The organism is Winogradskyella echinorum (genome assembly GCF_014297365.1).
GTDB classification, from domain to species: domain Bacteria; phylum Bacteroidota; class Bacteroidia; order Flavobacteriales; family Flavobacteriaceae; genus Winogradskyella; species Winogradskyella echinorum.
This window is the reverse complement of sequence record NZ_JACOQD010000001.1, coordinates 288,358-403,700: the sequence shown is the minus strand read 5'-3', so window position 1 is coordinate 403,700 and position 115,343 is coordinate 288,358. Positions and strand designations below refer to the sequence as shown.

General features: G+C 32.9%; 103 protein-coding genes and 1 tRNA gene (2 of these 104 only partly in view). 35 read left to right on the top strand and 69 right to left on the bottom strand.

Going from position 1 to position 115,343, the window contains the following annotated elements; all coding sequences use genetic code 11:
* Positions 1–1,136, top strand: the 3' portion of a protein-coding gene (locus H8K90_RS01810; protein WP_186844231.1) for a S8 family peptidase. It extends 367 nt beyond the left edge of the window; only the last 1,136 of its 1,503 coding nucleotides appear in the window; the start codon falls outside the window, past its left edge; its stop codon occupies positions 1,134–1,136.
* 56 nt (positions 1,137–1,192) lie between these two features.
* On the opposite strand, the gene H8K90_RS01805 is transcribed toward H8K90_RS01810, so the two are convergent.
* The 12 genes from H8K90_RS01805 to H8K90_RS01750 all read right to left on the bottom strand — a co-directional run bounded on the left by H8K90_RS01805 (position 1,193) and on the right by H8K90_RS01750 (position 11,642).
* Positions 1,193–1,834 (bottom strand): O-methyltransferase, encoded by a 642-nt coding sequence (locus tag H8K90_RS01805; protein ID WP_186844230.1) that lies wholly within the window; start codon positions 1,832–1,834, stop codon positions 1,193–1,195.
* A gap of 29 nt (positions 1,835–1,863) precedes the next feature.
* Positions 1,864–2,085, bottom strand: a complete 222-nt coding sequence (locus H8K90_RS01800; RefSeq protein ID WP_186844229.1) for a hypothetical protein — start codon at positions 2,083–2,085, stop codon at positions 1,864–1,866.
* Positions 2,086–2,143: 58 nt separating this feature from the next.
* Positions 2,144–3,229 (bottom strand): amidohydrolase family protein, encoded by a 1,086-nt coding sequence (locus H8K90_RS01795; protein WP_186844228.1) that lies wholly within the window; start codon positions 3,227–3,229, stop codon positions 2,144–2,146.
* Positions 3,222–3,758, bottom strand: a complete 537-nt coding sequence (locus tag H8K90_RS01790; protein ID WP_186844227.1) for a 3-hydroxyanthranilate 3,4-dioxygenase — start codon at positions 3,756–3,758, stop codon at positions 3,222–3,224. Before H8K90_RS01790 ends, H8K90_RS01795 begins: the two co-directional genes overlap by 8 nt.
* Positions 3,759–3,856: 98 nt before the next feature.
* The gene (locus tag H8K90_RS01785; RefSeq protein ID WP_186844226.1) at positions 3,857–4,639 is read right to left on the bottom strand and encodes an SDR family oxidoreductase; all 783 of its coding nucleotides are present in this window, start codon (positions 4,637–4,639) and stop codon (positions 3,857–3,859) included.
* Positions 4,640–5,167 (bottom strand): PsbP-related protein, encoded by a 528-nt coding sequence (locus H8K90_RS01780; RefSeq protein ID WP_186844225.1) that lies wholly within the window; start codon positions 5,165–5,167, stop codon positions 4,640–4,642.
* A gap of 11 nt (positions 5,168–5,178) precedes the next feature.
* Positions 5,179–6,618, bottom strand: a complete 1,440-nt coding sequence (locus H8K90_RS01775; RefSeq protein ID WP_186844224.1) for an aldehyde dehydrogenase — start codon at positions 6,616–6,618, stop codon at positions 5,179–5,181.
* Complete coding sequence (locus H8K90_RS01770) at positions 6,618–7,250, bottom strand: hypothetical protein (protein ID WP_186844223.1); 633 nt, start codon at positions 7,248–7,250, stop codon at positions 6,618–6,620. The genes H8K90_RS01775 and H8K90_RS01770 overlap by 1 nt, the downstream gene beginning before the upstream one ends.
* A 2-nt stretch (positions 7,251–7,252) precedes the next feature.
* Positions 7,253–7,687, bottom strand: coding sequence for a RidA family protein (locus H8K90_RS01765; protein ID WP_186844222.1), 435 nt, complete (start codon positions 7,685–7,687; stop codon positions 7,253–7,255).
* Between the two features lie 303 nt (positions 7,688–7,990).
* Entirely contained in the window at positions 7,991–9,454 is a 1,464-nt protein-coding gene (locus H8K90_RS01760) for an FAD-dependent oxidoreductase (RefSeq protein WP_222611301.1), read from the bottom strand.
* A 51-nt stretch (positions 9,455–9,505) separates the two neighbouring features.
* Positions 9,506–10,774 carry a kynureninase gene (gene kynU, locus H8K90_RS01755; RefSeq protein ID WP_186844221.1) on the bottom strand — a complete coding sequence of 423 codons (1,269 nt, stop codon included), beginning with the start codon at positions 10,772–10,774 and terminating at the stop codon, positions 9,506–9,508.
* Positions 10,775–10,958: 184 nt separating this feature from the next.
* On the bottom strand, positions 10,959–11,642 hold the full coding sequence (locus H8K90_RS01750; RefSeq protein WP_186844220.1) for a hypothetical protein: 684 nt from the start codon (positions 11,640–11,642) through the stop codon (positions 10,959–10,961).
* 40 nt (positions 11,643–11,682) lie between these two features.
* Between H8K90_RS01750 and H8K90_RS01745 the strand changes: the two genes are divergently transcribed.
* A complete protein-coding gene (locus H8K90_RS01745; RefSeq protein WP_186844219.1) occupies positions 11,683–12,483 on the top strand; it encodes a methyltransferase domain-containing protein in 801 nt (266 codons plus the stop codon).
* Between the two features lie 43 nt (positions 12,484–12,526).
* On the opposite strand, the gene msrA is transcribed toward H8K90_RS01745, so the two are convergent.
* The 3 genes from msrA to H8K90_RS01730 form a co-directional block, all read right to left on the bottom strand.
* Complete coding sequence (gene msrA, locus H8K90_RS01740) at positions 12,527–13,189, bottom strand: peptide-methionine (S)-S-oxide reductase MsrA (RefSeq protein ID WP_186844218.1); 663 nt, start codon at positions 13,187–13,189, stop codon at positions 12,527–12,529.
* Positions 13,190–13,315: 126 nt separating this feature from the next.
* Entirely contained in the window at positions 13,316–14,101 is a 786-nt protein-coding gene (locus H8K90_RS01735; RefSeq protein ID WP_186844217.1) for a zinc ribbon domain-containing protein, read from the bottom strand.
* A 2-nt stretch (positions 14,102–14,103) separates the two neighbouring features.
* On the bottom strand, positions 14,104–15,198 hold the full coding sequence (locus tag H8K90_RS01730) for a Nif3-like dinuclear metal center hexameric protein (protein ID WP_186844216.1): 1,095 nt from the start codon (positions 15,196–15,198) through the stop codon (positions 14,104–14,106).
* A 173-nt stretch (positions 15,199–15,371) separates the two neighbouring features.
* Here H8K90_RS01730 and lpxK point away from each other — a divergent pair, with 173 nt between their 5' ends.
* Positions 15,372–16,373: a tetraacyldisaccharide 4'-kinase gene (lpxK, locus tag H8K90_RS01725; RefSeq protein ID WP_186844215.1), complete on the top strand. Its 1,002-nt coding sequence runs from the start codon at positions 15,372–15,374 to the stop codon at positions 16,371–16,373.
* On the opposite strand, the gene H8K90_RS01720 is transcribed toward lpxK, so the two are convergent.
* Genes H8K90_RS01720 through H8K90_RS01690 form a run of 7 tightly spaced genes read right to left on the bottom strand, consistent with a single transcriptional unit; the run spans position 16,366 to position 23,678 of the window.
* Positions 16,366–18,606 carry an ATP-binding protein gene (locus tag H8K90_RS01720; RefSeq protein WP_186844214.1) on the bottom strand — a complete coding sequence of 747 codons (2,241 nt, stop codon included), beginning with the start codon at positions 18,604–18,606 and terminating at the stop codon, positions 16,366–16,368. The two genes, lpxK and H8K90_RS01720, sit on opposite strands and share 8 nt — an antisense overlap.
* Positions 18,607–18,636: 30 nt before the next feature.
* The gene (gap, locus tag H8K90_RS01715) at positions 18,637–19,653 is read right to left on the bottom strand and encodes a type I glyceraldehyde-3-phosphate dehydrogenase (protein WP_186844213.1); all 1,017 of its coding nucleotides are present in this window, start codon (positions 19,651–19,653) and stop codon (positions 18,637–18,639) included.
* Positions 19,653–20,525 (bottom strand): lipoyl synthase, encoded by an 873-nt coding sequence (gene lipA / locus H8K90_RS01710; protein ID WP_186844212.1) that lies wholly within the window; start codon positions 20,523–20,525, stop codon positions 19,653–19,655. The genes gap and lipA overlap by 1 nt, the downstream gene beginning before the upstream one ends.
* Before the next feature lie 50 nt (positions 20,526–20,575).
* The gene (locus H8K90_RS01705; RefSeq protein WP_186844211.1) at positions 20,576–21,820 is read right to left on the bottom strand and encodes an NRAMP family divalent metal transporter; all 1,245 of its coding nucleotides are present in this window, start codon (positions 21,818–21,820) and stop codon (positions 20,576–20,578) included.
* Positions 21,820–22,365, bottom strand: a complete 546-nt coding sequence (locus tag H8K90_RS01700; RefSeq protein ID WP_186844210.1) for an RNA polymerase sigma factor — start codon at positions 22,363–22,365, stop codon at positions 21,820–21,822. The genes H8K90_RS01705 and H8K90_RS01700 overlap by 1 nt, the downstream gene beginning before the upstream one ends.
* On the bottom strand, positions 22,356–23,468 hold the full coding sequence (locus H8K90_RS01695; protein WP_186844209.1) for a glycosyltransferase: 1,113 nt from the start codon (positions 23,466–23,468) through the stop codon (positions 22,356–22,358). The genes H8K90_RS01700 and H8K90_RS01695 overlap by 10 nt, the downstream gene beginning before the upstream one ends.
* Before the next feature lie 6 nt (positions 23,469–23,474).
* Complete coding sequence (locus H8K90_RS01690) at positions 23,475–23,678, bottom strand: membrane or secreted protein (protein WP_186844208.1); 204 nt, start codon at positions 23,676–23,678, stop codon at positions 23,475–23,477.
* A 136-nt stretch (positions 23,679–23,814) separates the two neighbouring features.
* On the opposite strand from H8K90_RS01690, the gene aqpZ reads away from it, so the two are divergent.
* Entirely contained in the window at positions 23,815–24,501 is a 687-nt protein-coding gene (gene aqpZ, locus H8K90_RS01685; RefSeq protein ID WP_186844207.1) for an aquaporin Z, read from the top strand.
* Positions 24,502–24,573: 72 nt separating this feature from the next.
* On the opposite strand, the gene H8K90_RS01680 is transcribed toward aqpZ, so the two are convergent.
* The 5 genes from H8K90_RS01680 to H8K90_RS01660 all read right to left on the bottom strand — a co-directional run bounded on the left by H8K90_RS01680 (position 24,574) and on the right by H8K90_RS01660 (position 28,864).
* Positions 24,574–25,368, bottom strand: a complete 795-nt coding sequence (locus H8K90_RS01680) for an anti-sigma factor (RefSeq protein ID WP_186844206.1) — start codon at positions 25,366–25,368, stop codon at positions 24,574–24,576.
* A gap of 11 nt (positions 25,369–25,379) precedes the next feature.
* Entirely contained in the window at positions 25,380–25,913 is a 534-nt protein-coding gene (locus H8K90_RS01675) for an RNA polymerase sigma factor (RefSeq protein ID WP_186844205.1), read from the bottom strand.
* A gap of 202 nt (positions 25,914–26,115) precedes the next feature.
* Entirely contained in the window at positions 26,116–27,129 is a 1,014-nt protein-coding gene (murB, locus tag H8K90_RS01670; protein WP_186844204.1) for a UDP-N-acetylmuramate dehydrogenase, read from the bottom strand.
* Entirely contained in the window at positions 27,129–28,319 is a 1,191-nt protein-coding gene (locus H8K90_RS01665; protein ID WP_186844203.1) for a pyridoxal phosphate-dependent aminotransferase, read from the bottom strand. Before H8K90_RS01665 ends, murB begins: the two co-directional genes overlap by 1 nt.
* Positions 28,320–28,438: 119 nt before the next feature.
* Entirely contained in the window at positions 28,439–28,864 is a 426-nt protein-coding gene (locus tag H8K90_RS01660; RefSeq protein ID WP_186844202.1) for a DUF1573 domain-containing protein, read from the bottom strand.
* A gap of 187 nt (positions 28,865–29,051) precedes the next feature.
* Between H8K90_RS01660 and H8K90_RS01655 the strand changes: the two genes are divergently transcribed.
* The gene (locus tag H8K90_RS01655; RefSeq protein ID WP_186844201.1) at positions 29,052–31,682 is read left to right on the top strand and encodes a valine--tRNA ligase; all 2,631 of its coding nucleotides are present in this window, start codon (positions 29,052–29,054) and stop codon (positions 31,680–31,682) included.
* Between the two features lie 56 nt (positions 31,683–31,738).
* Here H8K90_RS01655 and rodA read toward each other — a convergent pair whose 3' ends face one another.
* The 6 genes from rodA to purH all read right to left on the bottom strand — a co-directional run bounded on the left by rodA (position 31,739) and on the right by purH (position 39,085).
* Positions 31,739–33,019 carry a rod shape-determining protein RodA gene (gene rodA, locus H8K90_RS01650; protein WP_186844200.1) on the bottom strand — a complete coding sequence of 427 codons (1,281 nt, stop codon included), beginning with the start codon at positions 33,017–33,019 and terminating at the stop codon, positions 31,739–31,741.
* Between the two features lie 5 nt (positions 33,020–33,024).
* A complete protein-coding gene (gene mrdA / locus H8K90_RS01645) occupies positions 33,025–34,959 on the bottom strand; it encodes a penicillin-binding protein 2 (RefSeq protein WP_186844199.1) in 1,935 nt (644 codons plus the stop codon).
* Positions 34,956–35,462: a rod shape-determining protein MreD gene (locus H8K90_RS01640; RefSeq protein WP_186844198.1), complete on the bottom strand. Its 507-nt coding sequence runs from the start codon at positions 35,460–35,462 to the stop codon at positions 34,956–34,958. The genes mrdA and H8K90_RS01640 overlap by 4 nt, the downstream gene beginning before the upstream one ends.
* A complete protein-coding gene (gene mreC, locus H8K90_RS01635) occupies positions 35,455–36,279 on the bottom strand; it encodes a rod shape-determining protein MreC (RefSeq protein WP_186844197.1) in 825 nt (274 codons plus the stop codon). Before mreC ends, H8K90_RS01640 begins: the two co-directional genes overlap by 8 nt.
* Positions 36,280–36,289: 10 nt before the next feature.
* Positions 36,290–37,318, bottom strand: coding sequence for a rod shape-determining protein (locus H8K90_RS01630; RefSeq protein ID WP_186844196.1), 1,029 nt, complete (start codon positions 37,316–37,318; stop codon positions 36,290–36,292).
* 237 nt (positions 37,319–37,555) lie between these two features.
* Positions 37,556–39,085 carry a bifunctional phosphoribosylaminoimidazolecarboxamide formyltransferase/IMP cyclohydrolase gene (gene purH, locus H8K90_RS01625; RefSeq protein WP_186844195.1) on the bottom strand — a complete coding sequence of 510 codons (1,530 nt, stop codon included), beginning with the start codon at positions 39,083–39,085 and terminating at the stop codon, positions 37,556–37,558.
* 144 nt (positions 39,086–39,229) lie between these two features.
* Between purH and H8K90_RS01620 the strand changes: the two genes are divergently transcribed.
* On the top strand, positions 39,230–40,483 hold the full coding sequence (locus H8K90_RS01620; RefSeq protein ID WP_186844194.1) for an ABC transporter permease: 1,254 nt from the start codon (positions 39,230–39,232) through the stop codon (positions 40,481–40,483).
* Positions 40,484–40,539: 56 nt separating this feature from the next.
* Here H8K90_RS01620 and H8K90_RS01615 read toward each other — a convergent pair whose 3' ends face one another.
* Positions 40,540–40,998, bottom strand: a complete 459-nt coding sequence (locus H8K90_RS01615; RefSeq protein ID WP_186844193.1) for a GAF domain-containing protein — start codon at positions 40,996–40,998, stop codon at positions 40,540–40,542.
* Between the two features lie 92 nt (positions 40,999–41,090).
* Between H8K90_RS01615 and xrtF the strand changes: the two genes are divergently transcribed.
* The 6 genes from xrtF (at position 41,091) to H8K90_RS01585 (ending at position 46,454) form a co-directional block, all read left to right on the top strand.
* Positions 41,091–41,642: an exosortase family protein XrtF gene (xrtF, locus tag H8K90_RS01610; RefSeq protein ID WP_186844192.1), complete on the top strand. Its 552-nt coding sequence runs from the start codon at positions 41,091–41,093 to the stop codon at positions 41,640–41,642.
* Positions 41,635–42,063, top strand: coding sequence for an exosortase F system-associated membrane protein (locus tag H8K90_RS01605; RefSeq protein WP_186844191.1), 429 nt, complete (start codon positions 41,635–41,637; stop codon positions 42,061–42,063). The genes xrtF and H8K90_RS01605 overlap by 8 nt, the downstream gene beginning before the upstream one ends.
* Before the next feature lie 50 nt (positions 42,064–42,113).
* Positions 42,114–42,527: an HYC_CC_PP family protein gene (locus H8K90_RS01600; protein ID WP_186844190.1), complete on the top strand. Its 414-nt coding sequence runs from the start codon at positions 42,114–42,116 to the stop codon at positions 42,525–42,527.
* Positions 42,528–42,603: 76 nt separating this feature from the next.
* On the top strand, positions 42,604–44,841 hold the full coding sequence (locus tag H8K90_RS01595; RefSeq protein ID WP_186844189.1) for a TonB-dependent receptor: 2,238 nt from the start codon (positions 42,604–42,606) through the stop codon (positions 44,839–44,841).
* A 66-nt stretch (positions 44,842–44,907) separates the two neighbouring features.
* A complete protein-coding gene (locus H8K90_RS01590; RefSeq protein WP_186844188.1) occupies positions 44,908–45,282 on the top strand; it encodes a heavy-metal-associated domain-containing protein in 375 nt (124 codons plus the stop codon).
* 62 nt (positions 45,283–45,344) lie between these two features.
* Positions 45,345–46,454 (top strand): hypothetical protein, encoded by a 1,110-nt coding sequence (locus tag H8K90_RS01585; protein ID WP_186844187.1) that lies wholly within the window; start codon positions 45,345–45,347, stop codon positions 46,452–46,454.
* 2 nt (positions 46,455–46,456) lie between these two features.
* Here H8K90_RS01585 and H8K90_RS01580 read toward each other — a convergent pair whose 3' ends face one another.
* The 11 genes from H8K90_RS01580 to miaB form a co-directional block, all read right to left on the bottom strand.
* Positions 46,457–47,092: a DUF6090 family protein gene (locus tag H8K90_RS01580; RefSeq protein ID WP_186844186.1), complete on the bottom strand. Its 636-nt coding sequence runs from the start codon at positions 47,090–47,092 to the stop codon at positions 46,457–46,459.
* A 20-nt stretch (positions 47,093–47,112) separates the two neighbouring features.
* Positions 47,113–47,772, bottom strand: coding sequence for a DUF6090 family protein (locus tag H8K90_RS01575; protein WP_186844185.1), 660 nt, complete (start codon positions 47,770–47,772; stop codon positions 47,113–47,115).
* A gap of 467 nt (positions 47,773–48,239) precedes the next feature.
* Positions 48,240–49,871 carry a chaperonin GroEL gene (gene groL, locus H8K90_RS01570; protein ID WP_186844184.1) on the bottom strand — a complete coding sequence of 544 codons (1,632 nt, stop codon included), beginning with the start codon at positions 49,869–49,871 and terminating at the stop codon, positions 48,240–48,242.
* A gap of 127 nt (positions 49,872–49,998) precedes the next feature.
* Entirely contained in the window at positions 49,999–50,274 is a 276-nt protein-coding gene (locus tag H8K90_RS01565) for a co-chaperone GroES (RefSeq protein ID WP_008270698.1), read from the bottom strand.
* Between the two features lie 168 nt (positions 50,275–50,442).
* A complete protein-coding gene (secG, locus tag H8K90_RS01560) occupies positions 50,443–50,787 on the bottom strand; it encodes a preprotein translocase subunit SecG (RefSeq protein ID WP_186844183.1) in 345 nt (114 codons plus the stop codon).
* 1 nt (position 50,788) lies between these two features.
* Positions 50,789–51,721 (bottom strand): hypothetical protein, encoded by a 933-nt coding sequence (locus H8K90_RS01555; RefSeq protein WP_186844182.1) that lies wholly within the window; start codon positions 51,719–51,721, stop codon positions 50,789–50,791.
* Positions 51,722–51,723: 2 nt separating this feature from the next.
* On the bottom strand, positions 51,724–52,227 hold the full coding sequence (locus H8K90_RS01550; RefSeq protein ID WP_186844181.1) for an LptE family protein: 504 nt from the start codon (positions 52,225–52,227) through the stop codon (positions 51,724–51,726).
* Positions 52,228–52,425 (bottom strand): hypothetical protein, encoded by a 198-nt coding sequence (locus H8K90_RS01545; RefSeq protein ID WP_186844180.1) that lies wholly within the window; start codon positions 52,423–52,425, stop codon positions 52,228–52,230.
* 17 nt (positions 52,426–52,442) lie between these two features.
* Positions 52,443–53,708 (bottom strand): sigma-54 interaction domain-containing protein, encoded by a 1,266-nt coding sequence (locus H8K90_RS01540; RefSeq protein WP_186844179.1) that lies wholly within the window; start codon positions 53,706–53,708, stop codon positions 52,443–52,445.
* A 24-nt stretch (positions 53,709–53,732) separates the two neighbouring features.
* On the bottom strand, positions 53,733–54,668 hold the full coding sequence (locus H8K90_RS01535) for a hypothetical protein (RefSeq protein ID WP_186844178.1): 936 nt from the start codon (positions 54,666–54,668) through the stop codon (positions 53,733–53,735).
* A gap of 2 nt (positions 54,669–54,670) precedes the next feature.
* Entirely contained in the window at positions 54,671–56,119 is a 1,449-nt protein-coding gene (gene miaB / locus H8K90_RS01530; RefSeq protein WP_186844177.1) for a tRNA (N6-isopentenyl adenosine(37)-C2)-methylthiotransferase MiaB, read from the bottom strand.
* Between the two features lie 144 nt (positions 56,120–56,263).
* Between miaB and H8K90_RS01525 the strand changes: the two genes are divergently transcribed.
* The 9 genes from H8K90_RS01525 (at position 56,264) to H8K90_RS01485 (ending at position 67,427) form a co-directional block, all read left to right on the top strand.
* A complete protein-coding gene (locus H8K90_RS01525; RefSeq protein WP_186844176.1) occupies positions 56,264–57,130 on the top strand; it encodes a hypothetical protein in 867 nt (288 codons plus the stop codon).
* Between the two features lie 44 nt (positions 57,131–57,174).
* Positions 57,175–57,612, top strand: a complete 438-nt coding sequence (locus H8K90_RS01520; protein WP_186844175.1) for a hypothetical protein — start codon at positions 57,175–57,177, stop codon at positions 57,610–57,612.
* Between the two features lie 160 nt (positions 57,613–57,772).
* Entirely contained in the window at positions 57,773–60,283 is a 2,511-nt protein-coding gene (gene topA, locus H8K90_RS01515; protein WP_186844174.1) for a type I DNA topoisomerase, read from the top strand.
* Between the two features lie 5 nt (positions 60,284–60,288).
* On the top strand, positions 60,289–61,455 hold the full coding sequence (locus H8K90_RS01510; protein ID WP_186844173.1) for a formimidoylglutamase: 1,167 nt from the start codon (positions 60,289–60,291) through the stop codon (positions 61,453–61,455).
* A 165-nt stretch (positions 61,456–61,620) separates the two neighbouring features.
* Positions 61,621–62,967, top strand: coding sequence for a T9SS ring complex lipoprotein PorK/GldK (gene porK / locus H8K90_RS01505; protein ID WP_456294439.1), 1,347 nt, complete (start codon positions 61,621–61,623; stop codon positions 62,965–62,967).
* A gap of 90 nt (positions 62,968–63,057) precedes the next feature.
* Positions 63,058–63,693: a type IX secretion system motor protein PorL/GldL gene (gene porL / locus H8K90_RS01500; protein ID WP_186844171.1), complete on the top strand. Its 636-nt coding sequence runs from the start codon at positions 63,058–63,060 to the stop codon at positions 63,691–63,693.
* A gap of 52 nt (positions 63,694–63,745) precedes the next feature.
* Positions 63,746–65,320 (top strand): type IX secretion system motor protein PorM/GldM, encoded by a 1,575-nt coding sequence (gene porM / locus H8K90_RS01495; RefSeq protein WP_186844170.1) that lies wholly within the window; start codon positions 63,746–63,748, stop codon positions 65,318–65,320.
* Positions 65,321–65,367: 47 nt separating this feature from the next.
* Positions 65,368–66,279, top strand: coding sequence for a type IX secretion system ring subunit PorN/GldN (porN, locus tag H8K90_RS01490; protein ID WP_186844169.1), 912 nt, complete (start codon positions 65,368–65,370; stop codon positions 66,277–66,279).
* A 101-nt stretch (positions 66,280–66,380) separates the two neighbouring features.
* Positions 66,381–67,427: an NAD(P)/FAD-dependent oxidoreductase gene (locus H8K90_RS01485; protein ID WP_186844168.1), complete on the top strand. Its 1,047-nt coding sequence runs from the start codon at positions 66,381–66,383 to the stop codon at positions 67,425–67,427.
* Here H8K90_RS01485 and H8K90_RS01480 read toward each other — a convergent pair.
* Positions 67,417–67,800, bottom strand: coding sequence for a DUF983 domain-containing protein (locus tag H8K90_RS01480; protein WP_186844167.1), 384 nt, complete (start codon positions 67,798–67,800; stop codon positions 67,417–67,419). The genes H8K90_RS01485 and H8K90_RS01480 overlap by 11 nt on opposite strands.
* Positions 67,801–67,910: 110 nt before the next feature.
* Here H8K90_RS01480 and H8K90_RS01475 point away from each other — a divergent pair, with 110 nt between their 5' ends.
* The 9 genes from H8K90_RS01475 to uxuA all read left to right on the top strand — a co-directional run bounded on the left by H8K90_RS01475 (position 67,911) and on the right by uxuA (position 79,084).
* Positions 67,911–69,821: an ABC-F family ATP-binding cassette domain-containing protein gene (locus tag H8K90_RS01475; protein WP_186844166.1), complete on the top strand. Its 1,911-nt coding sequence runs from the start codon at positions 67,911–67,913 to the stop codon at positions 69,819–69,821.
* A 70-nt stretch (positions 69,822–69,891) separates the two neighbouring features.
* A complete protein-coding gene (locus H8K90_RS01470; protein ID WP_186844165.1) occupies positions 69,892–71,031 on the top strand; it encodes an efflux RND transporter periplasmic adaptor subunit in 1,140 nt (379 codons plus the stop codon).
* Positions 71,031–74,228, top strand: a complete 3,198-nt coding sequence (locus H8K90_RS01465; RefSeq protein ID WP_186844164.1) for an efflux RND transporter permease subunit — start codon at positions 71,031–71,033, stop codon at positions 74,226–74,228. Before H8K90_RS01470 ends, H8K90_RS01465 begins: the two co-directional genes overlap by 1 nt.
* Positions 74,218–75,534 (top strand): TolC family protein, encoded by a 1,317-nt coding sequence (locus H8K90_RS01460; protein ID WP_186844163.1) that lies wholly within the window; start codon positions 74,218–74,220, stop codon positions 75,532–75,534. The genes H8K90_RS01465 and H8K90_RS01460 overlap by 11 nt, the downstream gene beginning before the upstream one ends.
* A gap of 11 nt (positions 75,535–75,545) precedes the next feature.
* The gene (locus tag H8K90_RS01455; RefSeq protein WP_186844162.1) at positions 75,546–75,728 is read left to right on the top strand and encodes a CPXCG motif-containing cysteine-rich protein; all 183 of its coding nucleotides are present in this window, start codon (positions 75,546–75,548) and stop codon (positions 75,726–75,728) included.
* Between the two features lie 132 nt (positions 75,729–75,860).
* A complete protein-coding gene (locus tag H8K90_RS01450; protein ID WP_246457478.1) occupies positions 75,861–76,709 on the top strand; it encodes a leucine-rich repeat domain-containing protein in 849 nt (282 codons plus the stop codon).
* Positions 76,710–76,877: 168 nt separating this feature from the next.
* A tRNA-Met gene (locus tag H8K90_RS01445) sits at positions 76,878–76,950 on the top strand.
* 152 nt (positions 76,951–77,102) lie between these two features.
* Positions 77,103–77,909, top strand: coding sequence for an SDR family oxidoreductase (locus H8K90_RS01440; protein WP_186844161.1), 807 nt, complete (start codon positions 77,103–77,105; stop codon positions 77,907–77,909).
* An 11-nt stretch (positions 77,910–77,920) separates the two neighbouring features.
* Positions 77,921–79,084, top strand: a complete 1,164-nt coding sequence (uxuA, locus tag H8K90_RS01435; RefSeq protein WP_186844160.1) for a mannonate dehydratase — start codon at positions 77,921–77,923, stop codon at positions 79,082–79,084.
* Between the two features lie 14 nt (positions 79,085–79,098).
* Here uxuA and H8K90_RS01430 read toward each other — a convergent pair whose 3' ends face one another.
* The 16 genes from H8K90_RS01430 to H8K90_RS01355 all read right to left on the bottom strand — a co-directional run bounded on the left by H8K90_RS01430 (position 79,099) and on the right by H8K90_RS01355 (position 98,169).
* Entirely contained in the window at positions 79,099–80,193 is a 1,095-nt protein-coding gene (locus H8K90_RS01430) for a DUF6807 domain-containing protein (RefSeq protein ID WP_186844159.1), read from the bottom strand.
* 10 nt (positions 80,194–80,203) lie between these two features.
* Complete coding sequence (locus H8K90_RS01425; protein WP_186844158.1) at positions 80,204–80,974, bottom strand: cupin domain-containing protein; 771 nt, start codon at positions 80,972–80,974, stop codon at positions 80,204–80,206.
* A 19-nt stretch (positions 80,975–80,993) separates the two neighbouring features.
* Complete coding sequence (locus H8K90_RS01420) at positions 80,994–81,929, bottom strand: alpha/beta hydrolase (protein ID WP_186844157.1); 936 nt, start codon at positions 81,927–81,929, stop codon at positions 80,994–80,996.
* A 1-nt stretch (position 81,930) separates the two neighbouring features.
* Positions 81,931–82,698: a rhamnogalacturonan acetylesterase gene (locus tag H8K90_RS01415; RefSeq protein WP_186844156.1), complete on the bottom strand. Its 768-nt coding sequence runs from the start codon at positions 82,696–82,698 to the stop codon at positions 81,931–81,933.
* The gene (locus H8K90_RS01410; protein ID WP_186844155.1) at positions 82,695–84,119 is read right to left on the bottom strand and encodes a Gfo/Idh/MocA family protein; all 1,425 of its coding nucleotides are present in this window, start codon (positions 84,117–84,119) and stop codon (positions 82,695–82,697) included. Before H8K90_RS01410 ends, H8K90_RS01415 begins: the two co-directional genes overlap by 4 nt.
* An 11-nt stretch (positions 84,120–84,130) precedes the next feature.
* Positions 84,131–86,152 (bottom strand): pectate lyase, encoded by a 2,022-nt coding sequence (gene pelA, locus H8K90_RS01405; RefSeq protein WP_186844154.1) that lies wholly within the window; start codon positions 86,150–86,152, stop codon positions 84,131–84,133.
* Positions 86,153–86,163: 11 nt separating this feature from the next.
* Positions 86,164–87,354 carry an exo-alpha-sialidase gene (locus tag H8K90_RS01400; RefSeq protein ID WP_186844153.1) on the bottom strand — a complete coding sequence of 397 codons (1,191 nt, stop codon included), beginning with the start codon at positions 87,352–87,354 and terminating at the stop codon, positions 86,164–86,166.
* Complete coding sequence (locus H8K90_RS01395) at positions 87,354–88,964, bottom strand: glycoside hydrolase family 43 protein (RefSeq protein WP_186844152.1); 1,611 nt, start codon at positions 88,962–88,964, stop codon at positions 87,354–87,356. Before H8K90_RS01395 ends, H8K90_RS01400 begins: the two co-directional genes overlap by 1 nt.
* Positions 88,961–89,992 (bottom strand): Gfo/Idh/MocA family oxidoreductase, encoded by a 1,032-nt coding sequence (locus H8K90_RS01390; RefSeq protein WP_186844151.1) that lies wholly within the window; start codon positions 89,990–89,992, stop codon positions 88,961–88,963. The genes H8K90_RS01395 and H8K90_RS01390 overlap by 4 nt, the downstream gene beginning before the upstream one ends.
* A gap of 6 nt (positions 89,993–89,998) precedes the next feature.
* On the bottom strand, positions 89,999–91,225 hold the full coding sequence (locus H8K90_RS01385) for a glycoside hydrolase family 88/105 protein (protein WP_186844150.1): 1,227 nt from the start codon (positions 91,223–91,225) through the stop codon (positions 89,999–90,001).
* Between the two features lie 2 nt (positions 91,226–91,227).
* Positions 91,228–91,647, bottom strand: a complete 420-nt coding sequence (locus H8K90_RS01380; protein ID WP_186844149.1) for a cupin domain-containing protein — start codon at positions 91,645–91,647, stop codon at positions 91,228–91,230.
* A complete protein-coding gene (locus H8K90_RS01375) occupies positions 91,647–92,663 on the bottom strand; it encodes a DUF4861 family protein (protein WP_186844148.1) in 1,017 nt (338 codons plus the stop codon). The genes H8K90_RS01380 and H8K90_RS01375 overlap by 1 nt, the downstream gene beginning before the upstream one ends.
* Positions 92,660–93,613 carry an alpha/beta hydrolase gene (locus tag H8K90_RS01370; RefSeq protein ID WP_186844147.1) on the bottom strand — a complete coding sequence of 318 codons (954 nt, stop codon included), beginning with the start codon at positions 93,611–93,613 and terminating at the stop codon, positions 92,660–92,662. The genes H8K90_RS01375 and H8K90_RS01370 overlap by 4 nt, the downstream gene beginning before the upstream one ends.
* Before the next feature lie 120 nt (positions 93,614–93,733).
* Complete coding sequence (locus H8K90_RS01365; RefSeq protein WP_186844146.1) at positions 93,734–95,209, bottom strand: glycoside hydrolase family 28 protein; 1,476 nt, start codon at positions 95,207–95,209, stop codon at positions 93,734–93,736.
* A 161-nt stretch (positions 95,210–95,370) separates the two neighbouring features.
* Positions 95,371–96,621, bottom strand: coding sequence for a T9SS type A sorting domain-containing protein (locus H8K90_RS01360; RefSeq protein ID WP_186844145.1), 1,251 nt, complete (start codon positions 96,619–96,621; stop codon positions 95,371–95,373).
* A 231-nt stretch (positions 96,622–96,852) separates the two neighbouring features.
* Entirely contained in the window at positions 96,853–98,169 is a 1,317-nt protein-coding gene (locus H8K90_RS01355; RefSeq protein WP_186844144.1) for a T9SS type A sorting domain-containing protein, read from the bottom strand.
* 333 nt (positions 98,170–98,502) lie between these two features.
* Here H8K90_RS01355 and H8K90_RS01350 point away from each other — a divergent pair, with 333 nt between their 5' ends.
* The 5 genes from H8K90_RS01350 (at position 98,503) to H8K90_RS01330 (ending at position 107,611) form a co-directional block, all read left to right on the top strand.
* Positions 98,503–101,682 (top strand): SusC/RagA family TonB-linked outer membrane protein, encoded by a 3,180-nt coding sequence (locus H8K90_RS01350; RefSeq protein ID WP_186844143.1) that lies wholly within the window; start codon positions 98,503–98,505, stop codon positions 101,680–101,682.
* Between the two features lie 12 nt (positions 101,683–101,694).
* Positions 101,695–103,482, top strand: coding sequence for a RagB/SusD family nutrient uptake outer membrane protein (locus tag H8K90_RS01345; protein WP_186844142.1), 1,788 nt, complete (start codon positions 101,695–101,697; stop codon positions 103,480–103,482).
* Between the two features lie 27 nt (positions 103,483–103,509).
* Positions 103,510–105,066, top strand: coding sequence for a DUF5123 domain-containing protein (locus H8K90_RS01340; RefSeq protein ID WP_186844141.1), 1,557 nt, complete (start codon positions 103,510–103,512; stop codon positions 105,064–105,066).
* Between the two features lie 109 nt (positions 105,067–105,175).
* The gene (locus H8K90_RS01335; protein WP_222611300.1) at positions 105,176–106,477 is read left to right on the top strand and encodes a pectate lyase family protein; all 1,302 of its coding nucleotides are present in this window, start codon (positions 105,176–105,178) and stop codon (positions 106,475–106,477) included.
* 99 nt (positions 106,478–106,576) lie between these two features.
* The gene (locus tag H8K90_RS01330; protein ID WP_186844139.1) at positions 106,577–107,611 is read left to right on the top strand and encodes a LacI family DNA-binding transcriptional regulator; all 1,035 of its coding nucleotides are present in this window, start codon (positions 106,577–106,579) and stop codon (positions 107,609–107,611) included.
* A 2-nt stretch (positions 107,612–107,613) separates the two neighbouring features.
* On the opposite strand, the gene H8K90_RS01325 is transcribed toward H8K90_RS01330, so the two are convergent.
* The 7 genes in view from H8K90_RS01325 to H8K90_RS01295 are tightly spaced (at most 31 nt apart) and all read right to left on the bottom strand, a layout consistent with a single transcriptional unit that may run on beyond the window.
* Positions 107,614–109,224, bottom strand: coding sequence for a UxaA family hydrolase (locus tag H8K90_RS01325; RefSeq protein WP_186844138.1), 1,611 nt, complete (start codon positions 109,222–109,224; stop codon positions 107,614–107,616).
* 31 nt (positions 109,225–109,255) lie between these two features.
* Entirely contained in the window at positions 109,256–110,722 is a 1,467-nt protein-coding gene (locus H8K90_RS01320; RefSeq protein WP_186844137.1) for a tagaturonate reductase, read from the bottom strand.
* Between the two features lie 12 nt (positions 110,723–110,734).
* The gene (locus H8K90_RS01315; protein ID WP_186844136.1) at positions 110,735–112,039 is read right to left on the bottom strand and encodes a TRAP transporter large permease; all 1,305 of its coding nucleotides are present in this window, start codon (positions 112,037–112,039) and stop codon (positions 110,735–110,737) included.
* A gap of 2 nt (positions 112,040–112,041) precedes the next feature.
* Positions 112,042–112,533, bottom strand: coding sequence for a TRAP transporter small permease (locus H8K90_RS01310; protein ID WP_186844135.1), 492 nt, complete (start codon positions 112,531–112,533; stop codon positions 112,042–112,044).
* Between the two features lies 1 nt (position 112,534).
* On the bottom strand, positions 112,535–113,509 hold the full coding sequence (locus tag H8K90_RS01305) for a TRAP transporter substrate-binding protein (protein WP_186844134.1): 975 nt from the start codon (positions 113,507–113,509) through the stop codon (positions 112,535–112,537).
* 14 nt (positions 113,510–113,523) lie between these two features.
* Complete coding sequence (gene uxaC / locus H8K90_RS01300) at positions 113,524–114,927, bottom strand: glucuronate isomerase (protein ID WP_186844133.1); 1,404 nt, start codon at positions 114,925–114,927, stop codon at positions 113,524–113,526.
* 12 nt (positions 114,928–114,939) lie between these two features.
* Positions 114,940–115,343, bottom strand: partial view of a gluconate 5-dehydrogenase gene (locus H8K90_RS01295; protein ID WP_186844132.1) — the 3' portion only. It continues 391 nt past the right edge of the window; the window shows 404 of its 795 coding nt (coding positions 392–795); the start codon falls outside the window, past its right edge; it ends in the stop codon at positions 114,940–114,942.

Genomic DNA, 115,343 nt, shown 5'->3' with positions numbered 1-115,343 from the left:
TTGTTGAACATGAGATTATTACAGTAATTGACGTTGAAGTAAAAAATATAGAAACTGTAATAGCACTAAGAAAGAGTGATAACATAAGATATTTAGAACCTAATGGTTATAATCACTATACTACTAATGAAGCCAAAAGTAGTTCTGGGTGTGATAAAAATGCGGATACAATTAATTCTTCACATTATACAACCACTAGCCCTAATAATGCTCAAGTTTCGTGGCATTTTAATGAACATAACATTCAACAGGCATGGAGCCATAGTACGGGTTCTGGTGTAACTATTGGTTTAATAGATACAGGTGTATCTGCATCTCAAAGCTTGCTAAATTCATCTGGGATTAACGATGGTTACTCAAACGGTCGTTTTGTTCAGAAATATGGGACGTTTATAGATTCTCGTTGGTGGTGGTCTAGTAATTATGATGGCCCTCACGATAAATGTGGTCATGGTACGGCTATGGCATCTGCAATGGCTTCTCCAAGAAATGATAATGGAATGCCAGTTGGTGTTGCATACAATTCAAATTTGGTGGCTTATAGAGCTACAGAAGATGTGCTTTTAAACGATTATCATGAGCGTAAAGGTGTATCTAAGGCTTTAACTCAATTAGGAAATAGAAGTGATGTGAAAATTATTTCTATGTCTATTGGTTACGTATGGTCAATAGGTAATATAAAAGATGCTGTAAGATATGCCTATAGTAAAGGGAAATTGATTTTTGCAGCAGGTGGAACATCAACAAGTTTTACCAATGGATTTGGAGTTATTTTTCCGGCGACTATGAGCGAAACTGTTGCTGTTACTGGTGTGGATGATGGTCCTAATTATGATCGGTGCAATACTTGCCATAGTGGTAGTAAAATTGACTTTACAATTATAATGGAAGGTAATAACAACACTAGTAAAGCTCCTCCAGTTCTTGGATTTTATAATGGCCAGCGTCGATATACTGGTGGTTCTTCAGTTGCAACTGCAACAACAGCTGGTATAGCTGCTTTAGTATGGGCTAAACACCCAACTTGGAGTAGAACACAAGTATTAAATAAATTAAAGCAATCTGCAGAATTCTATCCTTATAAAAATAGTAGCTTCGGTTATGGCAATATTGATGCCTTACAAGCAGTACAGTAAGATAGATTTTACTACAAATAAAAAACCACTTCAATTTATACGAAGTGGTTTTTTATTTATTTTTTTCTACTGATTGTTAATCCATCTCTAATGGGCAGCATTACGGTTTCTAAGCGTTTGTCAGTTTTGAGAAGTGTATTATAGTCTAAAACAGCTTTTGTAGAAATATCTTTTTCTTGTAATGGTTTTACCACTTTTCCATGCCATAATACATTATCTGAAAGAATAATTCCTCCTGAGTTTAATTTATCAATAATTAAGTGAAAGTAATTACTGTAATTTGGTTTGTCCGCATCAATAAATACCATATCAAAAGTTTTATTTAGAGTTGGAATAATATCTAATGCGCTACCAGTATGCTGAAAAATTAGTTTTCCATATTCAGATTTATCAAAATATTTACGTTGAAAATCCACGAGTTCTTCATTAATATCGATAGTATGAATTTCTCCATTATGTTTTAAGCCTTCAGCTAAACACAAGGTAGAATAACCAGTAAAGGTACCTAGTTCTAAAATAGACTTAGGGTTTATTAATTTAGATATCATACTAAGAACACGACCTTGATATGGCCCACTTAACATAATGGGTTGTAATACCTTTTGATATGTTTCTCTAGTTAACTGTTGTAATAACTCAGGCTCTTGCTCAGAGTGCTGCACAACATAGTTGTCTAAATCTTCAGGCAAGAAGTGCATAAAAATTAATTTAAATAAATGAGATGATTTTATTCAGCAGATTCTTCTACAGTTTTAACATCATCTTCAATAGTTGGCTTACCTACAAAGAATAGAATAGCTCCAACAACGATAAGGCCTATTTTTATACCCCAAGCGGCAGTATCTCCCCAAGAATAAATCCACATTAATATTGTCGGTACACGATCAAAGAAATTTAAAACTATTGCTAGCGCACCGAATATTACCATGTAAGTACCTATTTTTCTCATAATTTTATTAGTTGATTAGATTTTAAATATAGAAATAATTGTCGGAAAATTAGTGTGATTAAGATAGAATGCGAGATACTAATTTTTGCTTTGCAGTTTCATCATCTCCACATAACCACTGAATTACATTGTCTTCCCAGATTTCATCACCTTCCGCTTCTGTAATAATTTTTCTTTCGATTGCTAAATCTATTATTTTTCCTGGATATGAGGATTGTTTTTCGCTTTCCATTTCTCCTAAAGGATAAGGGTCATCTAATCCCATAATTACTTGCTTAGAACCTTGATTTCTAATCAATAATTCTAGTCCACCAGTATCATGTACTAAGGTGTCGAAAAATATGTTTTTGTGTCCTACTGCTTTTCTCGGATGGCTTTTACCTTCAAACAAATCTGGTCGTCCATCAAAGCCTTGAATTCGTCTTCCTAAATTAATTTGCGCTAATTGTCCACCATGTGCAAAACAAGTTCTCATATTTGGATATTTGTCTTGGTAACCATTTAATGTTAAGAAGTGATATGCATCTCCACATTGTGCTAGCATCCAAATTAAATGAAAACGCCAAGAAGTGTTTTCGAGTTTTATAAATTTTTCACCATCATAAGGATGAATCTCAACGGCCAAATTATATTTGTTGGCCATTTCAAAAATGGGTTCGTTTTCTTCATCAAAAATACAACGCCATGTTCCTATAGAATCCATATAATGCGTTGGTAAACACAAGAGTTGCATACCTAATACTTCTACACATCGTTCAATTTCCCAACAAGCACTTCTTACAAATCCAGGATGTACAACAAAACCACAAGTAAATTTATTCGGGTGGTTATGCTGAATTTTGGCATTAAAATCATTTTGAAAACGTAAAGCTTGCTTCATTTCTTCAACCCTTAAGCCATTTCCGTAGAGTTGAGATAAATTTAAAACAACAGCATGGTCGAGCTTATTGCGTTCCATCCATTCTAATTTCTCATCTAAGAAAAAACTAGAATCAGTAATAGGACGATTCCAATCTTTTTGAAGCATAAACTTTCGATCTTTATCTACCCAAAATATACCTTTGTCTTTCATAAATTGAGGAATTTCCTCAGGATAGGGAAGAAGGTGTGAGTGACCGTTTATTCTAAGTTTGCGTTTACTCATCAATTTGTACTTTCTTTGGTGGTTGCATTACCGCTCCACAATTAGGACAGCTTCGTTTTTCCTTATCCCCATAATATTTATCAAAAATGACAGGCATATCTGTTTCTATATTGTCTAGCGTAAAATCTTCTTCATACAATTTAGTAGTACAATTTTCACAGAACCAAAGTAAGGCATCTTTTACACCTTTTTCTCTGGGATACTCTATAACTAAACCAACCGTGTTTGCCCCTCGTTGTGGGGAATGTGGAACTTTAGGTGGTAGTAGAAAAATGTCTCCTTCTTTTATATGAATATCTTTTGGTGTCCCTTTATCAATAACTTTTAGGACTATATCGCCTTCTATTTGATAGAAAAATTCTGGTGTTTCGTTATAGTGGTAATCTTTTCTGCTATTTGGTCCACCAACAACCATAACTATGAAATCTCCATCTTTCCAAACGACTTTATTACCAACAGGTGGTTTTAATAAATGACGGTTTTCTTCTATCCATTCTTTGAAATTTATAGGTGGAAATAGTTTGCTCATGGTTATGTTATTTTTTGTCATTCCTGCGAAGGCAGGAATCTATGTTATCATTAATTTATTGTGGATTCCTGCCTTCGCAGGAATGACAAGTCATAAAGTTACAAAGATTTTGTTCTTCCTCCATCAACAGGAAGATTAATTCCGTTAATATAACTGGCACGTTCACTAGCTAAAAATGTAATAGCATCCGCCAATTCTTCGGGTTTAGCAAAACGTTTAGCTGGCACTGCATTTTTCATAGCATCTGCAGCCTCTTCTACAGTTTTACCTGTTTTCGCAGATTTATTTTTAATAATTTCACTTAAGCGTTCTGTACCTGTGGCTCCTGGCAAAACGTTGTTTACTGTAATACCATATTGCCCTAATTCGTTTGCCAAAGTTTTACTCCAATTAGCTACTGCACCACGAATAGTATTACTAACTCCTAAACCGTCTAGCGGTTGTTTTACAGATGTAGAAATTACATTTATAATTCGCCCATAATTTTGGTCTTTCATAAACGGAACCAAAGCTTGTACCAATATATGATTACATTTTAAATGTTGTGTAAATGCATTCTCAAATTCTTCAATTTTTGCAGAAAAAACTGGTCCACCAGCTGGTCCGCCTGTGTTATTGACTAATACATGAAAGCCATGATTTTCTTTAATGTAAGTTTCAACTTTTGCTTGTAATTCTGTTGGATTAGAAAAATCTGCAACAATATAATCATGGTTACGATGCTGAGGTAATTCAGCAAGTACTGCTTTTAACTTCTCTTCATTTCTTGCAACTAAAGTAACTATGGCACCTTCTTCTGCTAATGCTAAAGCTGTTGCTTTTCCTATTCCAGCCGTGCTACCACAAACTAATGCGTATTTGTTGTTTAATTCTAGATTCATTTAATTAGTGAATTTAAAACTGTATAATATTTTTTCACCATCAACAATATACTTATCATAATCAGTTTCTGTTGCTGTAAAAGTGAGGACGTAAGCGGTACCATCTTTCAGTAAAAAAACTTGCTTAAATTTTAATAATATACCATTACCAAGATTTGCCGACCAAATTATTTCTTTAGCATTTTCTCCTCCTAATTTTATGTCGTTATTAGTTATCATTTTGGCTGAAGGTATTTGAGCAAATACCTGATCTAATCCAGCTTTAGCATAATCTTTAAGACTTACATCTTGTCCGTTTAAATCTTCAGTGTTTAGATTTATATTTTCTCTAAACATATCTTCATTTTGAGAAGCTTCTTCAGACATTAATACAAATTGAATATTGGGTTGAGGTTTTTGGTCGCTATATTCCCAAGTTGCTGGATACTGAATTGAGAAGTTGTCTTTAGCGAATGTTTTCCAGTCTTCTTGAGCAAATAGAAAAGTGCTAACAAAAAATAATAATAGTGTTGTAATTTTAATTTTCATGATATTTAGATTTAGTATTTTATACATATATTTTTAGCTTCCGTAAAAAAGCGTAAGGCTTCAAAACCGCCTTCGCGACCAACGCCTGATGCTTTTACACCGCCAAAAGGTGTTCGTAAATCGCGCATCATCCAAGTATTAACCCAAACAATACCAGCTTGTAATTGGTTACTTAGTCTCATGGTACGTTTTAAATCGTTCGTCCAAAGGGTTGCTGATAAACCGTATTTTACTTTGTTTGCCATTTCTAGGGCTTCATCCTCCATGTTAAATGGCATAATGGTCACTACAGGGCCAAATATTTCTTCTTGGTTGACTCTGCATTCATCATTAGGAACTTCGATAACAGTTGGCTCTAAATAGTAACCGTTTTCATAACCTTTAACGGTTACTTCATTTCCACCACATAGGATCGTTCCGTTTTCTTCTTTGGCTATTTTAATATATTCCTTAACTTTTTCAAGATGTGGTTTAGAAACTAGGGCTCCTATATTGGTATCTTTTTCTGATGGATGTCCAACTTTTAGTGCTTTTACTTTTTCTACAAAATCGGTTTTAAATTTCTCATAGATTGAAGCTTCTACAAAAATACGACTTCCACATAAACATATTTGTCCTTGATTGGCAAATGATGAACGAACGGTTGTATTTAACATATCCTCATAATCGCAATCAGCGAAAATGATATTCGGGTTTTTTCCACCTAATTCTAAAGATAACTTTTTAAACATTGGAGCAGCGACTTTAGCAATATGCGCTCCAGTAGCTGTGCCTCCTGTAAATGAAATGGCTTTAATATCTGGATGCTCTATAATGGCTTGTCCTGTAGTAGTACCTGAGCCATGCACAATGTTTAAAACACCTTTGGGTAAACCTGCTTCAATACAGATTTCACCTAATAAGAAAGCAGTCATTGGAGTGACTTCGCTTGGTTTGGCTACTACACAATTTCCTGCGGCAATAGCAGGCGCAATTTTCCAAGTAAAGAGATAGAGCGGAAGGTTCCAAGGGCTAATACAACCAACAACACCTATAGGTTGGCGTAAGGTGTAATTTATGGCTTGTTGTCCAACGGATTCGTGACTTTCACTAGCAAACTGCGTTATGGCATTTCCGAAGAATCTAAAATTACTTGCTGCTCTTGGGATATCTACAGTTTTAGCTAACGCTATGGGTTTGCCGTTATCTAAGCTTTCGGCTTCTGCAAACTGTTGTAAGTTAGCTTCTAGTAACTCAGAAATTTTAATTAAAATACGACTGCGTTCCTCTAAACTAGTCACTGACCACTGTCTAAAAGCAGATTTGGCACTTTTATAAGCTTTTTCAACATCTTCTTTAGTGGAGTTTGGAATCTGCCCATAAATGGCACCACTTGCAGGATTGTAGTTGTCAATCCAGTTATTTTGAATTGGATTTTCGAATTTTCCGTTTATGTAGTTTTGAATATTCACTAGTCTATTTTATATAAAGAATCGATTTGTTTTAAATTATAATCAAAGAGCTCAGTCAATTCCTTTTCATAGTAATATAAATCATTCATGGTCATTTGCACTTTTGCCATCGTTTTTCCAAAACTCTTAGCATCGGTAAAGTCTGCATTGAAAAATATTTGAATTGATTGTGTGTTGAATGCGTTATAACTCTCTTGATATGTGTATAAATTATTCAGCGTATTTAATAATGTAGGATTAAATTCTTTACTAACTCCAGCTTGAATACTGGTTTGAAATGCAGCATCTCTTAACCTTGGTGTTCTCATGCCTCTCCAAAAGCCTAAAGCTTTATTAATGTTTTCTTCCGTTTTTGGCATATCGATTTTTCGTAATGTGTCTCTAATCATAATATGATAGTCCTTAACATTAGAAATACTCATTTTATTGGTGTTTATTTCGTCTTTTAATAAATTTAAAGTGGTCTGTATATTTTTTTGAATCTTTTTTTCTTCGTTCCAGTTATTGAATTGAAGTGCCATAAAAATGCCAATAAAAACGAGTATGATTTCTCCAATAGCATACAACAGGTACTTACCGAATTTATTTTCAGTTAGGAAATTCTGTCTTATTTGCCTGAAGAATTTAATCATATTTATTTTGGTTTATATGCCATAACCTTTATCTCAACCACTAAATCTGGATGGGGCAACTGATGCACAGCTACTGTTGTTCGGGTTGGTCCTGTTTCTTTGTCAAAAAACTCAGCGTAAGCCTTGTTGTAATCAGCAAAGTCATTCATGTTTACTAAAAAAGAGGTGACATCAACGACATCTTTTAAGCTTGCTCCAACTTTTTGAAGGTTCTTATCAATGTTTTTTAGTACTTCTTGGGTTTGGGTATAAGCGTTTAACTTTTTAGTTCCCATTTCGTCAATAATATCCACTCCGGCAATGGTGTTGTCTGCTCTGCGAGAACTTGTTCCAGAAACGAAAATGAAATCGCCTACTTGTTTTACGTGTGGGTATGCTCCTCTTGGTGCTACGCCTGTTCCTGCGGAAGCAGGAACCTTATTGTCTTTTTCCTTCATATTCTTGTCATTCTGAACTTGTTTCAGAATCTTATTTTGTTGTTATTTTATTTATTGTTCATTTGCCTTGATGCAAACGAACCAAAAATCACAATCAAAATATAGGAAATTCCTTCGGAACATTCACTTTCGGAATTCCGTGCTTGAAGCTGCGCTTCGCATCTACATTCCTTCGCTCACTATTTCTGAATTTTGATGTTCAATTCTACCAATTGATTTGGGGCATGAATTTTTTATTTGTTAGTTATAAATCTAATTGATTTTCCTATTTAAGCACGTACCAGTTCCTTCCCTCTGGGAAGGTTAGGATGGGCCGAATTTTGCCACTCTATCATCTTCCAAAATTGCTTCAGTTTCAGTTTTTACTTTATCTAAAATATCTTTAGGGTCATCTGATATTGAAATAATTCCATCAGCTAACATATTTAAAATTGCTTTGTCTTGCGCTCTTCCTTTTAACATCGCTTCTCTGTAACCAATATCTTCATTAAAGGTAACTAAACTATATTTTGAAGAATAATCCTCTGGAAATTCTTTTTCGAGCATCATTTCAATTTTTCGTTTTTCTTGGAAAATCGCCTGACCTACGTGGTCTTTCATTTCATGAAAATTATCAATGGCTAAATCGGCAATGGCATCTGTATCTTTCTTTCTGTTTTTTTCATAGGTTTCGAAAGTCGCTTCCCAATTATCTAAATTTTGGTTTAAGACTTTATCAAATTCTACAACATCTTCAAAAGAAGCATTCATACCTTGTCCGTAAAATGGAACAATAGCATGAGCAGAATCACCCATTAACAAAGTATTACCTTTATAATGCCAAGGCGAACATTTTACAGTGCCTAAAGGTGCTGTTGGGTTCTCAAAAAAGTCTTCAATTAGATTTGGCATCAATTCCAAAGCATCAGGAAATTCTTTTTGAAAAAATTCTGTTACAATTTCTGGTGTGGTTAAATTGTTGAAATTGTACTCACCTTCATCGTAACTTAAGAACAATGTCACTGTAAAACTACCGTCTAAGTTTGGTAATGCAATGACCATAAAATCACCTCTTGGCCAAATATGAAGTGCATTTTTATAGGTTTTGTAACCACCATTTTCAGTTGGCAGAATACTCAGCTCTTTGTAACCATGAGTTAAATAGTCTTGTGAAAAACTGAATAAAAACTTTTTACCTAAATAGTAACTTTTGCGCAAAGCTGAACCTGCGCCATCTGTAGCAATAATACAATCGGCATCTTCTATAAATTCATTTTTGGTGTGGTAATCTTGAAATAAAGCCGTGGTGTTTTCAAAATCAACAGATTTACATTTTTTATTGAAATGGATGGTGACGTTTTCGTGCTTTTCTGCTTCATCCAAGAGCAGAGCATTTAAATCACCACGCGATATAGAATTAATATATTCATAATCGCGACCACTATAATTAGATAAAAAGGTATTGCCTTCTTTGTCGTGAATCATACGACCATTCATAGGAATACATAAGTCTTTTACTTTGTCTTCAATACCAACTAGTTTCATGGCTTTGTTACCACGATCTGAAAAGGCTAGATTGATAGAACGACCTGCAGAAATATCTGTTTTACGTAAATCTGGACGCATTTCGTAAACGGTTACGTTGTAGCCCCTTTGTCCTAATCTAAGCGCAAGCAAGCTGCCGCAAAGACCTGCACCTATGATTAATATGTTTTGTGCAGCCCCTTCTAAATCTTCCCCAGAAGGGAAGACTTTCTCACTGTTGCGTGTATTTATATTAGTATTCATTCTTTTTTATTAAGCATTAGATCCTTCCCTCAGGGAAGGTTAGGATGGGCTTTAATTTAATATAGCCTTCATTTTTTCAACCATTCTATAAACATCCTCAAAAGAATTATACAATGGTACAGGTGCACATCTAATTACATCTGGTTCTCTCCAGTCACTTATAACTCCGGCTTCGGTTAGTTTATCGTGTAATTTTTTATCTGCGTTCAATACTTGAATCGATAGTTGGCAACCACGTTCATCAGGGTTTTCTGGTGTAATGATTCTAATAGTATCTTCGCCTAGTTGCTTTAGTAAGAACTCGAAATAGCCAGTAAGTTTTTTAGACTTTTCTGTGAGTTTCTTAATTCCGACATCATTAAACATATCTAAAGAGGCTTTAATTGCTGCCATAGATAATATTGGTGGATTGCTGAGTTGCCAACCTTCAGCTCCAGGCAACACGTCAAACTCGTGTCGCATGTTAAAACGTGTTTGCTTATTGTGACTCCACCAACCTGTAAAACGATTTAAGTTTTTATCGTAAGCATGACGCTCGTGAACAAAGCAACCAGAAAGACTTCCAGGTCCTGAGTTGAGATATTTATAAGTACACCAAACTGCAAAATCTGCTCCTGAGTTGTGTAAATCTAAATTCACATTTCCAGCACCATGAGCACAATCAAATCCGACTTTGCAACCATAGCTATGACCAAGTTCTGTAATGCGTTTAAAATCGAAAAACTGCCCAGTGTAGTAATTCACACCACCAATCATTACCAATGCAATTTCATTACCATGAGCTTCTAAAATAGCTTCTAGGTCTTCATATCGTAATAATTCTTCACCATCTCTAGGTTTCCAAAGAATAAGACCTTCTTTATCATCATAACCATGATGTCGCAATTGCGATTCTACAGCATATTTGTCTGATGGAAATGCATCACTTTCTATAACTATTTTATATCGTTCTTTTGTTGGTTTGTAGAACGAAACCATCATAAAATGAAGATTCGCAGTAAGCGAATTCATAGTTACGACTTCAATAGGTTTTGCTCCAACTAATTTAGCCGTAGCTTCCGTTAAAAACTCATGATACGGTAACCAAGGGTTTTTAGCTTCGGTATGACCTTCTACACCAAGATTTGCCCAATCTTCTAATTCTTGATTAATGTAATCCTTTGTAGATTTTGGTTGTAAGCCTAGTGAGTTGCCACAGAGGTAAATTAATTCATTTCCGTTTTTATCTTTTGGAATATGAAATTGCTGTCTGTAGCTAGATAGTTCGTCTAAAGCGTCTTGTTGTTTGGCGTAATCTAGACCAAGTTTGTAGTCGGACAAAGTGAATTGATTTATCGGTTGCTAACAAAAATAAGGATTTATAAGCACAAAAAAAGCGCTTTGAAAACAAAGCGCTAGAGAATATATATAGGCGCCAAAAGGCGGAAAATGTAAGCTATACGTTTTAAGCCGTAACGACCGACGTGAAACTTACATTATAGGGTGCAAAAGTAATGCCATAATTTTAGTCTTCCAAGGTAATACTGACATCTGTAAAGTTAAGATTCCAGTTGCCATTATCTTTTTTATGATCTATTGCAATTTTAATACCGTTGAAATCTTTGTAGTTTTCGAATGTATTGGTTAAAGAGGGTTCTGGGGAATTTCCTTTTCTAAATACCCATTCTTTAATCATATAGTTGTCATCATAATAAATATCGTAGGCATCTCCAGGTGTGTAGCCACCTTCGTCTGCATATAAAATGGTAATCATGTCTAATTGCTCTTTGTGTATAGGAGATTCAGCTTTTTTGGGCTGAGAAATTGTTGCTGTATTGTCCCAAACCAATTGAAAAGGTACAAATGCCCAAAACTTATCGTTAATAAAGTTTCTATCTGCATTAGGTGGTACACTATCTAATTTGTTCCTGTTGAATTTTACGATTTGTTCACCAGCTTTCATAATAACACTATCTTTTTTGGGATACCATGTCCACGATCTTCCATTACCTTTTATAGAATTCCTATCTACTTTAAAAGTGAATTCTACTTTTTCGACATTTTTCCAGTTTTCATAACCATGAGCATTAGCAATTTTTTCTGCAGTGGTTAATACTTGAGTTTCTTTTTCGATTGTGGCTTCTTTCTTTTCAGATTTACATGAAAAAACAAATAATAAGCAAATCAGACCTAGATATAATGACTTCATTTTAAAAGAAATTTTAATTTAGAGACAAAATTAACTAACAATGGAGGACAACACTAATTATTTTGAAGTAAATAAAGCGACTTGGAACAAGAAAGTAGGTGCACATGCAGAAAGTGAGATGTATAAAATGGATGCTTTTAAAGCTGGAGCAACTTCTTTGATGCCTTATGAACTAAATGCTTTAGGAGATGTTTCTGGTAAGTCGTTATTGCATTTGCAATGTCATTTTGGGCAAGATACGCTGAGTTGGAGTAGAATGGGAGCTAAAAGTGTTGGTGTGGATTTAAGTGATGAGGGTGTAAAGCTTGCCAAGCAATTAAATGAAGAACTAAATCTTGATGCTGATTTTATATGCTGTAATGTTTTAGACACTTCTAAACATGTTTCTAAGACGTTTGATATTGTATTTACAAGTTACGGAACCATTGGCTGGTTACCAGATTTAAGACCTTGGGCTAAAATGATAGCTGAACGTTTAAAGGTTGGTGGAACGTTTTATATTGTAGAGTTTCATCCTATTTTATGGATGTTTGATTATGTTGAAGGTGAACCAAAAATGAAATATCATTATAATCAAGATGAAGTTATTTATGATGAGTATGAAGGTACCTATGCCGACCAAGCTTCAAAAATGGTTAGTAAAGAATACGGTTGGAATCATGGATTAGCAGAAGTTGTAAATGCACTCATAGAGGCAGGATTACAAATAGATTATCTTAATGAATATGATGAAAGTCCTTATGATGTATTTCCAGATTTAATAAAATTGGATAATGGCATGTATAAGATGAAAAATCAGTTGTTTCCGATGCTCTTTGAAATTAAGGCGAGTAAAATTTAGTTTGAGACCTTTCAGGTATTTAAAACCTGAAAGGTCTGTTTCATTAATGCTTTTCGTCTTCCTTTAATAATTCTGGGAACTTGGCTTTAAAACGATTTAATCTAGGAATAGAAACCGCTCTTATGTAACTCTGGTTTGGATTACGTTTTTCAAAATCTTGATGATAATCTTCACCTTTATAAAATTTTTGAAAAGGGTAAACTTCTGCAGCGATTTTAGCATCCAACTTTTTAGCTAAAGCGGTTTTCTTTTCTTCAATAATTTTTTTCTGTTCAGCATTTTGGTAAAAGATGATAGAGCGATATTGAGAACCTTTATCTGGTCCTTGACCATTAACTTGTGTAGGATTTTGAGAACCAAAATACACATCAACTAAGGTGGCAAAGCTCACCACTTCTGGATCGTAAATAATTTCTACAGCTTCTGCATGGCCTGTTTTGCCTGTATTGCTTTTCTCATAGTTAATGTCTGTTGTGTGTCCGCCAGAATAACCACTTATAGACTCCTCAACTCCTTTAACACTTTCAAAGATAGCTTCAACACACCAAAAACAACCACTTGCAAAATAGGCTCTTGCTTTTCCATCTTTTATTGGAACAGCAACAGGTTCTGCATCAATTACGGCTTGTTGTTTATCACTGACTTGTGCTTGGTTATGACAGCTAAAAAATAGGCTGATGCTTAATACGTAAATTAAATTTTTCATAATTCTTTTTTCTTTTTCAAATAGTCGTTTAAAAATACTAAACCTAATATAAATCTTCTTTAAAGTTATATTAAAATAAAAAAGCCTTCACAATTGTGAAGGCTTCAATCTATTACGATGTATAATTTACTTACTAAGTTTAGCAAATAACTTATCCATTTTTACTTTTTCTTCTTCTGCTAATGCAGCATCAACTAAAATACGTCCACTATGCTCATCAGTAATTACCTTTTTGCGAGAAGCAATCTCAACTTGTACTTGAGGGGGAATAGTAAAGAAAGATCCACCAGAAGCTCCACGTTCTATAGCTACAACCGCTAAACCATTTTTAACGTTTTGTCTAATTCTAAGGTATGCTTTAACTAAACGCTCATCAATCTTCTTTTGGAAATCTTCAGATTTTCCTAAAAGTGCTTCTTCTTCTTTTTCAGTCTCCTTTAAAATTTCGTTTAACTCACCTTTTTTATGTTTAAGATGTGCTTGGCGATCTTTTAAACGATCTTTAGTTTCAGAAATAACTTCTTTTTTCTGTTCAATCTGAACTTTAAATTCCTTGATGTGCTTTTCTGCTAATTGAATTTCTAATTCCTGAAATTCAACCTCTTTAGTCAATGAGTTATATTCTCTGTTATTTCTAACATTTTTTTGTTGCTCACTATACTTTTTGATTAAAGCTTTAGCTTCTTCAATTAAGTTCTTTTTTCCTTTAATCTCATCGTCAATAATAGCTAGGCTATCATTTAACTTTTCCATTCTAGTGTTAAGTCCTTCTACTTCGTCTTCTAAATCTCTAACTTCTAAAGGAAGCTCACCTCTGACATTTCTTATTTCATCTACTCTAGAGTCAATTAATTGTAAGTCATATAGTGCTCTTAATCGCTCTTCAACAGAAACTTCAGCTTTTTTTGCCATAATTATAAATACTTTACCGGATTTGTATTTGTCTTTGATAAAATGACTGCAAAATTAGTAATTTTTTTCGAGAGATAGTCTACTAAAAACGATTTTGTGAACTGTTCGCTTTCATAATGTCCAATATCTGCCAAAATAATACCGTTTTCTGCACTGAAAAAGTCGTGATATTTTAGGTCTGCAGTGACTAAAAGATCTGCACCAGAAGCTTTTGCAGCGCTAATTGCAAAACTACCAGAACCGCCTAGCACAGCAATCTTTTTTATAGGTTTTTCTAACAATGCGGAATGTCTTATACATTCGGTATTCATTTTGTTTTTTATAAAATGTAAACACTCTTTGGCATTCATAGGTTTTTCTAACTCGCCTATCATTCCCATTCCAATATGTTGGTTAGTGTTTTCTAAAGTTGAAATTTCAAATGCAACTTCTTCGTAAGGGTGTGCGTCAAAAAGGGTTTTTAAAACTTTAGATTCTAAATGTTTTTTAAAGGTTACAGAAATTGCAGTTTCATTTTCTGTATGTAATTCGCCTTTTTTACCAATAACAGGGTTAGATTCTTCATTTCCTAAATAGGTGCCTTCCCCATCTACATTAAAACTACAAGATTCATAATTACCTATATTACCAGCACCTGCATTAAAAAGAGCTTGTCTTAATTCTTCAGCATTTGATTTTGGAACATACGTTTGTAGTTTTTTAATTGTGCCAGACTGAGGAATTAAAATCTTTTTATTTATTAAGCTTAACTGGTCGCAAATAATTGAGTTAACTCCTTTAATGGCATTATCTAAAGCGGTATGAATAGAGAAAATAGCAATATTATTTTGAATGGCTTTTATTACTACGCGCTCAACATAGGTCTTACCAGTTAGTTTTTTTAAACCTTTAAAAATAATAGGGTGAAAGCTTACAATTAGGTTACAATTGTTTTCTATAGCTTCATCCACTACAGCCTCCAGCGTATCTAGTGTAACCAGAATACCTGTTACGGATTGACTTTTATCTCCTACCAAAAGGCCTACATTGTCAAAGTCTTCTGCATAAGCCAATGGAGCTAAGTTATGTAAGTGATTAATTACGTCTTGTACAATCATAAGTGTGTATTTGTTTCAAAAGTACATGAATTTTTTTGTTTGGAAATTCACAAAAATCAAATGAAAAAAATCATAGACTAACGAAGTGGTTGCTGATGTGAAACTAATTTTTTTATTTTCTCTTAAATATAATTTAGTTTTTTACAGAAGAAAAATAGTATATTTTCGTAGCAATGAAATTCATTCGAATCATATTGTTTCCTGTTGTGCCAATTTATTATTTGGTTACATGGTTACGTAATTTACTTTATGATAAAGGAATTAAATCTTCAAAATCGTATAATTTCCCTATAATTTGTGTTGGTAATCTTAGTACAGGTGGTACAGGAAAAACTCCAATGATTGAATATTTAATCCGGTTATTGAAGAACGAAAAATCTATTGCTACATTAAGTAGAGGTTATAAACGAAAAACGGACGGTTTTGTATTTGCGGATGAAAATGCTAATGCAGATACTATTGGTGATGAACCATTTCAATTTTATAATAAATTTAAAAACGAAATTAAAGTTGCAGTAGATTCTAATAGACAGAATGGTATAGAACAACTACGAAGTATGGCAGAACCACCTGAAGTTATTTTGTTAGATGATGCATATCAACACAGAAAAGTAAGGGCTGGTTTTAATATTTTATTGACTGCATATAATAATCTTTACTACAAAGATATAGTCTTACCTGCAGGTAATTTGCGTGAGCCGCGATCGGGAGCTAAACGAGCAGATGTCATTGTGGTTACCAAATGTCCTAAAAACATTTCTGAGCAAGAAAAAAAATCTATCATTGCACGTTTAAAAATTCAAAAGCATCAACTAGTTTGTTTTAGTTATATTGATTATGCTGATATAGTAATATCTGCAAATGATTCTATAAGTTTAGAATCACTTCCAAATTTTACACTAGTTACAGGTATTGCAAATGCACAACCCTTAGTTGAGTTTTTATTGGAGAAAGCGTTAAAATTTGATCATTTAGAATATGGAGATCACTACAATTTTAAAGCTACTGATATAGAAAAATTAAAATCTAAAGAATTAATAATTACAACAGAAAAAGACTATATGCGTTTATCAAATGATGGAAGTCTAAAGGATAAACTATATTATTTACCTATTGAAATAAAATTAGATAGACCTGAGTTATTTAATACAACAGTAAAATCATTTGTTAGTTAAAATAGCTAGAGACTATTTTTTCGCCCGAAAGTGCTGCATATAGCTTAGATTCAAAATCTTCTTGTTTAAACGGTTTAGAGATAATATCATCAAAGCCAGCTTCACCAAACTCATGCATTTTGTCTTCTAAAGTTACTGCTGTAAGTGCAAAGATGGTAAGCTCTTTATCAAAAGTTCTAATGATTTTGGTAGCTTCTAAACCACTAATGCCTGGCATATGAATATCCATTAGCACCACATCGTAAGTTGTTTCTTTTACTTGCTCAACAGCAGCTTCGCCGTTATCAACCACATCACAATACAGATCCATTTTATTAAGAATCTTTTTAGTAATCATTTGATTGATTTTGTTGTCTTCAACAATTAGAATTTTAACATTGCTTAAATCCAAATCTTCCATCTTATTAGATTTTTTAATTTTTTCTACTTTAGGTTCTTCGACAATTTCAGAATGCTCTAAAGGAATTTCAAAAAAGAATGTGGTGCCTTTTCCAAGCTCACTCTTTAAGTAAATTTTCCCTTTAAGAATTTGAATAAGTCCTTTTACAATAGATAAACCAAGACCAGTACCACCATATTTTCTGTTGATTTGTACAGATCCTTGAGAGAAACTCTCAAACATATGGTCTTGTTTTTCCTTTGTAATACCAATACCATTATCTTCAATTTCAAAGCGAAGCGTGTACATTTTGTCTTTTTTGTCAATTTTACGCGCTCTCACCCAGATGTCTCCATCTTTAGTGAATTTAATAGCATTACCAAGTAGGTTAATTAAGATTTGGGAAATCTTTAATTGGTCACCAATATACGTTTCTGGTAAACCGTCTTCATAATCGAAATGTAAGTCTGTTTGATTGTCTTTAGCAGAATTACTCAGAGCAGAAATGACATTTTCGATTTTGTTTTTAAGGTTGAATTGTTCTGGGTCTAATTCAACTTTATTTGCTTCAATTTTATTAATTTGAAGAATATCATTAATAAAAGTTAATAAATAATCTCCAGAGAATTTTAATGATTTTAAGTGTGGTATTTGGTGCTCTTTTGGCTTTTCATCTAACAACATATTAGTAAGCCCAGTAACAGCATATAATGGTGTACGTAACTCATGTGTTACAGTAGATAAGAAATTAGCTTTGGTCTTAGAGGCTAATTCTGCCTTTTCTTTTGCAACAATAAGCTCATCATTCTTTTTATGAAGCATATTGTTGGTTCTCAATCTTATATTATTGTTTTTATATAAAGACAAGGTTAAAAGTGATAGTATAGTAATTAAAGCGATACTCAAAATAGTTGTAATTCTAGTAAAAGTACTTTCTGCTGTAACTTCATCCATTTGCTCTTTTAATTGAGCATTTTCGGCATCTTTATAGTTATAGATATTTTGTCCTGTGATACCAGAAGCTAAATTTTCTCGTTTTACATTGAGTATAGAATCGGATAGTTGTATATGCTTTCTTACATAATTTAAAGCATTAGAATGGTCTCCTTTATTTTCGTGGATATCACTCAGTGTTAAGTACGCCTCATTAATATTTTCGATTATGTTATGAGATTGAGCAATAGATAAGCCTTCTTCAGCCTGAGATAATGCTAATTTACTATTGTTTAATTCACTAGAAACCTTACCGCTTTGTATCAATGCACTACTTAAACGACGTTTTTGATCGTATTTTTTAGCAATAATTATGGTTTTCTCGAGCTTTACCTTAGCTTCATCAAAACGTTTTAAAGCAATAAGAGCCTTGGCTTCATTTAAAGTTACATCAGAAATATATTCTTCTAAGTTCTCTTGTTCAAATAAGGTATTGGCAGAATTGAAGTATTCTAAGGCCTTATCATAGTTTTCATTATTGCTAAGAAATACTCCTTTAATATTATAACTAATAGCTCGATTACCATAGTCATCAATTTCACGCTGAATTTGAATTGCATTATTAAGAGAAACCGTTGCTAGATTTTTTTCACCAACTAAGAACTGAACTTTTGCAATCTTTGTATAGATTTTTCCTTGATTAGATTTATCATCGATTTTTTTTGCAATCTCTAATGCTTCATCTAGATTGTTTTTAGCCTTATAATAATCACCACGATCACTATATAATTTGGCTTGATCAACATACTCTTGAAGGGTTAATGCAAGCTTGTCTGTATCTTCTACACTAACTTGTTGTGCGAAAATCAGACTACAAAAACATGCTAAAAAAACAAATATGTAATATTTGATTCGGGACATTTCAGCTCACTTTAATTTGAACAAATATAATTATTTATTCGATAAAAGTGCTTTTTTGTCCGATAAATTGCAAATTAAGTCTAAAATTCTTGTACTATAACCAGTTTCATTATCGTACCACCCCACTATTTTTAACATATTGCCGATAACGGAAGTCATTTGCGCATCAAAAATACAAGAATGTGGATTTCCTACAATATCGATAGATACTATAGGATCTTCAGTATATTCTAAAATGTCTTTTAAGGTAGAAGTAGAGGCATTACTAAAAACTGAATTGACTTCTTCTATAGTAGTTGGTTTTTGGACATTTATAGTAATATCCGTTAATGAGCCGTTTGCTACAGGTACTCTTATGCCACAACCTCCAATAACATCTGCTAAATCTGGAAAAATTTTTGTTAAAGCTTTAGCTGCTCCTGTTGTTGTTGGTACTATAGATTGCCCAGCAGCTCTTGCTCGTCTTAAATCGCGATGTGGTTGGTCGTGCAAACTTTGGTCTGTAGTGTATGAGTGTACAGTTGTAATATAAGCTTGTTTTATACCAAAGTGCTCTTTTATTAAGGCAATCATTGGAGCCGCATTATTAGTAGTACACGAGGCATTAGATAATATGGTCTCATTACCATCTAGCAAATGGTCATTTACACCCAAAACGATTGTTTTAATATCATCCTCAATAGAAGGGACGGATAAAATAACACGTTTAGCTCCACTTTTTATGTGATGTTGAAGCTCATTTTTAGTTTTAAATTTCCCCGTAGATTCTATAACAAAATCTGGATTAACTTGTGACCAATCAATGGAATTAGGATGAGAATGATTAAAAAGAGGAATCGATTTATTGTTGATAATGATATGATTATCATCAAAAGAAATGGTTTCGTTTAGAACACCATGAATACTGTCGTACTTTAATAAATGACTTAAAGTTTTAGTATCTGCTAAGTCATTTATAGCAACAACTTGAATTTGAGGATGTTGTAATGCTAACCTAAACACACGACGACCAATTCTGCCAAAGCCGTTTATAGCAACAGTAATCATTAGTTAATGTGTTTTTGGGCTTTGTAAGATGATCTTACTAATGCGCTACTTTCTACATGTCTAAAGCCTAAATCCAAGCCAATTTCTTCATACTCTTTAAATTGCTCTGGATTTATAAATTGTTTTACTGGTAAATGTTTTTTACTTGGTTGAAGATATTGACCGATAGTAACTACATCAACATCATTTGCTTTAAGGTCGTGAAGCGTTTCAATAACTTCTTCACGAGTTTCACCTAAACCTAACATAATACCAGATTTAGTTCTACGTTGCCCTTGTTGTTTTAAATATTTTAAAACACCCATGCTGCGATCGTACTTTGCTTGTATTCTAACTTCGCGAGTTAGGCGTCTTACAGTTTCTATATTATGCGACACAACTTCTGGTGCAACATCTATAATACGATCTATATGTTTTTCAATACCTTGAAAATCTGGTATAAGAGTTTCTAATGTTGTTTCAGGATTCATGCGTCTTACTGCTTTTACAGTTTCTGCCCACATAATGCTTCCCATATCCTTTAAATCATCTCTATCTACGCTTGTTAAAACCGCATGTTTAATTTGCATTAACTTAATAGAACGAGCTACTTTTTCTGGTTCATCCCAATCTACGGTTTCTGGTCTGCCGGTTTTTACACCACAGAATCCACAAGAACGCGTACAAACGTTTCCTAAAATCATAAAGGTTGCAGTGCCTTCTCCCCAACATTCACCCATATTAGGACAGCTTCCTGAGGTGCAAATAGTATTTAATTTGTACTTATCAACTAAACTTCTAAGTTCGGTATATTTTTTACCCGTGGGTAATTTTACACGAAGCCATTTAGGTTTACGTTCTGGTAATATATTTGAAGCAACTTTGGTTTCCATTCATTTTCAATTTCAGGAAACAAAGATACGAAGTTAATTATTAAAAAGACTTAAAGAATTGTGAGATACCACACACTAAAACCAATTAAAAAAATGATACCAAGCCATGATAAAGCATGAAGTTTTAGAGTTGGCCTCCAAGCTTTTGGTGTGTGTTTACTCGAAATTAATTTATAATTAATAGTGGCATAAAAAGGGGCAGTAATAAAAGATAGTATTGTAGCGATTTTAATGAGTAAACCCATTTCTGATGCAAACACAAAAAAGATAATTAAAGTACCAAAAGTCAATATTAAAATCCAAAATAAATAGCCTTTGTTTAGTGCTTTTTTTGTTAATAATTCTACGCTTTTTGCCATAGCTCTAGGTGAGGCATCTAACGTAGTAATGGTTGTGCTAAACATGGTTGTTAATGCGGCAATACCAATGAGAATATATGCCCAATTGCCAAGACTTTTGGTGTATAAATCGATTAATTGATTTGAAAAAACAGAGGCCTTTTCGCTAAACGTTTCTCCTGTATTAAACATAACGAAATAGCCTAAGGATAAAAATGCGACACCTAATATAACTGCGCCAGTATAGCCAATATTAAAATCGAGTAGTGCGGTTTTTGGTGTAAATGAAACTTCCTCTTTTTTCTTTTCTAGTGCCCAAATGGAATGCCACACTGAAATATCTAAAGGTGCAGGCATCCAACCCATAAAAGCAATTAAAAAAGCTATTTCAGTTGCATTCTCAGGTAATACCTGTGTAAATGATACTGGTTGATTAAACTCACTAAATGCAAAGCAAACCGCGACAAGAGTGCTTATAGTTAAAGCAATAATTATAAATTTAATGAGTTTGTCTAAGGTGCTATATTTTCCTAGAAAAAGAATTAGTAGACAAATGAATAGAATAATTACCGTCCAAATTTCTACGCTGGTAATACTTTCAATCCCAAAATTTAAAAAACTAATATCTCCAAAAAGTGAATTTGCTAAACCGGCTGTTACAATAGTTACCGCAGTTTGAATAGTAAACATGGTCGCCAAATTCAAAATAAAGTAAATAACTAAAACACCTTTGCCTAATTTGAGATAACCGTCTAATAAACTTTCACCTGTTGCCGCTGCATATCGAGGACCAAATTGAAAAAAAGGATATTTAAATAGATTAACTAACAATAATGCCCAAAGTAAACCAAATCCGAAATTAGCACCAGCTCTGGTAGATTGTACCAAATGAGATACACCTATGGCTGCGCCTGCAAATAATAATCCTGGACCTAATTTTTTAAGTATAGAAAGCATTATGTCTTTGTAATAATAGCAGCCAGAAGTTTTTTTGCTCTAAGAAGTTTAACTTTTACATTATTCATCGGTTCCTTTAGTTCTTCAGAAATTTCTTTATAGCTCAATTCTTGAAAATACCTAAGATTTATAACCTCTTGATAATGTGGTTTTAATTTTTTGATGTCGCGCAACAGTTTTGCTAAATTTTGTTCTGTAATAATTTTATCTTCTGGAGTAGGTGAGTCATCAACTATATCGAGATAAATATCTTCATTATCTTTAGATGTATTTCGTATAGATTGTTTTTGTTTTCTTACTAAATCTATATGGATGTTTTTAGAAATAGTAATTAACCAAGTCTTAAATTTATAAGCTTCTTTATAAGTTTTAATCTTATCAAAAGCTTTAGAAAAGGTCTGAATAGTTATGTCTTCAGCATCATTTTCGTTTTTTGTTCGCTTTAGTTGAAAGGCATAAACGTCATTCCAAAATGTATCTAGCAGAAAATTGAAAGCAATTTGGTCATTCTTTTTAGCTTTACTGATAGCGTCTTTTATTTCCAATGTTTTGGTTTAGATATAAGATTAGCAATAAAGATACTTAATTGTGTAGTAATTAAAAATAATTCTAGAATTGGTGTTAAAACAATAAGATCAGCTTCTCCTAATTTTTTGGCTGTAAAACCAAAACTAAGTAGCTGAATAATAAAACGTAATACAACTAATGCAACAACCCATTGCCAATTATAATTTAATAAAATGAGTAATACTCCTAGAACCCAAAAAAGTAATTGAGAGGTGTAAAATAATCCCAAGAAAAATTTATGTTGTAGTTTATAAAATTTGGCCGTACTAATGTGTCTTCTTTTCTGTAAAATCCAAGATATTAAAGACGTTTTAGGTTCGGATATTGTAAAACTATCTACCGTATAGCTTATTGATGTATTTGATTTGTCCGCGACTTCATTGATAAATAAATCGTCATCACCAGATTTTAAGGACATATGATTACTAAACCCAGAATTATTAAAAAATAAATCTTTTCTATAAGCCATATTACGACCAACTCCCATATAAGGAGAGCCAAGATTAGCATAAGAAAAATACTGTAGAGCAGTCATTACGGTTTCAAACCGAATGAGTTTGTTTAAAAGCGAAAATTTCTTTTTCGCATAGGCTCCATAACCCAAAACTATAGATTTTTCATTAGAAAAATTACCGCTAATATGTGCTAGCCATTTATTAGACTTTGGTATGCAATCTGCATCAGTGAATACTAAAAAGTCGTATTTAGAAGTTTTTATGCCAAGTGTTAATGCGTATTTTTTATTTCCCCAAAACGTTTCATTGGTTTTTACATCTACAACTTTTATGTTATTGCTATTGGCTTCAAATTCTTTCATAACTTTTAGAGTATCATCTGAAGAACTATCATTTACCAAGACAATTTCAAAATTTGAATATTCTTGATCTAATATAAGAGGTAAATTTTTCTTTAAGTTATCGGCTTCGTTTTTTGCACAAATAATGATTGAAATAGGAATGTTCTTTTTTAATCGAGATTCTGCTCGTTTAATACCAAAAGAAAATAGAAAACTAAGGTAATAGCCAATTTGAATACTAACAACTACTATAAATATATAGAATAGTATTGAGGGAAATAACATTAAGACCTAAGTGTGTTGAGGTTCGTTACAGTCTTTATATTGGTCTGGTGTTTTTCCGCAAAAGCCACAAGCTTCACCTTCTTGGTTAAGCATAGGGTTTTGGCTAGCACAAGTGCCAGCAAATTTACCGTCTTTTTTAGCCCATATTTTTATTGCTATACCTGCAATGGCTAAAGCCAATAGTCCTAATGTGAGTAGTAATAATTTCATTTAAAATCCCTTTATTTAATGCAAAGATAATGCTTTTACTTTTATTTTATAAGCATTATTAGATGTGACTTAACTGCTTAGTGCTGTGTCGAATAACTATATAAACATTTATTACTAACTAATTAATTTATCAATTATGAAAAAATTATTTGCAGAGTTCTTTGGAACATTTTGGCTGGTATTTGGAGGTTGTGGTAGTGCAATATTTGCAGCCGGATTTCCAGAATTAGGTATTGGATTTGTAGGCGTTGCTTTAGCATTTGGTCTTACTGTATTAACTATGGCTTATGCTGTTGGGCATATTTCTGGTGGCCACTTTAATCCGGCAGTGTCTATTGGTCTTTGGGCTGGTGGAAAATTTGAAGCCAAAGATTTAATTGGTTATATCGTAGCACAAGTTGTTGGTGCAATTGCAGCAGCTAGTGTATTGTATCTTATAATTTCTGGGAAATCTGGATTTGAAACCGTTGGCGGGTTTGCTTCAAACGGTTATGATTCATTATCGCCGAATGGCTACAGTATGATGTCTGTGTTAGTGGCAGAAGTTGTGCTAACGGCATTTTTCTTAATTATTATTTTAGGAAGTACAAATGCTAGAGCTCCAAAAGGTTTTGCTCCAATTGCTATTGGCTTAGGATTAACATTAATACATCTTATTAGTATTCCTATTTCCAATACATCTGTAAATCCTGCAAGATCTTTAAGTCAGGCTTTATTTGCAGATGGTGCTTATTTATCTCAAGTTTGGTTGTTTTGGGTAGCTCCAATTGCTGGTGCTATTATTGGAGGTATTATCCATAAAACACTTTTTGAAAGAGAATAGGTGTCTATTTTTAAATCAAAAAAAAGAGGCACATTTTTAAATGTGCCTCTTTTTTATTTATCTAAAAAGTACTTAGTCTTTCTCTTTTAAAGAAATTTCAGCTACTTCAGTATCATTTTCATTAGTATTGTTTCCTTTGGTACCAATTTTAATACTTAGTGCTAAGGCATCTTCCATATATGGAATTTGTTTCAACTTACGGTCAGACTCATCTAAGATACCCAAGTTTACCATTCTATCTTGCAACTCAGCCCAAATCTCGTAATACTGCTCTTCAGGTAATTGAGGTAATGTAATAACATCAATCATCGATGTTTTTTCAACAGGATTAATATATGCTACAGTTTTTAAATTTTTAGCACGCTCATTACCATTGATAACATATTTTTTAGAATCTGGATTGTTTAATTTTAACAACTCTCTAGATAGTTCATCTAATTTAGTGTTGTTATTTTCAATATCGCTCCTTAAATCAAAAATCTCTTCAATTACTACATTGTTTTCTTCATTTAAATTTTGATTCTTTTGATATAACATAAAAGATGTAGCTGCAAATAACACAGCAGCTGCACTGGCAGCAATACTATACCAAGGTGTTTTTCTCTTTTGTACAAGTTGAATAACTTTAGTGTCATTCTTTTCATCTAAAGATTCTAAAATGTTTGCTAATATGTCATTAGGTACATCTACAGCACCCGCTTTTGCTATAATCTCTAAATTATCTTGAAGTTTTTCGTAAGCCGAAGCAGCTTCAGGATAGAATGAAATAAAATGTTCAACCTCTTTAGTCTCTTCAATAGAGGTCTCGTCTAACAAATACTTATTCAGTAAGTTAGACTTTAAAAAGTTATGTAATTTTGTTTCCATGATTTAAAATTTTATGGATTATAAACTTTTTTAAGTTCTCTTAATCCTATTTTTAATCTAGACTTAATTGTACCAAGCGGAATATCTAATTCGTCACTAGCTTCTTGTTGTGTCATTCCTTGAAAAAATAAGGCGTCTAACACAATTTGATACTTTTCATCTAATCGTCCAACATGCTCTTTAATATCCAATACATCTTGGTTTAAATTGTTTGTTGGTAAGATATATACGTTTGATTTATCAATTTGGACTTCTTTTTGGTAACGATTATTAAAACTTCTTAGTTTATCTATAGCAGTATTCCTTGCTATGCGGAACAACCAAGTAAATAGTTTAGCTTTACTAGAATCGTATTTTGAAGCATTTTTCCAAACTTTTATGAAGGTTTCTTGCAATGCATCTTGCGCAATTTCTTCATTAATCGTTATCTTTAGTATAACACCATATAGACTACTAGAATAATTTTCATATAGTAAATTTAGTGCACGTTGATCTCCTTTTTTTAGGTAATCAATTATTTTTTGCTCTGTAGGTGTAATACTCAAAATGTTAAAATCTTATTTTTTTGATTTTCAAAACATCCAAAATGGATTTATAAACGTAAATATAACTAAATACACTAGATTCTAGTGCTCACAATAAATTATTAGAATGGTTTTATCTTCTTAAGAGGTTGATTAATAGCATTTTCATATAAAATTATTCTAAAAATTCAAAAGTCACAATTCTAAGATTGTGACTTTTGCTTTATATAATATTAACTTCAGTCTCAATAGTAATATTAAAAAGTCGTTTTACTGTTTTTTGTATTAGTTGTGCCAATTCAAAAATCTCTTTACCACTTGCATTGCCATAATTTACTAAAACTAAGGCTTGTTTTTGGTGTACACCATAATCCTTAAAACGTTTGCCTTTAAAACCAGCTGTTTCAATTAGCCAACCAGCGGGAACTTTAACTTCCTTGTCTGAAATTTTATAAGAAGGCACTTCTGGGAAATTTTCTTGTAGTTTATTAAACTGTTCAACAGAAATAATAGGATTCTTAAAAAAACTACCACTATTTCCTATTTCTTTAGGGTCTGGTAATTTAGTTTGTCTAATCGCTATTACGGCTTTTGAAATATCTTGTATGGTTGGTGTTTTTATATTGGATGCCTCTAACTCCGTTTTTATAGCACCATAACCTGTGTTTAGTTTGTGATTGTTTTTGGTAAGCTGAAGGTTTACGCTAGTTATAATATATTCTCCTTTTAATTCTTGCTTAAAAACAGATTCTCTATAATCAAAGTTGCAGTCTTCTTTTGTAAATGTTCTTAGTGATTTGTCATTTACATTAATAGCTTCACAACTATAAAATACATCTTTTAGCTCTACACCATAAGCTCCAATATTTTGAATTGGTGCTGTACCAATATTACCAGGAATTAAAGATAAATTTTCTATACCACCAAAGTTATGCTGCAAACACCAAAGCACAAATTGATGCCAGTTTTCACCAGCCATAGCTTTTACTATAACTGTTTGTTCCGTTTCACTAACAACTTCTATACCCATTAGGTTAATATGGAGTACCAAAGCATCGATATCTTTAGTCAGTAGCATATTACTACCACCACCTAAAATAAATAGCGGGTTAGACTGTTGTTCTTGTAAAACCTCATTAAGTACTTCTACCGAAGTAATATTGCAGTACAATTTTGCTTTGGCATCAATGCCAAATGTATTAAACGATTTTAATGAAACATCCTTAGATACAGTCATTAGTCTTTATAAACTTTAAGTGCTTCTGCTAATATTTTAACCGAAATTTTTAAGCTATCTTCATTTAAAACATAGGCAATACGTATTTGGTTTAAACCAACTCCAGGTGTAGAATAGAAACCTGCTGCAGGTGCAACCATTACCGTATTGTTATTGTAATCAAAAGACTCTAAAAGCCATTTAGCAAAATCATCTGAGTTTTTTACAGGAAGTTCTGCTATACAATAAAATGCGCCATTGGGTTTAGCTACTTTTACTCCTTCAATTTTTTCTAGTTCCGTAATGAGCGTATTTCTTCTTTTTACGTATTCTTCTTTTACATCATCAAAATAACTCTGCGGAGTTTCTAAAGCCGCTTCACTTGCAATTTGAGCTAAAGTAGGTGGACTTAAACGAGCTTGCGCAAATTTTAAAGCTGTTTTTATTACTTCTTTATTTTTTGAAACTAAATATCCAATTCTTGCTCCGCACATGCTATAGCGTTTAGATACAGAATCGATGATAATTGCATGTTCTTCTAAACCAGGTTCTTGTAAAATAGAATAGTGTTCAACTCCATCATAAACAAACTCTCTATAAACTTCGTCTGCAATTAAAAATAAATCATGCTTTTTAACGATAGCAGCTAGTTTTTTTATTTCTTCTTTTGAGTATAAATAACCTGTTGGGTTACCTGGATTACAAATTAAAATTGCTTTAGTTTTTGGTGTGATTAGTTTTTCAAATTCCTCAATAGGTGGTAAGGCAAAGTTATCTTCGATTTTAGATATTACTGGTACAACATTTACACCAGAAGCCGTTGAAAAGCCATTGTAATTGGCATAAAATGGTTCTGGAATTATTATTTCATCATCCTCATCCATTATGCTTCCAAAGGCAAATAAAAGTGCTTCACTACCTCCAGTAGTTACAATGATATCGTTATGGTTAACGTGTATATCGTTTCTTTTGTAATATTCAGCAATTTTTATCCTATAATTTTCAGAACCTTCAGAACGCGAATAAGCTAAAATATCTAAAGAGTGAACTTTTACAGCATCTAAAGCTACTTTTGGTGTCTTTATATCTGGCTGACCTATATTAAGATAATATACTGTTTTTCCTTGTTTATGAGCTTCTTCTGCATACGGCACCAATTTTCTAATTGGAGATTCTGGCATGTTGATGCCTTTGTTTGAAATTGTTGGCATTTGGTCTTAATTTTAAAATGCTAAGTTCTGAAAATTCTTAAAGTTTATAAGAAAAAAACATAAAAAAATGAGCTCCTAAAATAAGAGCTCATTAATATGATAAATATGAGATTGAAGTCTTATTGCTCAATCATACTTTTTTCTTTCTTTTCTAAAACACTAGTCTTGCTTGGGTCTATTACTAAACCTTTAATTTTTAGTGCAACTGTTGGTGTGTCTGCGTTAGAAATAACTGTTATCGTTTTTCTAATAGGATTAACTCTTTTTGTATCATACTTTACTTGAATTTCTCCTGTTTCTCCTGGCATTATTGGTCCTTTAGGTTTCTTAGGTACAGTACAACCACAAGTAGATTTAACACTCGAAATTATCAATGGAGCATTACCAGTATTGGTAAATTCAAAAACTCTAACTCCGTCAGCACCTTTCTCAATTGTGCCATAATCAATGACCTCAGTCTTAAATTCGATTTTTGCTACCTTTTCTTGTGCATTAATTCCTAAACTAATTAATCCTACAAATAGTATTGCTATTAAATTTTTCATCATTTTAATTTTAAAATTGATTATTCAAAACTAGTTACTTTTTTATTCCAAACAAAATTATTTAGACCTAATACGTTGTATTTAACAGAATTTATAATGTTTCAACCTATATTCTTACACTAATAATTTTTCAAAAAAGGAATTATAAGTACTTTTGTCAGTTACATAGCAAAAACGATACCAAAACATGGATATTCCATCAAAATATAATGCATCATCAGTAGAAGCCAAGTGGTATAATTACTGGATGCAACACAATTATTTTCACTCTACGCCAGATGATAGAGAACCTTATACAATAGTTATTCCACCACCAAATGTAACAGGAGTTTTACATATGGGACATATGCTTAATAATACGATACAAGATGTATTAATACGTCGCGCACGTTTATTGGGTAAAAATGCATGTTGGGTGCCAGGTACAGACCATGCTTCTATTGCAACTGAAGCAAAAGTTGTTGCTAAACTCAAAGCACAAGGCATTGATAAAAATGATTTAACACGCGAAGAGTTTTTAGAACATGCATGGGAATGGACAGAAGAATATGGTGGAGTCATCCTAGAGCAACTTAAAAAGTTAGGCTGTTCTTGCGATTGGGATAGGACCAAGTTTACCATGGACGATGATATGTCTGAAGCCGTAATTAAGGTTTTTGTTGATTTGTATAACAAAGGACTAATTTACAGAGGATACCGCATGGTAAATTGGGATCCAGAAGCAAAGACAACCTTATCTGACGAAGAGGTAATACATGTTGAAAAGCAAGGTTTACTCTATTACTTAGAATACAAAGTTGAAGGTAGCGATGATAAATTAACCATTGCAACCACAAGACCAGAAACTATTTTTGGAGATACTGCTATTTGTATCAATCCAAATGATGAACGCTTTACCCATTTAAAAGGTAAGAAGGCGATTGTGCCAATTTGCGGACGTGTCATTCCTATAATAGAAGATGAGTATGTAGATGTTGAATTTGGTACAGGTTGTTTAAAAGTAACACCTGCTCACGATGAAAATGATAAAGTTTTAGGTGATAAACACAATTTAGAAGTTATAGATATCTTTAATGAAGATGCAAGTTTAAATAGCTTTGGATTACAGTTTGAAGGTCAAGATCGTTTTGTAGCCAGAAAAGCAGTCGCTAAAGCATTAGAAGAAACAGGTGTTTTAGTAAAAACTGAAAATCACCTTAATAAAGTAGGAACATCAGAACGAACAAAGGCGGTTATAGAACCTAGACTAAGTGATCAATGGTTCTTAAAAATGGAAGATTTAGCAAAACCTGCTATTGATGCAGTTTTAAAAACTGGCGATGTAAAATTATTTCCTAAGAAATTTGAAAATACCTATCGTCATTGGATGGAGAATATTCGCGATTGGAATATCTCACGTCAGTTACTTTGGGGACAACAAATTCCTGCGTATTTCTATGGAGATGGAAAAGAAGATTTTGTAGTTGCAGAATCTATTGAGGAGGCGTTGAAACTTGCAAGAGTTAAAACTTCAAACTCCGAGCTTCAAGCTTCTGACTTAACACAAGATACTGATGCTTTAGATACTTGGTTCTCGTCATGGCTTTGGCCAATGAGCGTATTTGATGGTATTCGTAATCCGGAAAACGAAGACATAAAATATTATTACCCAACTAATGATTTAGTTACTGGTCCTGATATTTTATTCTTTTGGGTAGCACGAATGATTATTGCTGGTTATGAATATAAAGACGAAAAACCATTTCAAAATGTTTATTTAACAGGATTAGTTAGAGATAAGCAAAGACGAAAAATGTCGAAATCCTTGGGGAATTCCCCAGATGCTTTAAAATTAATTGAAGATTATAGCGCAGATGGTGTTAGAGTAGGATTGTTATTAAGTTCTGCAGCCGGAAATGATTTAATGTTTGATGAAGCCCTTTGTCAACAAGGAAAAGGTTTAGGTAACAAGATATGGTCGGCATTCTATTTAACTAATTTGTGGGATGTTGCAGATATAGAACAACCTCAGTCTAGTAATATAGCTATTGAGTGGTTTGAATCTAAGTTTCAGAAAGTATTAATTGAAATAGAAGACCATTTTAGTAAATACAGATTGTCTGATGCATTAATGGCAATTTATAAATTGGTATATGATGATTTTGCTTCTTGGTTATTAGAGATTGTAAAACCAGCTTACAAACAGCCAATAGATTCAAAAACCTATAATGCTGTTATGGCGATTTTTGAAGATATTCTAAAAGTAGTTCATCCATTTACGCCATTTATTACGGAAGAAATATGGCAAACTATAAATAAAAGAACGCCAGAAGAAGCATTAATTGTGGCTAAATGGCCAGAGGCAAAACCAATTAATGAGGCTTTAATCTCAGAATTTGAATTTGCTACTGAAGTCATTTCTGGAATTAGAAATATAAGAAAGCAAAAGAATATTGCATTTAAAGATGCTATTGGTTTTTCAGTTTTAAATAGTGAAAACGTAAATGCTACCTTTGATACTGTAATTATAAAACTTGGAAATCTTGAAAGTCTTGATTACGTTAAGGAACCGGTTGAAGGCGCCTTAACGTATAGAGTAAAATCTAACGAATACTTTATTCCTATGGAAGGCAGTATTGATGTTGAAGCGGAGATTGAAAAGCTTACTGAAGAATTAAAATACACTGAAGGCTTTTTAAAATCTGTGCAAAAGAAGTTGTCTAATGAGCGCTTTGTTGCGGGTGCACCAGAGCAAGTTGTAGCTTCCGAGAAGAAAAAAGAAGCAGACGCATTGGCTAAAATTGATACTATAAAAGCTAGTTTGGCTAGTTTAAATTAAGCTATAGTTAATTATTGAAATTGAAAAGATCATCTAACTAAGATGGTCTTTTTTATTTACCACTCATTAATCTTATTACTATCTAACTTTATAAAAATAAAAAGTAAAATAGTAAATCCCCAAAGACCAGAACCACCATAACTAAAAAAGGGTAGTGGTATACCAACTGTAGGTATTAATCCCATAACCATTCCAGTATTTATGGTAAAATGCACAAACAATATTGAGGCGACTCCATAGCCATAAACACGACTAAATTGAGATTTTTGAGATTCGGCTAAGTATAAAATTCTAATAATAAGAGTTGTAAATAATAATACAACGAAAGAGCTTCCCCAAAAACCCCATTCTTCACCAACAGTACTAAAAATATAATCGGTATGTTGTTCTGGTACAAACTTTCCAGTAGTTCTTGTACCTTGTAAAAAGCCTTTGCCTGTCCAGCTACCTGAGCTGATGGCTTGTTCAGATTGTATAAGGTTATAAGCTTCGCGTTTTTTCATTAACTCAAGCTTAGCAGGATCTTTTTCTAAGCGTAACCAAAGGCTAATTCTATTTTGTTGATGAATTTTTAATCCATGTTCATAGAAAAGTTTTACACCATATGAAAAACCAACGCATACTATTAAGACAATAATATATTGAAAAATTGAACCTCGTTTTTTCCCTTGTAAGAAGTAAGTGCTAACAATTACTAAAGTCGTTATTACAGCTGTAATAACAACACCAAATTTAAGGCCAAGAACCGCAAGTATAATGAGAGATAATCCTATGATTAAATAAACTTGTTGTAAGCCTTCTCTATAAAATACAAAGAAAAAAGCTAAATAAACAATTGTACTACCAGCATCATTTTGCAGTAAAATTAATAATGCAGGAATAAATATAATTGCAGTAACTTTTAGTTGATCTTTTATAGTACGCATGTTGGTTTGCAAATCACTTATATACTTTGCTACGGCTAATGCTGTTGCAAATTTTGCGAATTCACTAGGCTGTATAGTCATACTGCCAATGCCATACCAAGAACGTGCACCATTAACGTCCTTACCAAAAATGAATAAACCCAGTAAAGCTATTATGGCAACTAAGTAGATAATACTGGCAAACCGTTCATAAAATTTAGCTTCGAATGATAATATTAAAACGATTAAAACAAATGTTAACCCAATAAATATAGTTTGTTTGCCATAAGGTTGACTCATGTCAAAATAACTAGTGATTTCACCGACATGAGAAGCAGATAAAATATTGAGATACCCAAAAGCAACGAGGAGCAAAAACAGAATGATGGTAATCCAATCGAATTTAAAACGTCTTTGGTTCTCTCTGAGCATTAATTTTATTGTTTTAGACTACTTTGATTTGTGTTTTCAATGGCATAGTTATCAATTACCTGAAGTGTTGTTTCACCATTAATTTTAAACGGTTCTCCAGAATACGGTTTTGCATATTCATCTTCTAAACTATGAGTTAAAATCCAACGTTCTAGATCAGTTCTAGTAATATGACCTTTAATGTACTTTTCAATCATTAAACTTGCCATTCTACCAGCAAAACGACTTCCCCAATATCCATTTTCAACAAATACAGCAATGGCAATTTTAGGGTTGTCTTTTGGTGCAAATGCTACAAATATAGAATGGTCGGTAAGTTGTGTTTTAACGCTATCAATTCTTACAAAGTTTTCTGCAGTACCCGTTTTTCCACAAATATCGATACCAGGAACTCTTAAAGTAGAAGCCGTTCCTTTGTTATAAACATCAAACATACCCTCTATAACAGGTTCAAAATGACGTTTATCTATAGTTGTATATTTTGGTGTTCTATATTTTTTAGGAATGGTATCTCCTTCAATTTCTTTTATAATGTGAGGTGTGTAGTAATACCCTCTGTTTCCTATTGCTGCTGCCATATTTGCTAATTGAATGGGTGTTGCTTCAACTTCACCTTGTCCTATGGCATTAGAAACAATGTATGTTGAGCCCCAACGATTGTCGCCATAAGCTCTATCGTAATAATCTCCATCTGGTATTCTGCCTTTAGAACCCACGGATAAATCATTATTTAAAAAATTACCTAAGCCAAAACTTTTTGCATGATTTGCCCAAATATTCATACCTTTTCCTGCATCCTCATATTTATCAATTATACGACGGTACACATTTACAAAATAGGCGTTGCAAGACTGTGCTATACCATCATTCATTGCAACCGGACTTCTATGATGATGACAACCTGTAAGTTTTCGACTTCCATAATAATAGCCCATTCTACATGTAAACCTTTCTCGTGTATCTACAACATCTTCTTGTAAACCTATAAGTGCATTAATAACTTTAAACGGTGAGCCAGGTGGATACTGGGCTTGTAAACCTCTGTCAAACAAAGGTTTAGCGATGCTGTCTCTGTATAATTTTGTGAAATTTCTTGAGCGATCTCTTCCAACAAGTAGGTTAGGGTTGTAAGAGGGACCAGAAACCATTGCCAAAATTTCACCAGAACTAGGGTCTAATGCAATGATACCTCCACGCTTGTGTTTCATTAATAATTCACCATAAGCTTGTAGCTCAGAATCTATAGTCAAGGTAATATCTTTTCCTGGCTTTGGTAAAGTATCGTAAATACCATCTTTGTATGGGCCAATATGTTTATTAAAACGGTCCTTCTGTATAAATTTAATTCCTTTGACTCCTCTTAAAACTTTCTCATAGGTTTTCTCAACACCTTGTTTACCAATAAGGTCACCCATTTTATAGTATGGCTGTTGAGCAATAATTCTTCGGTTTACTTCTCCGATATCACCAAGAACATTGGCTCCAATTGTCGTTTGGTAGGATCTAAGTGATCGTTTTTGAATATAAAACCCTTCAAACTTTCGCATTTTTTCTTGTAATACTGCGTAATCGGTTTTTGAAAGCTGTTGAACAAATGGTGAAGATAATCGAGGTGAATAATTTCTGGCTCTATTTAATTTTTTGTCGTAGTCTTCTTTTGTAATCTTTAATAATGTACAGAACTCATGTAATTTTAAAGAATCCATTGGTGCCACTTCTCTAGGTATTACCATTACATCGTAAGAAGGTTGATTGGCTACTAATAGTTTGCCATTTCTGTCATATACATAACCGCGTTTTGGATAGTTATACTCTTTTTGTATTGCTGTGTCTTCAAAAATATTATAGGCTGAACCACTGTAAACTTGTAAATAAAATAAGCGTGCTATAAAAACAAGTCCAACAAGAATAACAGTTGTTAATAGTAGCAGTTTTCTCATTTTCGGTTTCGGCTAAATAGAATAATAATTAATACACTCAATAGTATAGTGAAAATACTAGAAAATAACGTCTTTTTTAATATTAAAAGTATGTTAGAAATGTTAAAAATTTCTAAGACAAATAATATAAAATGATGTATTACAGTGCCTAACGTAATGTATGTAATTAAACTACCAATTTCTGTATTACTAAATTTTATTGTATGGTGCTCATAAAGCATTCCAAATGATGTTTTTAAAAGTATAGGTCTGGAATATGCCAAACAAACTGCAGCAGCGGCATGTACTCCTCCAGAATCTGAAAACATATCTACCATCATACCAAGTAAAAAACTTACTAATAAAAAAACGAGCCTTTCATCTTTGATAGGAAACAAGAAAATAAATATGATGTATATATACGGGTTAATATAGCCAAAGAAATTAATATTATTGCATATAACGACTTGGGCTAAAAGAAGTATAATAAATCTAACAATATTTATTCCGATAACACTATTCATTAATACTAGCTTCGAGCGTTTTTATTTCTGTTCTATCCAAATTTTCTATGATATATACTGTGCCAACATTAGTCATGTCGTTAAACAATTTTACTTTTATGTTATAAGTATCTCCGCTAATATCAGTTTCAAAACTATCTATTGTACCAATGCCAATTCCTCTCGGGAAAATTGCAGATTGGCCGCCGGTTACAATTGTATCTCCAATTTTAACAGGTGCAAAATTAGATACATCTATAAGTTGAGTGAATTCTGGTGATTTACCATCCCAAGTTAAGGAACCGATATGGTTAGTTGATTTTAACTTTGCATTAATCTGACTTTTCTTATTTAAAATAGATAATGCAGTAGAATAGTTGTTAGAAGTATTATCAATAATTCCAACAATACCTTTTGATGTTATAACACCGAAATCTTGCTTAACACTATCATTTTTACCTTTATTTAAAGTGAGGTAGTTATTAGTAAGCGAATAACTGTTTTTATATACAGCAGCGGTAATTACTCTATATTTTCCTTGAGAATATGTTGTGGTATCAATGTATGAAGAATCGGATGAGTTTACAGAATTAAAAAGTTGCTCTCTCAGTTTTTTATTTTCCTCAGCAAGAATAATATTTTGGTCTTTTAAATTAAAATACTGATCAATAGAATTAAAAGTGCCATAAACACCACCCGTTAATCCATTTGCTGAATTTATAAATTTACTTCTGTGATACGAATGCGATTGAATGGTTAAAGTTAAGGCAATACTAAAGAGCAATAAAAACAACAGAAAGGTTTTGTTTCTTATAACAAAATTGAAAATTTGTTGCATTATTTACATCTTATTTAATCAATACGCTTTTGTATTTTGGTAAGTTTTTAAGCACAATACCTGTACCTCTTACAACTGCTCTTAGCGGGTCTTCTGCAATATATACGGGTAAATCTGTTTTTTGAGATAAACGTTTGTCTAATCCTCTTAGCATGGATCCGCCACCTGCTAAATAAATACCAGTATTGTATATATCTGCAGCTAATTCTGGGGGAGTTTGAGATAAAGTCTCCATTACAGAATCTTCTATACGTAAAATAGATTTATCTAAGGCTTTAGCAATTTCTCTAAACGAAATATTTACCTGCTTTGGTTTTCCTGTTAATAAATCACGACCTTGAACGCTCATATCTTCTGGTGGTAATTCTAAATCTTCAGTAGCTGCACCAATTTGAATCTTAATTTTTTCAGCAGTTCTGTCACCAACATATAAGTTGTGTTGTGTACGCATGTAATAAATAATGTCGTTTGTAAATACATCACCTGCCACTTTTACAGATTTATCACAAACAATTCCACCAAGTGCAATAACTGCGATTTCTGTGGTTCCTCCACCTATATCAACAATCATGTTTCCTTTTGGTTGCATAATATCTACTCCAATACCAATTGCAGCAGCCATTGGTTCGTGTATTAAATAGACTTCTTTACCATTAACACGCTCACAAGACTCTTTTACCGCTCTCATTTCTACTTCAGTAATTCCTGAAGGAATACAAACCACCATTCGTAACGCAGGATTGAAAAACTTTTTCTTAAGTGCAGGTATATTTTTAATAAACAAACTTATCATTTGTTCAGAAGCATCAAAATCTGCAATAACACCGTCTTTTAAAGGGCGAATGGTTTTTATATTTTCGTGTGTTTTACCTTGCATCATGTTGGCTTCTTTACCAACTGCTATAATTTTTCCGCTAATGCGGTCTCTTGCTACTATCGATGGATTATCAACAACAACTTTGTCGTTGTGTATTATCAGTGTGTTTGCGGTTCCTAAATCTATGGCTATTTCTTCCGTTAGGAAATCAAAAAATCCCATGCGCTATTCTTAATTATTTGGGTTATTCTAGTCTACTTTTTAAGACTGTCTGTAAATGTAACAAATTATACGATATTTTAATGACAATAGACGTTTATTGCTTCACTTTTTTTATTTTTTATTTCAACATAAAAAAGTATCACCCAAACTTAGCTGTCAAATGGTAATTTTAATTTTAAAATATCCTCTAAAAAAGTCCTGAATCTTTAATATAAAAGTGTAATGAAATAAGTTTTTTTAATGCTTAAAATGACGTGTTCCTGTAAACACCATAGCCACGTTATTATCATTACAATAATTAATGCTCAATTCGTCTTTAATTGATCCTCCAGGTTGAATTACAGCAGTAATCCCAGCATTATCTGCAATTTCCACACAATCCGGAAATGGGAAAAAAGCATCACTTGCCATTACTGCTCCTTCTAAATCAAAATTAAATGACTTAGCCTTATGAATTGCCTGATTTAAAGCATCAACTCTACTGGTTTGTCCAGTTCCGCTTGCACAAAGTTGTTTGTTTTTTGCTAAAACAATAGTATTAGATTTTGTGTGCTTACAGATTTTTGAAGCAAATATTAAATCGTCTAACTCGGTGGTGGTAGCAGTTTTATTAGTAACCGACTTTAGACCATCAAGAGTATCGGTAACATTATTTCTATCTTGAACTAAAACACCATTTAAACAACTTCTTACATTGGTTTGAGGCATTTCAATGTCTTTTAAAATTAAAAGAATTCTATTTTTTTTGCCTTTTAAAATTTCTAATGCTTTATCTGAAAAAGATGGAGCAATGACAACTTCACAAAATAATTTATGGATTTCTTCTGCTGTAGCTACGTCAATTTCAGAATTACTAATTAAAACACCTCCAAATGCAGAAACAGGATCACCAGCTAAGGCATCTAAATAAGCTTGGTGTAAGGTGTCACGTTGTGCCAAACCACATGCATTATTATGTTTTAAAACGGCAAAGGTTGGTGCGTCGTTTTTAAATTCTAGCATTAAATTTACGGCTGCATCAACATCTAAAAGATTGTTATAACTTAATTCTTTACCATGTAGTTTTGTGAAAATTTCGTCAAAATCTCCAAAAAAGAAACCTTTTTGGTGCGGGTTCTCGCCATATCGTAAAACTTTACCTTTATTTTCAGAAATTTTTAAAGATGCAATTTCATGGTTTTGGTTGAAGTAGTTAAATATTGCAGAATCGTAATGTGATGATACATTGAAGGCTTTTGCAGCAAAATGCTTTCTATCATCCTCAGAAGTTTCACCATTTTTAGTTTCTAACAATTCTAAAAATTCTGAATAATCTTCAACTGAAGATACACAAGTAACATCAGCATAATTTTTTGCTGCTGCTCTAATTAATGAAATACCTCCTATATCAATTTTTTCGATAATATCTTGATTACTTGCACCAGAAGCAACCGTTTTTTCAAAAGGATAAAGGTCAACAATGACTAGGTCTATTTGTGGAATTTCAAACTCTGCTAATTCCGCAACATCACCATCGTGGTTTTGACGATTTAAGATACCTCCAAAAACTTTTGGATGAAGCGTTTTTACACGTCCACCAAGTATAGAAGGGTAGGAAGTTACATCTTCTACAGGGATAACGTTAATACCTAAATCTTTAATGAATTTCTCAGTGCCACCAGTAGAATATATAGTAACGTTGAGGTCGTTTAATTTTTTTACGATTGGTGCTAATCCATCTTTACTAAATACTGAAATAAGTGCCGATGACATCCTTTTGTTGCTCATAATGTTGTGTTGTGTTTTAGATGGCGCAAAAATACGGATAATCAAAAAGAAAATCTTAGTGCTAAAAGCAGTTTATTTAAGTTTTTTGTAACAATAAATTGTTGAAAACGTCCTATCTTTAAATTGTTTTAAAACAACGAACATATGTTAGTCTATTTAAGAGTATTTAAAGAGAGTTTTTCATTTGCATTAAATGCGCTTAAAAATAACAAACTCCGTACATTTTTATCACTAACAGGTGTTACGGTTGGTATCTTTTCAATTATTGCCGTTTTGGCTGCGGTAGATTCTTTAGATAGAAATATTAAAGAGAATTTATCAGGATTAGATAAGAATACTATTTACTTAACTAAATTTTCTTTTGGGCCAACTGATATTCCACGTTGGAAACGCGATAACTTTCCTCAAACAGAATATGATGCATTTGATTTTGTTAGAAGAAGTGTTCCTGATATTGATGCTGTAGCCTACACAATATTTGGGAGTACAGAGACTATAAGATACCAGGCAGAAACAGTTTCGGGAGTTGGTATAGATGCGGTTTCGAATGAAATATATAATATAAATGATTTTAAGGTAGAAAAAGGAAGGTTCTATGGTGAGTCAGAATCAGAATCTGGTGCGCCAGTTATTGTTCTTGGTTATACTATAGCAGAAAATTTATTTGGAAATTCTAATCCATTAGGGAAGAAAGTAAGGGCTTATGGTAGAAAGTTAACTGTAATTGGTGTCTTAAAAAAGTTTGGGGCAAGTATTTTTGATTCTCCAGATGAAAAAGCTTTTGTTCCAGCTAATTTTGTTAGACGTTTTAGAAATGGTGGTGCTAGTGGTTTACCAGGAGCGATAATTATTAAACCAAGCTCTGATGTTGAAATATCCTCTTTTGAACAAGTGCTTAAGCAGAAGTTTAGAACTTTTAGAGGACTAAAAGCTGGTGAGGATGATAATTTTTTTATAAACAAAATTTCAGGGTTTGTAAGTGCTGTAGATAGTGTTATATCTGGTATGAATATTATTGGTTGGATAATTAGTGGGTTTTCTTTGCTAGTTGGAGGTTTTGGAATTGCAAATATTATGTTTGTAAGTGTTAAAGAACGAACAAACCTCATTGGAATTCAAAAATCTTTGGGTGCCAAAAACAGATTTATTTTATTTCAGTTTTTATTTGAAGCCGTTATATTAGCAGTTGTAGGTGGCCTAATTGGTCTGCTATTTGTCTGGATTACAGCAAATATAATGAATGGAGTAGTTGGTGAGGATTTTGAGTTTGTCTTATCCTTTGGAAATATGTTTTTAGGGTTTGGTTTATCTACTTTTATAGGATTGATTTCTGGAGTAATTCCTGCAATTTCAGCGTCCAAATTAGATCCTGTTGAAGCAATTAGAACTGGAATGTAGTTTTTATAACAAGCAGAAAGCAGTCGTCTGAGCGTTTAGTACGTTAATTGAGAATTCTAATTTAAGATATTTGCAACCTCCTTGCATACAAATTCCAAAAATCGTTCATCAGCCTCAGTAAAAGGATCTGGAGTATTTGAATCTATATCTATTTGCCCTTTATTTTCTCCGTTAACAAAAATAGGTATTACTATTTCTGCCTTAACCGTAATACTGCAAGCAATGTAATTGTCTTGAGCTGCAACATCTGGTACTACAAAATTTTCATTACTAACGGCAACTTGCCCGCAGATACCTTTTCCGAAAGGAATAATAGTATGGTCAGTTGGCTCCCCAATAAAAGGGCCTAATTTTAACTCGTTTTTATCTCCGTTTTTAAAATAAAATCCAACCCAATTGTAGTAGTCTATGTTTGTTTCAAGGATTTCGCAAATCTTTAATAACCGCTCATCCACAGTGAGATTACTTTGAGAAACAATAGATTTAATATGTGGTTTTAATTCTAGTAAGGTCATATGTGTAAAACTTTTGGCAAAAGTATTTTAAAATGTGTAAATATAAACTACTGTTTTTATAAATTTAACATCAAACTAACATAGTCTTTTATTTGAAATCGCTTTTCGAAAAATATAAATTAGTAATTAAGTTTATAGTTACATTTTTAGCTGTATATACTGTATTATCTATAGGCTATAATATTTACTTAAGTCTGTCTGATGGGTCTAAATTCTACCCAGACTATGTGACTAATCTTGTCGCAAAACAGACTAATACTTTACTAAACAGTGTAGGGTACGAAGCAAGTGTGGTTCAGCATCCTAACGAACCTTCTATGAAAATTAACATCAATGGTAAGTTTGTAGCAAGGGTTATTCAAGGTTGCAATGCGGTTAGTATAATAATTCTGTTTTTATCCTTTATTATTGCTTTTTCAGGTAAGTTTAAAACGACTTTGTTTTATTGTTTTGCTGGTAGTATTATTATTTATGCTTTTAATTTAATTCGTATTGTAATATTGTCTATTGGTTTGTACCACTATCCATGGAGACGAGAACTGCTTCATAACATTATTTTTCCAATGCTCATTTATGGCACTGTGTTTTTACTTTGGATGGTTTGGGTAAATCGTTTTTCAAAATCTGTAAAATCAAATGCCTAAGTTAACGCGATACATATTAGCATTTTTATTACTACTAGTATTAGTGGCTATTCGTGGTTTTGAGGATCTACTCTTTTATGATCCTTATTTAACTTTTTTTGAAAATGATTATTTATATATGGATAATCCTAGACGTGAAGTTGCTAAATTGGTTTTATATACAAGTTTTAGATACTTGCTTAATACATTAGCTTCGTTAGGAATCATTTACCTCATATTCAACGATAAGATTATGGTAAAGTTTTCTCTTGTTATTTATGGAATTGCTTTTGTGTTACTCCTAATTCCGTTTCTTTATTTTGTAATAAATCCAAAGCAAGAAGATTATTATTTGTTTTTCAATATTAGAAGATTTTTAATACAGCCAATACTCTTAATTTTATTATTGCCAGCCTTTTACTACTATAAGCTTAATCGTTAAGAATATTATAATTAGAGTATTGCTTTTTAATTATTTTGTAACTTCGCAGCGTGAAATTTTCATATACACATAAAATCTTTTCTGTTACGCTATCGTTTTTGGTGTTGTTTTCAACATTATCATTAACTATAGAAAAACATTTTTGTGGAGATAAGTTAATGGACGTAGCCATATTTACTGAATCAGAAAAATGTGCTATGGAAGCTTTTGAAATAGAGCAGGCGAAAATTACTAAACAATCGTGCTGTAAAGACGAAATAGATGTTATTGAAGGCTTAAGTCAATTAACAACAAATTCATTTGAAGATTTAGACGACTTACAAAAGCAAGTTCTAACTGCTTTTAGTTTTTCTTATTTAAATCTTTTTGAAGCTTTACCAAACTTAATAATTCCGCATAAGGATTATGCACCTCCCATACTCATCAAGGATATTCATGTCCTAGATGAAACTTACCTCATTTGATTTAGTTATAGCTTTTTATCGAATAAAAAAGTGAGCACATTATTTGTGCTTTAAGTTATACCTACAAATCAAACAAATGAAAAAATATTTAATACTATATTTTATGTTTTTGTCGCTCATTATTTCTGCGCAAGAACAATTAACTGGTATTGTTTTAGAAACAAGTAGTTCTAAAGAAATGCCTTTGCCTGGAGCTAATGTATATTGGCTAGGTTCTTCAGTTGGAGCAATTACTGGAGAAGACGGTACATTTTCCCTACCATATAAATTCTCATATAATCAATTAGTAATTAGTTATGTTGGCTTTAAAACGGATACCTTAACAGTTACTGAAAACAAATATATTAGGCATGTATTACTAGCTTCAGATGAGTTAGATGCTGTTACAGTTGTATCTAGAAAACAAGCTACAGCAAAATCGTATTTAAAAGCTACTAACACATTATTTGTAAGTAGCGATGAATTATTAAAAGCTGCTTGTTGTAACCTCTCAGAGAGTTTTGAAACCAATCCATCTATTGATGTTAATTTTGCTGATGCGGTTTCGGGAACAAGGCAAATAAAAATGTTAGGTTTAAAATCGCCATACATTCTTATAGCTACAGAAAATATTCCTGCCATTAGAGGTGCGTCTCAAGCTTATGGATTGAGTTTTATTCCGGGAACTTGGGTAGAGAGTATTCAAATTACTAAAGGGACAGGAAGTGTTGTTAATGGTTTTGAAAGCATTGCTGGCCAAATAAATGCAGAGTTGGTAAAACCAACTACAGACGATAAGTTGTTTGTAAATCTTTACGGAGCATCTAGTGAGCGTTTAGAGTTAAATACACATTTTAATACCAAAGTATCTGATAAGTGGAGTACAGGTTTGTATTTACATGGTAACACTCACCAACAAGAGCACGATGTTAATGATGATGGGTTTTTAGACATGCCATTGTATAATCAAATTAATGTGATGAACCGTTGGCAATATACCAATCCAGAAAAAGGAGTGGTTAGTTTTATCAATCTTCGTTACTTAAACGATGAAAAACAAGCCGGACAACTAGATTTTGATCCAGAAAGAGATAAAGGGACGACCAATTTTTGGGGAAGTGAAATTAATACAGAGCGTTTTGAAGTGACTACTAAATTAGGCTATGTAAATCCAGAAATTCCATATCAAAGTATAGGGTTTCAAACGAGTTTTAGTCATCATGAGCAAGATTCTTATTTTGGTTTAAATCTTTATGATATTCAGCATAATAGTTTTTATTCTAACTTGGTGTATAATAGCATTATTTCAGATTCTAGACATAAAGTAAAAACAGGATTAAGCTTTACTTACGATCATTATGATGAGCTAGTAAATGAAGATACTTACGAGCGCACCGAAAATTCTGTTGGTGGCTTTTTTGAATATTCTTACGACGATTTAGATAAGCTAACTATGACGGCAGGTGTTAGAGTAGATCAGCACAATAGGCTTGGCTTTTTTGTGACTCCTCGTTTGCATTTACGTTATTCTCCTTGGGAAAAATCCGCTTTTAGAGCATCTGTTGGCAGAGGAAAGCGAAGTGCCAATATTTTTGCAGAAAACCAAAACATGTTTGCAAGTTCTAGGCAGATAAACATCTTAAATTCTGGCGGTAAAATATATGGTTTAGATCCAGAAATTGCATGGAATTATGGTGTAAGTTATTTACAAGGCTTCAATTTATTTGATAGAAAAGCTGATATCACTTTAGATTTTTATAGAACCGATTTTCAGAATCAAGTAGTTGTAGATTGGGAAAATCCGACTGAAATTAATTTTTATAATCTTGAAGGTGATAGCTACGCTAATAGCTTTCAATTTGAATTTAACTATAATGCCTTTGAAGGTTTTGATATAAGAACAGCATATAAGTATTATGATGTTAAAACGGATTATAATTCAGGTAAACTAGAAAAACCATTGGTACCACAACATCGCTTGTTTGCTAATGCATCTTATGAAACGCACCAAAAAGATAATGGTGATCAATGGAAGTTTGATGCTACCTATAATTGGTTAGATTCTCAACGTTTTCCTAGTACAGAATTAAGTGCAGAAGAATTTCAAGTAGATGCGTATTCGCCAACTATTGCAACCTTAAACTTACAAGTGACTAAAGTGTTTTCTCCAAAATTTGAAGTATATTTAGGAGGAGAAAATGTGACTAATGTAAGGCAAAGTAAGCCGATTGTAAGTGCAGATAATCCATTTGGTTCAAATTTTGATAGTAACTTTGTGTATGGCCCAATTTTTGGAAGTATGTACTATGCAGGATTACGATATAGAATAAAATAATAATTGAAACTATAAAATTAGATTCTGAAATAGGTTCAGAATCTCAAAAAATAAAAATTAAACAAAATGAAACAAGTAATTTTAATTTTCGCATTATTAGCAGGTACTGTAACATTTGCTCAAAACAAAAATGCAAAAGCTTCAATGGAAGTAGATGGTGTATGTGGTATGTGTAAAGAGCGTATTGAAAAAGCAGCTATTAGAACTAAAGGTGTAAAATCTGCTGTTTGGAATGTCGACACGCACGAGCTAAAACTCATCTTTGATGAGCGCAAAACGGATTTAAAAACAATCTCTGCAAAAATAGCTTCAGTTGGTCATGACACCAAAGAAATTAAAGCTACAGACGAAGCCTACAATTCAGTACATCCATGTTGCAAGTACCGTGATAAAGAAGTTCAGAAAGATCATGAAAAAGAAAAAGGAGACGGAAACGAATAATAAAAATAGTTAAAGCCTGAACTTGTGTTCGGGCTTTTATATTAAGTCTATATACCTTAATTATGAAAAGTTCATTCTTTCTAGTTTTAATATTTGTTTTTCATTTCACTTTTCTTAGTTGTAATAAAACTGATGATAGCCCAAAATCAATAAATACTGATATTTCTGTTACATCATTTTCTAATACAATTACTTGGATTGATGCCGATGATTTATTGCAAAAATTACAAACCGTACTAACTTATAATTATGGTGCTGCATTAGAAAATGAAACTCAAAAAGAATTAAATTTTAATGCAGATACGACACAAGTAGATGCATCAATAGATTTTAAATTTGAGTATCGGAATGATTATAATGACACAAATCCATCTAATAATTCAGTAAGTATAACTCTCGTTAAAGATGTGGAAAATCCTATTACAGAAGGTGTTGAGTTAAAAGCAGATGGTCCAGGAGATACTTATGCTTTAATCACTTCGGTATTCGCACCAGGTTATAATCCTATTGAAGTGCCAGATTGTAATCATACTGAGTTTGGTGATCATATTGATGAGGTTTTTGATAACGATTTAAACACACATGTTTTCCAATTTTATATTCATACAACGCCAGATAATGATCGCTGTATTAATTTTGATAGACAACGCAACGAAATAAAAACTTATGGTCAATCGCCAGATAATTTATTAGGAGTAGAAAACGAAACGGTAGTTTACAAATGGAAATTTAAGTTAAAACAAGGATTTCAGTCTTCTCCAAACTTTACCCATTTACATCAATTAAAATCTGTTGGAGGATCGTTGGCAAGTATGCCAATTTATACTTTAACTACAAGAAAAGGTACGCCAGATAAATTAGAATTACGTTATGCCGAAACTGATAATCAGAACACAGTAGCTCAAACAGATTTAGGGCCATTTATTAACACTTGGTTAGAAGTCACAGAAATAATTAAATATGGTACAGAAGGTACTTATCAAATTGAAATAAAGCAGGTAAGTAATAACGAAATTTTATTTCAATATTCTAATCAGTCAATAATCAACTGGAGGCCAGAAGCTGAATATGTTAGACCTAAATGGGGAATTTACAGAAGTCTGAATAATGCGCAAGATCTAAGAGATGAAGAAGTCTTATTTGCTGATTTTAGTATCACTGAGATTGATTAAACTTATAGTATCTTCAAAATACTATCACAGCTTTTAATACCGAGCTCTGTAGCTTCTTTTTTTATTATGAAAGATCCACGTATGGCTTGCATCATATTTTTTAACAGTTTTTCGTCCTTAAATGGAGATTTACCTTGGCGCATTAAATCATAATCTGTGTTGTAAATAAAGTAATTACCCAAGTAATCTTTGTTGATTGTTTCTTGGCGTTCATACGCCTTAGATATAGTCTTGTATTTAGAGTAATGCTTTTCTATAGTCTTTTTTAATTCAAAATTATCAATCAGTTTTAAGTCTCCAGAATTAACTAACGCTTGATATGTAAAATCTTTTGGCGTAAAATTGGTAAGTTGAGCAATATTATATAAACCACGAAGTTTTACATGCTTTTCTGGGTCGTTAGAATTGAGTAGAGGTATTAAATTGGTGCTCAGTTCTATCTGTTGGTTTATTTGTATAAGATTGCTTTCTAGATCAGCTTTGTCTTCTTCAATATCTTGTTTTAAGTTAGTGAGATACTGCTTTTTTTGAGTTTCATTTTTAGAGTCATCTGCACATTTATTCATACTAAATGCTAAAGAAATACCAATAATTACAATTAATATTTCGCCAAAAGCATATGTGAGTTTCTTTTTCATTTTTAGTATTGGTTGTAATATCAATAATAATCTAATGCAGTGTCAATTTCTTTAATAAGCGTGTCACAACTTTCAGCCACAAGTTTAGAGGTAGCTTTTTTATCATCAAAAGTGGTCAAAAGGGCTCTAACAATATTTTTCAATTTAATTTCATTTAAAAATGGTGCTTTACCATTTTGAATTTGGTCATAATCTGCATGATTCACTAAATAGTTGCCTAAATAATCTTTTATTAAACTTGTATGCCTCATATATACCTCTGATAATTCTTCATAGTTAGTGTAGTGTTGTTGAATGGCTGTTTTAAGTTTAAAATCATCAATCAGTTTTAAATCACCAGAATTGATTAAGGTTTTATAAGTAATATTTTTAGGACTAAAGTTTTCATATTTTATGATAGCAAAAATGTTATTCATTAATCGCATATCCTGATCTTTTTCAGAATTCAATACAGGTATAATCTCCGAACAGATTTTTATTTTATTATCAATGGCTTCTATATTTTTTAAAAGCTGAACTTGGTCTGCTTCCACATCACTTTTTAAGTTAGTGAGGTATTCTTTTCTTAGTTTATTATCCTTTAAATTATCAGCACATTTATTCATGCTAAAGGCAATTGTAATACCTATGATAACTATGATAATTTCTCTTAAAGTGTATTTCCAAGTTGTTTTTGCCATTGATGAATTAATTAGAGTTCTAAAGCTAAGAATTTTATTTATATAATAAGTGAACTCCTTTATATTTACCTTTTTGTAAAAATAATGGGTTTATATTTTAGTTAAATTTTAGCCAATAAAAGTATCACAGATATGCTTTATGATATACCTTTATTATGTTCTTTTAAAATAATAGAAATTATGGGACAAACAAAGTCAAAAAGTGCGTCTAAATCGCCTAAGTCAATGGCGAAAAAGACTCCACAGGCTTCTCCAAAGAAGAAGTAATTTGTGGTAGGTTTATTTAGTATAAACCTCTTATTTAGGTAAAAAGATTAGAAAACCACCTCCAAAAGAGGTGGTTTTATATTTTAAAAAATAGATAAACAAAAAGCCCTTGATTTTTATCAAAGGCTTTTCAATTTTATAAAATTTTCCTCACTACTATTATCAGCAACAGTGAGTTTTTTGACTTAATGTGCTACGGACTACATCATGCCTGGCATTCCGCCTCCACCCATTGGTGGCATAGCAGGAGCATCTTCTTTAATATCTACTAAAGCACACTCAGTTGTTAAGATCATACCAGCTACAGAAGCGGCATTTTCTAAAGCAATACGAGTAACTTTCTTAGGGTCGATGATACCAGCTTTTAGCATATCTACATAAGTTTCAGATTTAGCATCGTAACCGAAGTCTTTTTTGCCTTCTAATACTTTGTTTATAACCACAGAACCTTCACCACCAGCATTTTCTACGATAGTACGTAATGGAGCTTCAATGGCTTTGTTAACAATCTGTACACCAGTAGTTTCGTCTAAGTTATCCGTTGTAATTTTTTCTAAAGTCTTTTTAGCTCTCACTAAGGCAACTCCACCACCTGCAACGATACCTTCTTCTACAGCGGCACGTGTAGCATGTAAAGCATCATCAACACGGTCTTTCTTTTCTTTCATTTCTACTTCAGAAGCAGCACCAACATATAATACAGCAACACCACCAGCTAATTTAGCTAAACGTTCTTGTAGCTTTTCTTTGTCATAATCTGAAGTGGTCGTTTCAATCTGAGCCTTAATTTGGTTAACTCGTGCTTTAATATCTGCAGCCTTTCCGCTACCATTTACAATAGTTGTGTTGTCTTTATCTATTGTTACTGTTTCAGCAGTACCTAGCATAGTTAAGTCGGCATTTTCAAGAGAGAAACCTCTTTCTTCAGAAATTACAACACCACCAGTTAAGATTGCGATGTCTTCTAACATAGCTTTACGTCTATCACCAAAACCTGGAGCTTTAACCGCTGCAATTTTAAGTCCACCACGTAATTTGTTTACCACTAATGTTGCTAGAGCTTGTCCTTCAACATCCTCGGCAATAATTAATAATGGACGACCAGATTGAGCAACAGGCTCTAATATTGGAAGGATCTCTTGTAAATTAGAAATTTTCTTGTCGAATAATAAAATGTATGGATTTTCTAAATCTGCAATCATTTTATCTGCATCTGTTACAAAGTATGGTGATAAATATCCTCTGTCGAATTGCATACCTTCTACAACATCAACGTATGTGTCCATTCCTTTTGCTTCTTCTACAGTGATTACACCTTCTTTACCAACTTTACCAAAAGCAGTAGCGATTAAATCACCAATAGTATCATCATTGTTTGCAGAAATCGCTGCAACTTGTTTAATCTTGTCAGAATCGCTACCTACTTTTTTAGACTGTTTGTCTAAATCGTTAACAATAGATTCAACGGCTTTATCTATACCACGTTTTAAATCCATTGGATTTGCACCAGCAGCAACATTTTTAAGGCCTTCTTTTACAATTGCCTGTGCTAATACGGTTGCAGTGGTTGTACCATCACCAGCTAAATCGTTAGTTTTAGAAGCGACTTCTTTTACCATTTGTGCTCCCATGTTTTCTAATTCGTTCTCTAACTCAATTTCTTTAGCTACAGACACACCGTCTTTAGTTACTTGCGGTGCTCCAAATGATTTACCAATAATTACATTACGACCTTTTGGGCCTAATGTTACTTTTACTGCGTTTGCTAAAGCATCTACACCACGTTTTAGCCCGTCGCGTGCTTCAATATCGAATTTTATATCTTTTGCCATAATGAAAAATTTTATTTAAAATTTTTAAAACTCAAAACTCAAATACTAAATTCCAAAGAGGGAATCTAGTTATTGTCGTTTAAGTATTTTGGAATTTGTTTTTTGTTTTTTTAGAATTTGCAATTATTTAAATAATTGCAAGGATGTCACTCTCGCGCATCATTAAATAGTCTTTTCCTTCTAGTTTAAGTTCTGTGCCACCATACTTTCCGTAAAGTACAGTATCACCAACTTTTACAGTTAAAGGTTCATCTTTTTTTCCGTTGCCAATAGCAACAACAGTTCCCTTTTGCGGTTTTTCCTTGGCGTTGTCTGGAATAATAATACCTGAAGCTGTAGTTGTTTCAGCTTCCATTGGTTCTACTAGAACACGATCTGCTAAAGGTTTAATGTTTAAGCCCATTTTTTGTATGTTTTTTAGTTGTTTAAATTATAATTTACGCTTTAGCGTAGTTCGAAAATTATGCCAAGTATTAGCGACTGACAAACTTACAGATTTATCTGTAGAAAAAGATGAGTATAAAAAAACCAGCTAATTTAGCTGGTTTCATATTTTGTATAAAGTTAAAAATTAACTTCCGATAGTGTCGATTGGAGTTGCCGAATTGTCGGTTGATGGTGTTGCAGCTGGCATTGAAGTTGACTCTTCAGTATCTAAAGCTTTAGATTCGGCAGAACCACCAGAATCAATTGTTAAGTTAGATGCCAAAATTAACAGAATTAATGCCGTTGCTAAAAACCATGTGCTTTTATCTAAAAAGTCTCCTGTTTTCTTTACTCCTCCTAATTGTTGTGTACCACCTCCGCCAAAAGATGATGATAAACCTCCTCCTTTAGGATTCTGTACCATAATTACTACAACAAGTAAAAAGGCTACGATTACGATTAGGATTAAAAATATTGTAAATGGATTCATTTTATATAGTGTTATTTTCTTTTAATTCTTCTACCAATTTTATTTGGTCTGCAAAGAAACTACTTTTTTCTGGATATTTCAAACTTAAAATTTTGTAAGATTGAATTGCTTTATCGTAGTTTTTTTGCTCTAAATAAATACGTGCCAAGGTTTCTGTCATTAAGCTGTCAGAAACAGCATCATCATTATTAACAAGCTTAGGTTTTGGTGCTTTATCAGAGATGGGTTTTATCTTTGGGTTTTCTTTTATAAACTTATCTATAATTGCAAATTTATCTTCTAAATTTGATTTTGAAGAGCTTTGAGTTTCAATTTCTACTTCGGTTTTATGTTGAGCTTCGTCTCGTACAATAGGTTTAAAGCTCGTAATTTTTAGCCATTCTGTAAAGGAATGACTTTCAGATTTATCAAACTCTAAGGGTTTTCCTATTTTAAGTTTCTTCTCTGGTGTAATGTTTTTAACATCAACAGCAATTATAGAATCTTCAATTTTTGGTTCTTTAGATTCCATTTTAGGCATTGGTTTAGCCTTAAATAGATTAGGGTCTAAAACACCTTCGGTTGCTTTAATATGTTCTTTTAAAGCATCATCAATAGTAACGCTCCTGTCAATAGAAATGTCATCTATAGCAAAAACTTCAATAGATTTTATAGCTTCAGAGTTTTGTTTAATCTGCTGAGAAACTTCATTCTGATTAAAAACATCTGAAGTAATATAATCGAATAAAACACTGCGATCTGCCGTATGGGCAGCAGTGATTTTTAAAGCATTATTGTATTTGTAACTATCTTTTAATTTAAGTCCTTTAAGATATAGGGCTCTTAAAGGTTGAAAGTAAGGATATTCATTTATTGCAGACGATAATTTGTCAGCTTGCGATGCTGTAATGGCTTCTGGATGTTGTAATAAATATGTAAGTTCTTGAAGCTGCATAACTACCAATCTGCTAAAGAAGCATTTAAAATATCTTGTGTTATACGATCAAAAATTTCTTCGTGAGCGGTATCTTTTATACTGCCTACAAGTTGATCGTTGGCAGGATAATCATAAAAGAAAGAGAAAGGTTTTTCAAAATCCTTCTCTTCATCTTTTGTGTTAAAATAGCGCACATTGATACGAATTGTCAATCGGTTTTGAGCTGCTGTGTTTTCTGCAGTCGCTGTCATAGGTGCAATTCTGTATTCAACTATTTCTCCTTCATAAATAACTTCTCCACCAGTAGTTACCAACTGCGCACTTGTTTGATTTAGAATTAGATCTTGTAATGCATTTCTAAAATCAATATCTAAACCAGGTTCAATTAAATCGGCATTATTGGGGAAAAAATTAACCTGAAATGTATCTGGTGTTTCAGTAATACCTGTAAACGAATAATTGACTTTACAACCAATTGTCGTAATGCAAATAATAAGTAATATGAGATATTTTAAAATTTTCATTTAATATGTATTTGGACGCTTCATGGTAATAAAAGCATAAATATAGCCTGCGTTATCTGCAACATCAAAATCTACATTAATTAGGCGGTAACCTTTATAATGTTTTTCGTTTATCATATCCTCAGCTTCTTGTCGTATAGCATCGGAACTATTTCTAGTAAACGACTTACGAATCATAAATATTTCTACAGCTTTCATAAATTTGACTTAAAATTCTAAAGATCGAATTGCTTTATTTTTCTATACAATGTACGTTCACTGATACCAAGCTCTGCAGCAGCTAATTTACGTTTACCGTTATGGCGCTCCAAAGATTTTTTAATCAATTCTAATTCCTTATCATGTAAAGATAAGGTTTCTTCCTCTTCAATTTCTTCAGCAAAGTGATATTTGTCTTCAACATCTGAAATAATAGATTCGTTAACTTCTGTATGTTCTGGTATGGATAAAACCTCTAAGTTTTCAACGGTGTCATCAAACTCATTACTTTTATCTTCACCATATATTTTCTGAATTAAATGCTCATTATCTTTTTGGACATCAGAGACGCTACCATTTTTCATAAGTTCCATGGTGAGTTTCTTTAAATCATTAAGATCACTTTTCATATCGAACAAAACTTTATAAAGTATCTCGCGTTCACTGCTAAAATCACTTTCGGTTTTAGTTTTGTTAACTACAGCAGGTAAATTATTTCCTGTATTTGGGAGGTAATTTTGAAGTGTTACACCATTTATAGTTCTTGTTTGTTCTAAAACCGATATTTGCTCCGCTACATTTCGTAATTGACGAATGTTTCCATTCCAACGATATTTTAAAAGTAAATTAACAGCATCGTCTGTTAGCTTTACTGTTGGCATTTTATATTTTAGAGCAAAGTCACTCGCAAATTTTCTAAACAGTAAATGAATATCTTCTTTACGTTCTCTAAGTGCTGGGAGATTAATATCTATAGTGCTTAAACGATAGTATAAGTCTTCTCTAAATTTTTCTTTTTTAATAGCTTCGAACATATTTACGTTGGTCGCAGCAACAATTCTTACATTGGTTTTTTGAACCTTACTAGAACCTACTTTAATAAATTCACCATTTTCTAAAACACGTAATAAGCGCACTTGAGTAGTTAATGGTAATTCACCAACTTCATCTAAAAATATGGTTCCTCCATCTGCAACTTCAAAATATCCAGAACGTGTAGATGTAGCACCTGTAAATGCACCTTTTTCATGGCCAAATAATTCACTGTCTATGGTGCCCTCTGGTATAGCTCCACAGTTTACTGCAATATATTTACCGTGTTTTCTGTGTGAGAGTTGATGTATTATTTTAGGAATACTCTCTTTACCAACACCAGATTCACCTGTAACCAATACCGAAATATCAGTTGGCGCAACTTGTATGGCTTTTTCTATGGCACGATTAAGTTTAGGATCATTTCCTATAATACCGAAGCGTTGTTTTATGGCTTGAATGGATTCCATTTATTGGTGATTCTAGTTTAAAGCTTAGTAATAGGTTAGTGTTCTATAATAATTTTGAAGAACTTCAGGCTCTCCTTGTGTATTATCGATAGACCATGTCTCTATAATATTTGTTGGGTAATCAAACTCATTATATTGATATTCAAAAGTTTTTGAAAAAGTTACATTACTAGAATTGATTGACGTCATTGATAATACGTTATTTTTTCCCGTAAAAACAGGCTCACTGTAGCTTCCTTTTCCAAGAGTGTGTGTGATAATTATATAGTTTGTTCCTGATAAACTTCTAAGAGGATTTTTTTTATTATCATAGGTGTATTCTTTAGTAGAGTTAAAATAATTCCCGTCTGTTTGTAATTGGTATTCGTTAAATAAAATCAAGTTACCATTGGGATCGTATTGATATGTTTGTTTAAAAAAGGGAGTAGAATTATTGTTTCCATAATCATCGAAGCTTTCTCTTTCCAACAGTACTTCGTGTGTTTGGTCAGAAAAGATATAATTAGTTCTTCTTATTCTCATTTCATCTTCTGGCTCATAGTAATATTCATTACTTGTATACATGATGTTATCAATGTAAAATAGGTCTACTTCATAAGACTGCAGGCCATATACCTGATAGCCAATGAGCTTGTTGTTTTGATAATTGTACTTGTTATATGATTGATGGTGACCATCAGAAGATCTAATACTATCTAAGATGTGGTTTCCATTATAATAAAAATTATACCAAGACAATATTGTAACTTCGCTAGAATATGAAATAGGTTGCCCTAATTCATTAAAGTTCTCAGTTCTATTCTCATAAAAGGGTTCATTATTTAAACCAAACCCTTCATAAATATAGTCTATTTGTTTTAAGATTAACTCTTGAGTTTCTGGGTTATCATTGTCAACAGATTCATTTTTACATGCAACTACCAAAACAGAAAAAACTAAAAGAAAAAACAATTGCTTCATAATTAATTATTTTTTGAATATCCCAAAGGTTCACCAATTAAAGTCGTCTTTGTTACTCTTGTAATTTTTACGTTTACAAATTCACCAACTTTATAATTTTCTTTAGGGAACACGCACAATAGATTTTGACTATTTCTTCCTGACCAGTCTTGGTCTCCTTTTCTTGCTTCTTTTTCAATTAAAACTTCTACTGTTTTACCAATAAAAGATTTTGTTTTTTCAAAACTGTGCTCTAATTGCAAGTCTATAACTTCTTGTAAGCGACGCTTTTTTACATCTAAAGGAATATCATCTTCCATTTTACGTTCTGCAAGTGTACCTGGTCTTTCAGAATAAGCGAACATATACCCAAAGGCATATTTTACATATTTCATAAGGCTCAACGTATCTTGATGATCTTCTTCAGTTTCTGTTGGAAAACCAGTTATCATATCTTGACTAATAGTACATTCTGGAAGAATACGCTTTATATCATCAATCAATTGCATATACTCTTCTCTAGTATGTTGACGATTCATTTCTTTTAAAATTCTATTACTTCCACTTTGTACAGGTAAATGAATATAATTACAAATGTTTTCGTATTTGGCCATCGTTTTTACAACGTCTAAAGTCATATCCTGTGGATTTGATGTAGAAAAACGAATACGCATTTTTGGTTGCGCTAAGGCACATAATTCTAATAGCTTTGCAAAATTAATTGCAGTTGCTTTTTGCATGTCACTAGCCTTGTCAAAGTCTTTTTTAAGTCCTCCACCATACCATAAATAACTATCTACATTTTGACCAAGTAAAGTGATTTCCTTATAGCCTTTAGACCATAAATCATTTACTTCTTCTAAAATACTTTGTGGATCTCTACTACGTTCTCTTCCTCTAGTAAAAGGGACTACACAAAACGTACACATATTATCGCAACCTCGTGTAATAGATACAAAAGCAGTTACTCCGTTAGTGTTTAAACGTACCGGAGAAATATCGCCATAGGTTTCTTCTTTAGACAAGATAACGTTAATTGCATCTCTACCATCATCAACTTCTGCAAGCAGATTAGGGATATCTTTATAAGCATCTGGCCCAACAACAAGGTCTACTATTTTCTCTTCTTCTAAAAACTTGCTTTTTAAGCGTTCTGCCATACAACCTAAAACACCAACCTTCATGTTTGGGTTTACTTTCTTTTTTACTTTGTTGTATTTCTCTAAGCGTTTTCTAACAGTTTGTTCGGCTTTATCTCTAATAGAACAGGTGTTCACTAAAACCAGATCCGCTTCTTCTAGATTTTGAGTTGTGTTAAAACCTTGATCAGAAAGTATTGACGCAACAATTTCGCTATCACTAAAATTCATGGCACAGCCATAACTTTCAATAAAAAGCTTTCGTTGATTACCTTCTTTTTTATTTAATACTAGGGTTTCCCCTTGTTTATTTTCGTCTATTATTTTTTCCATCGGTTGTATTGAATACTTCAAATCTCAATAAGCATGCAAAGATAGTATTATTTTAGAAATTATGACAAAGTGGCAGTTCTATATTTATTTGAATATCTGCTTAAAATAGGTTTAATTTGAAAAACTAACCAACAATACATTAAAATGACCGTATTAGAAATTAAGCGCAGAATAGATAACGCTAAGGCTATAGATTTTGGAACCATATTTAATGACTCTGTAGAATTATTTAAAAAAGTTTGGGTGCAAGGATTAGTAACTTTATTGCTAAACATGGTTTTGGCAATACCTGTTGTAATACTTATTTATATACCTTTAATTTTTCTTGGTTTTTTAGATTTGTATGCTTCAAGCACTAACGATGCTTATAGTGGTGATTACGCTACATCCGGTGTTGGCCCTTTTATGATTGTCGTTATGATAGTACTTTACTTTTTGGCTATTGCGGCTATAAGCACAATTGGGGTTGCATTAAGAGCAGCATTATACAGAATTTGTAAATTAAAGGATTTAGAACAAATGGGTAAAGAAGATTATTTTTATTTCTTTAAAAAGCCTTATTTAATTAAATCTATTAAACTTGGTTTAACAATAGTAGGTCTCTCTGTTGCAGCGGCTATGTTTTATCTAGTTATATTTTTTTATTTGATTCTTGGTGGTACTGACTCTTTTGTGAGCTTTCCATTAATGCTTTTATCATTTTTACCACTCATATATATTGCAATACCATTGATTTATGTTGTTGTGATTTATGCGTTTAATCCTGATAAATCTATTTCTGAAATTATTAAATTAGGTTTCAGCCTCGGAAAGAAAAAATGGCTCATTACATTCGGCCTTCTATTTGTTTCTAGTTTGTTGGCAGGTATTGTAGGTTTAATAATGTGTGGTGTTGGAGTGTATGTAACAGCTTCCTTCAGTAATTTGCCATCATATTTTATCTATAAAGATGTTGTAGGGTTTGACAATGAGGACGAAACTAGGCAAATTGAAGAAAATGTAACCTTTTAACGCAACCTTTTAAAATTTTTACATCTTATTAATAAAGCGGAGCTATGAAATTTCAGAAATTTATTGTGTTTACTTTATTTGCATTTTTATTGTTAAACATGCAGTGTGATGAAGATGATGTGGTTTTACAATCTTATTGCAATTCTAATATAGTGGTAGATAACACCACATATCAAAATATTGATTCCGCATTTTTTAGTTTTATCAATATTGAAGTTGATGGAGATTGCTTAGTGGTTGAAATTTCATCTAGTGGATGTGATGGAAATACTTGGGTAATGGAATTAATAGATTCCGAAGATGTTTTAGAATCATTACCTGTACAGCGTAATCTTAAATTGGCTTTAACAAATGAAGAAGCCTGCCTTGCTGTTTTTTCTAAGACTCAAACATTCGATTTAACACCAATAAGGGTAGAAGGTGCTAATGAAGTTATTTTGAATATTGAAGATTTTCCAGAACCCATAACATATTTATATTAATTACAAGAATATTAACATATCTATTAAGAAGCCTTATAAAATATAAGGCTTCTTTACATTTTGTAACGGATAAAAACACGATAAAATGCATGCTATTTAAGACCAAATTAGGATTGTAACTTAATTTTCATATACATTTGTAACCTCAAAAAAATAAAGAATGTCGAAGAATCTAGTTATAGTTGAGTCACCAGCAAAAGCTAAAACCATAGAAAAATTTTTAGGAAAGGATTATAAAGTAGAGTCTAGTTTTGGGCATATTGCAGACCTTCCTTCCAAAGAATTAGGAGTTGATGTAGAGGGAGATTTTATGCCAAAATATCAAGTTTCTAAAGACAAAAAAGACGTCGTTAAAAGACTAAAGGATTTAGCTAAGAAAGCAGAAATGGTTTGGTTAGCAAGTGATGAGGATCGAGAAGGGGAAGCAATTGCATGGCATTTAGCAGAGACATTAAAATTAGATAAGGAAAAAACAAAGCGAATTGTATTCCATGAGATTACAAAAAGTGCTATAAATAAAGCCATTGAAAATCCAAGAAGTATTGACTATAATTTAGTAGATGCGCAACAAGCTAGAAGAGTTTTAGATCGAATAGTAGGTTACGAATTGTCACCTGTACTTTGGAGAAAAGTAAAAGGAGGATTATCTGCAGGTAGAGTACAGTCCGTTTCTGTACGTTTAATAGTTGAGCGCGAAAGAGCAGTTCAAGGATTTAAGGCAGAAGCATCTTATAGAGTGGATGCCGAATTTAAAACAGCCAACGGTAACTCATTTAAAGCAAAATTACCTAAGAATTTCAATTCTGAAAAAGAAGCACTTAAGTTTCTAAATGATAATATTGGTGCTGCTTACAAGGTTGCAGATTTGCAAAAAAAGCCAGCAAAAAAATCTGCTGCAGCTCCGTTTACAACGTCAACGCTTCAACAAGAAGCATCACGTAAATTAGGATTCTCCGTTAGTAGAACAATGAGTAATGCGCAACGTTTGTACGAAGCAGGTCTTATTACCTATATGAGAACAGATAGTGTTAATTTATCTGACGAAGCTAAAAAAGGAGCAGAAAACGAAATTGTTTCAGCTTATGGAGCTGAATATAGCAATCCAACAAATTATAAAGGAAAATCTAAAGGAGCTCAAGAAGCACACGAAGCTATCCGTCCTACAGATTTTGCTAACCATACTGTAAATGCAGAACGCGATCAAGCAAGACTTTACGATTTAATATGGAAACGCGCAATTGCATCTCAAATGAGTGATGCTAAATTAGAGCGTACCAATCTTAAAATTGAAATCGAGTCTAAAAATAACGTAAGTGAGCAGTTTACAGCTAATGGAGAAATCATCACTTTCGATGGATTTTTAAAAGTCTATTTAGAAGGAACTGATGACGAAGACACAGAACAAGAAGGTATTTTGCCAGATTTAAAGGTTGGTGAAAATCTTCAGAATAATTACATTACAGCGACTGAACGTTTTACAAGACCACCATCTAGATTTACTGAAGCATCTCTAGTAAAACAATTAGAAGAGTTAGGTATTGGTCGTCCGTCTACATATGCACCAACTATTTCAACAATACAAAATAGAAATTATGTAGAAAAAGGAACACACGAAGGTGATGAGAGAGCATACAAACAAATAGTATTTGAAAATGGTAGTATAAAGGAAAATTCACTTTCGGAAAAAACAGGTTCTAATAAAGGAAAACTTGTGCCTACAGATATAGGTATGATTGTAACTGATTTCTTGGTTAATCATTTTGAAAGTATTTTAGATTACAATTTTACGGCAAAAGTTGAAGATAAGTTCGATGATATAGCCGAAGGGAAAGAGGACTGGAGAGAAATGATGAAGGATTTCTACAAAGGTTTTCATCCTCAAGTAGAAGATGTGCAAGAAAATGCAGAGCGCGAATCTGGAGAACGTATTTTAGGTACAGATCCAAAATCTGGTCGTCAAGTTAGTGTGCGTTTAGGTAAATTTGGACCAATGGTACAAGTTGGCACTATGGAAGATGAGGAAAAACCAAAGTTTGCAAGTTTATCACCAGACCAACAATTAAATTCTATAACCTTTGAGGAGGCTATGGACTTATTTAAATTACCAAAAGCTTTAGGACATTATAAGGATGATGAGGTTGAAGTTAATAATGGACGATTTGGTCCATACGTGCGCTTTGGTAAAAAGTTTGTTTCGTTACCAAAAGGAGTAGATCCATTGAGTGTAGAATTAGATGAAGCAATAGTATATATTAAGGAGAAAGAATTAGCAGACGCTCCTATATATATGTATAAAGATTTAGAAGTTACAAAAGGTAAAGGACGTTTTGGACCATTTATAAAATGGAACGGTATGTTTATTAATGTAAATAAAAAATACGATTGGGATAATTTATCTGAAGAAGACATTGTAACTTTGATTGAAGAAAAGATTCAGAAGGAGATAGATAAGGTAATCCATAATTGGGAAGAAGAAGGTGTTAGAGTGGAAAAGGCGAGATGGGGAAGACACAACATTATAAAAGGGAAACAGAAAGTAGAATTGGCTAAAACAGTAGACGTTAGTAAAATGACTTTAGAAAAAGCACAAGCTCTACTCGAAAAGAATGCTCCTAAAAAGAAAACAAGAAAGAAGACAACTAAGAAAAAAGCAACCACCAAAAAGAAATAAAAACTATGAATTTTAATTTCCTTACGCCTGTTTCAGATGCGGTTTTAGCGCATAACGAACTTATAGCTCAACAAGCACTAGGAAAAAAAATAAAAGTACATTCTCGCCAAAATGGAATTCCTGATCTAGAGGATGTTCAAATGGCAATTATTGGTGTTCAAGAAAATAGAAATGATGTTAACTATATAGGAGCATCAATTAACTTCGATTCTATTAGAAAAACATTATACACATTATTTCCTGGTAACTGGCATACAACTATAGCAGATCTTGGTGATATTGAGCCAGGCGAAACAGTAGAAGATACATACTTTGCTGTAAGAACTGCAATTACTGTTTTAGTAGAAAAAGATATCATACCTATTATTATAGGAGGAAGTCAAGATTTAACTTACGCTAACTACAGAGCGTATGATTCAATTTTACCAATGGTAAATATTGTAAGTGTAGATACTAATTTCGATTTAGGTGATGCAAATCTGCCAATTAAAAACAATAGTTATGTTGGAAAAGTTATTGTGGAAGAGCCTTATAATCTATTTAATTATTCTACCATTGGGTATCAAACTTATTTTAACTCCCAAGAAGAAATAGATCTCATAGAAAAGCTGTATTTTGAGGCCTACCGTTTAGGAGAAGTTTCGGCAGATATAAATATGGTAGAACCATTAATGCGAGATGCACATATTGTATCCGTAGATTTAAAGTCTGTAAGAGCCGCAGAAGTTAGTGATAACCAAAAGTATTCGCCGAATGGATTTTCTGGAAAAGAAATTTGTGCAATAACACGATATGCTGGTATAAGTAATAAAGTATCTTCTTTTGGTATTTATGAATATCATAATTCAAAAAACGATAGTGCTACTTCAATGTTAGTAGCTCAAATGATTTGGTATTTTATAGAAGGTGTTAATTGTAGAGTGAAGGATGACGATTTCTTAAATGAAAACCATTATCAGAAGTATAGTGTTTTGGTAGAAGAAGATGACCTTACGTTTTACAAGAGTCTAAAAACTGGAAGATGGTGGATTGAGATACCATTTTTACCAGATGTTAATAATAAATTAAAAAAGCATACGTTATTACCATGCATGCATGCGGATTATGTGCTTGCTAATCAAGGTGAACTACCAGAACGCTGGTATAAAGCCTACAGGAAGAATAGCTTCTAATTTGTACACTTTATCGGTATTTAACATATTTTTTATCGATGAAATGCTTATTTTCAAGACGAAATGCAAAAAAAATGCAAAAAAAGTTGTTTATTCGAAAATATATAAATATGTTTACGACCTCAAAAATAATTATGACTAATTTAACCTCGAGTTACTATGAATATTAAGAAGTTTATTTTATTAACCGCAGTACTAATTTTATTTGCCAGTTGTAATTCTGGTGATCGCGGACAATTAGTAGGAGTTAAAGGTAAATCATGGCATCCAGAAAAGCCCTATGGGATGACATTAGTACCTGGCGGAGCTTTTATTATGGGTAAATCTGATGATGATTTAGCTGGTGTGCAAGATGCACCAACTAAAACTGCAACTGTACGTGCATTTTATATGGACGAAACAGAAATTACTAACAGTGAGTATCGTCAATTTGTAGAATGGGTAAGAGATTCCATTTTAAGATTAAAATTAGCTGAGATGGCTGATTTAGAAGGTAAAACTCCAGGTAGTGGAGATATCGGTGAATTTGCATATAAAGATGCAGATCCTGAAGCTCTAAATGCCTATGAAAGCTATATGCAAAACACATATGGTAATGAGCAGAGAAAAATTAATCGCGATGTAGATTTAATTTTTGATACTGCTGATTATCCAGACGAATTATATGCAGAAGTTATGGATGGTATGTATTTACCTCTTGAAGAATCATATAATGGTCAACGTACTTGGGATGTAAAGCAATTTAAATTCCAGTATACATATATGGATATTCAAAAAGCAGCCAGAAACAGAAATTTAAAACGTTCTGAAGTTGTTATACAACAAGAAGTAGAAGTATATCCAGATACAACCGCTTGGATTAGAGATTTTGCTTACTCATATAATGAGCCAATGCACAATGATTATTTTTGGCATGATGCTTATGGTGATTACCCAGTAGTTGGTGTATCTTGGAAACAAGCACAAGCATTTTGTCAGTGGAGAACGTTATACCATAATGGATACCAAAAAAGTAAAGGAAGTCAGCCAGTTAACTCATACAGATTACCATCTGAAGCAGAATGGGAGTATGCGGCACGTGGTGGCTTACAAGGAGCATCGTACCCTTGGGGAGGACCTTACACTAAAAATGACAGAGGATGTTTTATGGCCAACTTTAAACCTTTAAGAGGTGATTATGCAGCCGACCAAGCATTATATACTGTAGAAGCAGATGCTTATGATCCAAATGATTTTAACTTGTACAACATGGCAGGTAATGTATCAGAATGGGTGAATGGTTCTTATGATCCAGCATCTTATGAATATTCTTCAACAATTAATCCAAATGTAAACGATCCAGACAATGCACGTAAAGTTGTACGAGGAGGTTCTTGGAAAGATGTTGCTTATTTCTTACAAGTAAGTTCTAGAGATTATGAATATGCAGATTCTGCAAGAAGTTATATCGGATTTAGAACAGTTCAAGATTATATGGGAACTGAAGTAACTAAAAACGCAGCAACCAATTAAAAAATAAAATTTAACAATTAATAACCCAAATTAAATTAACCTACTTAAGTTAAACCATTAACTTAAACTTAAACTTAAACTAAAAAAATTATGGCACAAAAAGGTAAAATGACTATCACTAATATGGTCTACGGATTAGGAGCAGCAATTGTAATTGTTGGAGCATTATTTAAAATTCAGCACTGGCCTTTCGCTTCTGAAATTCTAACATTAGGAATGGTGGTTGAAGCACTTGTATTTACATATTCAGCTTTTGAAAGACAACAAGGCGACTTAGATTGGTCTTTAGTATATCCAGAATTAGCTGGAGGACAAGCTGTAGGAGGTAAAAAGAAAAAAGAAGAGCCTAAAGATGCAGAAGGTTTATTATCTAAAAAATTAGATAACTTATTAAAAGAAGCTAAGATTGATGGTGAGCTTATGGCTAGCTTAGGTACAAGTATTAAAAACTTCGAAGGAGCTGCAAAAGGTATTTCACCAACTGTAGATTCTATGCAAGCACAAAAGAAATATAGTGAAGAAATGTCTCTTGCTGCAGCGCAAATGGAGTCTTTAAATAGTCTTTACAAAGTACAGATGGAAAGCGCTAATCGCCAAGCGGCAATTAACGAAGAAGCAGTTGAAAATGCAACTAAGTTAAAAGAACAAATGCAATCTTTAGCATCTAACTTATCTTCATTAAATGGAGTATATGGTGGAATGTTATCTGCAATGAACAAAAACTAAATTGGTTTTTATAATCGAAATTTAATTAATTAACATTTAAAAACCAATTACAATGGCAGGAGGAAAAGCATCTGCAAGGCAGAAAATGATTAACCTTATGTACTTAGTATTTATTGCTATGATGGCAATGAATATGTCAAAAGAAGTACTATCCGCTTTCGGATTAATGGAAGCGAAGTTTGTAGACTCAAATAAAGATGCTACAGAAAAGAACTCGGCTTTATTAGCAGATTTAGCTACAAAAGCAGAAGAGAAACCAGAAGATTTTGCTGTTCCAGCTAATAAAGCTAAACAAGTAAGCGTTGTCTCTGATAGATTCTTCAGATACATTGAAACATTAAAGCAAGATTTATTAAAATCTGGTGGATATGAAGTAGATCCAGAAACTGGTAAATTACCATTTGAAGAAATGGATAAAACCGATATTCTTGACGAGAAGTGGTTTACTGGTGATCGTCCAACTAAAGCAGGTCAAGCTGTATTAGCTGAGATTGAAAAGTATAAGAAAGATATTAAAGATATTTTAGGTTCTGATGTTAAATATCAAAAAGCAATTCAGAGTTTTGATAAACGTTTTAATACCGATAAAGTTCCTAATAAAGATGGTAAAAAAATCGATTGGTTAGATTACCATTACAAAGGATTTCCAGCTATTGCATCTTATACTAAATTAACTGCAATGCAAAATGATGTTAAAGTTACTGAAGCTAATATGTTTAACCTGTTTTTAGGTAATACATTAGATGCAGCGGTTTCACTTAAAAAATATCAGGCAATTGTATTAGCAGATAAATCAGCATTTTTTGCAGGAGAGAAATTTCAAGGTAAAGTAGTTTTAGGTAAATACGCTAATGTAACACCTACTAAATTATCTGTGCAGGGTAACGAAATAGATATTTCTAACGCTGTAGATTCTACAGGTGCTGCAAAATTAGATTTTAATGTTGGTAATGTTGGTGAGCATCAAATAGACGGTAAATTTACTTTCTTAGAAGATGGTAAGCCTTTAGAAATTCCAATTGTCGGAAACTATGTTGTAGTTCCAAGACCAAACTCTGCAACAATTTCTGCAGATAAGATGAACGTAGTTTATCGTGGTGTTGCTAACCCAATGACAATTTCTTTTGCTGGTGTACCAGATAATAAAGTAGCTGCATCAGGTACTGGTTTATCAAAAGGATCAGGTGTTGGTAAATATGTTATGAATCCAGGATCTGGTAGAGAGGTTACAATTAATGTAACAGCAACTTTAGATGATGGCTCAAAAGCTAGTGATAGAAAAACGTTTAGAATTAAAGATATTCCTAAGCCTACAGGAACAATTGCAGGTAAAGATGGTTTAGTTAGATTACCTAAGCGAAATGTTGAGATAGGTACAGTAGGTGCTAAATTAGATGATTTTGTATTCGATTTACCTATTAACGTAACGTCGTTTAAAGTGAAAGTACCTGGTCAACCTACAGTTTCTGTAGCTGGCACAAAAATGAATGCACAAGCTAAAGCGGCTATTAAAAGAGCTCGTAAAGGAGATGTTATTGCAATATTCGATATTAAAGCTAAGATTAAAGGCAATTCTAAGTATCAATTAAAAGGTGTATCTCCAGTCACGGTTGAGGTAACAAATTAATCGATAATTTAAATAAAATAAAATCCCAAATTATAATATAAAATAAGATGAATTTAAAAAGCTTTTTATGTATAGGATTAGGAGTTGTAGCTACAAACTTTATGTTTGCTCAAGCCAATGTCCTAAATGCAAAAATACCAGAAGAAATTGGTATGAAAACCGAAGCACAGTTACTTCTAGATAATGATAAGCCATTAGAATATGGTTATGTTGGAGATAGAGATATCTTATTTTCTAAAATGATCTGGGAGAAAGTGGTTCTAGATGAGCGTGTTAATTTTCCTTTGTATTTTCCGATTGAAGATAATTTAGGTGATGACAGAAAATCATTATACCGCGTATTAATGGATAACATTGAAAGTGGTATGATATCTAAAGTTTATGCGGATGCGTATTTTACGGAAGAACGAACTATGGAAGATCTTGCTCCTTCTTTAAAGAAAGAGGAGATTACTGATGAAGGAATTGATTGGATGAATGCCGAAGGTATTTCAGATACATCTCAAGTTCCTGAAGAATTCATAATTCGTCGTGAAATTGGAGCAGCAGATATTAGTTCTTACCTTATTAAAGGCCTATGGTATTTTGATAAGCGTCAAGGAGAATTAAAGTATCGTATACTTGCTATTGCACCAGCAGCACCAGACGTTAACTTTATTGATTCTGATGATGAAGCTAATAAAGAACCTATCGGCTTATTTTGGGTATTTTATCCAGAGATAAGAGATATTATGCACGATGCTAAAGCATTTAATAATAAAAATAGTGCTGTACCATTGTCTTTCGATCACTTATTAAATAGTAGACGTTTTAGTGGATTAATCTACAAAGAAGAAAATGTTTATGGAGACAGAGAGGTAAAGGAGTATGTTGCTGAAAATGCTTTAATGCAACTTTTAGAATCAGAACGTATCAAAGATAAGATTAGAAACTTTGAACAAGATATGTGGAGTTACTAGTTAACTTACACTGATAATAATATAAACGCTCACTTTTTAAGTGGGCGTTTTTTGTTTATCATTCCTGCGTAGGCAGGAATCTTTTTGATATTTTCGCAAATGTGAAACAAGTAGATTACATTATCGTTGGTTGTGGTTTAGCAAGTATCGCTTTTTGCGAACAATTAAGAAAGCATAATAAATCGTTTGTGGTTTTTGACGACTGTTCGCAAAAGTCTTCAATAGTAGCAGCCGGATTATATAATCCGGTTATTCTTAAGCGCTTCTCTGAGGTATGGAAAGCTAAAGAACAGTTAAACCGCTCTTTGCCTTTATACAAAAAACTTGAAAAGGATTTAAATATCAAAATAGACTATAAACTTAGAATATTAAGACGTTTCTTTTCTATCGAAGAGCAAAATAAATGGTTTGGTGCTTCGGATAAACCTAACCTAGAACCGTTTCTTTCAACACAATTGGTTAAGAATACAAATTCTCATATTAATGCGCCTTTTGGATTTGGCGAAGTTTTACATGCAGGTCGCATAGATACCGAAACCTTAATTATAAATTATAAAGCCTTTTTAAAGCAAAACAATTATTTAGAAGAGGTTGCTTTTAATTACAGTAATGTTCAATTTGAAACTAACCTAATTCAATACAAAAACTATCAAGGATCACACCTTATTTTTGCAGAAGGTTTTGGGGTAAAAAATAATCCATTTTTTAAGCATATTCCAATAACAGGATCTAAAGGTGAAATTCTAACCATAAAAGCGCCAGATTTAAAAATAGATTATGCTGTAAAATCTTCGGTATTTGTGATTCCCTTGGGTAATGATTTATATAATGTTGGTGCCACTTATAATAATGAAGATAAAACTAACACACCGACAGAAGCTGCAAAAGAAGAATTACTTTCAAAATTAAAAACGTTTGTAAAGTGCAATTTTGAAGTGGTTAATCACGTAGCAGGAATTAGGCCAACTGTAAAAGATCGAAGACCTTTAGTTGGTAGACATTTTGAATACAAAAATCTATATGTTTTAAATGGTTTAGGAACGAGAGGTGTTATGATTGCTCCCTTTGTAGCACAGAAACTATTTCAATTTATTGAAAATAACGAAACGTTAGATACAGAAATCGATGTTAATAGGTTTACTTCTTAACTAAGGATTTATCATAACTCATAAAAAGGTTAATCCAAATATTTCTCGATAACCTCATAATAATTGGCATAAAACCAACTAAGGTGGCAACTATTGCTATAAATGCAGTTACTAAAGAGGATTCAAATATCAAATAGCTATTTACAAAGGCAGCCACAGCAAAAGCAATACCAACGCCATAACTTACATACATGGAACCATAAAAAAAGGAAGGCTCCATTCTATATCTAGTATTACAGTGAGAACACTTATCGTGAATGGTTAAAATTTCGGATAGTGCGTATGGGTTTTTGTTAACATACATAGATTCTTGGTGGCATTTTGGACAAGCACCATAAAGAATACTATACAATTTCATTCCTTTTTTAATCATATTTATTAGCTTACTTTTGCACTTTTTAATACAAGGCAAAGATAATTTTTTATTATCGATGAATTGTAACAATTGTAACGTTTATTACAATTGTAATATTTATAAAAGTTATGCTAAATATCCATAATCTATCTATATCCTTTCAAGGCGAATATCTCTTTGAAGAAATTACTTTTAAACTAGGTCTAGGCGACCGTATAGGTTTAATTGGTAAGAATGGTGCAGGTAAATCTACTATGCTAAGAATTCTATCAAAAGAACAAGAAGCAGATACAGGTCAAATAGCTGCAGATAAAGATTTAAAGATAGGATTCTTAAAACAAGATATAGACTTTGATTTTGGTAAAACCGTTTTAGAAGAATCCTATGAAGCTTTTAAAGAAATTAAAGCATGTGAAGCTAAACTAGAGCAAATTAATATACAGTTAGCAGAACGTACCGACTATGAAAGCGAATCTTACAATCAATTAATGATTGATTTAAATGAAATTCAGCATCAATACGAAATCTTAGGAGGTTATAATTATCAGGGTGATACAGAAAAAATTCTTCAAGGTTTAGGTTTTAAACGCGAAGATTTTAATAAACTCACAGATACATTTTCAGGAGGTTGGAGAATGCGTATAGAATTAGCAAAACTTTTACTTCAAAATAATGATTTATTGTTATTGGATGAGCCAACTAACCACTTAGATATCGAATCTATTATATGGTTAGAAAATTTCCTTAAAAGCTATAGTGGTGCAGTTGTAATTGTATCTCACGATAAAATGTTTTTAGATAATGTGACCAATCGTACTATTGAGATTTCGCTTGGGCGTATATACGATTATAATAAGCCATACACTAAATTTTTGGCGTTGCGAAAAGAAATGAAAATTCAGCAATTGGCTGCGCAAAAAAATCAGGAAAAACAGATTCAACAAACTGAAAAGCTTATTGAGAAATTTAGAGCCAAAGCCTCTAAAGCCACGATGGCTCAGTCCTTAATTAAAAAGCTTGATAGAATAGATAGAATTGAAGTAGATGAAGATGATAATAGTGTAATGAGTCTTAACTTTCCAGTTTCAGTAACACCGGGTAAGGTGGTTGTAGAACTTGAAAATGTGTCTAAATCATATGGAGATTTACAGGTTTTACACAATGTAAGTTTAGCTGTACCTAGAGATATAAAAACGGCTTTTGTTGGTCAGAATGGTCAAGGGAAATCTACTTTGGCAAAAATTATAGTTGGAGAAATTGAACACGAAGGGAAACTGAATTTAGGACACAATGTACAGATTGGTTATTTCGCTCAAAATCAAGCCGAATATTTAGATGGTAGTAAAACGGTGTTAGATACCATGATCGATGCAGCTAACGAAACTAATAGAAGTAAGGTTAGAGACATTTTAGGTTCGTTTTTGTTTAGGGGTGAAGAGGTAGAAAAATATGTAAGAGTGTTATCTGGTGGAGAAAGAAATCGTTTGGCATTAGCAAAATTATTGCTTCAACCATTAAATGTTCTTATAATGGATGAGCCTACCAATCATTTAGATATTAAATCTAAGAACGTTCTTAAAGATGCGCTTAAAAAGTTTGAGGGTACTTTAATCTTAGTATCTCACGATAGAGATTTTCTACAGGGATTAACAGATACTGTATATGAATTTAAGGATCAGAATATCAAAGAGTATTTAGGCGATATCGACTTTTTCTTAGAACAACGAAATCTTGAAAACCTCCGTGAAGCTGAAAAGCGAACTGTAATAGCTAATAAGCCTAAGGAAAATAATAAGCAAAGTTACCAAGACCAAAAGAAGTTAAAGTCTTTAAATAATAGATTAAGTAACATCGAATCTAAAATCAATCAGTTAGAAAAAGATATTAAGTCCGATGATTTAAAATTGGCAACCAACTATGATGAAACCGCTTCAGACCCTAAGTTTTTTGATGCATACCAAACCAAGAAAAAGTCTTTAGAAAAATTAATGGCAGATTGGGAGAAGGTACAATTTGAGTTAGACGAAATTTCTAAATAATTATTAAGATTATTTTAACGCCTTAGCATAAGTATATAGGTAAATTTGCAATTTACTGACCATCTCAATTATGTTAAGAAAAGTTATTTTATCTGTTTTAGGCGTTGCATTAATTGTAGGCGCTTTCTTTTTTGCTAAATATCTTGTTGATAACAAAAACAAACCAAAGCCTGTAATTCCTAAAGTGGTTAAAACAGTGCTTGTAGATACTGTAGAGAATACGACTGTACCAATTGTAATTTCAGCAAATGGTAATCTTACTGCAAAGCAGCGCGTAGAGTTATATTCTGAAGTTCAAGGAATTTTTAAAACAGGTTCAAAGCTCTTTAAGCCTGGTCAAAAATTTAATAAAGGTGAAAGCTTAATTCGACTAGATGCTTCGGAATATTACGCTAGTGTACAATCTGCTAAAAGTAATTTATATAATAGTATAGCGGCAATAATGCCAGATTTACGATTAGATTTTCCAGATGTATTTCCAAAATGGCAATCTTACTTAAATGGTTTCGACTTAAATAAATCCACACCTAAGTTACCAGAAATATCCAACGAAAAGGAAAATTATTTCATTACAGGAAGAGGTATTGTTAGTTCGTATTACAACGTAAAAAATTTAGAACAGCGATTAACAAAATACAGAATAACAGCGCCTTTCACAGGAATTTTAACTGAGGCCTTAGTTACTGAAGGTACTTTAGTAAGAAATGGACAAAAACTAGGTGAATTTATAAACCCTTCTGTTTACGAAATGGAAGTTGCTATAAGTAAGTCCTTTGCTGATATTCTTAAAGAAGGTGAGAGCGTAAGCTTAACCAGTTTAGATAATACTAAAATTTATAATGGTAAAGTATCGCGAGTTAATGGAAGTATTGATGCCACTACACAGACAATTACGGTTTATATTGAAGTAAAACATGATGATCTTAAGGAAGGTATGTATCTTGAAGCTAACCTGAATGCCGAAAAGGTTGAAAATGCTATAGAAATAGATCGAAACTTATTACTAGATAGCCAAGAAATTTATGTAGTAAGAGATAGTTTATTGGATGTTATACCTGTTAAACCAGCTCATTTTTCTAATGAAAGTGTTGTTTTAAAAGACATACCAAACGGTACAATAATTCTAAGAAAACCAGTTCCTGGTGCTTATGCAGGTATGCATGTAAAAGCAGCAAAGAATAATACTACAACTAATGACTCTATTCAATAATGAGAAAACTAATTGAATATTTTATAAGATATCATGTTGCAGTAAATGTAGTTATAATTGCATTTTTTGTTTTTGGTATTATAGGAGCATTGTCATTAAAATCGTCTTTCTTTCCACTTACAGAATCTAAGATTATAAATGTAAATATTACGTATCCTGGTGCATCTCCTCAAGAGATAGAAGAAGGTATTGTACTTCAAATTGAAGATAATCTTAAAGGTTTAAAAGGAGTAGATAGGGTTACTTCGACTTCTCGAGAAAACAGCGGTTCAATAACTGTAGAAATTGAAAAAGGGGAGAGTCTAGATTTTATGCTTCTCGAAGTAAAAAACGCAGTTGATAGAGTGCCATCATTTCCTACTGGTATGGAGCCTTTGGTAGTTTCTAAGCAAGAAGCTGTGAGAGAAACTATTTCTTTTGCTGTCAGCGGAAAAAATATTCCGTTAGTAACCTTAAAGCAATTGGCGCGCCAAGTTGAAACAGATTTACGTGCTATAGATGGAATTTCTCAAATTGAAATTTCTGGTTTTCCTGATGAAGAAATTGAAATTGCTGTTAATGAAATTGACTTATTAGCCTACAATTTAACGTTTAATGAAGTTGCTACTGCAGTTAGCAGTTCAAATATTTTAGTAACAGGTGGTAATGTAAAAACGGTAGCTGAAGAATATTTAATTAGAGCCAATAACAAACAATACTATGGTAATGAGCTTTTAAATATTATTGTTAGAGCTTCGAGTGATGGTAAAGTAATTCGTTTAAAGGACGTTGCGACTATACGTGATCGTTTCTCAGAAACACCAAATGCAACGTATTTTAATCAAGAGTTAGCTGTAAATATTACAATTACAAGTACAAATAATGAAGATTTAATTTCATCTGCTGATAAGGTTAATACTTATATTGAAGAGTACAATCAGAAATACGATAATGTAACTTTAAATGTTATAAATGATAGATCTATTACGCTTAAGCAACGTACTCAGTTGTTAACCGAGAATGCTATTGTTGGTATGATTTTGGTTTTACTATTTCTATCCATATTCTTAAATACCAGACTAGCATTATGGGTGGCCTTTGGTTTACCGATTTCGTTTTTAGGAATGTTTATGTTTGCGGCACAATTCGATGTCACTATCAATGTGCTTTCATTGTTTGGAATGATTATCGTAATTGGAATCTTAGTAGATGACGGTATTGTAATTGCAGAAAATATATATCAACATTACGAAAAAGGTAAAAAACCAATACAAGCTGCTATAGATGGTACATTAGAAGTTATTCCACCAGTAGTTTCAGCCATTGTAACAACACTATTAGCCTTTTCTTTATTTTTCTTTTTAGATAGTAGAATTGGAGAGTTTTTTAGCGAAGTCGCCGTAATAGTGATATTAACTTTAGTCGTTTCATTAATAGAAGCACTTATTATTTTGCCAGCCCACTTAGCACATTCTAAGGCTTTAAGAGCCCAAGTGCCAGATGAAAATCCATCTAAAACAAAGCAATTTTTCTCAAAAATGAGAGCGATTAACAGTGGTGGTGATCGCTTAATGTCTTTCTTAAGAGACAAAGTTTATACTCCGATATTAGACCGAGTATTAAAGTATAAGATATTTTCACTTGGAATTTTTATCACTTTACTAGTTCTAACATTTGGGTCACTTGGTGGTGGAATTATAGGTGTAACACTTTTTCCAAGAATTGCTAGTGATGCCGCAAATATAGAATTGGTTATGCCGGCTGGTACCAATGTTAAAATTACAGATTCAATTATTTCACTTATTGAAGAAAAATCATTTATTGTTAATAAAGAACTTACAGATAAATACCTAAAAGGCACAGGGAAACAATTGTTTGAAAATACAATAGTTGATATTAGTAGTAGCTCTAGTGCACGACTTAGAATAAATCTATTACCAGGAGAGGAACGACCAGATGAAATAAAAGCAGACTTAGTAACCAATAGATTGGAAGAATTGGTAGGTCCAGTAATTGGCACAGAACGATTAATTTATGGTTCAGGTGGAAATTTTGGAGGAAGTCCGGTTTCAGTATCCTTATTAAGTAACAATATAGATGAATTAAAAGCATCTAAGGCAGAACTTAAAAAGTATTTAGAATCTAATCCATTACTTAAAGATATTGGTGATAACGATCCTGCAGGTATAAAAGAAATTCGGTTAGAGCTTAAAGAAAGTGCTTATTTACTTGGCTTAGATTTAAGAACTGTAATGGCTCAGGTTCGTTCAGGATTTTTTGGTGCACAAGCACAGCGTTTTCAGCGTGGACAAGACGAAATTAAAGTTTGGGTGCGTTACGATAAAAACAACAGAAGTTCAATAAATGATTTAGATGCTATGCGAATAGTTACACCAACAGGTGAGCGGGTAACTTTAAAAGATATAGCAACTTATAGTATTGCAAGAGGAGATGTAGCTATTAATCACTTAGAAGGCAAACGAGAAATTCAGGTCTATGCAGATTTAAAAGATCCTAGTACAAGTAACACAGATATTATAGATGATATTAGAACGGTGTTTATTCCGCAATTGCAATCTAAATATCCTACAATAAATGCATCGTACGAAGGACAAAATCGTGAAGCAGGAAAATTAACGAGTTCACTTTCTGTGGCTGGCCCAATAATTTTATTATTAATCTATATTACAATCGCCTTCACATTTAGAAGCTATTCACAACCGTTTTTACTCATCCTATTGATTCCATTTAGTTTAACAGCTGTAGCTTGGGGTCATTGGTTGTTAGATTTTCAGGTAAATATTTTATCATTACTTGGTATTATTGCCTTAATAGGTATTATGGTAAATGATGGTTTGGTTCTAATAGGTAAGTTTAATAGCAATCTTAAAGAAGGAATGAATTTTGATTTAGCACTTTCTGAAGCGGGAAAATCTAGATTTAGAGCTATTTTCTTAACCTCTTTAACAACAATTGCCGGTTTAGCACCATTATTATTAGAAAAAAGTAGACAAGCACAATTTTTAAAGCCAATGGCAATTTCAATTTCCTTTGGTATTGCCTATGCTACTATACTAACATTATTAGTTTTGCCATTGTTTTTGTCATTTAGTAATACGATAAAAAAGAATAGTAAGTGGCTAGCAACAGGTAATGAGGTCACTAAAGAAGAAGTAGAACGTGCAATTAAAGAACAAAATGAAGCTCATGATCATTAAAAGCAAACTTACAATTCTGTTTTTATTGTGTTGTATTTGCTTACAAGCACAAGAAATCTTAACTAAAGAACAAGCTGTAACTTTAGCTTTAGAGAATAACTATGGCGTAAAAATTGCCCAAAATGCGGTTTTAGTTGCAGAGAATAATACAAGTATATTAAATACTGGATTTTTACCAACAGTTACAGGTGCTGCAGGTGCAACCTATAACTTAGATAACACAGAAGCTGAGTTTTCTAATGGTGAAACAACAACATTAAATGGAGCTGAAAGCACGAGATATAACGCGAGCGTTAGCCTTAATTATACACTTTTTGATGGTTTAGGAAGACACTATAATTACAAACGTTTAAAGGAACAATATCAACTATCAGAATTGCAGGCCAGAGAAACGATTGAAAATACTGTAATACAACTTTTTTCTGTGTATTATAATGTTGCTCAGCTTACAGATAATTTAAATACTTTAGAAGAAACGCTTAACATTACTAAAGATAGATTAATACGATCAGAGTATCAGTTTGAGTATGGACAGAATACTAAGTTAGAAGTCCTCAATGCTGAGGTAGATATAAATAATGATAGTATTAATATCATTAACACAAAACAACAATTAAAAAATGCCAAGCGCGATTTAAAGTTAGTTTTAGGAGAAACTTATACTAACGATTATAATGTTGAAACAGATGTTCAGTTTATACTTCAGTTTCAAAAAGACAGCTTATTTGAAAAAGCAAAGTCTAGAAATGTAGCTCTACTTCAAACTGAAAAAAATATAGCCATTAGTAAATTAGATATTAACTCTGGTAAATCTGCTTACCTTCCAACAATAGGTTTATCTGGTTCTTATGGTTGGAATAAGAATAACAATAATGCAGCGTCCTTTGTTGCGGTTTCTACCAATACAGGCTTATCCGGTGGTTTAAATCTAAGTTGGAATTTATTTGATGGAGGATCTACTATTACGAGAGTAAGAAATGCTAAAGTAAATCTCGAAACACAACAACTTCAAAAAGAAAGTATTTTGCTTACTATTGAGCGCGATTTTAATAATGCTTGGGATGATTACATCAACAAGTTAGAAATCTATAATATCCAAGAAAAGAATATAGTAACAGCTCAAAATAATTTTGAGCGTACTCAAGAAAAATTTAAACTAGGTCAGGTTAATTCTATAGAGTTTAGACAAGCGCAACTAAACCTACTTAATGCAGAACTAAGCAGAAATCAGGCTAAGTTTTCAGCTAAATTATCAGAATTACAAGTGCTCCAAATTAGTGGAGAATTATTAAACGTTCAATTTTAATTGTTCATTTTATGGATGAGTATTTCTTTCAATGTCCTTATTGTTGGGAGCAAATATCAATGCTAATAGATACCTCTCAAAAACAGCAGAATTACATAGAAGATTGTGAAATCTGTTGTAATCCTATTCAAATTGAATTGACAATTGAAAATCAAGAAATTACAAGTTTTCAAGCAAATAGTATTGAACAGTGAAAATATTTAAAATACTGGAAATCAGTAATTTAAATTTTAAATTTATGTAGTTCATCGAAAAAATTTGCGCTTTATAGTTATTGCTTATATCTTCGAGATGATATTGTGCCCCTCCACATAAATCTACTAACTATGAAAACATTAAAACTGACCCTATTATGTTGCTTGCTTTCTGCATTTACATTTGCCGACGTTTCCCAATCCCAAAAAGACGTATTAGTTGAAATTTATAATGCAACTGATGGTGACTCTTGGACTAAATCATGGGATTTAAATCAACCAGTATCAACTTGGTATGGTTTAACCATAGAAAATGACAATGTCATTGCTATTAATTTAAGTTTTAATAAACTTAAAGGAAAGTTACCAGAATCAATTTCAAACTTAACGAGTTTAAAAATACTTAATTTATCTTTTAATAAATTAGAAGGTGAACTGCCAATTTCAGTTACCAAAATGTCTAGTTTAGAAGAGTTAAAACTGTTCTCAAATAATTTTGAAGGTAGTATACCTTCGGATATTGGAAACCTTACTAACTTAAAAACATTAGAATTATTTAATAATAATTTCTCTGGAGAAATACCAGCCTCTATAGGAAGCCTTTCTAAGTTAGAAAGCTTAATATTAAGTAGCAATTTATTAATTGGTAAACTGCCTTCCACGATTTCTAATTTAACATCTTTAAAGGTATTAAGTGTTTTTGATAATAATCTATTAGGTACTATCCCTTCATCTATTGGTGAGTTAACTCAACTAGAAGAGTTGGTACTATCTAATAACGCATTTTATGGTAGTTTACCAAGTGAATTAGCGCAATTAACTAACCTTAAAACCTTATTATTAAGTAATAATGGATTTAAAGGAAATTATGCTGCTTTAAAAATGAAGCTACCAAATATTGTTAATTTTGATTTAGATGAAGTGAATACCAAAGGAGCTTTAGCAACCTTAGACTCAGAGGATAACGATGACGATGATTAGCATAAAACTTTTTTATTTATAAATTAAAATGACGCTCTAAAATATAGAGCGTTTTTTTTTGTCTTAATGCTTGTTAAATTTAAAAAGCGTTGTATATTTGCAGTCCAATATTTCTGTCGGCATTATGAACCGTAAGTTAAAAGCTAAGTGAAATAAGGAAAATTAAATCGCGGGATAGAGCAGTAGGTAGCTCGTCGGGCTCATAACCCGAAGGTCACTGGTTCGAGTCCAGTTCCCGCTACTAGAAAACCTTCATAGAAATATGAAGGTTTTTTTATTTAAAATGCCTTTAAAACAATTAGCTTCTTTCAAGTAAATTCTTTCTATAAATAGTTTAAAACGATAAGGTTTTTATAAAAAGATATTGTAATTTAATTTCTTAAAAATTATTGAATGAACTTATTTGAAATAAAAGATAAAGTTATATTAATCACTGGCGGTTACGGTGTGTTAGGTTCTAGCATTGCTAAACATCTAGTTGAATCTGGTGCAAACGTGGCTATACTTGGCAGAAATGAAGCCAAAGCCAAAACCTTTGCAGAGCAACTTTCTTCAACCAACGCTATAGGCCTTAAAGCAGATGTATTAGACAAAGAAAATCTAGAAAATGTAAAGGCTCAACTTTTAGACAAATGGCAAAAAATTGATGTGCTCATTAATGCTGCTGGTGGCAATATGCCTGGAGCAACACTATCACCTTCTGAATCTTTATTTGATATTTCTTTGGATGACTTTCAAAAAGTAACAGACTTAAATTTAATGGGAACTGTGATTCCGTCGTTGGTTTTTGGAAAACAAATGACAGAACAAAATGGTGGTTCCATAATCAACGTATCTTCGGTTGCTGTAGCACAAGCATTAACACGTGTTGTTGGCTACTCGGCTTCAAAAGCTGCTATGGAAAATTTTACACGTTGGATGGCTGTAGATATGGCTCATAAATTTGGAGATAAGATTAGAGTTAATGCCATTGCACCTGGATTTTTCCTTGCGGATCAAAACCGAAAATTACTCACTAATGATGATGGTTCTTTAACTGAACGCGGTGAAACTATTATAAGAAGTACACCTATGAAACGCTTTGGTAATTCCGAAGAATTAAATGGCGCAGTGCATCTTTTAGCAAGTAACGCTTCTAAATTTATGACAGGAACAGTTATCCACGTAGATGGTGGTTTTGGTGCTTTTAGTGGTGTCTAAAAAATAAAGAAATGACAGAAACTTTTAGATGGTTTGGCAAAACTGATGCCGTAACCCTTTCAGATATTAGACAATCTGGTGCTACAGGTGTGGTTACTGCACTGCACCACATTCCAAATGGCGAAATTTGGCCTATTAAGGCAATTGAAGCTACAAAAAATACAATTCTCAATGAAGGATTAGAATGGTCTTTTATTGAAAGTATTCCCATTCACGAAAACATAAAACTACGTCAAGGAGACTATAATAAACGCATAGAAAACTATAAACAAAGCCTTATAAATATTGCTAAATGTGATGTAAAAAATGTGTGCTACAATTTTATGCCAGTTTTAGATTGGACACGTACTCATTTATTTTGGGAACTCGAAGATGGCAGCACAGCATTACGATTCGACAAGGTTGAAATGGCTGTTTTTGAAACATACATTATGCAACGAAATGATGTTGAAAATCATTATAGTGATGATATTCTTTCAAAAGCTAAACATAGATTTGATGCAATGTCTAAAACAGAGATACAACGTTTAAAGGATAGTATTCTGAAAGGTTTACCAGGTACTGTTGATGATCTTGACATTCCGACGTTTAAGAAAATGATTGCACAATACAAGGATATATCGCATTCCGACTTAAAATCTAATTTATCTTACTTCTTGAATGAAATTATTCCACTTGCTGAAGAATTGGGAGTAAAAATGGCAATCCATCCAGACGATCCACCTTTTGATATTATGGGATTACCTCGCATTATCACATCTGAAAGTGACTTAGATGATTTAGTGAGTTTTATTGATAGTCCATCAAATGGTATCACATTTTGTACAGGTTCTTTGGGTGCGAACAAGAATAATGACTTACCAAAGATGATTGAGAAATTCAAAAACAGAATTCATTTTCTTCATCTTAGAAATGTTAAACGAGAAGCTGACGGTAGTTTTTATGAAGATCATCATCTCGAAGGCTCTTCAGATATGTTTGAAATTGTAAAAGCTGTTTTAAAAATAGAAAGCGAACAGAACATTTCATTGCCAATGCGACCAGATCATGGTCACCAAATGTTACACGATTTAAAAAACAATACAACTTATGCAGGATATTCTGCCATCGGAAGATTAAAAGGTCTTGCCGAACTCAGAGGCTTAAGTATGGGAATACTTAGAAATGGTCTGTAATAGATTTTAGTATTCTAAAATTTTGAAATGAAATTTTCGTACTTATTATTTATACTTTTTGAAGTCGAAGAATCTCCATTTGTGATGACCACTTGATGTTTGAATGTTGCTGATTCACCTTTCTTAAGCGTGAAGTTAAATTGCTCCTTTCCTTCGGTATAAATATTACTACCAAAATGATTCACACCATATAAGCCATAGTCGCGCACCATCCAATGTGGAGGATGGTTTAGATTTTCTTTATGATCAAATATAGATATTGAGATACTATCTTCACTTACTTTACCAGCCAGTTGCATCCATTTTGCACGTTTGCCCCAAACTTCAGGATACCCTTCAATACCATTACTGTTTTTATATTGACCAGAAACTAACGAATTATCTAAAATAGAACTTTCAGTTGCCACTAAGTCATCATCAAAAAGTACTGCTGGTTTATCTGAAGCTATCTCTAATTCTCTCCTCACTCTCATTGCAAACATCCCTTCTTTTGTATCTTTAAAGAGTACATCAACATTTGGAGCAGTAATCGTTGTAATATGAGTAATAATACGTTCATTTTCATCTCCACTAAATAGATATTTTGTTTGCTCGGTTAGGATAAGTTCATCAGTGTCACTTTTCCATTCTTTCTCCACTTCAATAGTTCCAATTTCACCAGATTCAACGTTTATGAATTTAACATGATTTATTCTGCCATAGCGTGCATTTATATCTTTTGGTATTACAGCACTATTCCAAAAATCAATACCATTTACAACACCATGATTAAACCATAATCCATAATGATGAGGATGGTCTAAACGTTCGCCAGGATTGGTTGCAAAAGGAAACCCACGTGTTATTCTAATTTCGTTTGCAGTATGTATTGGAAAAAGAACAGGTTTTCTTAAAATACTGTCTGAATGTAAATATGAGGTAAAGAATTTTCCGCCGATATAAACATCTAGCTTATCAATTGAGTCATTTTTTTGAATGGACACAAAATTTTCAATCACTTTATTTTCATTACTATCATTTGCCATGTTCTTACAAGCATTTAGAGAGATAAAACAACATATAATAATTGTTTTACCTAATGATATATTTAATTTATTAATTGTCATCATAGTATTAGTTTTAAAACCACTTAAAAGCAAAGTATTTACACTCTTTATCTGTAGCATTGCTTATTCCGTGCATTGAGCCTGAGTTTGCGAAATAAAAATCGCCTGCGCCTCCTTGATAATTTATACCATCAATCATCATTTCTGTATCACCAGAAATGACTAATATTATTTCTGACTCAATATGCTCGTGCGGTTTATGACTTGGTCCTTTTTTATTTAATTGAGTGATATGCATTTCAAATCTTTCGCACATAGCTGTGGGTCTATCAAAATAAGCTATTCCACCTCCACGTTTACTTTCTTTGAATTTTAAATCTGATTGATCTAACATTAGAGATCCACCTTCATTCTGACCTCTTTCAATATTCATTCCTTTTTTTGCCTTATACTTCATAACATAATAGGTGAGGTTAGTATCACCTACATTTTCAATAGAATGCATTTGTTGCGGCATTAATAAAATTACACCACCAGAATTTAGAATTTTACTTTTTCCTTCGATAGAAATTTTCATTTGTCCTTCCTTAACAATGATGCATTCCTCAGCATCTTCGTTAGCATGTGCTTTACTTGGCTTAGCTCCAGGAAATTGTGTAGTCGCATGGATTTTTAGATATTTAAAATGATGAGATTCACCTTCAAATATTTTTCTTGTTTCTTTAAGTTCACTCTTAGTTACTGGATGGTCATCCCATTTATAAACGCCTGATTCAATTGAGTTCATATTATCTCTGCAAAACATTAGCATTAATATTAAAAAACTCGATGTTGCTATTTTCATAATATGCTTTTTAATTAATTTAGTTTTTGTTTGTTGTTAAATACTTAGAAGACTTCAACCATTGCTCGCATGCTTTAACCCAAGGATGAGTTGAGTTTCTTCCCATACCAAAACCATGACCTCCTTTTTCGTAAAGATGCATTTCTGCTGATACTCCATGTTCTTTTAAGGCTATATAATATTGAAGACTGTTCTCTGCCGGAACCGATTTGTCATCTGTAGCGTGTATTAGAATTGTTTTTGGTGTTTCAGAATTAACTTGGGTTTCATTAGAATAGAATGCTACGGTTTCTTTTGTTGGTTTGTCTCCTAGCAAATATTTTCTAGATCCTTTATGTGTAATTGAATCTTTCATGGAAATTACTGGATAAACCAAGATTGAAAAATCTGGCCTAGCTGTTGTGCTGTCTTCTGTTTTGTAAGTTTCTTTATTATATTGCGTGGACAAGGTTGCTGCTAAATGTCCTCCAGCAGAAAACCCTAACACACCAATTTTGTTTGTATCTATTTTCCATTGGTTGGCATTTTGCCGTACATATCGTATAGAACGTTGTACATCTTGTAATGGGCCAATTCTTTTATCTTTCATAATTGCATCGTCAGGCAATCTGTATTTTAATACAAATGCGGTAACACCCAATGTATTTAACCACTTTGCTACTTTAAAACCTTCTTTATTTATGGCTAAATGATGATAACCTCCACCAGGACAAATAATAACCGCTGTTCCGTTTGGTTTTTGTGGCTTAAATAGGGTCAATGTTGGTTCTGTAACCTTTTCTACACTCCACAACGCAGAATCTTTTAAAGTTTGGACCTCTTTATATTCAGGATTTTCAATGGCATTAGGAATAGAATCTTGCCAAAGTTTAATTACTTTGTGCTCTTGTGCATAAGAAGTGGCGAAAAAGAGACCACTAAATAGAAGCAACGATTTGTGCAATGTATTTTTCATTCTATTCTTTTTTGATGTACGCTTTAAATCCTTCAATCTTTTCTTCTAATTGATTAATTGCCAATTTAGATACTTCGGTAGCGCCTAAAACGGACAAATGTGTGTTATCTTCTTTCCCTTCAGGATAATAAGGAATTTCATTGGGTTGATAATGCAAATGCAATTTTTTAGAGGCTTCTACACCATATTGCTCTTCTAATTGTTCTGTGAGATATTGCAAATCAATTAAAGGCACATTCATTTCTTTAGCTACTATTCGGACTTGCAAAGGGTATCCCTTGTGTGTATCTATTAATGTGCCATGTTCGTTAAATTTTCGTCTAACAATTGATGTAAACAGTACAGGGTTTGCCCCTTTATCTCTGGTTTCTTCAACAAACTTTATTAGGTTATTTCTGTAGGCTGTTTCCGGATTAGTGTATCGTTTCGGGTCTTTGTATTTTTGGTCGTTATGTCCAAACTGAATAAATACATAATCGCCTTGCGCTAATTGGTTATGGACAACTTCCCATTTTTTTTCATCGATAAAGCTGCGCGTGCTACGTCCATTTACTGCATGGTTTTTTACCGTTGCATAGTCGTTTAAAAACTCAGGTAATACTTGGCACCAACCACGTTCTGGATTTTCATCTGGATTAGGTTTATCTGCCATAGTAGAATCTCCAATGGTATAAATGCTTATAGGTTGTATTTCCTTTTTACAAGAAACTAATGATAAACCAATCACAAGACTAAAGACAGTCTTTACTATGTTCCTTTTTAATTTCATATTTGTTTTTTTGGCACCAAATCTGTTAACTCTGCAATCTTTACTGGTCGTTTTTCATCAATGCTAATTCTTGCTGCAATACCAACTAAAACAGCCATTGAGCCTTCTCTTACACCAGCTGCATGTTTAAGCTTTTTATCTACAATTTGGTTTCTAAAAATTTCATTAAACATTAAACGATCTCCGCCCCAATGTCCTTTTCTAACGAAGGGAAACTTTATTAAGTTATAATCTTCAAAATTTCGTTGTGTAACAATCTCATGATATTTTAATTCGGCTTTAGAGTGCGAAGAATGATCCATTTCTTTATCATGAATCTTCGATTGGTCTTCTTGCAATTCATCTCTCCAAGGAATACCTTCATAGGTTTCCATTCTACCATCTTTTCCATTGAATGCAATTTTAAAACCTTCAAAAGGTGAGTAGGTTGATAATGAATAACTCACTTGCACGTTATTAGAATATTTTATCTGTACAGCCATTTTATCAAAAATGTCTATTTCTTCGCGCCATAAACAATTATCTCTTATATAGCCATCGTGCTTTTCATTGGCTGCATAGAGTTTCATGTACGTTTCGTTTTTGGTAATATCCCAATAGAAATCGCATTCTTTTTTATGTTCGCACGATCTGCAATTGGCACCTCTAAAAGCATTATTTTTTCCGTACTTTTCGAGTTCGCCATAGGCATGTACTTCTAGAGGCTCTGAACCTATAAACCAATTTAACAGGTCGAAATGATGTGCGGATTTATGTAATAGAAGTGTACCTCCTTTATCTCTTAAACCATGCCATCTTCTAAAGTAAGACGCTCCGTGATAGGTGTTTAAATACCAATTAAAATCTATTGAAATGATGTCTCCGATTTCTTTAGAATCTATAATCGTTTTTAGTTTTGAAAACAGTTTTCCATAACGATAATTAAAGGCCATTATTAGTTTTCCTTTAGATTTTCGTTGCGCATCAATTATCATTTGACACTTTTTTTCATCTGTTGTCATCGGTTTTTCGGTAACTACGTCAATGCCCTTTTCTAATCCTTTTATAATAAATTCGTGATGCGTAGAATCTACCGTTGTAACCATTAATAAATCGATATCTACTGTAGCTAACATCTTGTCGAAATCTGTAAACGTTGGGCAATCTACACCGATATATTCTTTAGCATAAGCAACACGTCCTGGATTAATATCGCATAAACCAACATACTCAATAACATCGCTATATTGTTCTTGTAAAAATTTACCGTAAAATGATATACCTCTAATACCTGTACCAACTAAAGCGACTTTTCGCTTTTTAGTTGTTGCTGATAAAACTTGACTAAAAGCTGGTGAAATTACCATTGTGCCTGCAAGTGATAATCCTGTTTTTTTAATAAAGTTGCGACGAGATAGATTACTTTTTTTTGTAAGCGCCATAATACATTGAATTAATTAATTTTTAAATACCACTGCTCATTATCCTTTTTGTTTTTATCACCAAGCACACGTTTTAAAGTGTGTTTTTTTGCTTCGCGCTTTGTTAATTGATGCGACCATCCTGCGCGTTCTTTCGGTTTATAACCTTCACCATAATTTCTATATTCGGCATAAAAAGCTGTTTTTTCAGCTTCTGGCTTAGACCAATTATGCCAACCCTTTGGAAGGATATGATTACCTAAATCACATTTCATAAAAACAGTTTGCGCATACACTCGCCAAGGTCTTCCTAGATATACTTCATTAACATCCTTTTCGGCAGTTAGTTTACAGTCTTTAAACACATACCCAAACAATGAATCTTTTGGTGTAGATGCTGCCGTGATGTAAGAGTTCTTTTTACTGTGTATTTGGCAATTTTCAAAAAAGGCTGTGGCGCTCCCGAAAATAAAATCGGTTGTTCCTTCTATGTAACAATCTTTATAGTATTGCTTACCTTTTCCTGATGCATACAAAGTATCTTGATTACCCATTATATTACAATTAACTACAACCACTTCGTCTGAGAATACTGATAATGCAACGGCTTGTCCAACTTCACCAGATGAGTTTTCTATAGTTAGATTTTTTAGCACAACGTTATTAGCTTCGACTAATAATGTGTAGGTGTAAAATGTGCTATTTCTACCTAAACCAACTTTATTAAAATAGTCGTCATAGGTTATAATTGTTTTGTCTTTACTTTCACCAATTAATAAGATATTAGGGTTCCATTCATGGATTTTCACTTTTTCCTTATAAACACCATTTTTTATTAGAATAGTGACACGATCATAAGGAAAAGATTTGGTGTTATTAATTGCTTCTTGAATACTTACATAATCGCCAGTACCATCTTTTGCGACCGTTATATTTAATTCGTCTTTATGTTTTTTAAGGCTTTTTTTTTTGAGACGCTCTTTCCATTTAGGATAGGCATCTAAAACCATTTGAGGGTCACTTCTATACCAAGCGTATCCATTTCTTCGTTCAGCACCAATATCTTCTAATTTCCATTTCTTAATACCATCTCTGTCGCAGAAAAAAGGCTTATTGTCTTCCAAATTCATAAAACGTGCCCAAATTGCAGGTGCAGTTTCATCTGGTATCATTCTTTTATCTACAATCTTGCCAACTCCATTGTAAATTCTATCTTTTCGTAGTCCAGTAATCTTAGTCTTTTCAAACCAAGCTACTGCGCTATTTACAGCATTGATGATTTCTTTTGATGGATTTTCTATAGACATCAGCAACAATACAATATGTGCTGATTCTGCACCACTCAAAGATTTTAATTCGAATGTACGTGCATTTGCTGGCTCTAGTGTAAACTCATCATGTTGTGCACACCATGCAGTTAACACACCGTTTTGCCTATATTGTGTTTTAAGTATACAATCTATCCCTTTATTAAATGAGGTCTTTATTTTTTCTAATTGATTTTGTGATGGTTTAATGGAATATAAACCTGAATCCTCTATAAGGGCTTTTAATAACTTCATGATATTAACCATGGAATCATCATTATAGGTAATATGTGTGTAGTAGCCTTTTCTTAACGGATAAAACTGTGGCCAACCACCATTATCGTACTGCGCTTCTAACAAATAATCTATACCTTTTAAAAAAGCAGTTTTATAGATATCATCATTTGTTTGTCTGTAGATTTTAGATAAAAACAGTAACTCTTGAGTTGTTGCTTCATTATCTGTAGTGGCACCTTCATTCGTTTTCTTTTTTTCTAATAATTTTTGTTTTTCTTCATCTGAAAGTGGATGATGCATTTGTACATTTTTTGGCCAACCACCAATGTCTCGTTGATACAATAATACATTTTGTGCATAGTTTTTGGCTTCTTCAGACTTGAACCATTCATCAGGTTTATCGTGAATAATTTTTTGCCAAGATTTATCGTGAACTTGAGAAGAAACTCTAGTGAAGAAACAAATTGCGATTAAGACCAGTATGCATTTATAGTTAGGATTGAATTTCATGATTAATCATTTTAAGGATTAGTGATTTTTAGGCTACTCAACGGAACTTTGGTGTACTCTACATCTTCCTTATTGGTAGTGTAAGACACATATAAATTATCGTTGAAGATAAACGACTTAGGGTAATGGTATCCCAATCGTTTGTACTTGCCTTGGTATTGCAATGGCTGTATAGCATCTCCTCCTTTACGAAGCATATACGCATTGGTAAACAAATTACCATCATTACTAAGCGTTACAGCCAAAGGCATTCTCGTTTTAGATTGCACAGGATTGTTGATGATATAAGCGGAACCATCAGGAAAATTCCCTGCACTTTGCTTAGACCTAGAGTCTGGCATTTTGGTCTCAACTGGTGTCGTCCAACTTTTGCCGTTATCTTTACTAATTGAAGCTAAAGTCTGAAACGAACTGAATTGGTCTCTAAACACCATTACCAAAGTATTATCTTTTTTACTGAAACTACTTGGCTCAATTTCTTGAGAGACATTATTTTTTTCTGAATTATTTCTAAAGAGTGCTCTCGTCCAACCACTAACTCCTTTTGGATCATCTGTATAAATTGGCGACACTTGCAATCCAGGTTGAAAGTGTGCAGCATTAATGATGCGACCATTAGCAAGCTGATGTGGGTCTTGCTCAAATACGGCATTCATAGCTGTATTATTTGCCATTAAAACAGGATTTTCTTTAGACCAATTCAACCCATCCGCACTTGTTTTATAATGGGTAAAACCACCTTTTGGCGACACTTTTGACGGCCAAACATTTACGAAAGCAATCAGCGAGTCTTTATGTGTCCACCAACCACCAGAAGTACAATAACCTTCTTCCAAGGATGCTGACAAAACCATTGGTTTGCTCCAATGTATGCCGTCTGTACTTTTACTATAGGCCACCCAAGTATCATCAGAATCTTCATCTTTAGACGAACTTTGCCACTGACAATACAACTCGCCTTTAAAAGCTGTCATTACTGCACCATTACTAAAATGGTCTGTACTATCCGTGGGTTTAAAAATGGTATGTGTTTCAATACCTTTTGGAACTTGTAATCCTAAATCTTTTGGCTGAAGCGTATCGAACAAGTCTTTTTTAACATGAAAGGGAATATTCTGTTTGTTCTCTTCTGAACAACTCTGGAAGAAAATCAATCCCAGAAATAAAAATAGATGATATTTTATAGACTTTGTATTACTCATTATTTCTTAAATCGAATCCAGTCAATATCTATACTTCCTGCATCATTAATAATACCTTCTCTTAATGCCAAGTAACCTATTTTAGCACCAATCCACCTGCCTTCTCTTGCTTTAAATGTGTCTCCTACAGGCTTAAATCTTTTATTATTTGTGCTGTAATAAAAATGGCACTCTCCGCCTTTATCTACTTTAATTTGAAGATAAATTGTGTTGCTATCTACTTTTATTTTTCCACTTTCATTTTCTGTGCCTTCTTTGTGTGCGTCTTTACACGTTACCTGCGACAAATACAGCTGTCCATCTTCTTGAGCGAATTTGATGTAGCTATAGCTCAATCCCATAATTAAAAAACCAACTTGCTCGTTATCGTGTCTGGCATTAAACGTTAATTTGGTGGTTGCTGTAAACGATTCTGCTGGAAATTTTTGCAACAACAAATTTGGAACGTCGTGCAGATTACCAGAACCTTCTGGTCGTGGTCTGCAATACATTGTATAATGTCCCATTGGTGTTGGGAAACCATAATACACTTGTGGATTAGCGTGCCATTGCCATTGCAAACCTCTTTTGGGTTCATTAAACTCATCAGAATCTGGTGGTGTTGCTATGGGATAGGTTTTTCCAACATTTGGTTTTTTATAAGTTGATACAGGCTCACCAATACCATCCTTATTTTGGTCTACTCCCATAACTGGCCAATCGTTTTCCCAAGACATTGGTTGCATATGTACTATACGACCATACATATCTTTATCCTGAAAATGAAGAAACCAATCTTCGCCAGTAACAGTATCTACCCAAGCTCCTTGATGTGGTCCATTGATTTCGGTATTACCTTGATGCAATACTTTCTTTTTTTCGTAAGGACCAAATGCTGATTTAGACCTTAAAATAGTTTGCCAACCAGTAGAAACTCCACCTGCTGGTGCAAAAATGTAATAGTAATTATTTCGTTTATAAAATTTAGGTCCTTCAATAGTAGATTCATCTTTATGACCATCGATAATGATAACCTCATCATCATTAGTTTTATTGCCTTCAGCATTCATACTACAAACCACCAATAAGCTTTTTATACCTGCACGACTTCCTGCGAAAGCATAAGCTAAATAGACTTTTCCGTCATCATCCCAAAGTGGCGTTGGGTCTATCAATCCTTTGCCTCCTTTAACCAAAACAGGCTCTGACCAAGCACCTTTTGGGTCTTTTGTTTTAATCATATAAATACCAAAATCTGGGTCTGGAAAATAGATGTAATATTCGCCCTTATGAAAACGAATGCAAGGTGCCCAAACTCCTTTTCCGTGTTGTGGTTTATCAAAAACCCCTAATGGCACTTGCTTTGGTAAAGCGTAGTTTACCAACTCCCAATTTACCAAGTCTTTGGAATGTAAAATCGGCAAGCCAGGCGAACAGGTAAACGACGAAGCCGTCATATAATAATCTTCGCCAACTCTAACGACATCTGGGTCTGAAAAATCGGAATGTAATACAGGATTGGTATATGTACCATCTCCATTATCTGACACCCAAACTTCAGACACAAACTTGTCTTGCGCTGCACTGTTGAAGAAGATAAAAAATAATGCTATTAAACTTATGTTTTTCATAAGGTAATGACTCTCTTTTCTGAGTTACTTAAAAAAGCAGCTTCAATAATTGTTATGACTTGTGTGGCTTCTTCAGCCGTTACTGGTAATGGTTTGTTGTTTAAAATCGCTTCGGCTATACCATTATAATAAGTCATATAATCGCCTTGCTCTGTCTCAATTAGTTCTTTTTTTGTAAGGGTATGAAGCAGTCCTCTTTCTGATTCTGGCTCTTTTCCCCAATTTGGAGTATTAGGCTTTATTTCTTTTTGAAGTTCAGTTTCTTGAATATCAGCTTTTGATTTTACAAAAGAACCTTCGGTACCGTGAATGCTGTATGCAGGAAGCGGTTCCCTAACAAAATAACTAGATTTTAGATTGACGTAATGTGAATCGTAATACAGTTTTACATCAAAATAATCTCCAACTTTAGAGTCTTTTCTAAAAACATCTAAGTTTGCAAATACGCTATTAGGCATACCAAATAACTGTAAAGCTTGATCTACGAGATGCGAGCCTAAATCGTACAAACTCCCGACACCTTCAGTTGGTGTTTCTTTATGTGTTTTGTAACTCAAATCTGGATCGAATCTATCGTAATGCAATTCGGCTTCAACAATATCTCCCAACACACCCTGTGCAATAACTTTTTGAACGGTTTTAAAATCGCTATCCCAACGTCTGTTATGATACACTGAAAGTTTAACATTTTGCTTTTCGGCTAATGCTATTAACTCTTCAGCTTCCTTTGTAGTAACGGTAAACGGTTTCTCTACGACAACGTGTTTACCTGCTTCTAGCGCTTTCTTAGTATAATCGTAATGCGTAATATTAGGTGTATTAACGACTACTAAATCAATGGCTTCATCCTTTAGCATTTCCTCTAATGAGCGAAAGGTTTTAACAGTAGGATATTTTTGTTCTGCTATATTTTTAGTGCGCTCAAAAACTCCATATAGATTAAAATCTGGATGTATATCTACAAAAGGTGCGTGAAATAAATGACCACTCATTCCGTATGAGCAAAGGGCTGTGTTAATAGTTGTCATAATTTTTTATTTGTTTAATTCTAGAGCAGCCATCATAAAAGGCCCTGTTCCTTTAGGATCATTAGACCTAATGATTTCTCCAATGTAATATTCAAAAGAGCCATCTCTGTATGGATTACCACCCAAACCTGCTACTCCACAACATTTGTTTAGGTTAACGATACCATTATCTTCTACAGTGATAAACGTTTCTAAAATACCATCAAAGGCTTTATTGGCATTATCTAAATATTGTTTTGGCAAGTAACCTTTGTTAACACCTTTTGCTAAGACGTAGGTAAACATACTTGTACCTGTAGCTTCTAAATAATTACCTTCTCTATCTGGCAGATTAAGCACTTGATACCAAGTACCTGTTTTTTCATCTTGATATTTTACAATGGCTTCTGCGTATTGGTTGAGATATTTAACGATTCTTTCTCGTCCAGAATGATTTTCTGGCAAATAGTCCAAGACATCTACAAGAGCCATTCCGTACCAACCCATTCCGCGTGACCAAAAGTGTTGAGACAATCCGGTTTCTTTATTGGCCCATTTTTGTTCTTTACTTTCGTCCCAACCATGATAATACAGTCCGGTTTCTAGATCTCTACTATGTTTTTCAATCAAATCAAATTGCAACATAATTTTATCGTAAACCTTGTTAGCATCTTCAGGACTCATATAGGTTTTTGCATATTTAGCATGAAATGGTTCTGCCATATACAGACCATCTAACCACATTTGGTATGGATATATTTTTTTATGCCAAAAACCACCTTCTGACGTTGTTGGCTGACCTTCTAATTGCTTATGAAGTGTATCCATTACTTTTTTAAAGCGAGGCTCTTTAGTTTTATTGTACACATAGTAAATTATATCACCTGCTTTTATCATATCTAAATTGTAATTAGACATTTTGTAGGTCTTAATTATACCATCTTCTTCAATCATCCTATTTGGATAGTCATAGATGTAATCGTAAATTTTTTGATTTTTAGTTTGCTCAAAAACCTTAGACATTCCTTGCAAAACCAATCCAGGTGTGTAACTCCATTTTGGTTTATCTCTAAAGTCTAATAATGTTGGGTCTGGAAAACGTTTTATTTCTGAAAGCGCCATACGTTCTGACCATTTTAAGTCTTCTGAAATTTCTTTTTTAGCTACAGGTGTTTCCTCTGTTTGTTTCTTTTCTTCTTTACAACTGGTAAGAAAACCCAATGCCAATATTGCTACGAGTGCTATGTTTTTCATTTTTACTCTTTTTCGTATTTTTTAATCACTAAATATTTTAATTCGGTATCACCTGCATTGCTAATGCCGTGCATACTCCACGACGGACAATACAGACTAGTATTTGCTTCTACAACAACTTCTTTACCATCTAAAAAGAATTTTGCAGTACCTTCTAACACATAGAAAAATTCATCTTCTACATGTTTGTGTGGTGCATGTGTTGATTTTCCTGGTGCAACAACACTCATTTTTATGGTTCTTCCGTCTAAAAAGTCCTTATCAGCAAACCAATATTGATAGCCTACTTTGGTTGGAACTGTTTTATCTTCAGAGAACGTATTAACACATTCCTCTATGGTGTAAGTTTTCTCTTGAGCTGTTGTAATTTGCATCGTAAAACAAAGCATTACAATTGAAAAAATCTTGGTACTTGTTTTCATTACAAAGTGTTTTTAGAGTTTAATTCATTTAATAATCCATCTAAATAGGTCTTGAATTCAGCTTCTGTTTTTATACCATCTGGTTCTTGTTCCCAAGCGCCTAGAAAGTAAAATGTAACAGCGTTTGTAGTTGGTTTAAATTCAATTAAATAATCATCTTCTCCTTTTTTGATTTGGGAAGTGGTATCTACTTCATAAAAGATCGCCATTCCTAAATTATCTGGTACTAAAGTTTGCGATCCATAAGTTGCTATATAAGCCCATTTTTTGTTCTCACTTTCTGCAGTGAAATAATTAACACCATGGTCTACAATACCAGTAACAATACCGCTAATTGCTTTTGAAGGCTGAATGGTATGTTTTGTATAACGGTTATCTGGACGAATACTCAATGTAGATTTTAAATCGATTTTATCATCGCCCGTTTTCCAACCTTTATAATTAATAATTACAGAAGACTGGTCTTTATTGTTTTCTATCGTAGCAAACGTTGAATCGACTTCTTTAAAGTGAAGTACTTTATCTTCAACCAAACGACCCAAAGAACCAATACCAAGTCCGTTACCAACCTTTAAGATGTCTTGTCCCCAAGGTTGTGGCTCGTGATAAGAATCAAATCCATCTTGACCTACTTTAGAAAGCGCCATTGTATCGGTTAGTTTCCCGAAGATGTCTATTCCATTTCTCCAATCTAAGTATAGTCTGTAACCAATTTTATTGTTTTCCCAACCAGGTCCTTCGTAACGCAAATACCAGGTATGGTCTGTATGATTGTCTGGCACTCTTAAGTGGTTTACATTTTTAAAATGTGTGGTGCCTTGGTATTCTTCGTGTCCTCTTGGGCCATCAACCCATTCTCCACCTTCTGCTATAGAAATTTCGGCATATGTTTTTGGTGCGTCTTCTAACTTTTGCTCTTGTTGAACCTCTTGTTTTGCATCCTCTTTCTTTTCGGATTTACAAGCTACAATGGTACTAACGCAAAATAAAGCTGCTATTAATTTTGAAGTTTTCATTTATGGTTTTTTTTGAATGTTTTATCTAAAAATGTTGTGATGTAATTTACGGTGTCCTTAAACCAAGGATTAAATAACCAAAAGGTATGTGGACTATCTGGAAAATTTTCTACTTGATAGTAAATTTGATACTTCTCCATAATTTCAATCATTTCTTCTCGTCCTGCCTGAAAGCGTTCATTTTGACTACTAATAAACAATGTTGGAGGTGTGTTTTCGTCAATATGTGTAAGCGCAGACGCTGCTTTCCAGATTTCTGGTTTTTCCTCATAGGTGCCATCCAACCACCAACTTGCCATTTTTCCTTCCTTTGATTTTGGATGTTTAAAGGCTAGAATACCATCTAGATTAATTATCGCTTGAACTTCTGTTGAAGTTTTGTAGCCTGTTTTTTCTTCAAATTTTGAATTGTTGTTAGTTGTACCAACTAATGATGCCATTTGTGCACCAGATGAAGTCCCTAAAACAGCGACTTTGGTTGTATCTACATGAAACTTCAAGGCATTAGCTTTTATAAACTGAATGGCTTGTTTTATATCAAAAATACCTTCTGGATACTGTGCTTCATCAGATAATCTATATTCAATTGCGAAACAGGAATATCCTTTTGATGCAATATACTGAGCCATAGGTTTCATGTGAGACTTGTCACCAGACTTCCAACCACCACCATGTACTAAAATGACTGCTGGATTATTTTCTGATGTATTAATAAATGCATCGAGTTTGAGCTCTCTAGCGTTTAGCTTTTTATAAGTTATATTTTCTATTTCAGTAATATTCTGAAATTGTTGTGGCTTTACAATTTCTATTTGCGGAAAGTTTTTTATGTACTTTTTATAAGAACTAATAACAGTGTAGGAAGTGTCTTTTTGGATAGTTTGAAAAGCGAAAAGCGTTGTAGAACTCAACAAAAAAAGAATGCAATATGTTATTAATTTATTCAACATTAATTATTTAAAAGTTCTAAAAGAAAGCCTGATTTTTATCGTAAAAATCAGGCTTTCTAAGAAATCAAATCAATTTAGACTCTAAAATGTTTTTGATATAATTTCTATATATTCCTGCTATTAATCTTCTGTTTTAGGAGGACTTTGCATCAAAGATCCATTGATATAGGTATCTATAAGTTTTAAGTTCTTTACATTTTCTAGAGAAAAAGCATTTTCTACCTTTTCTATATTAACATTTCTTAATGTTACATTAGTAATAGGTGAATCTTCATAACCTTTAGCTAAAATGCCAAACTCGCCACCATTTTTTACAGTAACATTTTCTAACCAGATATTTTTTATTTCTGGAATAAACTCACCTGTTTGGTTGGTGTAGGTAGCATAAAACATGTTTAATTTTAAGACAGCCTCTTTTACTTGGCCCACTTCAACATTTCTTACATAAACTCCATCAATAGTTCCTCCTCTTCGCGAGTTTGTTTTTAATCGTATAGCTCTGTCTAAGTTAGGGCTATCCATAGTGCAATTTTCTACAAAAACATTACTAACACCTGCAGACATTTCACTTCCTATTACAACACCACCATGACCATCAATCATTTTACAATTTTGAACAACGATATTCTCAGTTTTTATAGCTACTCGTCTGCCTTCAGCATCTCTACCAGCTTTTATTGCGATACAATCGTCACCTGTATTAAGGGTACAGTTCTTTATGATAACGTTTTTAGAATACTCAGGATCACAACCGTCATTATTTGGGCCATGACTTTCAACCGTTACGCCATCTACAATAACATTATTCGATTTGAATGGATGGATAATCCAAAATGGTGCGTTTACAATTTTCACACCTTTGATTAAAACATTTGTACATTCATAAGGCTCTAAAAATGTTGGTCTTAAATAATGACCTTCGCCAAAAACACGCTCACTTAATGGTGTTGCGTTTTGTCCCATTTCCATTAATCTTGGAAGGTTTAGGCTGTCTTTCTGTTGCGGCATTCCTTTCTTCCAGCCATAAGTATCTTTTCCACACCAGTTCCACCAATTTTCATTACTTGCTTGTCCGTTTAAAATACCTTTACCAGTAACTGCGACATTTTTCTTTTTGTATGCATAAATTAATGGTGAGTAATTAATAAGCTCAACACCTTCATAAGATGTTTCTACTAAAGGATAATAATCCTTTGGATTAGTACTGAATAATATTTCTGCACCTTCTTCTAAATGCAGGTTTATGTTATTGTCTAAATGAATTGCTCCTGTGAGATATTTACCTTTTGGTACAATTACTTTTCCTCCTCCTTTTTCAGCGCAAGCGGCGATTGCTTTTTTGAAGGCTTCTGTGTTTTTTGTTTTGCCATCTGGATTTGCACCATGGTCTAAAACATTAATTTCAATATTAGGAAATTCTGGCTCAGTAACATTTGAGATTATCTCATCCATCATTGACCAAACATTCTTATCTGAAGAGGTGGTATTTACTTTTTCTGTTTTATATTCTTTGCAAGAAGAAACGCACAAAAACAAAACAAAAGATACAAAGAAAGCTTGCTTAATTATACTAGTGAATTTAGTTGTTAACACCATATTTTTATATTCGGTTTTTAAATAATGTAATCGATTACCCAAACTTAAAAAAATTAGTTTAATAATACAAAACTTTCATGGTTTAATTAGTATAATTATTAAAATAAAAAAGAATGCTAATTAGCATCCCTTTTTATTGTTTTGTAAAGTATTATTATTACTTAATAGGTTATAAATTTAATGGATTTTTCACCTTTATTAGTTTTAATTCTAGCAATATAAATACCAGGACTCAAAATAAAGTCTATGTCATTATTCGTTTTAATTGTTTTTTGTCTTGATCCAGTAATTGTATAAATATCAACTTGGGTACTTGAGTGTACATTAGAAATAAATACGCGATCATTAACAGATTTTATATTAGTATTTATACCAAGAGTTTCATCATTTGTACTAAGCAGAGTACTACTTACTTCTAATTTGTAATAATTGACTGCATTATTTTCAGAAAACACTAATATCGATGTACCACTACCAGTATAATTAGCTTCTAAATATCTACGATCACTATCACCTAAAGAATCAAAACGTGCAACTTCTGCACCTGTATTATCTGAAATAACTACAGCACGTGGTGTGCCACTTCCACTAAATCTATACCATAGCTTAACTGATACTGGGCCAGTAATAGGAAATTCCATATAACGTCTAGTTGGTAAGCCAGAACCATCAACTGAACTATTTCCTTCAGATTTTAATCTGTTAGTTGACGAGTAACCATCATCCCAAGTTCCTGAATTAGGTTCAACTGTGGCAAAATCAGAACCACCACCTACTAAGGTTAAACCATCAATGACTCTAGTGTCGGAAAAGGCTGGGCCTACAGGAAAATTTGTTGTGTCGTTACCAAAATCCCAGACTTTATCTTCTGTTGGTGGAGCAATTGTAGCTGTTTCAAGTTTGTAATAATTAACGGCATTTCCTTCAGAAAAGACCAATAAAGTTGTTGCACCACCAGTATAATCTGCTTCTATATATCTACGATCTGAATCGCCTACTGAATCGAAACGCATTACCTCGGTACCTGAAGCATCAGCTACTACAACAGCTCGTGGAACACCAGAACCACTGAATCTAAACCAAAGTTTAACAGTAACAGAACCATCTACAGGAAACTCCATATATCTTCTTGTAGGTAAACCGGAACCATCTACGGAACTATTTCCTTCAGACTTTAAGCGATTAGTTGATGAGTAACCATCAGTCCATGTACCAGAGTTAGGTTCAATTGTCGCAAAATCAGAACCACCTCCCACTAATGTTAAGCCATCAATGACTCTGGTGTCAGAAAAAGCTGGTCCTACAGGGAAGTTTGTTACATCGTTACCAAAATCCCATACGTTGTCTTGTCCATGTAAGACTAAAGACATGAAAACTAGAGGGAATACTAAAAAAAGTAATTTTTTCTTCATGTTGTAATTGTTTTAAAATTAGTTAATTGTCTTAATGTAATCGATTACAAATATATAAATTAATTTTTATTCGAAAAGAGCATCTTTTATAAGATAGCTTTAATGGTGATTATAGTTTGCTACTATTTTATTAATTAGGATGTGATTTAAAAGCTGATATTCTATACTGAATAAGTGAATTTTATATCTATTTTAATTTTGAGGTTATTTGTTTTAAACTTAACTAAACCCCTACTTTTTTGTTATTCTAAAAGTCTTAAAATTATTTTCAAATTGAAGCTTAATAAAGTATATACCTTTCGAGTATTGACTTAAATCTATTACTGATGTATTATTTGTTTCGCTATCTACTAGTAAGGTCTTATTCATTATTTTTTGTCCACTTACAGAATAAATTGAAAATTTTACTTCAGTATAATTAGTTACCGGAAATTTTAAGTTTATCACGTCGTCTACTACAGTTGGATAATACTTCACCTTTGAAAAAACTTCATCATTTAATCCTAAATTTTCACAACTTGAAGATATTTCTCCAGTGCTAGTAACTTGTAGTGTTGCACCAGCACCACATTCTGTATTAGGTATATATGATGCAACATCATTTACGGGAATTACGCTATAAGAATAGGTTGGTTGTGGCACTGTGCCTAAGTTAGAAACTCCATTAATACAATTGTCAAATTCTAATGATACTGTGCCGCCATAACTTTGATAAACTGTTCCGATATTTGCAAAGTCTGAATTTTCTACATAACAAGACAAATCATTTACTCCACCACTAAATCCTAAAGCTCGTGAACTAGAAACATCTGTGTTGTAATAACAATTCAATATATGAAGTTGAGAATTCCTCGCTCTTGGCATTCTTTCTCTGCAACCTTCTGCCCAATAACAGTTTTGAAAGGTTACACTATAATGACCGTCTGGTGGAGATTGAGAATCACTAGAGCCAACGAGATTAGAAAACCGGTGATCATTTGAGCCACCTGGACCTCCTGGTACGGCAGGTTTAAGGTAAGTGAATTTACACCAAGATACAGTAACATTATCCGAATTACCTTTTATATCAAAATTTCCATCAACGCCATCTTGGAATTCGCAATGGTCAACCCATAGATTTGTGCAACCATCCGCAGTAAGATTGTCACGTCCATCAACATCATAAGCGCCAGGCCCTTCGAAAATTAAATTTCTTATTATAACGTTATTAGACCCATTTTTCAAATTTAGAATTCCTGAGCCAGATTGTGTTTGTGTATTATTTACTAGTCTCGTATTAGGTAGTCCAATAATGGTTTTATTTGTAACAACCTCACTAATATGTTGTCCTGCAGGAATTGTTATTGTACCAGAGACTAAAATAACTTGAGGAGTAGAAAGCTTTATTTTTGCTTTTAAATCAGAGTATGTTGTAACTGTAACAGGAGCAACATTGCCGCCACCAGTTGTGCCTTCTCCATAGCCTTGTGGAGTAGCCATATAATAATTCTGGCTAAAACTGAAGGTTAAGCAGAATAGAAGAGCCGTAAATAAAAATGATTTTTTCATTATTTATATTATTAGAAAGTAAATTAAAATGTAATCGATTGCACAAATATATAATTTTGTTTAAAATTTTGTGAGGAATATTTATTATTTTGATTCAAAGCAATTATTGATACGGCAATTTTTTGTTAAAATATTTAACATATATAAAAAAAACTTAACAAAAATTTGTGTATTTAAAAAAATCCGATAATTTTGTGCAATCGATTACATTAATCTAAATAACTTTAAACTAAATTCAACAATTTTATGTATAACAATTTAATTGATTTTTTGTTTTTCCGTTCTATAGAATGTAAAACAAAAAGATTTTATTCAATAAAATCTTCATCATTAATGCTATTTGCATTATTTGTTATTGGTGCTAACTTTCTGCATGCCCAAAACAATGTAATAACAGGAAAAGTAACTGCAGAAGATATGGGTTCTGCTGGTGTACCAGGCGCGTCAGTAATGATTAAAGGGACGGCTAAAGGTACCTCTACGGACTTTGATGGTAACTATTCATTAAATGTTTCTGACCCAAATGCAATCTTGGTTTTTTCATATCTTGGATATACAACTCAAGAAGTAAAAGTAAACGGTAAAGAAGTTATAAATGTGGTACTTAAGCCAAGTCTAGAATCTCTTGACGAAGTTGTGGTGATTGGCTACGGCACAACTCGTAAATCTGACTTAACAGGTTCTGTCGTTACCGTTGGTGGAAACGATTTAAAAGAGCAAAATATTTCAAATGTGGCAGAAACATTAACTGGTCGTTTAGCTGGTGTAGAAGTTTTGTCCACAGAAGGTTCGCCTGATGCTGAAGTGCAAATTAAAATACGAGGTACTGGTTCTATTACTCAAGATAGTTCACCTTTAATTATTGTTGATGGTTTTCCTATTAATAACTTAAGTGATATATCACCTTCTGATATTGAAAATATTACAATTTTAAAAGATGCATCATCGACAGCTATATATGGTTCTAGAGGTGCAAATGGTGTAGTTATTATTACCACTAAAAGTGGTAAAGAAGGAAAAATAACAGTTAACTTTAATACATTCTACGGTGTTAAATCTATAGCAAAAACTATAGATGTCTTAGAACCAGAAGATTTTGTGAAATGGCAATATGAATATTGGCTTTTGAGAGATACTCCAGAAATTTATGAAGAAAACTATGGGCTTTATCAAGATTATGACCAATATATTGGTATGAAAGGGAATAATTGGCAAGAACTAATTTATGGACGTACAGGTGAAGTTGAAAGCAGAGATATAGCTATTAGAGGAGGTTCAGAAAAAATAAATTTTAATTTCAACTACGCATTATACGACGAAAAGGCTATACAAGTTGGTTCGGATTTTAGACGAAACAATTTATCGCTTGCACTAAAAAGTAAAGCTAGTGATAAAGTCGATTTAACATTTAACGCACGTTATTCGGATACTGAAATAAATGGAGGTGGAGCTAATGAGCAAAATGAAATCTCATCCTCAGATTCTAGGTTAAAACATTCTATTAGGTATTCACCAATTCCTTTAGTAAGTTTTGATCCAACAAACACTGAAGAAACCTTTTTTAGCGATTTGGTAAACCCTTTTGTAGCTGTCGATGACAACCAAAGAAGACAATTACGAAAAAATCTGAATTTATCGGGTAGCTTTGCTTGGGAAATTATTGATAATTTAAAATTTAAAACGAGCTTAACGCTTAATAATAGAAATGATTTAGATTATCGTTTTTATGGTAAATCTACATACTTTTCAAGCAATCGACCAGCTGTTGAAAATCAGGGTCTGCCATCAATCGTAATTAGAGACACAAAACGAGAAGACTTTAGAAACGCTAATACAATTAATTATAATTTCGAGAACCATCTTGGTGAAAATCACGGACTTCAAGTTTTATTGGGACAAGAAATGATAATAGCTAAAAATAATAGAGTTACGAGCGAAATACATGGATTCCCTTCAGCATTCGATTTTAATACTAGTAGAACTCTTACTACTCAAGGAACTCCTTTCTCAGTGGATAATTTCTATAGCCCAGAAGATAAATTACTGTCGTTTTTTGGTCGTGCTAATTACGATTATAAAAATAAATATTTATTCACAGCAACCTATAGAATTGATGGTTCAAGTAAATTCTTAGGTGATAATCAATGGGGTTATTTTCCTTCGGCAGCTTTTGCATGGAAACTGTCTGAAGAGTCATTTTTAGAAAATACAGATTGGGTAAACTCTTTAAAACTTAGGTTAAGTTATGGAGAAGCAGGTAACAATAACATTCCTACTGGGCAAACCATTCAAACATTCCAGTCTTATAATACATCTTATATAAATGGAATTGATAATTATTGGGCGGCTTCAAGTATACTTGCTAATCCAGATTTAAAATGGGAAACTACAGTTACTCAAAACTTAGGTTTAGATTATTCTCTTTTTGGAGGACGTTTGAGTGGTAGTTTTGAATTATATAAAAATGTTACTAAAGATTTACTACTCGCATTTCGTACACCAGGATCTGGATACGAATATCAATTTAGAAATATAGGGGAGATTCAAAATTCAGGATTCGAAGCCTTATTCAATTATACGGCAATAGAAACTGAAAATTATGGATTAGATTTATCTTTTAATATAAGTGCCAATACAAATAAAATTAATTCATTAGGTGAATTAGAGGATTTTGGTTGGACATCAGAATGGGCATCTAGTCAAATAGGGAATGATTATCTTGTACAGGTAGGTTCACCATTAGGTATAATGTATGGTTATAAAAATGATGGTAGATACGAAGTTTCAGATTTTGATTATAACTCTACGACTGGTGAATATACTTTAAAAGACGGTGTTGCAGACAACAGTGCTGTAATAGGAGATGGTAATGTAAGGCCAGGTTCTTTAAAATTAAAAGATATCAATGGAGATGGAGTTGTAGATAATGATGATAATACAGTAATTGGTGATGCTAATCCAGATTTTACTGGTGGTTTTACAATTGGAGCTCGAGCATATGGATTTGATTTTTCAGCAGCTTTCAACTTTAGTGTAGGTTTTGATGTTTATAACGCCAATAAAATTCACTCAAACACTCCTAGAGAAAGTGGTGATTTTGGAAACCTTACAACTACATTTGCAGATGGTGTTAGGTGGACAAATTTAGATCCTTCAACTGGGCAACTCGTAACTGATCCTACGCAACTTCAAGCACTAAATGCTAATACAACAATGTGGTCGCCTTATATGCAAAGATATGTGTTTAGTGATTGGGCTGTGGAAGACGGATCTTACTTAAGACTAAATACATTAACCGTAGGCTACACTTTGCCAGAATCGGCATTATCAAATTTTGGAATATCAAAACTTAGAATATATGCTACAGCGAATAACGTATTTATTCTTACAAACTACTCTGGTATGGATCCAGAGGTATCAACAAGAAGAAAAACAACATTTACACCTAGAGTAGATTACTCAGCATATCCTAGAAGTAGGCAAATTGCTTTTGGCATCAACCTTAATTTTTAAAAAATTTAGAAAATGAAAAAAACAATAATTCTAACATTACTAATTCTAGCAGGTGTTTTAAACTCTTGCCAAGAATTTGAAGAAGATTTTTTAGACGCACCAGCTCAATCATCGGGTGATGAGTCGGTTATTTTTTCAACACCAGACCTTGCAAGAGGTGCTGTAGATGGAATCTTGGAGCGCATGGGACAAACAAATTCATATAGAGGTCGTTATATTCCGTTTTATGGGTTTAATACAGATACTGAATGGAATTACAGTTCTGATGATGTAGGCAGTTCTCAAGGTGAATTAATGATATATGATGCAACACCTACAAACACTCAAATGAATAGAGATAATAATGTTTGGGCAATGATGTATGCAGGAATAGAACGTGCTAATCTATGTATTAGAGGTTTAAGAACTTACGGTAATCCACAGCCAGATACTGAACTTGGTCAATTACTTGGTGAAGCCCTAACTTACAGAGCTATATACTACGCTGATTTGTTAAAAACTTGGGGAGATGTTCCTGCACGTTTTGAGCCAATATCTGCCGAAACCCTTTATTTACCGAAAACAAGTAGAGATGTTATCTACAAACAAATTATTGCTGATTTAGGTGAAGCAGAAACTTTAGTTGCTTGGCCAAATGAAAGTTCTACGACTAGTACGGTAGAACGCGCCAATAAAGCATTTGTAAAGGCTTTTAGAGCACGTTTAGCTATGGTGGCTTCTGGTTTTCAACAATATCCAGATGGTGTTAGAAGAAGTAATGATCCTGATCTCTCTGTACAAAATATGTATACATTGGCGTTAAATGAAGCGACGGATATAATCGGAAGTGGAAATGCACATTTAGAACCATCTTTTGAAACTTTATGGAGAAATTTTAATGAAGAATCTGTTACTGCTGGAGGTGAGTCTCTTTGGGAAATTCCTTTTGCGGCAGGTCGTGGTAGAGTATTATTCTCGTTTGCTGTTAGGCACAGAGGTGTAGATCAGCATACAGGCCAGGCTAGGGGTGGTATTGCTGGTCCATTACCAACAGTATTTTATGATTTTGATGAAGACGATACAAGAAGAGATATTACATGTGTACCATATCAATGGGGAAACCCAACTGATGGTTTTTCTCAACAAGAATTGGTAGGATTGGATACATGGTATTTTGGGAAATACCGTTACGAGTGGATGAATCGCTATGTAACATCTACTAATGATGATGGAGTAAACAAAATATACATGCGTTATGCAGAAGTATTGTTAATAGCAGCAGAGGCTGCAAACGAATTGCAAGGAGCTGGAGCAGCTGCACCATATTTAAAACAATTAAGACGAAGAGCTTTTCCATCTAATCTACATGCAGAAAAAGTTGATAGCTATGTTGATGCCTTAACAAGTACTCAAGATATGTTTGATGCCATAGTTAAAGAACACATGTATGAATTTACAGGTGAAATGGAGCGTAAAATGAACTTAATTCGATGGAATCTACTTGGGGCAAATTTAGATGAGGCAAAAGTGAAAATGTTTAATCTAAAAAATAGAACTGGAGAATATTCTGATGTGCCTACAACTCTATATTACAAATATGAGGAAGACGGTGAAACTCTAGATATATACGGTCTAAACAGAAATGAAACTATGAATCCAGGTCCAGATTATTTAACACAAGATTGGACTATTTTAGAGGATGATATGATTAATTCTATATACAAACTAGGTGTAAATCCAGATGATAGACAATTTTGGCCTATATGGCAAGTGTTTTTAGATGCCAGTAACGGTCAATTAGTTAATGATTACGGCTATTAGAATTTACAATTAAGAAATTATTAAACGATGAAAAAAACAAAATATATATTAAAATCCACAATAGTAATCTTAGCTTTACTATTATCAGTTACTGGCTGTGATTCACCAGACAAAGTAATTGAAGAGCTTAATGTGAGTAGAGAATTTGCTCCTGTAGGACTACAAGCATTTATAAGGAATCAGGTTGTAGTAGAATTACAATGGGATTCTGATCCTTATGTCGAAGATTATTTAGTTGAGTTTAGTGAAGATTCTTCTTTCTCAACTATTGTCGAAACTGTTAACGTTACAGAAGGCGATTTACCTTTACAAGTAGAATTATCTCAAGAAACCTTTTACTATGTTAGAGTGCAAGCTATAAGCTCTAGAGGTTTAGAGAATTCAACATATGCTACTACAACTGCAGAAACATTAACGGAGCAAATTTTTTATCCAATTGTTCCAGAAGATATTTTAGCTACTGAAGCAACTTTAAGATGGTTACCAAATAGTACAGTGACTGAACTATTTTTAGTGCCAGGTGATATTACTTATACATTATCTGCACAAGAAATTGCAGATGGAGTTGCTACAGTAACTGGTCTAACGGGTGAGACAGATTATACAGTACAGATTTTAAATAATACAACGATAAGAGGAGTATTAAATTTTACAACAGGAATAGATATTGGAGATGGTATTTTAGTAACACCTTCAGACGATTTATTTCAAATGGTTGCTGATGCAGATCCAGATGATGTTTTAGTATTAGAGCAAGGAGATTACACTGCGCAAATAGGCACAATAGTTATAGATAAACCACTAACTATAAGAGGATTGTTAAGCTTTGATAAACCACTTTTAAAAGTAAGTTTCTCAATAACTACTGGTGGTACGGATGTTAGTTTAATAGACCTAGATTTAACAGGTGATATAGCTGCAGAATTAACAGATATGGTAAGATATTCAGATCCTGGAGCTTATAATTCATTATTGGTAAGTGGTTGTAATGTACATGATTACAATAGATCCTTTATTGCTGGAAATGTTACAGATGCTATTGTACAGACGGTCACTGTTGAGAATTCAGTGGTAACAAATGTACTGACAAGTGGAGGCGATTTCTTTGACTTTAGAAATTCTGATGTATTTAACGTTAATTTTATAAATAGTACCTTTAATAATTGTGCGCCTGGTCGTGATTTCTTTAGAATTGATGATGCTGGTACTTCTACTCAAATGGGTAATGTCTGCAACATATTAATGGATAGCTGTACATTATATGCTTGTTCTAACTCTTCAAGTAGAAGAATTTTATATGTAAGATTTCAAACTAACGATATTACAGTACAAAACACATTAATAACTGATACTGTATCAGAAGGTTTTTCTGACCAAGCCAGAACTGATGAGTTCATCGAATTTAGTAATAACAACTATTTTAATGCACCAACAATGTTTGATCCATTAGTTCCAAGATATGATAATACCACTTCTTTTGATACGTTAGATCCGGGTTTTGTAGATCCATTAAATGGTGATTTTACGATAACTACTCAGGCTTTAATTGACAATCAAGTTGGCGATCCACGTTGGAGACAATGATATTTTTGAGATAAGTTAGTCAAAAAAAGGAGTTATGTTTGAAAAAACATTTCTCCTTTTTTTATATTAAATTTTATATAATAAATAAGCAATGATTGAAAAAAGATATTTGAACTTAGTAATTTTATTATTGTTTTCTGTCTTAGTTTATAGTCAAAACTTAGCGTTTCCTACTGCAGAGGGTTTCGGTAGGTATACCACAGGAGGTAGAGGTGGTTTTATTTATAAGGTTACAAACCTTAATGATAGCGGAGAAGGAAGTCTAAGAAAAGGTATCCTAAAAGATGGAGCTAGAATAATTGTTTTTGAAATCTCTGGCACTATAGAATTAAAATCTAAACTAGACATTAATAAAGGTGATTTAAGTATTCTAGGTCAAACTGCACCTGGTGATGGGATTACAGTTAAAGGGTATCCAGTTACTATAAAATCAGATAATGTTGTTTTAAGGTATCTAAGATTTAGAATGGGAGATATTAATGGTATTGAAGGAGATGCACTCGGCTGCAGAGGTACTAATAATGTTATTATCGACCATTGTTCTATTAGTTGGGGAACCGATGAAAATGCCTCGTTTTACAATAATAAAAATTTCACTTTGCAATGGTCTATTATTTCTGAAGCTTTAAACAAGTCCATTCATAAAAAGGGTGCACATGGATATGGTGGTATTTGGGGTGGTGAAAGAGCTTCTTTTCATCATAATTTAATTGTGAGTAACAATAGCAGAAACCCTAGATTTAGTGGTTCTAAAACAACAGAAAATTCTGAAAATGAATTTGTAGATTTTAGAAATAATGTCATTTATAATTGGGGCAATAATAGTATTTACGGTGGAGAAAAAGGCACTTATAATTTAATAAATAATTATTTTAAACCAGGACCTGCAACTTCATCATCTAAGCAAAATAGAATAGTAAGTCCATCTGAACCTTATGGTAAATTTTATGTAGATGGAAATTTTGTATATAATAATGAAGAAGTTACTATTAATAATTGGAGTGGTGGTGTGCAATGTGAAAAACCAGAGTTAACCAAACTAAATATACCTATAGATATTTTAGGTAACATTACCACCACAAGTGCTAGGCAAGCCTATAAAGAAGTTTTGGAATATGCAGGGGCAAATATAAAACGAGACGCTGTTGACAAAAGAATAACCAAAGCGGTTACAAAAGGCAATGCAACCTATAAACAAGGAATTATAGATTCTCAAAAAGATGTTGGTGGTTGGCCGGTTTTAAAGAAAAAAAAGGCAAAAAAAGATTCTGACAATGACGGTATTCCAAATAAATGGGAACGAAAACTTAACTTAGATTGTATAAAGAAAGATGCTCATCTAAACACAATAGATGAAAACTACTCTAATATTGAAATTTATGCTAATTCATTAGTTAAAATGATTGACTAGCAAGATTGTATTAGCTTCACAATTTTAAAATACTTATGGAAACGGACAATGTTTATAATAAAATAATTAGTTTTGGGAGATTATTTAACCATCAGTTGAATGAAAAAAAAGACAACCATATATGATATTGCTGAAAAGTTAAACTTAACAGCAGCAACAGTATCACGAGCATTAAATAATAACCCTAAAATAAGTGAGAAGACACGTGAGTTAGTTCAAGCTACAGCCATAGAAATGAACTATGAGCAAAATACATTAGCTAGAGCATTAAAAAGCGGTAAAAGTTTTAATGTGGGTGTTATTGTACCACGTATGGATAGTAATTTTTTCGCCTCTGTGATTAGAGGAATCGAAGAAGAATTATACCCAAAAGGCTATCATGTTATTGTTTGTCAAACACACGACCAAGAAGAATTAGAAACCGGCAATATAATGTCTCTTCTCAATGCTCAGGTTGATGGTATTCTAATGTCTATTTCAAATTCAAAAACCAAGAATAAAATCTTTAATAGTTTATCTCAAAAACGAGTTCCTCTAATATTTTTTGATAGAAAAAAAGACATTTCAGGTGTTAGCTCAGTAACTATTGATGATTACAATGGATCTTATTTAGCTACTAAGCATTTAATAGAACAAGGATGTAAACGAATCGCACATTTATCTAATGATCGATCGTTAGAAATATTTAAAAATCGTTATCTAGGTTATAAACAAGCTATAATCGATCATGGATTAGAGTTTGATGAAGATTTAGTTATTGAAACTTTTAGTAAAGTGGCAGAAGGAAGAAAAGTTGCAAAACAATTATTAAACTTGGCCTCTCCACCAGATGCCATCTTTTCTTCAAGTGATTTTACAGCTTTAGGTGCAATACAAGAAATAAAAGAGCAAGGCTTTAAAATTCCAGAAGATATTAGTGTTGTGGGTTTCAGTAATGAACCTTTTACAAGGTTTATGGAACTCTCTATTACATCAGTTGATCAATCTCCCATAGAAATGGGAAGAAAAGCAGCTAAAGTTTTTTTAGAAGAAGTTGATGCTAAGGATAGTAAAAAGAATCCTCAGCAAATCGTTCTGCAGCCGGAACTAATTGTTAGAAAATCTTCTCTTAAAACTAATTTAGAGGCAATCTAGTTTTAAAGCGAAACTCCACGTTTCCATGGTATAAAATCATCTTGATTTAATAAGCTAGCTTTAGATGTAACAGTACCGCTAGCAACATCAATAATGTAGTTGAGCATAGTCTCAGCCATTTCTTCTATAGTCTTCTCACCTTTAATAACATCACCTGTATCAACATCAATAATATCACTCATTTTAGCAGCTAATTCAGAATTTGAAGACACTTTAATTACTGGTGTAATTGGATTACCTGTTGGTGTACCTAAGCCTGTTGTAAACAATACGATGTTTGCTCCAGAACCTACCATGGCTGTCGTACTTTCTACATCGTTTCCTGGTGTACATAATAAGTTTAAACCTGGCTTAGTAACATACTCGCCATAATCTAAAACATCAACAATAGGTGATGTTCCACCTTTTTTAGCGGCTCCTGCAGACTTCATAGCATCTGTAATTAACCCGTCTTTTATATTTCCAGGAGATGGATTCATATCAAAACCAGAGCCAGCATCTACAACCGATTTTTCAAAAGCTTGCATAAGTTCTAAAAATCTTTCGGCAGAAGCTTCTGTTTCACAGCGATTTACTAATTCTTGCTCAACTCCACATAACTCAGGAAATTCGGCTAATATTGCTGTTCCTCCCAAAGCAACCAACATATCAGATGTGTAACCTAAGGTTGGGTTTGCAGAAATACCTGAAAAACCATCAGATCCACCACACTCTAAACCAATTTTAAGTTTAGATAAAGGTGCTGGTTTTCTTTCTATATTATTTGCTTCTTTGATTGCAGCGTAGGAGTTTTTAATAATTGCTGTTAGCATTTCGTCAACAGTACCCATTTGTTGTTGTTCATACATCAACACTGGTTTTTTGTTATCTGGACTAATAGCCTCAAGAGCTTTATTAAAAATGTCTATTTGTAGATTTTGACAGCCCAAACTTAGCACAGTTGCACCTGCTACATTTGGATTCTTTACATAGCCAGCTAATAATCTCGCTAAACTTTCTGAATCTTGACGAATACCACCACAACCACCAGGATGCGTAATGAATTTAACATCTATATTTTCGAAAACCTTGGCCGTTTCTGGTTGTTGAACTAAGGTGTCATCACTATCATTAACCAAAGAACGTAACAGCATTTGATGAGAATTTAACTTCTTTGTTAGTAATTCTCTCTCGAATATATCTCTTAGTTTTTCAATATTTTTATTCTCGCAAAATACCAATGGAAAAAATAACCATGTATTTGCAGTACCAACCTGTCCATCTTCTCTGTGATAACCCATAAAGGTTCTATCTTTCCATTGTTCAACATTAGGTATATTCCATCCTATTGTATCGGTTTTTTGCGTCACCTTTGCACTTTCGTGTTTTACGTTAGCTATGGTTAATACATCTCCTTTTAAGATTGATGAATTTGCTTTACCAACAAGTACGCCATACATCTTAATTTTATCACCAGCATAGAAATCGGATAAAGCAATTTTATGCTTCGCTTTTACGTCTGAAACGACTTCAATTTCTTCATTTTCAAACTTAATTACCTCACCTGCTTTTAGGTTTACTAAAGCAACGGCAACATTATCTGAAGGGTGAACTTTTATTAATTTTTTCTGCATGTTATAACATTGTTAGTGGTAGTAATGTGGTTTAGTACATTTTACTAAAGTTCTCATATCCAAATTCAATACCATTAGAATCTATTTCTGCTAGTGCAAAAGCTATAGCAGTAGGTAGCTTTTTAACGCGAGTTAAATCGTTATCCCAATAATCTATATTACTTAAAACTTGATTTGCAATTAAATTATAATCTTTGTTTTTCCATATGTTTTTGAAGTTACTAACTACTTCTTCACTATCCTTAATTGGCAAATTAGCACCTTGCCAAGTCCCTTTATAAAATCTAATTAAGCAAGCAAATGCAAAGGTTAAATTGGTTGGTAGTTTTCCGTTTTTAGCTTCAAATTCTAATAAACTTGGAAGCACTCTTACTTTAAATTTTGAAATAGAATTTAATGCAATATCTGCTAGTTTATGCTTTATAAATGGATTTCTAAATCGATCTAAGATTTCTTCAGCAAAGCTATCTAGTTCATTTCTGTCCATAGGTAGCACATCATTAATTTCCTCAAAAATAGCTTTGTTTACAAATGCGCCAGTAAATTTATTATCAACTGTTTCTTTAACGGTTTCATTACCATAAAGTAACGAAAACGGTACCATAGAGGTATGCGCTCCATTTAAAATACGCACCTTTCTTGTACGATATGGTTGCATATCGTCTACAATTTTAACGTCTAAATCAGTTTTATGAAAAGGTAATTTTTGTTTTAAATCTTCTCCGCCTTCAATTACCCAAAGTAAAAAAACTTCGGCGGCAACAATTAAATTGTCTTTATAATCTAATTGTGCATTATAGACTTCAATATCGTCTTTTGGATAGCCTGGAACAATTCTATCAACCAAAGTACTATGAAAAGAGCAACTTGTATTTATCCAATTGGTAAATTTTTCATCTAAGTTCCAAAGTGATATATATTTTAATATAATCTCCTTTAAGGTTTCAGAATTATGGTTAATTAATTCGCATGGTATAATCGTTAAGCCTTTATCATTTGCGCCATTAAAATGATTGAAGCGTTCGTGCAATAACATTGTCAATTTAGCAGGAAATGAACTCGGAGGTTTCATATCCATTGTATCAGTATCAACATAAGCAATACCAGCTTCGGTTGTGTTAGAGATGATAAATTGAAGTTCTTCCTCTTTTGCTAAATCTAAATAATCCTGAAATTCTTTATACGGATTTATACCTTTTGCAATAGTGTTAATCAATTCTTTTTTCTGAATTTCTTTACCTTTTTGAATCCCTTTTAAAAACAGTGTATACAACCCATTTTGATCATTTAGCATATCTACCATGCCTCTTTCAATTGGTTGTATTACAGCAACTCCAGCATTAAAATCTGCTTTTGTATTTAATTGCTGAATAGCATAATCTACAAAGGCTCTTAAAAAGTTACCTTCTCCAAATTGTATAAATTTGATGGGTAGTTTTTTATTAATATTTAGGTTTTGTCTGTTTAGAGCTAACTTCTTTTTTCTCAATTCTGTCATATTATTTACTTATTACAAACCAAAAAGTCTTGGCAAAAACATTGATATTTCTGGGATAAAACTTATCAGCATTAACACTGCCACCATTATGGCTAAAAATGGTAACAAGGATTTTATAACTTTTGTGACGGACACATTTGCGACACCACTGCCCACAAATAATAAAGTGCCAACTGGTGGAGTACATATGCCTATACATAAGTTAAGTACAATCACTATCCCAAAATGAACAGGATCCATACCTAATGTGGTTACTACTGGTAGAAAAATCGGTGTGAATATTAACACAGCAGGTGTCATATCCATAAACGTTCCGATGATTAATAGAATAATATTAATCGCTAAAAAGATGGCAAACTTATTACTTAAAGAATCGAGTAAAAATGTGCTTATCATTTCTGGTATACCCTCAAAAGAAAACAACCAAGACATTGCCATAGATGTGCATATTAAAAACATAACAACAGCTGTGGTTTTTGCACTAGTTAAAAAGACCTTTGGAAAATCTTTCATTTTCATATCACCATAAATCAATGCTAATATGGCTGCATATAATACTGCAATTACTGAGGCTTCGGTTGCAGTGAAAATTCCGGCAACAATACCACCAACAACGATTACTAGCAACAATAAGCTAAAGAATGCTTTTCTAAAATAAGTCCAAACTTCTAAAAGTGTAGCACGTTTTCCTCTTGCATAACCTCTGTTTATAGCAATAAATGCTACATATCCCATAATGGCTAAGCCTAAAAGTATTCCTGGTAAATAGCCAGCAATAAATAAGGCGGCTACTGAAGCTGTGCCTCCACTAGCTAAAGCATAAACGATTAGTATATTACTTGGCGGAATTAATAAACCTGTAGTCGAAGAAGTGATATTTACAGAAGCACTTAAAGCTCTAGGATAGCCTTCTTCTTCCATTCTGTCTGTCATTATTGATCCAATGGCAGAAGCTGCAGCAACAGCAGAACCAGAAATGGCTCCAAAAAGCATGGACGCTAATACATTTACATAAGCCAAGCCACCAGGCAAACTCGCAACTAATGATTTTGCAAAATTTATAAGCCTGTTTGCGATACCACCTTGTTTCATAATTTCACCTGCCAAAACGAAAAAGGGTATGGCTAAAAGGGCAAAACTATCAATGCCAGTGGTCATGCGCTGAGCGATTGTTGTTAAGCCAGGCATTTTATCAATATTTAGCAATAGGCTTATGGTAGTTGAAATTCCGATGCTATATGCCACAGGAACTTTTAGCAACAAAAGCGTAAAAAAGCTCACAAACAAGACGATAATACTAATAATTTCTATACTCATAATTAGCTTTTGTTTTTATTAGAATATACACCAGATATGTGATAAATTGAAAAGCACATTATAAGAAAACCACTAAATGGCAATACCGCATAGACATAGCCAAGAGGTATTCTTAAAGTGCCAGATAATTGCTCTAAATGCAGTGTGGTGTACACTAGGTTTAATCCGCCTATAACCATAACGATTAAAGCAAAAAGAAAGATAAAAACCTCAATAAGTATTGCTGTCTTTCTTTTATTAGCTACAGACATTTTATCGTATAAAAAATCCATTGATAAATGCTCTTTTTTTGCATTGAGATAGGCAGCTCCTAAAATGGTCATCCAGATGAGAGAGAAACGTGCAAATTCTTCTGTCCAAGTAAATGATTGGCCTAAAAGATATCTTGAAAACACTTGAAACAATACATCTAAAACGAGTAATGCAAAAATGATTATCAAAAACCACTCAAGGATTTTGTTGACTTTATTAAAAATAAGTTCAGATTTACTCATATTAATTATTTTTAATTTGGTTAACAAGAGACTCCATTTCAGGATATTCTTTTACAAATTTTTCTACCACAGATTTCGATTTTTCTGCGAATAAGGATTTTTCTGGAATAATAATTTCAACACCGGCTTCTTTAGCAACTTTCATAGATTCTTCAACAGATTCTTTCCAAAATCTTTTTTGTGCTTGTGCAGATTCGTCTGCCGCTTCTTGTACCCAAATTTTTTGCTCTTCAGATAATTTGTCCCAATATTTAGTGCCAATTAATAGCACATCTGGTACTGAAGAATGTTCATCTAAGGTGTAGTATTTACTAATTTCGTAATGGTTTGAGGATACAAAAGAAGGTGGATTATTTTCTGCTCCATCTACAACACCTTGCTGAATTGCTGTGTATAATTCGCCATAAGCTAAAGGTGTAGCATCACCTCCCATGGTGTTTACCATGTTAATTGCCATTTGGTTGTTTTGCACTCTAATTTTAAGACCATTTAAATCTTCTGGTGTTCTTATGGCTTTTTTGCTGGTATAAAAACTTCTACTTCCGGCATCATAGTAACATAAACCTCGAAGCCAAAATTTAGAGCCTTTCTCTAAAATTGATTTGCCGATAGGACCTTCTAAAACACTAAATTGATGTTCTTTATTCCTGAACAAATAAGGAATTCCCATGACGTTATACTCTGGAATAAAATTCGATAATGGAGCAGCACTTACTTTGGTCGCAGCCACACTCCCAATCTGTAATAGTTCTAACAATTCTCTTTCTGAACCTAGTTGTCCATCAGGAAATATTTTAACCTTTAAAGTACCCTTAGATTTTTTTTCTAATGCCTTTTGAAACTCTAACATTCCTTTATGTACAGGGTGTGTTTGAGGCAACGTATGCCCTAAATAAAGCACCTCAGGACCTTCAGTGTTTTTGCAAGACGTTAAGCTTGTAAAAAGAATTACTAAAAGAATTATTTTATATCGCATGACTTGCATTAGTATTAAAAATTAAAATAGGCTTTTGCATTATTATAACTGATATCAGCAACCATTTTGCCAATCCATTCCATTTCCTCTTTTGGAAGTTCTCCACGCTTTACTTCATCACCTAAAAGATTACAAAGAATTCTTCTAAAATATTCGTGTCTCGGAAATGATAAAAAGCTACGAGAATCTGTAAGCATACCAATAAAACAGCTAATTAAACCCATATTTGATAAGGCATTTAATTGCTTGGTCATTCCATCTTTTTGATCTAAAAACCACCAACCAGAACCTAATTGCACCTTTCCTTTTACACTACCATCATTAAAGTTTCCAATCATGGTGGCCATAACTTCGTTATCAGCAGGATTAAGGTTGTAAATAATGGTTTTGGTTAATTTATCTTTACTATCTAATTGGTTTAAAAATGCTGATAGTTTTTCGGCTTGCGAATAATCTCCAATAGAATCCCAACCTGTGTCTGGTCCCAAAATAGAATGCATACGTTTGTTGTTGTTACGTAATGCGCCTAAATGAAATTGCTGCACCCAACCAAATTCGTGATAGGTTTCAGATAAAAATAAAAGTGTAGCTGTTTCAAATTTTAAGACCTCTTCATTTGATAGAGTTTCACCTTTTCGTTTCTTTTTGAAAATAGCTTCAATAGCACTATCAGTAAAAGATTCAAAAGAAATCTGATTTAATCCATGGTCACATAATCTGCAACCGTTTGCGTGAAAATATTCTATTCTGCTTCGTAAAGCATCTTTTAGATTTTGATAGGTTTCAATATTAATGTTAGCAGCTTTTCCTAAGCTATCTATATAATTGTTATAACCATCATTTCCAATTAAAATAGACTTATCTGGTCTAAAAGCGGTACTTACTTTTACTTCAAAATCACTTTTAGATAGGGCTTTATGATGTTCTAATGTATCAACTGGGTCTTCAGTAGTACATACCAATTCTGCATTTACTTTTCTTAGTAAATTTCGACAGCTATACTCAGAACTGCTTAATTTCTCTGAAGTTGCTTGGTATATCTTTTCTGCAGTTTTTTCGTTTAGTAAATCATTGACATTAAAATATCTGGCTAATTCTAAATGTGTCCAGTGATACAATGGATTACGCATAGTGTAAGGCACTGCCTTTGCCCATTGCATAAATTTCTCTTTATCCGAAGCATCTCCTGTTATATATTTTTCATTGATGCCAAGGGTACGCATCGCACGCCATTTGTAATGGTCACCATTTATCCAAACTTTTGAAAGATTATTATAAACCTTATCCTCCAAAATTTCTTGTGGTGGTAAGTGGTTATGGTAGTCTATTATAGGCTGATGTTTTGCATAATTATGGTATAATTCCTCTGCGTATTTATTTTCTAGTAGAAAATTATCGTGTATAAAATGTTTACTCATTGGTTTGGTTGGTTAGTCTTCGTTAGAAGGTTTTCCTATGGTTGCTAATATTCCACCATCGACATATACAATTTGTCCGCTAACAAAATCACTAGCTTTAGAAGCTAAAAATATTGCTGCTCCTTGCAAATCTTCGGGATCTCCCCAACGACCAGCTGGTGTTCTGCCTACAATAAAATCGTTAAACGGATGACCATCTACACGTATAGGTTCTGTTTGTGTGGTGGCAAAATAGCCTGGACCAATACCATTAACTTGCACGTTGTGTTTAGACCATTCGGTAGCCATATTTCTTGTCAACATTTTTAAGCCACCTTTTGCTGCAGCATAAGCCCCAACGGTATTTCTTCCTAATTCGCTCATCATAGAGCAAATGTTTATAATTTTTCCTTCACCACGTTTAATCATACCTTTTA

Excerpts from the sequence above, each read along its gene's own strand:
- H8K90_RS01805 (WP_186844230.1), bottom strand. The coding sequence starts at position 1,834 with ATGCACTTCTTGCCTGAAGATTTAGACAACTATGTTGTGCAGCACTCT.
- H8K90_RS01800 (WP_186844229.1), bottom strand. The coding sequence starts at position 2,085 with ATGAGAAAAATAGGTACTTACATGGTAATATTCGGTGCGCTAGCAATA.
- H8K90_RS01795 (WP_186844228.1), bottom strand. The coding sequence starts at position 3,229 with ATGAGTAAACGCAAACTTAGAATAAACGGTCACTCACACCTTCTTCCC.
- H8K90_RS01790 (WP_186844227.1), bottom strand. The coding sequence starts at position 3,758 with ATGAGCAAACTATTTCCACCTATAAATTTCAAAGAATGGATAGAAGAA.
- H8K90_RS01785 (WP_186844226.1), bottom strand. The coding sequence starts at position 4,639 with ATGAATCTAGAATTAAACAACAAATACGCATTAGTTTGTGGTAGCACG.
- H8K90_RS01780 (WP_186844225.1), bottom strand. The coding sequence starts at position 5,167 with ATGAAAATTAAAATTACAACACTATTATTATTTTTTGTTAGCACTTTT.
- H8K90_RS01770 (WP_186844223.1), bottom strand. The coding sequence starts at position 7,250 with ATGATTAAATTCTTCAGGCAAATAAGACAGAATTTCCTAACTGAAAAT.
- H8K90_RS01765 (WP_186844222.1), bottom strand. The coding sequence starts at position 7,687 with ATGAAGGAAAAAGACAATAAGGTTCCTGCTTCCGCAGGAACAGGCGTA.
- H8K90_RS01760 (WP_222611301.1), bottom strand. The coding sequence starts at position 9,454 with ATGAATACTAATATAAATACACGCAACAGTGAGAAAGTCTTCCCTTCT.
- H8K90_RS01750 (WP_186844220.1), bottom strand. The coding sequence starts at position 11,642 with ATGAAGTCATTATATCTAGGTCTGATTTGCTTATTATTTGTTTTTTCA.
- H8K90_RS01745 (WP_186844219.1), top strand. The coding sequence starts at position 11,683 with ATGGAGGACAACACTAATTATTTTGAAGTAAATAAAGCGACTTGGAAC.
- msrA (WP_186844218.1), bottom strand. The coding sequence starts at position 13,189 with ATGAAAAATTTAATTTACGTATTAAGCATCAGCCTATTTTTTAGCTGT.
- H8K90_RS01735 (WP_186844217.1), bottom strand. The coding sequence starts at position 14,101 with ATGGCAAAAAAAGCTGAAGTTTCTGTTGAAGAGCGATTAAGAGCACTA.
- H8K90_RS01730 (WP_186844216.1), bottom strand. The coding sequence starts at position 15,198 with ATGATTGTACAAGACGTAATTAATCACTTACATAACTTAGCTCCATTG.
- lpxK (WP_186844215.1), top strand. The coding sequence starts at position 15,372 with ATGAAATTCATTCGAATCATATTGTTTCCTGTTGTGCCAATTTATTAT.
- H8K90_RS01720 (WP_186844214.1), bottom strand. The coding sequence starts at position 18,606 with ATGTCCCGAATCAAATATTACATATTTGTTTTTTTAGCATGTTTTTGT.
- gap (WP_186844213.1), bottom strand. The coding sequence starts at position 19,653 with ATGATTACTGTTGCTATAAACGGCTTTGGCAGAATTGGTCGTCGTGTG.
- lipA (WP_186844212.1), bottom strand. The coding sequence starts at position 20,525 with ATGGAAACCAAAGTTGCTTCAAATATATTACCAGAACGTAAACCTAAA.
- H8K90_RS01705 (WP_186844211.1), bottom strand. The coding sequence starts at position 21,820 with ATGCTTTCTATACTTAAAAAATTAGGTCCAGGATTATTATTTGCAGGC.
- H8K90_RS01695 (WP_186844209.1), bottom strand. The coding sequence starts at position 23,468 with ATGTTATTTCCCTCAATACTATTCTATATATTTATAGTAGTTGTTAGT.
- H8K90_RS01690 (WP_186844208.1), bottom strand. The coding sequence starts at position 23,678 with ATGAAATTATTACTACTCACATTAGGACTATTGGCTTTAGCCATTGCA.
- aqpZ (WP_186844207.1), top strand. The coding sequence starts at position 23,815 with ATGAAAAAATTATTTGCAGAGTTCTTTGGAACATTTTGGCTGGTATTT.
- H8K90_RS01680 (WP_186844206.1), bottom strand. The coding sequence starts at position 25,368 with ATGGAAACAAAATTACATAACTTTTTAAAGTCTAACTTACTGAATAAG.
- murB (WP_186844204.1), bottom strand. The coding sequence starts at position 27,129 with ATGACTGTATCTAAGGATGTTTCATTAAAATCGTTTAATACATTTGGC.
- H8K90_RS01665 (WP_186844203.1), bottom strand. The coding sequence starts at position 28,319 with ATGCCAACAATTTCAAACAAAGGCATCAACATGCCAGAATCTCCAATT.
- H8K90_RS01660 (WP_186844202.1), bottom strand. The coding sequence starts at position 28,864 with ATGAAAAATTTAATAGCAATACTATTTGTAGGATTAATTAGTTTAGGA.
- H8K90_RS01655 (WP_186844201.1), top strand. The coding sequence starts at position 29,052 with ATGGATATTCCATCAAAATATAATGCATCATCAGTAGAAGCCAAGTGG.
- rodA (WP_186844200.1), bottom strand. The coding sequence starts at position 33,019 with ATGCTCAGAGAGAACCAAAGACGTTTTAAATTCGATTGGATTACCATC.
- mrdA (WP_186844199.1), bottom strand. The coding sequence starts at position 34,959 with ATGAGAAAACTGCTACTATTAACAACTGTTATTCTTGTTGGACTTGTT.
- H8K90_RS01640 (WP_186844198.1), bottom strand. The coding sequence starts at position 35,462 with ATGAATAGTGTTATCGGAATAAATATTGTTAGATTTATTATACTTCTT.
- mreC (WP_186844197.1), bottom strand. The coding sequence starts at position 36,279 with ATGCAACAAATTTTCAATTTTGTTATAAGAAACAAAACCTTTCTGTTG.
- H8K90_RS01630 (WP_186844196.1), bottom strand. The coding sequence starts at position 37,318 with ATGGGATTTTTTGATTTCCTAACGGAAGAAATAGCCATAGATTTAGGA.
- purH (WP_186844195.1), bottom strand. The coding sequence starts at position 39,085 with ATGAGCAACAAAAGGATGTCATCGGCACTTATTTCAGTATTTAGTAAA.
- H8K90_RS01620 (WP_186844194.1), top strand. The coding sequence starts at position 39,230 with ATGTTAGTCTATTTAAGAGTATTTAAAGAGAGTTTTTCATTTGCATTA.
- H8K90_RS01615 (WP_186844193.1), bottom strand. The coding sequence starts at position 40,998 with ATGACCTTACTAGAATTAAAACCACATATTAAATCTATTGTTTCTCAA.
- H8K90_RS01605 (WP_186844191.1), top strand. The coding sequence starts at position 41,635 with ATGCCTAAGTTAACGCGATACATATTAGCATTTTTATTACTACTAGTA.
- H8K90_RS01595 (WP_186844189.1), top strand. The coding sequence starts at position 42,604 with ATGAAAAAATATTTAATACTATATTTTATGTTTTTGTCGCTCATTATT.
- H8K90_RS01590 (WP_186844188.1), top strand. The coding sequence starts at position 44,908 with ATGAAACAAGTAATTTTAATTTTCGCATTATTAGCAGGTACTGTAACA.
- H8K90_RS01585 (WP_186844187.1), top strand. The coding sequence starts at position 45,345 with ATGAAAAGTTCATTCTTTCTAGTTTTAATATTTGTTTTTCATTTCACT.
- H8K90_RS01580 (WP_186844186.1), bottom strand. The coding sequence starts at position 47,092 with ATGAAAAAGAAACTCACATATGCTTTTGGCGAAATATTAATTGTAATT.
- H8K90_RS01575 (WP_186844185.1), bottom strand. The coding sequence starts at position 47,772 with ATGGCAAAAACAACTTGGAAATACACTTTAAGAGAAATTATCATAGTT.
- groL (WP_186844184.1), bottom strand. The coding sequence starts at position 49,871 with ATGGCAAAAGATATAAAATTCGATATTGAAGCACGCGACGGGCTAAAA.
- H8K90_RS01565 (WP_008270698.1), bottom strand. The coding sequence starts at position 50,274 with ATGGGCTTAAACATTAAACCTTTAGCAGATCGTGTTCTAGTAGAACCA.
- secG (WP_186844183.1), bottom strand. The coding sequence starts at position 50,787 with ATGAATCCATTTACAATATTTTTAATCCTAATCGTAATCGTAGCCTTT.
- H8K90_RS01555 (WP_186844182.1), bottom strand. The coding sequence starts at position 51,721 with ATGCAGCTTCAAGAACTTACATATTTATTACAACATCCAGAAGCCATT.
- H8K90_RS01550 (WP_186844181.1), bottom strand. The coding sequence starts at position 52,227 with ATGAAAATTTTAAAATATCTCATATTACTTATTATTTGCATTACGACA.
- H8K90_RS01545 (WP_186844180.1), bottom strand. The coding sequence starts at position 52,425 with ATGAAAGCTGTAGAAATATTTATGATTCGTAAGTCGTTTACTAGAAAT.
- H8K90_RS01540 (WP_186844179.1), bottom strand. The coding sequence starts at position 53,708 with ATGGAATCCATTCAAGCCATAAAACAACGCTTCGGTATTATAGGAAAT.
- H8K90_RS01535 (WP_186844178.1), bottom strand. The coding sequence starts at position 54,668 with ATGAAGCAATTGTTTTTTCTTTTAGTTTTTTCTGTTTTGGTAGTTGCA.
- miaB (WP_186844177.1), bottom strand. The coding sequence starts at position 56,119 with ATGGAAAAAATAATAGACGAAAATAAACAAGGGGAAACCCTAGTATTA.
- H8K90_RS01525 (WP_186844176.1), top strand. The coding sequence starts at position 56,264 with ATGACCGTATTAGAAATTAAGCGCAGAATAGATAACGCTAAGGCTATA.
- H8K90_RS01520 (WP_186844175.1), top strand. The coding sequence starts at position 57,175 with ATGAAATTTCAGAAATTTATTGTGTTTACTTTATTTGCATTTTTATTG.
- topA (WP_186844174.1), top strand. The coding sequence starts at position 57,773 with ATGTCGAAGAATCTAGTTATAGTTGAGTCACCAGCAAAAGCTAAAACC.
- H8K90_RS01510 (WP_186844173.1), top strand. The coding sequence starts at position 60,289 with ATGAATTTTAATTTCCTTACGCCTGTTTCAGATGCGGTTTTAGCGCAT.
- porL (WP_186844171.1), top strand. The coding sequence starts at position 63,058 with ATGGCACAAAAAGGTAAAATGACTATCACTAATATGGTCTACGGATTA.
- porM (WP_186844170.1), top strand. The coding sequence starts at position 63,746 with ATGGCAGGAGGAAAAGCATCTGCAAGGCAGAAAATGATTAACCTTATG.
- porN (WP_186844169.1), top strand. The coding sequence starts at position 65,368 with ATGAATTTAAAAAGCTTTTTATGTATAGGATTAGGAGTTGTAGCTACA.
- H8K90_RS01480 (WP_186844167.1), bottom strand. The coding sequence starts at position 67,800 with ATGATTAAAAAAGGAATGAAATTGTATAGTATTCTTTATGGTGCTTGT.
- H8K90_RS01475 (WP_186844166.1), top strand. The coding sequence starts at position 67,911 with ATGCTAAATATCCATAATCTATCTATATCCTTTCAAGGCGAATATCTC.
- H8K90_RS01470 (WP_186844165.1), top strand. The coding sequence starts at position 69,892 with ATGTTAAGAAAAGTTATTTTATCTGTTTTAGGCGTTGCATTAATTGTA.
- H8K90_RS01465 (WP_186844164.1), top strand. The coding sequence starts at position 71,031 with ATGAGAAAACTAATTGAATATTTTATAAGATATCATGTTGCAGTAAAT.
- H8K90_RS01460 (WP_186844163.1), top strand. The coding sequence starts at position 74,218 with ATGATCATTAAAAGCAAACTTACAATTCTGTTTTTATTGTGTTGTATT.
- H8K90_RS01455 (WP_186844162.1), top strand. The coding sequence starts at position 75,546 with ATGGATGAGTATTTCTTTCAATGTCCTTATTGTTGGGAGCAAATATCA.
- H8K90_RS01450 (WP_246457478.1), top strand. The coding sequence starts at position 75,861 with ATGAAAACATTAAAACTGACCCTATTATGTTGCTTGCTTTCTGCATTT.
- H8K90_RS01440 (WP_186844161.1), top strand. The coding sequence starts at position 77,103 with ATGAACTTATTTGAAATAAAAGATAAAGTTATATTAATCACTGGCGGT.
- uxuA (WP_186844160.1), top strand. The coding sequence starts at position 77,921 with ATGACAGAAACTTTTAGATGGTTTGGCAAAACTGATGCCGTAACCCTT.
- H8K90_RS01430 (WP_186844159.1), bottom strand. The coding sequence starts at position 80,193 with ATGATGACAATTAATAAATTAAATATATCATTAGGTAAAACAATTATT.
- H8K90_RS01425 (WP_186844158.1), bottom strand. The coding sequence starts at position 80,974 with ATGAAAATAGCAACATCGAGTTTTTTAATATTAATGCTAATGTTTTGC.
- H8K90_RS01420 (WP_186844157.1), bottom strand. The coding sequence starts at position 81,929 with ATGAAAAATACATTGCACAAATCGTTGCTTCTATTTAGTGGTCTCTTT.
- H8K90_RS01415 (WP_186844156.1), bottom strand. The coding sequence starts at position 82,698 with ATGAAATTAAAAAGGAACATAGTAAAGACTGTCTTTAGTCTTGTGATT.
- H8K90_RS01410 (WP_186844155.1), bottom strand. The coding sequence starts at position 84,119 with ATGGCGCTTACAAAAAAAAGTAATCTATCTCGTCGCAACTTTATTAAA.
- pelA (WP_186844154.1), bottom strand. The coding sequence starts at position 86,152 with ATGAAATTCAATCCTAACTATAAATGCATACTGGTCTTAATCGCAATT.
- H8K90_RS01400 (WP_186844153.1), bottom strand. The coding sequence starts at position 87,354 with ATGAGTAATACAAAGTCTATAAAATATCATCTATTTTTATTTCTGGGA.
- H8K90_RS01395 (WP_186844152.1), bottom strand. The coding sequence starts at position 88,964 with ATGAAAAACATAAGTTTAATAGCATTATTTTTTATCTTCTTCAACAGT.
- H8K90_RS01390 (WP_186844151.1), bottom strand. The coding sequence starts at position 89,992 with ATGACAACTATTAACACAGCCCTTTGCTCATACGGAATGAGTGGTCAT.
- H8K90_RS01385 (WP_186844150.1), bottom strand. The coding sequence starts at position 91,225 with ATGAAAAACATAGCACTCGTAGCAATATTGGCATTGGGTTTTCTTACC.
- H8K90_RS01380 (WP_186844149.1), bottom strand. The coding sequence starts at position 91,647 with ATGAAAACAAGTACCAAGATTTTTTCAATTGTAATGCTTTGTTTTACG.
- H8K90_RS01375 (WP_186844148.1), bottom strand. The coding sequence starts at position 92,663 with ATGAAAACTTCAAAATTAATAGCAGCTTTATTTTGCGTTAGTACCATT.
- H8K90_RS01370 (WP_186844147.1), bottom strand. The coding sequence starts at position 93,613 with ATGTTGAATAAATTAATAACATATTGCATTCTTTTTTTGTTGAGTTCT.
- H8K90_RS01365 (WP_186844146.1), bottom strand. The coding sequence starts at position 95,209 with ATGGTGTTAACAACTAAATTCACTAGTATAATTAAGCAAGCTTTCTTT.
- H8K90_RS01360 (WP_186844145.1), bottom strand. The coding sequence starts at position 96,621 with ATGAAGAAAAAATTACTTTTTTTAGTATTCCCTCTAGTTTTCATGTCT.
- H8K90_RS01355 (WP_186844144.1), bottom strand. The coding sequence starts at position 98,169 with ATGAAAAAATCATTTTTATTTACGGCTCTTCTATTCTGCTTAACCTTC.
- H8K90_RS01350 (WP_186844143.1), top strand. The coding sequence starts at position 98,503 with ATGCTATTTGCATTATTTGTTATTGGTGCTAACTTTCTGCATGCCCAA.
- H8K90_RS01345 (WP_186844142.1), top strand. The coding sequence starts at position 101,695 with ATGAAAAAAACAATAATTCTAACATTACTAATTCTAGCAGGTGTTTTA.
- H8K90_RS01340 (WP_186844141.1), top strand. The coding sequence starts at position 103,510 with ATGAAAAAAACAAAATATATATTAAAATCCACAATAGTAATCTTAGCT.
- H8K90_RS01330 (WP_186844139.1), top strand. The coding sequence starts at position 106,577 with ATGAAAAAAAAGACAACCATATATGATATTGCTGAAAAGTTAAACTTA.
- H8K90_RS01325 (WP_186844138.1), bottom strand. The coding sequence starts at position 109,224 with ATGCAGAAAAAATTAATAAAAGTTCACCCTTCAGATAATGTTGCCGTT.
- H8K90_RS01320 (WP_186844137.1), bottom strand. The coding sequence starts at position 110,722 with ATGACAGAATTGAGAAAAAAGAAGTTAGCTCTAAACAGACAAAACCTA.
- H8K90_RS01315 (WP_186844136.1), bottom strand. The coding sequence starts at position 112,039 with ATGAGTATAGAAATTATTAGTATTATCGTCTTGTTTGTGAGCTTTTTT.
- H8K90_RS01310 (WP_186844135.1), bottom strand. The coding sequence starts at position 112,533 with ATGAGTAAATCTGAACTTATTTTTAATAAAGTCAACAAAATCCTTGAG.
- H8K90_RS01305 (WP_186844134.1), bottom strand. The coding sequence starts at position 113,509 with ATGCGATATAAAATAATTCTTTTAGTAATTCTTTTTACAAGCTTAACG.
- uxaC (WP_186844133.1), bottom strand. The coding sequence starts at position 114,927 with ATGAGTAAACATTTTATACACGATAATTTTCTACTAGAAAATAAATAC.